Raw genomic sequence first — 112461 nt, forward strand, 5'->3', positions numbered from 1 at the left:
GGGGGGGCCCCCCGGGGCGGGCGGGGGGGGGGGGGGGGGGGGGGCGGGGGGGGGCGCCCCCCCCCCCGGGGGGGGCCCCCGGGGGCGCCCCCCCCCCCCCGCCCCCCCCCCCGCGGCCGTTGCCACCGACTGGCTGGTGTCAGCAGCCATGGTCGTTGTTACTTCCAGCCCTTGAGGATCTTGCGGAACTCGGCGCCGGCGGCCTTGGCGGCGTCCTCGGGGGTCGAGGCTCCGGTGACGGCCTTGGTGTATTCGACCTTCAGCGGCTCGAAGAGGGAGCCGTTCTCCGGGATCCAGGCGCGCTCGACGGCCTTGTCCACGGCCGGCTTGAAGAACTGGACCATCTCGTTGGACTTGACGTCGGCCTGCTCGTAGGCGGCGGTCCGGGTCGGGAGCAGGCTGAGCTCCTTGGCGGACTGGACCTGGACCTCCTGCGAGGACATGTACTCGACGAAGGCGTGCGCGGCAGCGCGGTTCTTCGACCCGGCGTAGACGGCGAGGTCGTGGCCGCCCTGCGGGCCGCCCGCCTTGACCGAGCCGGCCGGAACCGGGGCGATGCCCAGGTTGGCCTTGTCCGCGAACTGGTCGCCGGCGTAGGTGTCCTTGATCGCCCAGGGGCCGTTGATCATCATGGCGACCTGGCCGGTCTTGAAGGCGGTCTGCATGTTCTGGTAGCCGTCGGTGGAGTTGGTGACGGCTGCACCGGAGGCGACCAGGTCACGGGCGGCCTTGAACGCCTTCACGCCGGCCTCGTTGTCGACCGTGACGGTCTTGGTCTTCACGTCGACGAGGTCGCCGCCCTCGCCGTAGATCAGCGGGAAGAACCAGTAGGAGTCGTCGCCGCGGAGGTACAGTGCGGCCTTGCCGGTCTTCTCCTTGATCGCGGTGGCGGCGGTCTTCAGCTCCTCCAGGGTCTTGGGGGGCTGGACGCCGGCGTCGGCGAGCATCTTCTTGTTGTAGAAGAGGCCGAGGGTGTCGATGACCTGCGGGACCGCGTAGGTCTTGCCCTCGTACTTGCCGCTGGCCGCAGCCTGCGGCAGGAACTCGGCGTCGACCTTCTTGGCCGTGTCGGCCGGGACCTGGTCCAGGTAGCCGAGCGAGGCGAAGTCCGCGACCCAGCCGACGTCGGCGCGGATCACGTCGGGGGCCTCGGAGCCGCTGCTGAACGCGTTCTTGACCTTGTTCTGCGCGTCGCCGTACGGGACGTTGACGTACTTGACGGTCACCTTCGGGTGCTTCGCGGTGAACGCCTCGGCGATCTTCTGGAAGCTGGCCTTCTCGGCATCGTTGGAGGTGTCCCACCACGTGACCGTGCCGGAGAGCTCCCCGCCGGCCTGGGTGCCGCTGTCGTCCTTGGTGTCACCGCCGCAAGCCGTCGCCGCGAGCGCCAGGGTCGCGACCAGCGCGGTGGCCGCTATGCCACGCCGCATATGAACTCCTTCGATGATCCCGGCCGCTCCCTCGCGGTCCCGAGTTGCAGGGAACGTAACAAGCCTGAAAGCCGTCCGAAAGAGCTTGCGGCAATTTTCTGCAAGCACGGCCGATCGTTACAACCGCGTGTCCTGACGGTTGCCGCCGCTTGCTGGTTGTTCGAACTCCCGTCGGGTCATCAGCCCTGCAAGCAGGCCGTGAACAGCCCGCAACCAGGGGGCATGTGGCCGCGTTGACACCGATATGACCCATGAGCTGACCGCCCCCGGTCTTGCAAGCGCTTCCAGCAAGACCACTGAAAGTGCCGTCGCCAACACGGTCGGCTGGTGGCGCGATGCCGTCATCTACCAGGTGTACGTCCGCTCCTTCGCGGACAGCGACGGCGACGGCATCGGCGACCTGCGCGGGGTGCGCTCCCGCCTGCCGCATCTGGCCCGGCTCGGCGTCGACGCCGTGTGGCTGACGCCCTTCTACGTCTCCCCGCAGGCGGACGGCGGCTACGACGTCGCCGACTACCGGGCCGTCGACCCCCTCTTCGGCGACCTCGCCGACGCCGACGACCTGGTCCGCGCCGCCCACGCCCTGGGGATGCGGGTCATCGTCGACGTCGTCCCCAACCACACCTCCGACCTGCACCCCTGGTTCCGGGAGGCCCTCGCCGCCGGCCCGGGCGGCCCGTCCCGGGCCCGCTACCACTTCCGCCCCGGCCGCGGCGCCGACGGCTGCGAACCCCCGAACGACTGGGAGTCCGTCTTCGGCGGCCCCGCCTGGACCCGCACCCCGGACGGCGACTGGTACCTGCACCTCTTCGCCCCCCAGCAGCCCGACCTGAACTGGGAGCACCCCGAGGTCGCGGAGGAGTTCGCCTCCGTCCTGCGCTTCTGGCTCGACCTCGGTGTGGACGGCTTCCGCGTCGACGTCGCCCACGGCATGGTCAAGGCGCCCGGCCTGCCCGACATCGGCCGCGGCGCCCAGGCCACCCTGATCGGCACCGAGCCGCTCCCCTTCTTCGACCAGGACGGCGTCCACGAGATCCACCGCTCCTGGCGCCTCCTCCTCGACTCGTACGAGGGCCCGCGCATCGGCGTCGCCGAGGCCTGGGCGCCGACCTCCGAGCGGCTCGCCCTGTACGTCCGGCCCGACGAGCTGCACCAGGCGTTCAACTTCCGGTTCCTGAACTGCCCCTGGGACGCCCCGGCGATGCGCACGGTGATCGAGGAGTCGCTCGCCGCGACCACCGCCGTCGGCGCCCCGACCACCTGGGTCCTGTCCAACCACGACGTCGTGCGCCACGTCACCCGCTACGGCAACGGCGACGGCCGCCGCGGCCTGGCCCGGGCGCGGGCCGCCGCACTGCTGATGCTGGCGCTGCCCGGGTCGGCGTACCTCTACCAGGGCGAGGAGCTCGGCCTGCCCGAGGTGACCGACCTCCCCGACGAGGTCCGCCAGGATCCCGCCTTCCGCCGCACCGCCGGGCAGGACGGGCTGCGCGACGGCTGCCGCATCCCGCTGCCCTGGTCCGGGAAGGAGCCGCCGTTCGGCTTCGGCCCGTCCGGCCGGAGCTGGCTGCCGCAGCCCCGCGGCTGGGGCTCCCTGACCGTGGCCGCGCAGACCGGCGACCCGCACTCCACCCTGGAGCTGTACCGGGCCGCCCTGGAGCTGCGCCGGGCCCTGCCGGGGCTCGGCTCCCCGGACGCGGGCCCGCTGACCTGGCAGCCGGCCCCGGAGGGGGTGCTGTCGTTCACCCGGCCCGGCTTCGCCTGCACCCTCAACACCCGGACCGAGCCGCTCGAACTGCCCTCGCCGGGCCGTCCCGTAATTTCCAGCGCGCCCGTCGAGACGGACGGCCGGACCGTCCGTCTTCCCCCGGATTCGTCCACCTGGTGGGCTTTGTAGCGTGCGACCGGTACAGTCCAATCCCGTGACCGCACGGCTTGCCGACATCGCAGCCCAGGCGGGGGTCAGCGAAGCCACAGTCAGCCGCGTGCTCAACGGCAAGCCCGGTGTGGCCGCAGGCACCCGCGAATCCGTGCTGGCCGCGCTCGACGTGCTCGGCTACGAGCGCCCGGTGAAGCTGCGCCAGCGCAGCGCCGGCCTGGTCGGGCTCATCACCCCCGAGCTGGACAATCCCATCTTCCCGGCGCTCGCCCAGGTCATCGGCCAGGCGCTGACCCGCCAGGGGTACACGCCGGTGCTGGCCACGCAGACCCCGGGCGGGTCCACGGAGGACGAGCTGACCGAGATGCTCGTCGACCGCGGGGTCTCCGGGATCATCTTCGTCTCGGGCCTGCATGCCGACACGACCGCCGACATGGGCCGCTACGAGCAACTCCGGGCCAAAGGCGTCCCCTTTGTCCTGATCAACGGCTTCTCCGACAAGGTGCAGGCACCCTTCGTCTCCCCCGACGACCGGGCGGCGATGCAGCTCGCGGTGACCCACCTGACCGCGCTCGGCCACACCCGGATCGGGCTGGCGGTCGGCCCCAAGCGGTTCGTCCCCGTCCTGCGCAAGATCGAGGGCTTCCGGCTCGGCATGAAGGAGCGGCTCGGCCTGGACGAGGCCGCCGTCGAGGAGCTCATCCAGCACTCCCTCTACAGCCTGGAGGGCGGGCAGGCCGCCACCACGGCGCTGATGGAGCGCGGCTGCACGGCGATCGTGTGCGCCAGCGACATGATGGCGCTCGGCGCGATCCGCGCCGCCCGGCAGCAGGGGCGGCGCGTCCCGCAGGACGTGTCGGTGGTCGGCTTCGACGACTCGCCGCTCATAGCGTTCACCGATCCGCCGCTCACCACGATCCGGCAGCCCGTGCAGGCCATGGGGCAGGCCGCCGTGCGCACGCTGCTGGAGGAGATCGGCGGCACACCGGCCCCGCACAGCGAATTCGTCTTCCTGCCCGAGCTGGTGGTCCGCGGGTCCACCGCGTCCGGCCCCGAGCAGCACCGGGGGCCTTCGTAGCCGCTGCCCCGGCGGGCCCCTGGGGCCCCGGCCGGGGCTCGCCTCGGGGATCGCTCCGGGGTGTGTCATACCCAGGACCGATCGGCTGCAGGCAAGACAAGCCCGAGGGATGATCGAAGGCGGGAAGGCATCTGGCAAACTCTCGTCCCATGGGTGAAGCGAGCGTGAAGACACTGGAAACCGGGACGGACGTCTCGTCACCCGCCGTGGTCGACGAAGAGGCCCGTCCGGAACCCCGGCACACCCTGCTCACCCGCCTGCGGGCCCCGCGCCGCCCCCGGATCTGGTTCGAGATCCTGCTCATCGCGGTCAGCTACTGGACGTACTCGCTCATCCGCAACGCCGTGCCCGAGCAGAAGTCGATCGCCCTGGCGAACGCCGACTGGCTGTGGCACATCGAGCACACCCTCGGCATAGCGGTGGAGAAGACCGTCAACCACACCGTGAACTCGGTGACGTGGCTGATCGTCGGCATGAACTACTACTACGCCACGCTCCACTTCGTGGTGACCCTCGGCGTGCTCGCCTGGATCTACCGCTGGCATCCGGGGCGGTACGCCGCCGCCCGCTTCGTCCTCTTCGCCACCACGGGCGTGGCGCTGGTCGGCTACTACTTCTTCCCGCTCGCGCCGCCGCGGCTGATGGAGAACGAGAACTTCATCGACACGGTGCTCGTCCACCACACCTGGGGCTCCATGGCCTCGGGCAACCTCAAGAACATGTCGAACCAGTACGCCGCCATGCCGTCCATGCACATCGGCTGGTCGCTCTGGTGCGGGCTGACGATCTACGCGGTGGCGGCGGCTCCGTGGGCGCGGATCCTGGGCCTGCTCTACCCGACGGCCACGCTGGTCGTCATCGTCGCCACCGCCAACCACTTCTGGCTGGACGCGGCCGGCGGCATGCTGTGCCTCGCCTTCGGGTACGCGGCGTCCCGCACCTGGTACGGCGACATGCCGCACCGCCTCCCCCGCCACCCGGTCCACACGGACCCGCATCCGGCGACCGCTGCTCTGCTGAACCGGTTCCGCACCCCGACCCCGCGGGGCTGAGCCCCTCCACCCGGCTGCCCGGAAGGCCCGATGACGCGCACCCCCAGACCGTCGGCCAGGCCGTCGGCCGAGGCGATACTCGCCGCGCTGCCCGAGCTCGCCCCGTACGCACGGGACGCGGTGCGGTTCGACACCGAGCGCGGGGAACCCGACTGCGGGGACAGCTCCGTCGGCGGCCCCCTGCTGTGGCCAACCGAAGAGCCGTGGCCCGTGTGCTCCCTGCCCGACGAGACCGGCGGCCCCGACGGCGAGCCCGCCACGCCCATGGTGCCGGTCGCCCAGATCTTCCGGCGCGACGTCCCGGGCCCGTGGTGGCCCGACGACTCCGACCTCCTCCAGATCCTGTGGTGCCCCAACGAGCACTGGGACCCGCCGGCCCACCAGGCCGACATCGCCCCCGCCGTCGAGCTGCGCTGGCGGCGCACCGCCGACGTGACGAGCCGACTGACGACCCCGCCGGCGCCGACCCGGTACGACGAGGACGGCTACCTGCCCCGGGCCTGCACCTTCACCGCCGAGCACGTCACCGACTTCCCCTACTGGGAAGAGCTGCCCGAGGAACTCCGCCCGGGGCTGCTGGAGCTGATCGAAGCGACCGGTGACGGTGACGGGAGTGACGCCATCACCTGCCTCGCCGGCTGGAAGCTGGGTGGCTGGCCGACCTGGCAGCTGAACCACCCCTCGGCATTCGACTGCGCCGACTGCGGCACGGCCATGACGCTGCTGTTCACGGTGGCCAGCGACTCCGAGGCGGGCGTGGTCGTCGGCCGGTGGGGCGACCTGCGGATCTTCACCTGTCCGACCGACCACCGCCACGGCTTCCAGGCCGACCTGCACTGACGCCCACGGCGGGCGTGCCAGCGGCCGTATCATGGCCCTCGGCAGGCAATGACCGGTGTCGGCGGGGAGGTCCTCACCATGAGTGCAGCGGAATCCGAGCGCCCGATCCATCCGCCGCTCCGGCCACGGCTGACGGTCGAGGAACTACTGGCCGCGAAGAACACCCAGCCGATCACCTCCCTGGACGATCTGAAGGCCGACACCTTCGAGTCCGACGAGGAACTGGACGAGTTCCTCGCCTTCATCCACGCCGAGCGCCGACGCGACGTCGCCTGAGCGCCGCCGCCATGCAACCCGTCGTCCTCGACACCGACGTCGCCTCCCTCACCCACAAGGGCAGGCTCACCGGCCCACTGGCCACCCGTCTGATCGGCCGCAAGCCTCTGATCACCTTCGTCACTTTCGGCGAACTGACCCAGTGGACCGAGATCCGCAATTGGGGCAGCCTCCGCCGGCAGGAACTCGCCGACTGGCTCTCCGGCATCCCCGTCCTCCCCGGCGACGAAGCCGTCGCCGCCACCTGGGGCAAGCTCTCCGCTGCCGGAAGGCAGGACGGACGACCGCAGCCGACGAACGACACGTGGATCGCCGCCTGCTGCCTCACCTACGACCTGCCGCTGGCCACCTTGAACCTCAAGGACTACGAATACTTCAAGGACAAGCACAACCTGCGCATCCTCGGCGAGGGTTAGTCCCGGCCGACGGCGACCGTTGACGCTCCACCGCCCGAAGGGCCGGGCGGCTCTACTGATTGCCGAACGCCATCCACTTCTGCGGGGTGTCGAGCGGGGTGAAGCCGGAGCGGGCGTAGACGGTGTGCGCGTCGGCGGTGGCGAGCAGGATCCGGCGCAGCCCGTACGGCTCCAGGTGCTCCTTGACCGCCTCGACGAGCGCCCCGCCGAGCCCCTTGCCGCGGGCGCCGGGGTCGACGTAGACGTCGCACAGCCAGGCGAAGGTGGCCCGGTCGGTGACGACGCGGGCGTACGCGAGCTGGGCCCCGGAGGCCTGGTCATAGAGGCCGAAGTTCAGGGAGCCCGCGATGGCGTCCTCCTGCTTCTGGCGGCTGCGGCCGAGCGCCCAGTACGCGTCCTCGGAGAGCCAGCGGTGGATCAGGCCGACGTCGAGCCGGGCGGGTTCGGTGGACATCTCGTAGCCGTCGGGCAGTTCGTTGCTCATGCCCCGCATCCAAACAGCGCCCACGGCCCCCGGCCAGCGGTTATCCCCAGGATGCAGACGCGGTGGCTTGGTGGCTTAGTGTCTCCGCCATGACCAGAACTACGCCGCCGCGCCCCGTACCGGTCGAGGAGCTCTTTCCGAAGCTGCGGGCGTATCGGGGTATGACGACGCGCCTGCACCCGCGGCCGGGGCGTCCGGACGCGTCGGCCAGCTCGGTCGGCGGTCCCCTGCTGTGGCCGGCCGACGAACCGTGGCCGGTGTGCACCGAGCCGCACAAACGCAGCCGCGGGCACCGCATCGGGGACATCCGTCGCGGGCGTCAGGTGCTCGCGGACGCCTGGGCCCGTGACCGGCCCACCGACGAGGAACGGGTGCTGCTCAAGGAGCTCGGCCGCAGGCACCGCGACCCGGACGTCACCGACACCGATCCGATCCCGCTGGTCGGCCTGGTCCAGCTGTACCGGCGGGACGTGCCCGGCCTCCCGCCCGGCCCGGACGGCTGCGACCTGCTCCAGGTCCTCTGGTGCCCGTTCGAGGCCCACGGCCCGAGCCGCTACGGCCTGGCCCCGCACGTACGATGGCGCCGTTCCGACCGGGTCTCCGTGCCGCTGGACGCGCCGCCGCAGCCGACGCTGGTCGGTTTCGAGGGCTCGGTCGCCGAGCCGTGCGTGTTGCACCCCGAGCAGGTCGTCACCTACCCGTACGCCGGATCGCTGCCGGTCAGGTTGGGCGCCAGGATCGACGCCTGGGAGGAGCGTCAGGAACGGAAAGCGGAGAAGTACGGGCTGGAAGACGAGCTGGTCACTTACCACCACGACCTGTCGATTCCACCGGGTTGCCGGGTGGGTGGCTTTCCTTCCTGGCACACGACCGACCCGCATCCGATGAACTGCGAGGCCTGTGCCGCCCCCATGGTCCTGCTGCTGACCATCGACAGCAGTGAGTGGGATGGCGGTAGTGGCAGCTGGATGCCCACCGAGGAGCAGGACGTGGCGGAGCACCTGCGTGAGCCCCGCCCCACGCAGCTCACGATCGGCCGGGACGGACTGTTGAACATCTTCGCCTGCCCCACCGAGCCCGGGCACCCACACCGATGGAGCATCCAATAGGCGGGTGCTGAACGACTGCCGTCGGAACTCGGGTTCTGGCTCAACTTCTGTGGAGTCGGGCTCTATGGGAGAGCGATCGACTCGTCGCAAGCCGCTGATCTGCGCGATTCCCTCGCTCGTTGGCGCGGCACGCCAAGCGGCTGCGCCGCACCACAGAAGTTGAGCCAGAGCCGGAACTCGTGAACAGAGCCGGAGAGGGGAAGAGCGTGCTGCAGAGCAGGTGGGGCTGTGCGGTGGTGCCGCTGGCGGGGTTTGCCACGGGGGTGCTCGGGTCGGTGCTGCTGGCCTCCGCCTGGCGTGCGTGCGACGTCGGCGTGAACGGGGCCGCCAACAGCTTCGCCCTCGTCCTCTACGGGTCGCTGCTCACGCTGACCGCGGTGGTGTGGTGGGGGGTGGTCGTGAGGTACGTCGGGCGGCGGAGCCCGACGGTCGCGCTGCTCGGCGGGTCGGCCGGCGCAGCGGTGATGGTGTGGGTCTTCGTGGCGCTGCTTCAGGTCCCCCACGGTTACACGTGCTGATGCGGGACGGCCGGAGCATCTGCGGGACCACGCAAACGCAGTAGCGGCCGGTCCCGTCGCGTCGGAGGATCAGGCGCATGGAAACAGTGGTGCAGTGGGTCCGCACGTCATGGACCAAGCAGTCCCGCGGCGGACTGGCGGCCTCCCGCAGGAACAAGGCCCCCACAGCCTTTCCTCTGCCGCCCATGGCGCCGCCCTTCGTACACAACGTGGTCCTGCACGAAGCCGATGATTTCCAGCCTCGCTTCGGAACGCTCAGGGGTCTACCCGACTCCGGCTCGGACACCGGGCTGCTCCTGCACGAAGCCGACGGCCTCCTCCGGGTCCAGCTGACTGTCACGCCGTTCGGCATGCCGCGCAGGTGGCGACGTCCTCCAGCGGTCCGCCTCGCCCGCGGCGAATGGCTCCGCTGGCAGGTCAACCACCGCTTCGCGGGCACATGCAGCGGCGACTGGACCTACCGGCTCGACACACTGAACATCGCCAACGGCCCGGCACCGACCGACCTGTTCCTGGGCACACCGACTCGCCGCGTCGACGAACGCGCCGCTCTTCGCTGACCCCGTCCTGGCGTCGGCCGACGGTCATCCCGGGCTGCGGGGCCCGATGCCCGCCAGGGCCTCGGTGAGGGTGCGGGTGACGGCGTCGTCGGCGAGGATCCGGATCCTCTCCCAGCCGTGGCCGAGCCGCGTCTCGCGCTCCAGCAGCCGGGTCAGTACGGGCTCTGCGGCGGCGGCCGGGGCTCCGATCTCGCCGAGGTGCCGGACCGCGCGCGGCGTCGGGTACGCGATGTGCCCGTCCCACTCCGGGTCCACGGCCGCCAGCAGCACCGGTACCGCCGGCTCCGGATCGCCGGTGATCCGCCACCAGGCGTGGGCGGCGGCCACCCGGGCCCACGCCCCGGGCGAGTCCATGAGCGCCCGCACGGCTCCGGTGTGCCGGGCGGCGGCCGGGCCGAAGTCGGCCAGATAGGGCAGGACGCGGCTGCCGAGGCCGGAGTCGAGGTCGGCGGCGTAGATGCGGAGGGCTGGGGAGTCGTCGCCGGTCACCCGCCAGTGCGCCCAGGCGGCCATCCGCACCCCGTACCAGGATCCCCGGGGATCGGGCCCGTACGGGCCGGGCGGTCGGCTCGACCCGGTGGCGAACTCGGCCAGCCGGCCCGCGGCGGCTGCCGCCGGGGGACCGATCCGGCCGAGGACGCGGGCGGCGTCGTAGGCGTACGGCCCCTCCAGGCACGCCATCACCTCGGGCAGGGCGGGAGCCGCCGCAGGACCCCAGGCGGCCAGGACGTCGAGGGCGCAGGCGTTCCCCCCGGCGGCCGCATCCACCCCCAGGTCGCGCCGCAGCAGGGGCAGCAGCTCGGCCGCGGGCATCACCGCGAGCGCGGGGGCGTTGCTCCGCTCCCGCCAGAGCCGTTCCCGCACCGCGAGGCGGTGCAGCGCGGGCATCGCCCGTACGTCGCCCACGCCGGCGAGAGGGAACGCCAGCTGGCCTATCAGGTAGTCGTGGGGGTCGCGGAGCAGGTCGTCGAGTCGAGCCGCGATCCGGTCGGCGTACGGAGCCGCGGCTCGGCCGGCCTGGACGAGCACGTCCCGGGCCCTCCAGTAGTCCTCCGCGTCACCGCAGGCGGCCTCGACGATGGTGCCCCAGGCCGCCGGGCTCGGCCGCCGAAGCCGAAGCACTGCCTTGGCTGCCGCCGCCAGGCGAAGCTGGCGGGGCAGGAGTCTAAGCACCGGCAGCGGCCACGAATCCGGCCCAGGCGGCGGGGCTCAGCGCGAGTCGGCTGCCGTCGGGGACCTTGGAGTCACGGACGAGGATGGTGCCGGGCAGGTGGGCTACCTCGACGCATTCGTTGCTGCTACTCGGGCTATAACTGCTCTTGGTCCAGGCGACTTCGACGCAGTCGGGGCCGTCCGCGGTGCTGTAGCTGCTCTTGACCCATGCCAACGTGGAAGGACCTTCGGCTGACAGCTGGATGCTCATGTCTCCCCCAGTACCTTCTCGATGAACGTCAGCGACTCGCGAGGCGTCAGGGCCTGCGCTCGGATCATGCCATAGCGCATGTCCAGGACCTGGACTTCTCGTGGTTCGGTGATCAGTCGACTGGCCAGTTGAACTTCGCTGTGCCCGACGGTCGTCCCGTCCGCGAGACGCATGACCTTGAATGACGCAGCGAGACCGGAGTGCTCCTCCACTGCAGTTGGCATCACCTGGATCTCCACGTTTCGCGACCTCCCGACCTCTAGCAGGTGTTCCAGCTGGCCGCGCAGCACCATCTTGCCCCCGACCGGCCTGCGAAGTACCGCCTCTTCCTGGACGACTGTGAGGAGCGGCGGCGAGTCCCGGCAGATGACCTCCTGACGCGCCAGCCGCGCTGAAACCAGACGTTCAATCTCATCTGCGGAGTACGCCGGCCGACGCAGTGCGTAGAGGGCGCGCGCGTACTCCGCAGTCTGGAGAAGGCCCGGCACCACGACGTTGTCGTACGCGCCGATCTCCACGGCCTGGGACTCCAACTTGGCGAGATCACGAACCTTCTTGGGGTAGCGGGCCCTTTCGATGTCAACCTTCATCGCCGCGATTTTCCCTCCCGCCTCCAAGACCTCATCCGCCTTGTCCAGAAACTCGGGGCGGGGAATGCGGGTGCCACGCTCGATCTTGTAGATCAGGTTGGGGCCGTAACCCATCCGCTTGGCGAACTGCATAGCGTCAAGGCCTGCGGCCTCGCGCCACATTTTCAACTGGCGTCCCACCGTGGCGATTACCGCCCCCGATTCGTCCTCCGGATCGAGTTCCCAGCTCGATTCGTCGACACCGTCTGCGTTCACTCTCCACCTCCGATTTGACCGGGAGGACCGCACGGGACAGCCCTGGACAACCGCTGTACACAGCGCCCTCAACTCTGTTCAGGTTACGCACGGATGGCCACGCTGAGTCACGTGAATCAGGAAATCTCCCTCGACGCCACCCTCCCCGCAACCCCGCGCGGCGCTCGCGCAGCCCGTGCCCTCACGGTGCACCAACTCACGGAGCATCGACTTCCGTTCACCGAGGCGGCACAGGTCGTCGCCGAGCTCGCCGCGAACGCTGTCACGCACGGGAAGGTCCAAGGGCGGAGCTTCCGGCTGCGCCTGTACATCAACCCCGGGCCTGCGCTCCGTATCGAGGTGTCGGACACCCGGGCCGAGGCCGTACCGCCCGCAGACGCCCACGTTCCGTCACCGGAGGATGAATCGGGGCGCGGGCTCGTCCTGGTGTCGAGTCTGGCTGCTCGCTGGGGAACGGATCAAGGCCCCGTACCCCTGAAAACGGTGTGGGCGGAATTGGACCTAACCGGTCCGCTTTCACCGGATCGAGGTTTTCACGACCCGGTGGGCCACTCCCCGGTAACGCTCGACGCCTAGGGATAAAGAACCGGGGGAAATGACCTTTCCCAACCTCCCCCCTCCCCCTCTCACCCGGTCGGGTGAATTGCGCCAACCCGGCTGGCGCAATTGCCGATCCGCGGTGCAGAGTCGGCCTCGGACGAAAGTCCCCCACAAACGCATTCGGCCCTCGCATGGGACTGCCATCCCGCCGCGAGGGCCTGACCACCCGGAAGTGAACGCCTTCCTCATGGCTGACCAGCAGCTTAGCGCGCCTGCGCGCGCCCTGTCGGGCATCCGACACATCAACCGCGCCCACCACACCCGGTTCGTGGTGATCGGCAACCACCTCGCCCAGCACGAGGAGTTGAGCCTGACCGCGATCGGGCTGGGTGCGCACATCCAGTCGCTGCCGCCCGGCGCCAAGGTGACCATCAAGGACCTGGCCGGGCGCTTCCCCGAGGGCGAGGTACGGATCGCCACGGCGTTGCGCGAGCTGGAGGAGCACGGCTACCTGGGCCGTTACCAGGAGCGGCTGCCGTCGGGCCGGGTCGTGACGTACACCGTGTCGTACAACAACCCGCCTGCCCTCAGGACGGAGGCGAGGAGGGGCGACGAGCCACCCCCGGAGCCGCCCGAGCCGGACGACGACGGTGGCGGTGGCGGTGGCGGCCGCCCCACACCCCCGGACGAGGAACCCCCGGTCCCGCAGCGGGAGGAACCGTCGCCGCTCCCGGAGCCGGAGACGGCCCCTTCCCCCGAGGCGGACGCCGAGGCCCGTTCGCTGCTGGCCCGGCTGCGGCTGCGGGACCCCCGGCTGGTGCTGTCGGAGCGGGACGTGGCCCGGCTGGCCCCGGCCGTGGCCGCCTGGCTGGAACGCGGCCTGACCCCGAGCGCGGTCGGCGCCACCCTGACCCGCAGCCTGCCCCTGACCCCGATCCACTCCCCGTACGGGCTCCTGGCGCACCGGCTCCGCGAGCTGATCCCACCCCCGATCCCGGCCGGCCCGGCGATCCGCCCGCCGGGCCCGGACCGGACGATCCACCCGCTCCAGTGCTGCGAATCCTGCGGCAAGGCCTACCGCGCGCCCACTCGCGGCGGCCACTGCGGACCCTGCACCCGTGCCCTGGACCCGACGAAAGTCGCGTAGCCAGGCAGGCCCGGGCACTGCGATAGTCGCCGCATGAGCCCCCAAACGCCCGCCCCTGCCGACGAAACACCTCTGACCGCCGAGGAGTACGCGGCCGTGCAGGCAGCCGTCGCCAGCGGCGCCGGGCTTCGGAACGACGGACAACCATGGACGCTCAACTCGCTGTTGGAGGCGTGGAAGTACCTCGTGGAGGAAGTGGAGGAGGGCTACGGGTGGTGCGCGCCGGAGCTCGACAACGACCTCTGGTGCCGGACCGCACTGGCCGGCGTCTGGCGGCTGCTGCCCCCACGCGTGCAGACGCTTCGCCAGTCCGAGCTCGACGCGCTGGACGCCCGCTTCCGTGCGGCCACGATTCCCTGGCCCGACCGGGACGAAGAGCCGCACCGGTGGTGGGAATGGCGCATCCCGCGAATCCTCGAAGCCGAACCCGGCGAAACCTTGTGGAAGGGCTGGCCCATGGGCTGGGGCATGATGCCGTTCCCCAAGCCGGACACCGTCCAAGTCGTCGAGTGACGAATCGGACTCAACGGCCGCGGCGCAGCCGCTGCCGGGCGGCCACGCCGAGGCTGACGCCTCGGACGACCTCGGACGACGAACAGCCCCTCCACTCCAAAACACCGTGTCTTCGGGGCTGACGGCCCGCTTGCGGGGACCCGTGTTGCGATCACCTGGCACCGGCGATAAAGAGGAAGAGGAAGAGGAGCATTCCTCGTCTTGTCCATGTGTATTGGGGATGGTCCCCGTGCCAGAGACGGGTGCGTGGTCATGGGCTTTGATCGGTGTACTGCTCCTCCTCGGAGTCCTCGGCGCCGTGGGCGCGGTCTTCGCCTGGAGGATGGCGGTCAGAGAACCGGAGTCGGAACCTCGGATTGAGGTGCTCGCCGGAATTGGCGGGGGCCTTGTGACCGGCATTGCCATCGGGGTCTCGGCTCTGTTCTTGGAACAGTCCTTCGGAGAGTCACAGGAGTACGCGGCGTGGAGGGCGAACGTCGAGATCGCCGGCTCCATACCGGGTTTCACTCCTAAGCACAAGAACATTGACGGCATCAACTTCAGCGGCAAGGAGCTTCCCAACGCCGACCTGAGCGACGCCCACCTGGAGAGCTTCAGGTTCAGGGAGACCAACCTCAGAGGAGCCGACCTCACCGGAGCTCACCTCCAGAACGCGGAACTGATCGGCACCAATCTGTACCAGGCAGGCCTGAGCGGCGCACACCTTGAGGGAGCGTCATTGCACAGTGCGAACCTCACTCATGCTGTTCTGGGTCCTGCCAAGTCTTTCGCAGGTGCCAAGGTGAACCTCTACACGTGTTGGCCGAAGGGCGTACCCCAGGAGGTACTGAACAAGGTGACCGTGGAGAAACACAACGACGAAGTGACCGGAAAGGTGCTGGGGGCTTCGGACGACATGCGGGACGGCATCAAGGGCGGGGAAGAGGCTCCGAGGTGCACACTGTGGAAAGGCGCCGAAGAAGTTCGCTGAGGTCGTCGAAGAACTCCCCTTCCCTCCAGGACGCTGCTCGGAACCTGGAAAGTTGACCACCGCCGTCATCGCGGCTGTCGCCCGCACCCGCAGAAGACAGCGGGCAACAGTTCGTCGAGTGGCTCTGCCGCCTGCCCCGACAGCGGCGCCCGCTCAACGACGGCGCAGGCGCTGCCGGGCGGCCACGCCGAGGGCGATGCCCCAGACCAGGAACAGCCCGTACCAGAAGAGCCCCCACACGGCCTGCGGGTGGGCGTCCTTGGCGGCGAAGGCCGGGGCCGACACGACCCGCTCGGCGGCGAGCAGGTACTGCAGGGCGAAGTAGGTGAAGCCCCACAGGCTCATGCCCACCGAGGCGACCAGCGCGGGAACGGCGAGCAGGCGGCGCGGCAGCCGGCGGCCCCACGGCCGGACCAGGGCGAGTGCGATGACCGCGCCGAGGACCGCGACGCCGCCCATCCCCCAGTAGCCGACGGCCGCCTCCCAGGTGCCGTGCGGGGCCCCGGCGAAGTCGCCGGGGAAGGTCGCTCCGATCCCGGCGCCCCACCAGAAGTGCGGGGCGGCATACGCGAGGGCCGCCACCGCAGCCACGTACCCCGCGTACCCGGACCGACCGGCCCGCCGTCCGCGCGAGCCGGTCGTCGTCGCTGCCGCTGCTGCTGCTGCCTGTGCCATGGTGTCCCCCACCTTGCTCGTCCCGGTGCGGCGGAGGCCCGTGCCTCCCGCCCGGAACCAGACTGTCCGAGCCCGCCCCGCAGCAAATCGCCCGCCCGCATGCACCCGCCTCCCCCGCGCGGGGGAGGCCCGGCTACGCGGGTCGTCGGACCGGACGGCGCCGCTACCCGTGCCCGGACTCGGGTTCGGGCTCGGGCTCGGCCGGCAGGACCCGGCCGGGCCGGCCCCAGTCGGGCAGCAGGTCCCACGCATCGTGCTGCAACCACTCGGCGAAGGTGGCCGGCCGGCCGCCGGCCGCGTGGTCGAGGGACAGCGGGACGATCAGGTCGTGGCTGGCCCGGCCGTCCCACCACACCGTCCCGGCCAGCGGGCCGGACAGCGCGAGCAGCGTGGCGTAGCCGCAGCCGTGCTCCTGGAGGACCACGCTCCCGGCCGTCTTCCGGTCCTGGAACTCCTCGTACTCCGCATCCCACGCGTCCCAGGCAGCCGCGGCTGTCGGCCCGTCGGGGAAGTCCTCCCACCGGGGCTCCCGCGCGTCCAGCTCGGCCTCCGCGGCTGCGTACGAGTCGGGGTGCGGGAACGGCAGCGGCAGCAGGTCCGTGCGAGCCTGCTCGTTCCCGGTCCACCACCAGCCCCGCTCGCCGCGTTCGAGGCGCGCCATGCCCTCGCCGGCACTGACACCGACCAGATACGCGCGGTACTCGGCAGGAAACGAGACCCCGAGCTCCCGCTCGGCCTCGGCGACCTCTACCTCGGTCAACGGCGGTGGCGGGGAAGGACGGTGCATGCGACCACCCTAGACGGCGCCGGCTCGTCGGCCGGATACACCGGGTAGGGGAGCACTCGGGGCCGCCCTGGATCCGCATGCCTGTCTCATTCTGTGCGTGTCGGAAGAGCAAAGCCGAGCGCGTACCAGGACATCATGCAGAATGCGTACGCGCCGGAGGGCGAGATCTCGAAGAAGGGCAGGGGCGAAGTCTGTCCGCTGACCTGGCCGGATGCCTGCCTGCGGCAACCAGGGCGTTGTCGGGCATCTCGCATAACCTCCTTGGAACTCTTGGGGGTGGGGATTATGAGTGGTGGCGGCGGCAAAGACCTGGAGATGGATCCGGTTGCCGTGCGGAGCATCCAGGACGGGCTGCGGGCGGCGGTGGGGGAGCTGCGGGAGTTCGCCACGGACACCTCGGCTGTGGCCGGGTCCGGTATGAGCCGACTCGCGCTGACGGGTTTGGAGGCCGGCCATCCGGCGGTGGCCTCGGCCCTGGAGGGCTTCTGCGAACGGTGGGACCTCGGCGTGGCCAGCCTCGTGATCAGTACGAGCGGGCTTGCCGAGCGGCTGGGGATTGCGGCCGGCTCGGTCTGGGAGGAGGACCAGTACCGCAACGGCACCTTCAAGGTGCTGGTCAACGCCGGTATCGGCAACCCTCACGCGTCGGAGGACGAGGTCGAGAAGAAGTCCATGGACGCGATCCTTTCGGATCACGCGTTCACACGGGAGACGCCGGAGCAGGCCCGCCAGGCCAGGGAGGACTTCGACCGCACCTGGGCGGCCACCAAGCACAGCATGCTCAACGAGGGAATCAGCGGCGGCATGTTGGAGAACGTCGCCGAGGCACAGGGCATGGACCGCGAGACGCTCGATCACATTCGCAACCAGCAGGACGCCGGCCATCCGGGCGTGGCTCACAGCGGTGATCAGCACGGTGATGAGGGGATAACTTCTGATGGGCGACGGTAATTGGCTGGAGAAGGGCGCAGCCATCACCGGAGACGCTGTCGAATGGCTCGGTGGCAAGACCGCTGATGCGCTGGAGGACGTGGGCTGGCAGGAGGGCGCCAACGCCGTCCGCAACACGGCGAACTCCGCGGCGAACCGTCTGGGCGCCGACGTCGGCGAGGTGGATCTCGGCCAGAGTGAAGACCCCAAGCAGCTGGTCCACGGCAGCGCTAGCAGCCTGCGTGCGGCCGCCGGACACCTGCGTGATTTCAGCGCGGCCTTCACCCGCACCGGGGAGGGCCTGAAGAAGCTCGGCACGGACGGCATCAAGGGCGCCTCGGCTGACGCCTTCCGGGACTCTGTCCAGGAGAAGGCGCCTCGCTGGTTCGCCGCCGCGGCCGCCTTCGAATCGGCGGCCGGCGCGGTTGCCCGGTTCGCAGACACCGTGACGTGGGCGCAGGGCCAGGCGAAGGAGGCGATCGACGAGTACAAGGCAGCGGTCAAGCTGTCGGACAACGCCCGTGCCGCCTACAACACGTGGGTGAAGGATTACGAGGCGGCTGTGAAGGCCGAGCAGAATCCGCTGCCCGCCCGCCCGGGTGGCTTCACCGATCCGGGTGCCGACGGCATCAAGGCCGCGCAGCAGAAGCTGGCCGAGGTACGGCGCCAGCGTGACGATGTCGCTCGCTCGGCCGCCCAGGCTTTGGAGAAGGCGCGGGATGCGGCACCGAAGGTGTCGGCCACCGAAGCCGCCATGGTCGAAGTCGTGCGCAGGGGCGCCGAGTACCAGCACTTCCTCGGCGGTGTCGCCAAAGGCACGGCCGGCATGGTCAACACTTACCGCGCACTGGATTCCAACGACCCGTACAACATCAACCATCCCACCGTGGCCCGGATGGGCCTGAACAGCATGGGGGCGGACTTCCTCGCTGCCGCCAACACCCCCGACGCCACAGCCAAGGCCCTGATCGACAGTGCGATGAAGGACCCGTACGAGTTCGGCGGGAAGCTCGCACCGGAAGCGGCTGTGTCGAGGGGGTCCGGCCTGCTGACGGGCGCGGCCCGCACCGCAGCAGGAGCCACCCGCTTCGCCGACGACATGGCGCATGCACGGAAGCCCCCGAGGGGACCGAACGAGCCAGACACGCCGTCCGCCGGCGACGAGCTGCGCCACGACCCGCACGACAAGTCCCGCGAATCGGACTGCAAAACCTGCCTGGAAGATCCGGTCGACGTCGCCACGGGCCGGATGACGCTCCCCCAGACCGACCTGGTACTCCCCGGCTCCCTGCCGCTGGTGTTCAGCCGGACGTTCGAGTCGTCGTACCGTCTTGGCCGATGGTTCGGCCCCACCTGGGCCTGCACCGTCGACCAGCGGCTGGAGTTCGACGACGAGGGCGTGGTCCTGGTCAGCGAGGACGGCAGCCTGCTCGGCTACCCCCACCCCTCGCCCGACGCCCCCGTACTGCCACACCTGGGCCGCAGCTGGCCGCTGGAACAGCAGGAAGACGGCGGCTATACGGTCACCGACCCCGACACCGGCCAGGTCCGACACTTCACCGAGGACGGCCTGCTCACTCAGATCGACGACCGCAACGGCGCCTGGATCACCTACACGTACGACGAAGCAGGCGCCCCTGCCGCCATCTCCCACTGCGGCGGCTACGAGGTCCGTCTTAAGACCTCCGATGGCCGAATAACCGGCCTCGCCCTGGCCGACGGCACCCAGGTCCTCCGCTACGGCTACACCGACGGCAACCTCACCCAGGTCACCAACTCGTCCGGGCTCCCACTCCGTTTCGGCTACGACGAACTCGGCCGGATCACTTCCTGGACCGACACCAACGAACGCCACTTCGACTACGTCTACGACGACCGGCACCGCTGCATAGCCCAGTCCGGAACCAACGGTCACCTGAACGTCCGCTTCACCTACGAGCCGGGCCGTACCACCCTCGCCGACTCCCTCGGCCACACCACACAGTTCCTCGTCAACGACCGCGCGCAGATCACCGCGGAGATCGACCCCACAGGCGCCACCACCCACTTCGAGCACGACCGCCGCAACCGCCTGCTCTCGCGTACCGACCCCCTGGGCCACACCATCCGCTTCACGTACGACGAGGCGGGCCGGATGACAAGCGTGACCCGGCCGGACGGCCGCGTATCACGGGCGGAATACAACGCGCTCGGCCTGCCGGTGAAGCTGATCGCCCCGGACGGCAGGGTGACCCGCCAGACATACGACGAACACGGCAACCGCACCTCCGTCACCACCCCCGGCGGCGCCACGACCCACTTCGGGTACGACGCCCGCGGCCACGTCGCCTCGGTGACGGATGCCCTGGGCAGCACCACCATGGTCCGCTGCGACCCGGCAGGCCAGGTCACCTCGGCAACGGATCCCCTGGGCGGGACAACGACCTACGTCCGCGATGCCTTCGGCCGCCCGATCGCCATCACGGACCCGCTGGGCCACACCACGCACCTCACCTGGAGCGTCGAAGGCCGCCTCCAGCACCGCGTGAACGCCGACGGCAGCGAGGAGTCCTGGACCTACGACGGCGAGGGCAACTGCCTGACCCACACGGATGCGATCGGGGGAGTCACGGTCTTCGAATACGGTGACTTCGACCTCCTCACCGCCCGGACCGGGCCGGACGGCGCGCGCTACACGTTCGCGCATGACATGGAGCTCCGGCTGACAGGGGTCACCAACCCGCAGGGGCTCACCTGGAGCTACACCTATGACGAGGCGGGTCGGATGGCCTCGGAGACGGACTTCGACGACCGAACCCTCACCTACGGGTACGACGCTTCGGGGCGTCTGACCTCCTGTACCAACGCCGCAGGCGAGACCACGGCGTACGAGCGCAACGAGCTCGGCCAAACGATCCGCAAGGACGCCGCCGGCCTGGTCACCACCTACGCGTACGACGTCTTCGACGCCCTCGCGACGGCTTCCTCACCGGAGGCTACGGTCACCTGGCTCCGCGACGCCACGGGCCGGCTCCTCTCGGAGACGGTGAACGGCCGCACCCTCACGTACGGCTACGACGCGCTGGGGCGCCGCACCAGCCGCACGACACCTGGGGGCGCCGAATCCCTCTGGGCGTACGACGCGGCAGGTCGGCGCAGCGCCCTCACCACCGAGGGCCGCACTCTGGTCTTTGAACGCGACGCTGCGGGACAGGAGCTGAGGCGTACTCTGAACCCGTCGCTCTCCCTCATCCACGAGTACGACGCGATGGGCCGCCGCACCGCCCAGTCGGTCGCCGGTCAGGACGGCCGCACCCTCCAGCGGCGCGGCTACAGTTACCGCGCCGACGGCTACCTGACCGGCATCGACGACTCCGTTGTCGGCCTGCGCACCTTCACTCTGGACGCGGCGGCCCGGGTCACGACTGTCGAGGCCTCTTCCTGGTCGGAGCGCTACGCCTACGACGAGGCCGGCAACCAGACCACCGCCTCTTGGCCAACGCAGCACCCCGGCGCGGAGGCCCGAGGCGACCGCGCCTACACGGGCACCCGCATCACCCGCGCTGGATCAATCCGCTACGAGTACGACGCTCTGGGCCGCGTTTCCCTTCGCCAGAAGACCCGTCTCTCGCGCAAGCCCGACACCTGGCGCTACGAGTGGAACACCGAAGACCGCCTGGTCGGGGTGACCACCCCGGACGGCACCCGCTGGCGCTACCGATACGACCCCCTGGGCCGCCGGACGGCCAAGCAGCGTCTGTCGGAGACCGGCGCGGTCGTCGAGGAGACCCTGTTCACCTGGGACGGCACAACCCTGTGCGAGCAGGCCAGCGGCGCGGTCACCCTGACCTGGACCCACCAGGGCCTCCACCCCGTCACCCAGACAGAGCGCATGACCCAGGACGAGGTTGACGATCGCTTCTTCACGATCGTCACGGACCTGGTGGGCACTCCCACCCACCTCATCGCAGAAGACGGCACCACGGCGTGGCACACCCGCACCACGCTCTGGGGCACCACAACCTGGAACCGCGACGCGACGGCCTACACCCCTCTCCGCTTCCCGGGGCAGTACTACGACCCCGAGTCCGGCCTCCACTACAACTACTTCCGCACCTACGATCCCGAGACCGCCCGCTTCCTCTCCTCGGATCCCCTCGGCCTCGCTCCCGCCCCCAACCCGACCACGTACGTCCACAACCCTCACACCTGGGCCGACCCCATGGGTCTGACCCCGGAAGGGTGCCCGAAGCGCGACCCCTTTGACTTCCGAAAGCCCAACCCCGATCATCCCCCGAAGCAGAATCTGATCGACGCCATGAAGGCAGCACCGAAAGGTGACTATATCGACTGTACCGAAATTTCAGATTTCATCATGAAACGGGCGGACGGTGAAGGAAAAATCGTCCACTACTTCACCCCGTCCGGGAACCTCAGAACTCCCGAGGCCGGGCCCAATGGAATCAAGATCGAGAACTGGGACTTCCATCAGGTATACACTGACGGTCGATACGTATATGACCCGACCCTAAGCCCGGATCCAGTGCCCCGAGGAGATTACGAGCGGGCTCTGCGGTCGCAGAACTCTGAGCGGGTCATACGATTGGATGGCGTAGCCGACTTGGATGAATTGAGGCGGATGCGCAGGGACACGAAGTGGCGGTGACAGGAATGTCAGAACCGATGTCGCGCTTCCACCGAGCCAAGGCCGCCCTTGAGCGATTCGCGCCCGTGGCTCAAATCAGATCCACGAGCGAAATCGGTATCACCGGGCTCATTCAGGTACCTTCACTCCTTTGGCGTTTCAGTGAACCACACCCGGAGTTGAAGGAGATGTTCACCTCTGTGGTGCGAGATGCGCCGCAAAATATCACCTGGTTCTTCGAGGAAAGGAGGAACTCGTTGATTATGCCGTCGAGGCTCGTCCACGAAGCCGGACCGGGCGGAGAAGGGTATCGCGATATCGCGATCGACATCAGTCAAACCGACCAGGAGTTCTGCATCGCCGCCTCCCAGGACATCGAACTCATCATCCAGGCGATCGCCGAGCAGCCCGCGCCGCCGACCGCGGCGCGGCTGTACGTGACCCAGCTCGCGAAGAGTTCAGCCGACGAGTTGGTGTGTGTCGCTGAGAGCCTCACGGGCGAGGCGCGGGTCGGTATGGCGTTCCGAGCCGTCGGCACGCCCGACGTCGAGGTCCGACTGACCGCGCTCCACTGGTACCCGCCCCGGCCCGAGACCAGGCGGCGAGCCCCTCTCGCCAAGGTAACCCTCGTCGGCGACGGCGCCGGGCGCATCGGCCTCAAAGAACTGCTCGTCAGCGTTCCCGACCACTGAGGAGGGCTGTCGCGGACAGCACGCGCCGGAAGACACACGGCGGAGGTTGAGGAATCGTTCGCGCGGCGGGTGGATGAGGTCTCCGCGACATTCCTGTGCGCACCCGCCCCGAGCAGCAGACGCCTCAGTGGCGGGCCGGCCTGGCGGATGTGTTCCCCGGCGCGGCCTCAGCCGGCGTAGAAGAAGTCGTCTACGACGGCTCGGGCGCGGCGGGTGGTGCGGCGGTAGTCGTCCAGCATTTCGCCGACCGTGCCCTCCGCGTAGCCGAGGTAGCGGCCGACCGCGCCCAGTTCGCGGGCCTCCGTCGGGAAGGTGTCCCCGGCGCGGCCGCGGACCAGCATGACCGCGTTGCGGACGCGGGTGGCCAGGACCCAGGCCTCGTCCAGGATCTGGGCCTCCTCGGCCGGGATCAGGCCGGCCGTCCGGGCGGCGGCCAGGGCTTCGCGGGTGCGGGTGGTGCGCAGGGCGGGTTCGGTCCAGGCGTGCCGCATCTGGAGCAGCTGGACGGTCCACTCGACGTCGCTGAGGCCGCCGCGGCCCAGCTTCGTGTGGAGGGTCGGGTCGGCGCCGCGCGGCAGGCGTTCTGATTCCATGCGGGCCTTGAGGCGGCGGATCTCGCGGACCGCGTCGTCGTCGAGGCCTCCGGAGGGGTAGCGCAGCGGGTCGATCAGGTCGATGAAGCGGCGGCCGAGGTCCGGGTCGCCGGCGACGGGTGCGGCGCGCAGCAGGGCCTGGCTCTCCCAGGTCAGGGACCAGCGGCGGTAGTACGCGGCGTAGGAGGCGAGGGTGCGGACGAGGGGGCCGGAACGGCCTTCGGGGCGCAGGTCGGCGTCGATGAGCAGCGGCGGGTCGGCGGTGGGGAGCTGCAGCAGGCGGCGCATCTCGGCGATGACGGCCTGGGCGGCCTTCGCGGCCTCCTGCTCGTCGACGCCCTCGCGCGGCTCGTGGACGAACAGGACGTCGGCGTCGGAGCCGTAGCCGAGCTCGTGGCCGCCGAACCGGCCGACGCCGATGACGGCGAACCGGGTGGGCAGGGTGTCGCCCCACTGGTCGCGGACGGCGGCGCGCAGGGCTCCGGCGACGGTGGCGGCGGTGAGGTCGGAGACGGCTCGGCCGACCCGGTCGACGAGGGTGCCGTGGTCCTCCTCGGCGGGGCTGTCCTCCGTACCGTACGAGGCGATGATGTCGGCGGCGGCGGTGCGGAACAGTTCGCGGCGGCGGACGCCGCGGGCCGCGGTGACGGCGGCCTCGGCGCTGTCGGCGCGGCCGACGGCGGCCAGCACCTCCTGCTCCAGGGCCTCGTGCGTACGGGGCTGGAGGCCCTCGGGGTCGCCGAGCAGGGCGACGGCCTCGGGGGCGCGCATCAGCAGGTCGGGCGCGAGGCGGCCGGCGGACAGGACGCGGGCCAGGTTCTCGGCGGCGGCGCCCTCGTCGCGCAGCAGGCGCAGGTACCAGGGGGTCTTGCCGAGGGCGTCGGAGACCTTGCGGAAGCCGAGCAGGCCGGCGTCCGGGTCGGCGGAGTCCGCGAACCAGCCCAGCATGACCGGGAGCAGGGTGCGCTGGATGGCGGCCTTGCGGGTGACGCCGGAGGCGAGGGCCTCCAGGTGGCGCAGGGCGGCGGCCGGGTCGGCGTACCCGAGGGCTTCGAGGCGCTGGCCGGCGGCGCGCGGCGAGAGCCGGGTCTCGCCGGGGGCGAGCTGGGCGACGGCGTCGAGGAGCGGGCGGTAGAACAGCTTCTCGTGCAGGCGGCGGACCACGGTGGCGTGGCGGCGCCAGGCCTTGTTGAGCTCGACGACGGGTTCGGTGCGCAGGCCGAGGGAGCGGCCGAGGCGGCGCAGGTCGGCCTCGTCCTCGGGGACGAGGTGGGTGCGGCGCAGGCGGTGCAGCTGGATGCGGTGCTCCATGGCGCGCAGGAAGCGGTACGCGTCGTTCAGCTGGGCGGCGTCGGCGCGGCCGACGTAGCCGCCGGCGGCGAGGGCGTGCAGGGCGTCGAGGGTGGTGCCGGAGCGGAGGGTGGCGTCGCTGCGGCCGTGGACGAGCTGCAGCAGCTGCACGGCGAACTCGACGTCGCGCAGGCCGCCCGGGCCGAGCTTCAGCTCGCGGTCGACCTGGGAGGCGGGGATGTTGTCGACGACGCGGCGGCGCATCTGCTGGACGTCGGCGACGAAGTTCTCGCGCTCGGCGGCCTGCCAGACGAGGGGGTTTATGGCATCGATGTACGCCGCGCCGAGGTCCGGGTCGCCGGCGACGGCGCGGGCCTTGAGGAGGGCCTGGAACTCCCAGGTCTTGGCCCAGCGTTGGTAGTAGGCGAGGTGGGAGGAGAGGGTGCGGACGAGGGGGCCGTTGCGGCCCTCGGGGCGGAGGTTGGCGTCGACGGGCCAGATGCTGCCCTCGACAGTGGTCTCGGAGCAGATGCGCATGAGGTGGGAGGCGAGGCGGGTGGCGGCCTGAAGCGCCTTGGACTCGTCGGCGGTGCTGTTGGTGGTCCCGCCGTTCCCGCCGTTGGCGGTGTTGGCTGCGTTGGCTGCGTTGGCTGCCTGCGCGGCTTCCGCGACGAAGATGACGTCCACGTCCGAGACGTAGTTCAGCTCGTTGCCGCCGCACTTGCCCATGGCGATGACGGCCAGGCGGCAGCGTGCCGCGTCCTCCGGGGCGGCCGCGGTCGCGATGCGGAGGGCGGCGCGGAGGGTGGCGGTGGCGAGGTCGGCGAGCTCGGCGGCGGTCTGGGCGACGTCGATGGTGCCGCAGACGTCGCGGGCGGCGATGGAGAGCAGGCACCGGCGGTACGCGACGCGCAGCGCGACGGGGTCGTGCGCCTCGGCCAGGCCCTGCTCGAACTCGGCGAGGCCGGGGTGCAGGTCGGCGGCCTCGTAGGTGACGAGGGCGTGCCAGTCGCGGGGGTGGCGGGCGAGGTGGTCGGCGAGGGCCTCCGAAGCGCCGAGGACGCCGAGGAGGCGGTCGCGCAGGGGCTTGGAGCTGACGAGGGTGTCGAGGAGGCCGGGCCGTTCCCCGGCGGGCTGTGCCTCGGCGAGGCGGACCAGGCCGCGGAGGGCGAGGTCGGGGTCAGCAGTGGCGCCGAGGGCGTCGAGGAGCACCGGGTCGGTGCGTACGGGGGCCAGCGCGTCGGATTCGAGCAGCCGGGCCGCCGCCGAGGGGTCGGTGAAGCCGCTGCGCAGCAGCATCGTGAAGGTACTGCTCCTGCGTCCCGGGACCGTCATCCCGTCGCCTCCCGCGTCCCGCGTCCGTGTGTCGCTCACCGTCACGGCCCTCGCGGGCCTTGGAGGGAGCCTATCCGGAGCAGGCGTTCGACTCACCGGGGAGCGGGTGGGTGCGCCGGTTGTGGCGCACCGTTGCATATCCTGACGCGGATTCACAGATTCTCGGATTGTCGGACTTTTCTGTCCGTCTTTCCGCTCTGAAGACTGACCACCTTCGGCTGCCCACCCTGCCCGCCGCCGCGCGGGAGGCTGCGCCTGCCCGCCGACCGACCGGCTGTGAGGACCCGCATGCCCGACGGGCACACCGGCCCGGGCACCCCGCCCCGGCTCCACCCCGACGGCCCGGACATCCCGCCGTGGCTCCGGCCGGGCAGCCCGGACGCCCACGCCCCCGGGGCCATCCCCGGCCAGGCCAACGCCGCGGGCGATGCCGCCATCTGGCCCCCCGTCACGCCGCATGCGGAACAGGGCGACGGGTTCGGGGAGGGCTACGGGTACGGGTACGGGTACGGGTACGGGTACGGGCAGCAGGGCCACGCACAGGACCTCGGCCCGGGCCCGGGTCACGGGGCCGACCAAGGGTTCGGCCAGGCCTTCGCGCCCGGGCACGCGCCGGACAGCCACGGCCGGACACACGACGGCCAAGGCCACGCCCACGGCCACGGGTACGGCCACAGCCACAGCCACAGCCACAGCCACAGCCACGAGCTCGGCATGCCGCTGGAGGGACAGCCGTACCCGGGCGGGCACGCCGGCCCGGCACAGGCGGCGCAGGCTTGGGAGAGCGGGGCCTGGTCCCCCGGCCACGGCATACCCTCCGCCGAGCCCGAGTGGCCCGGTGGCTCCGCCACAGGCCCCGCTCCCTCGGCCACTTGGCCCCTCGGAAGCCACGGCTACGCGGCGCCCCCGCCCGGGCAAGGGCAGGCCGCACCGGCGGACTTCGGCATACCCGCCACTGACCCGGCATGGCAGCAGCAGGCCGGGACCCCGTTCGTCCCCCGCCCCCGAACGGGCGACCCCACCGCACCCGGAGCCACCCGGCAGCAGCCCGCCCAGCCCGCCGCCCGGCGAGACGGCGGTACGGCCGCACACGCCGCCGACGCCGAGGACCCGTCCGGCCGAGGCAGCCGGACGCGCCGCCGAACCCGTACGGACGCCCCCGCCGCCCGCCCTCACGGGCGGCGGGTGGTCAGGCTCGTCGGGGTCTTCGCCGCCCTTGCCGCCACCGGCATGTTCGTACTGCGCGGCAGCGACGCCCTCGCCGGCGTCCGTGCCGCCCGGCCGACCACGCCGGCCCCCGCGCACCCGGCCGCAGTCCCCGGCCTCCCCGCACTCCCCTCAGCCTCGACCTCAGCCGCATCCGGATCCTCAGCCGGAACCACAGGCACAGCCACAGGCACAGGCACCGGCACCGGCACCGGCACCGGCACCGGCACAGCCATCGCCCCCGAGACCGGCGGCCAGGTGGTCCAGGTCGTCGCCCACCCCGACGACGACCTGTACTTCATGAACCCCGACCTGCGGTACTCCCTCGCCGCCGGCCACCGCGTCACCACCGTCTACCTCACCTCCGGCGAAGCCGACGGCATCAACGCCGGCGCCGGCAAGCAGGCCACCACCGCGCCCGACAAGCCCGCCTACGCCGAGGCCCGCCAGAACGGCATCCGCGCCGCCTACGCCAAGATGGCCACCGGCGACCGCGCCAGTGCGTGGAAGCGCACCACCGTCCCCACCAAGGGCGGCGGCCACGCCGAGGTCGACGTGCTCGTCGCCAAGCCCGAGGTCAACCTCGTCTGGCTCCAGCTCCGCGAGGCCGGCACCGTCCACGAGCCCGTGCCCGACAGCCTGCGCGGCCTGTGGGACGGCAAGGCGGCCCGCCTGGAGTCGGTGCTCGCCTCCGGCAGCCCGGTCAAGCAGCGGTTCTCGTACACGAAGGAGCAGGTCGTCCAGACCCTCGTCGGCGTGCTGGAGCAGTACAAGCCGACGACCGTCCGCTCCCAGGACCCGACCCCCGGCCGGTACCCGGACACGAAGAAGTACACCGACCACCAGGACCACTTCTACGGCGCCCGCTTCGTACAGGCCGCCCTCGCCGCGTACGCCGAACGCGTCACCGGCCGCCCGCACTTCGCCGTGCAGAACTACATCGGCTACTTCAACGGCTCCCTGCCCGGCAACCTCGCCGCCGACGAAGCCAAGGAAAAGCTGGACATCATGGGCATATACGCCTGGATCGACCGGCAGAACCACTGCGGCAGCACCGCCGGCTGCGGTGACCTCAAGGTCGCCGACCGCCCCGAGGGCAACAACTGGACCTCCTCCATCAACTACGCCCGCGGCTCCGGCACCTCCTGGCTGGCCTCCGACAAGGAGCACGGCCTGTGGGCCTTCAAGGTGCTCGACGGCCAGGTCGCCGTCTGGCACCGGGCCGGGCTGCTCGGCACCTGGACCGGCCCGCGCCTGCTGCCCGGCACCGGCATGGACCCGGGCGTGTCCGCCGTGGCGCTGCGGGACGGCCGGATCGCGGTCTTCACCACCCGCACCTCCTTCGGCGCCCGGCCCGCGGACTACCGGCGCGAGGTCGTGTACGCCGTCCAGAAGCGCCCGGGCGCGGAGGAGTTCGGCGACTGGCAGTCCCTCGGCACCCCCGAGACCGCCGACGAGAACTGGACCTCCGACATCAGCGCCCCGGCCGTCTCGGTGGACGGCAGCGGGCAGCTCGCGGCGTACGTACGCGACGGCGCGTACACCCTGCGCGGGCGGGTGCAGCGCGCGGACGGCAGCTGGGGCCCGTGGGAGCAGCACGGCGGCGCCGACCTGCACGGCACCCCGGCCACCGCGACCGACGCCGCCGGCCGGCGCATGGTGTTCGCGGCGACGACCAAGTCGGTGACGGCCTGGGTGCAGCCGAAGCCGGGCGCCCCGCTGGGGGCGGCGGCGCCGACCGGGCTGCCGGACACCACGCTCCCGCTCACGGTGGAGGGGCGTGAGGGCGGCGTACGGATGTGGTTCCGCAAGCCGGGCTCGGGCGACGTCCGCACGACCCTCTTCACCGCCGAGGAGAAGCCGGCAGGCACACCCGGCGGCAGCGCGGCTACCACCACCGCCGCCACCGCCACCATCGCCCTGAAGGCGGGCCCCGTCACCGACCTCGGCGGGCTCCAGGGCTTCGGCGCGGTCGCGGCGAGCGGGCACGTCCTGGCGGGCCGCGCGGCCGGCGGGCAGCTGGGCTCGGACCTGGGCCGGGGACGGCCGTGGGCACGCTCGCCGCTGATGTTCGTCGGCGCCCCGTCGGCGGCGGTCACCGGCACACCGAACGGCCGGAACACGGTCAGCCTGGCCGTCGTCGGACTGGACGCGCGGCTGTACGTGACCTCCTCACCCGGCGGCGATAGGGCCGCACAGGACAAGAAGACCAAGGAGACCGAACAGCCGTACCTGACGCCATGGCAGCCGATCGGCGCCAACGGCAACGGCAACGGCGGCGGCAGCAGCAGCAGCAGCAAGAACGGCAACAACAAGAACAACCGTCCGGCCGTCGCCCCGCGCGCCGCACAACCGCAGGAGACCCCTCGCACCTCCCCGCAGGATCGGAGTGATCGGCGAAAAGGGTGAACCAAGTCGCGTGTTTTGGACTCTCACTGACTGCTCAGCGGTTTTTCCCCGCCCGGAACGACCCGAAGGCCAGGCCTGACGATGCCCCTTGCCCGTCGCCGCTTCCTCCTCGCGGCCCTGCTCCCGGTGTTCACCGTCGGCGCCACCGGCGTGCTCGCCATCGCCACCGGCGAGCAGACGTCGGCCGAGGCCACCCAGGAGGGCAAGCCGGCCGCGGCGCTCCCGGCCAGCGTCACGAGCGGCTCGGTCGTCCAGATCGTCGCCCACCCCGACGACGACCTGTTCTTCATGAACCCGGACCTCAGCCGCACCCTCACCGCTGCCAACGCCCGCACCACGCTCACCACCGTCTACCTGACCTCCGGCGAGGCGGACGGCCGCAACGAGGCCCGCGGCGGCGCCGCCTGGGACCCGGAGCAGCCCGCCGACCACGCCCACTACGCGGAGGCCCGCCAGAACGGCATACGCGCCGCCTACGCCCAGATGGCCACCGGCGACCGCACCAGCGCGTGGAAGCGCACAGCGATACCCACCGAGGGCGGCGGCTCCGCCGAGCTCGACGTCCTCGCCGCCAAGCCCGAGGTCAACCTCGTCTGGCTGCAGCTGCGCGAGGCCCGCAACCCGACCGCCGAGAACCCGGACAGCCTGCGCGGCCTGTGGAACGGGAAGATACCGGCGCTCGGCGCCCAGCTGTCCTCCGGAAGCCCCGTCAAGCAGCCGTACACGTACACGAAGGACCAGGCAGTACAGTCCATAGCGGGGATCCTGGACCGCTACCGGCCGACGACGATACGCATGCAGGACCCGACCCCCGGCCGCTACCCCGACACCGGCAAGTACACCGACCACCAGGACCACATGTACGGCGCCCGCTTCGTGCAGGCCGCCACCGCCGCGTACGCCGAGCGGGTCACCGACCGCCCGCGGTTCACGGTGCAGAGCTACCTCGGCTACCACAACGGCTCCCTGCCCCACTCCCTGGACCCGCAGACCGCCGAGACGAAGATCGGCTTCCTCAAGACGTACGCCTGGCACGACCGCGAGAACCACTGCGGCAGCCCCTCCGGCTGCGGCGACCGCAAGGTCGCGGGCAGCCCCACCGGCCGCAACTGGGCCCAGTCCCTGCGCTACGCCCACGGCGACAACGCCTCCTGGCTGACGGCCGGCACCCCCGGCCGGCTCTGGGCCTTCGCCGCCCTCGACGGCCGGCTGGCCGTCTGGACCCGGGAGGGCACCCCCGGCCGGTGGACCGGCCCGGCCCTGCTCCCCGGCGGCGGCATCGACCCGGGCGTGGCCACCGCCCACTTCCCCGACGGCCGCCTCGCGGTCCTGGCCACCCGCACCACCCTCCACCCCGGCTACCGGCGCGAGGCGGTGTACGCCGTCCAGTCCGCGCCCGACGGCCCGTTCGGCCCGTGGCAGTCGCTCGGCACCCCGGAGACCGCCGACGAGGACGGCACCTCGGCGATCAGCACCCCGGCAGCGGACGTCTCCGCCGACGGGCGCCTGACCGTGTACGTACGCGACTCCCGCCGCACCCTGCGCGCCCGCGAACAGCAGCCCGACGGCACCTTCGGCCCCTGGCGGAACCTGGGCGGCGAGGACCTGCAGAGCGACCCGGCGACCGCGACCGACTCCGCCGGCCGGCTCCACGTGTACGCCACCACCGGGAAAACCGTCCTGGCCTGGATCCGCCCGAACCCGAACGCCCCCCTGGAGGGCCCCTTCCCCACGGGCCTGCCCGCGACCACGGTCCCGCTCACGGCGGCCCCGGAGGGCACGGGGATCCGCCTGTACTTCCGCCGCCCGGACTCGGGCGTGGTCCGCACGGCCCTGGTGACGCCGGGCCACGGCACGGGCACGAAGCCGCAGGTCTCCAGCGTCTCCGAAGCGGGCGGCCGGGCGGGCTACGGCGCGGTCGGCGTGGCGGGCCGCTTCCTCTCCGGCCGGACGGGCACGGGCGCGGTCAGCACGACGAGCCTGGGCGGCCCCCCGGCCTGGACGGAATCCAAGATGCTGTACGCGGGCGCCCCGTCCGGCACCGTCGAACAGACGGGCGCAACGACCACAGCAGTCCTGGGCCTGGACGCAAACCTCCACATCACCACGACCACACCCCCCACCCGCCCCACCCACCCCACCTGGCACCGCGCGGTCCTCTCCCAGCCGTAACGGGACCCGTGTCAGAGCGGCGGCCGCAGCTCGACGACCTGGTACAGGTGGTCGGCTTCCGCCGACCACCTCGCGAGGGCTTCGCGGTCGATCAGGCGTATCCCGTGCGCGTCTCCCCACTGGGCGGCGTCCCTGGTGAAGGACCCATTGGTGACAACGATGGCCACGCCGGCCCGGTAGACCGGCCCGGCCGTGCCGTTGATCCGGTACAGCACCTCGGAACCGACCTTGCGGCCCCGGGTGGTGTGCTTGCACTGCACCGCCATCGCCTGGCCGGCGGCGTCGAACGCCAGCACGTCGACCGCCTGGTCCCCTCTGCCGCCGATGACCTGGGCCCTGAGACCGTCCCGCTCCAGCAGCCGGCGCACGACGTCCTCGAACTCGCCCGGGGTCACACGGTCGATCTCCTCGACGGAGGGGCTGTACCCCGCCCGCCGCTCCGCGCGATCCGATCCGAGCCCGGCCCGCCAGGCCGCCCTGCGCCGGGCCTCCTCCAGGACGCGGCGCAGCCGCATGTCCCGGTTCTCCCGCGCGAGCCTGCGCATCTCCGCCTCGTGGCGCCTGAGCCGACGCTGATGGAAGCCCCGGGCGAAGACCACGACGGGAAGGGCCAGCAGCAGGCCCACGGTGAGCGAGGCGGACACATCCTGGATCCGCATGAGCCCGCTCCCCGCATCCGCCGAGGCCAACGGCAGCCCGGAAACCCAGTTGTTGAGCACGGGCAGCCCGAGCGCCCCCACGACAACCAGCCCCAGCTTCCACCCGCCAACCGCCCGATACGGATACTCCGGCCGCCCCTGCCCCACACCGCCCCCACCCACGCTGCATCCCAGTGAGCCGGAGCATAAAGCCGGCCACTGACACCGCCACCCGGAACACCCCGCCCACCCACGAACGGCCCACGAACGGCGCAGAGTTCACGCGTACATCTTCTTGCGTAGAAGCCGGACCTACCGAGATGAACCGACGCACTACGCGACGACTTCCCCCGTAGCTTCGCCCCCATCGGACGTAATCGACGTCCATGTGCGAAGGAACCAACATGGAAGACTCCTCCGAGGCCAGCGGCGCAGCACCGTCGCGGCCGAAGATTCCGTACGGGCGCGTCGCCTACCCAGCCATCGGCTACAAGATGGGCAGCCGGCAGATGGTGACCACCGTGATGAGCCCGGTCACCTACGTCGGGACCGTCGGCGAGCGCGAGAACTGGGACCCGCTGCAGGGAACCGGGACCAACCGCAAGGAGGACAAGAACCACCGGCAGGCCATCGCCAAGTACATCGAGGAAACCGAGGACTACGTCCTCAACTCGGTCCTCGTGTACTACCGCCCCGACGAAGCCAAGTTCGTGGCGGACGACGCCGAGGCCCCCATCAGCATGGGGACGCTGTACGTGCAGCCCGGCGCGAAGGCCAAGGTGGGGGACGGCGGTCACCGCACTTCCGCTTACGGCGACGTCATCGAGGCCCACCGGCACGGCGACGAAGTGTTAGAGCGGCTGCAGGCCAACGGCCAGCCCGTGATCGTGGTGCTGGACGACGACCAGGCACGTCGCGCGCAGGACTTCACCGACCTGCAGCAGAACGCCAAGCCGCTCAACGCCTCGATCGCGCAGTCGATGGACCGTCGTCAGGCAATCAACAAGATCTTGTTGGAGGACGTGCTGAAGGACGGCCAGGTGCCGGTCTTCGAGGGGGGCAAGCGAGTCGAGTTCCTCACTGACTCCCCCGGCAAGCTCTCGCCGAAGCTGACGGGGTTCAAGACGCTGCGGTATGCGACGGGCACGCTCCTGGTGGGGACCGGCGCCCGCTCGTCCCGGACGTGGGACGAGGCCGTCGCGGTCGAGATCGCCACCACCGGGCACGACGACGCGCTCCAGAGGATGATCGATTTCTGGACCGGGTTTGGCATGCTGCCCGACGTAGCCAGCGCCCTGTCGGTCCCCAGCGGTGTCGTCAAGCTGCGCGAGACCACCTGGCTGACCAGCGCCAACGTGCTGTACGCGCTGGCGGCGGCGGTGCGCGAGGTCACCCACGGCGCCAACCTGACCATCAAGGAGGCGATGGAGGCGGCCGCGAACATCGACTTCACCCGGGCCGGGAGCACGTTCCACGGCACGCTGGTCGAGCCGGCCCAGTACAACGGCGGCAATCTGGTAGCCAAGGCGAAGACCCTGACCGGTCGCGACGCCTGGGAGGGTGCCGCGGAGAATCTGGCCGCGAAGATCCGACGGAACTGACGCAGTCAGTCCGGTCAGCTGCTCCTGCCGCCGAATTGGACTTCTTCAGCGTGCTGAGTGACAGCGACCCCTCATGGCGAACTGAACGGCCGTGGTGCCCGCGGCCGATGGCCGCGGGCACCACAGGGGTTCCGGCGTGCGGCAGACGTCTGCCGCTGCGGTCAGAGGACCGGGAGGTTCTTGCGGAGTTCGAAGGCCGTGACCTCCGAGCGGTATTCCTCCCACTCCTGCTTCTTGTTGCGGAGGAAGAAGTCGAAGACGTGCTCGCCGAGGGTTTCGGCGACGAGCTCGCTCTTCTCCATCAGGGAGATCGCCTCGCCGAGGTTCTGCGGGAGGGGCTCGATGCCCATCGCGCGGCGCTCGGCGTCGGACAGCGCCCACACGTCGTCGTCGGCGCCGGCCGGGAGTTCGTAGCCCTCCTCGATGCCCTTCAGGCCGGCGGCGAGGAGGACTGCGTACGTGAGGTAGGGGTTGGCGCCCGAGTCGATGGAGCGGACCTCGATGCGGGAGGAGCCCATCTTGCCCGGCTTGTACATGGGGACGCGGATCAGCGCCGAGCGGTTGTTGTGGCCCCAGCAGATGTACGAGGGCGCCTCGCCGCCGGAGCCGGCGGTGCGGGAGGAGCCGCCCCAGATCCGCTTGTACGAGTTGACCCACTGGTTGGTGACGGCCGAGGTCTCCGCCGCGTGGCGCAGCAGGCCTGCGATGAAGGAGCGGCCGACCTTGGAGAGCTGGTATTCGGCGCCGGACTCGTAGAAGGCGTTGCGGTCGCCCTCGAAGAGGGAGAGGTGGGTGTGCATGCCGGAGCCGGGGTACTCGGAGAAGGGCTTCGGCATGAACGTGGCCTGGACGCCCTGCTCCAGGGCGACCTGCTTCATGACCAGGCGGAAGGTCATGATGTTGTCGGCGGTGGAGAGGGCGTCGGCGTAGCGGAGGTCGATCTCCTGCTGGCCGGGGGCGCCCTCGTGGTGGCTGAACTCGACCGAGATGCCCATGGATTCGAGCATGGTGATCGCCTGGCGGCGGAAGTCCATGCCGACGTTCTGCGGGGTGTGGTCGAAGTAGCCGGAGTTGTCGGCGGGGACGGGGCGGGAGCCGTCGAGCGGCTTGTCCTTCAGCAGGAAGAACTCGATCTCCGGGTGGGTGTAGAAGGTGAAGCCCAGGTCGGAGGTCTTGGCCAGGATCCGCTTCAGGACGAAGCGCGGGTCGGCGAAGGAGGGGGAGCCGTCCGGCATGAGGATGTCGCAGAACATGCGGGCGGTGCCCGGGGCCTCGGCGCGCCACGGCAGTATCTGGAAGGTGCCCGGGTCCGGCTTGGCGATCATGTCGGACTCGTAGACCCGCGCGAAGCCCTCGATGGCCGAGCCGTCGAAGCCGATGCCCTCGTCGAAGGCCTGCTCCAGCTCGGCCGGGGCGACGGCCACGGACTTGAGGAAGCCCAGCACGTCGGTGAACCACAGGCGCACGAAGCGGATGTCGCGCTCCTCCAGCGTCCGGAGGACGAATTCCTGCTGCTTGTCCATGCCTTCATCCTCGCAGTTCAGACGGCTTGTGCACCACCGCCCCCAGGGGTGTGTGCGCAGGGGGCGGGCCCAGTATCGCCAGTCGTGGTTTCCGCCACATTACGCACCCCGCAAAGGTCGTGACACCCCCGCACTGACCTTGGACCCGTCATGAGCACTACCATCTGCGGCCATGGGGGGACGGGAGCACGCGCGGCACGGGCGCGTCGGGCACATCGGGCGCATCGGGCGCACCGGCCGCATCGGGCGGCAGCTGCCTCGGCGTGCCCTCATCGCGGTCGCCCTCTCCGTGCTGCTCGGTGCGCTGCTGCTGTGCGTACGCCCGGGTGAGCCGCATGCCGTGACCGCCGCTGCCGGAGCGTCCCCCGCTCCCGTGGCTCCTGTCCTGCACGGGCACGCGTACGGGCATCCGGCCGCCCCGTATGCGGCCGCGCGTGTCGTGTGCGTGTCGCACGACGATCTGCCCGGCTGCTCCCCCTTCTCGCACGTCACCCCCGGTGTCCTGCCCGCCCCGCCGCCCGCCGTGCCGGTGGCGGCGGCCGCCGCGGATCCCGTCGCGCGTGTCGCCGACGCCGGGCGGGCCCGCCCGCACGGCACGCTCGCCCGGGCCCCCGACCTCCACGCCCTCCAGGTGTTGCGGACCTGACAGGTCCGGCGCGCTCCCACCGCGCGCCCCGACCGGATCCACACCTCCACCCCCCTCAGCAAAGGAACAGGGCACATGGCCGGCACCACCAGGAACGACCAGCACTCCCGCCAGGCGCGCATAGCCGAGATGCGCCGGGCCGAACGCGCCCGCGAGCGACGCAACAAGGTCATCGCGATCACGGCCTCCGTGGCCGTCGTCGGCGGCCTCGTCGGCTTCGGCGCCTGGGTACTGATCGACCAGAAGAACAAGGAGAAGGCCGCGGCCGCCGCGATCGAGGCCGCCCGTACGACCCCGGTCGCCCAGGAGCAGACCTGGGAGGCGAAGTCGCTGGGCCGCAACCACGTCGAGACCCCGGTGACGTACCCGATGAACCCGCCGGTCGGCGGCGACCACAGCCCCCGCTGGATGAACTGCAACGGCGACGTCTACAAGGAGCCGGTCCCGCAGGTGAACGCCGTGCACTCGCTGGAGCACGGCGCGGTCTGGGTGACCTACAACGAGAAGGCCCCGCAGGCCGAGGTCGACAAGCTCGCCGAGACCGTGGCGAAGACGCCGTACTCGCTGATGAGCCCGGTCAAGGAGCAGGCCGGGGCGATCACGCTGAGCGCGTGGGGCAAGCAGGTCACCGTGGACAGCGCGTCGGACGCCCGGGTGAAGCAGTTCTTCACCAAGTACGTGCAGGGCCCGCAGACGCCCGAGCCGGGCGCGGCCTGCACCAACGGGCTGGCCGGCAAGTGAGGCGTACGTACTGGGCGGCCGGTACGGCGGTGCTGCTGGCGCTGGCGTTCGCGGTGGCGGCGACGGTCGCCGCCGCCAGCGGAAGCTCCGGCTCCGGCCCGGCGCGGGAGCAGCGGACGCCCGCCCTGTACTCGCCGGACGCGGGCTTCGCCCGGGACATGGCGGTGCACCACCAGCAGGCGGTGGAGATGTCCTTCATCGTGCGCGACCGCACGCAGGACGAGGCCGTGCGCAGCCTCGCCTACGACATCGCCAACACCCAGGCCAACCAGCGGGGCATGCTCCTGGGCTGGCTCGACCTGTGGGGCCTGCCGAAGGTGCTGGCCGGCGAGCCGCCGATGTCGTGGATGTCCACGGGCGGCGGCAGCGGCAGCGGGCACGGCAGCGGCGGCAGCAGCAGCAGTGGGGAAGGCAGCGCCGGCACGGAAGGCAGCGGCCACGGCGGCGGGCACGACATGGGCGGTGTCGCCGCCAAGCCGGGCGCGCTCATGCCCGGGATGGCGACCAAGGAGGAGCTGGCCGCGCTCGGCGCCGCCCAGGGCCGGGACGCGGAGGTGCTCTACCTCCAGCTGATGACCGACCACCACAAGGGCGGCGTCGCGATGGCCCGGGGCTGCGCGACCCAGTGCCGGACCCCGGCCGAGCGGGCGCTCGCCCAGGGCATGGTCGACGCCCAGCAGTCGGAGCTCACCCTGATGGCGGACATGCTGCGGCAGCGCGGGGCTGCACCGCGCGGGTGACGTAACACCCCCGTACGGTGGTGGGAGGGCGCCCTTACCGGCCCTCCCACCAACCGGCCTCCCCAGGGCGCCGAGGCGGGCGCGACCGCGCCGGCCGCCGCAACGGCATGCTCAGGAGGTTCCCCTATGACCACCGCGGCAGACATCATGCACCCCGGAGCCCAGTGGATCCCCGCGACGGAGACCCTGGACCGGGCCGCCGAGCTCATGGGCCGGCTCGGCGTGGGCGCGCTGCCCGTCAGCGACGCCAACGAACGGCTGTGCGGCATCATCACCGACCGCGACATCGTCGTGAAGTGCGTGGCCAAGGGCCACGACCCGGCGAAGGTCACCTGCGGCGACCTGTGCGAGGGCACCCCGCGCTGGATCGCCGCCGACGCGGACGTCTCCGCCGTGCTGGACGAGATGGAGTCCCACCAGATCAGGCGGCTCCCGGTCATCGAGAACAAGCGCCTCGTCGGCATGATCAGCGAAGCCGACCTGGCCCAGCACCTCCCGGAAACACAGCTCGCGGAATTCGTGGAGAAGGTCTACGCCCGCCGCTGAGGCGGCGCCGCCCCGCCGCCGGTGGCGGCGCTCAGGACCGCCCGTGCCGTCTGGGCCGGGCGGTCCAGCATGACCAGGTGCCCCGAGGGCGCGGCGGTCTCGAAGCGGGCCCCGAGGGCGGCCGCCAGGCCCCGCTGGCGGTCCAGCCAGTGCAGGGCCGTGGCCGAGCCGGAGCCGTCGTACCCGGCGAGGACCGTGGCGGGGGCGGCCAGCGGGCGGCGGGAGCGCAGCGCGAGGACCTCGGCGGCCATGTCGGGGTAGCGGGCGTTCTCCAGCAGGATCCCGCGCCACACCCGGCCGGTGCGGTAGCAGCGGCGTACGAGGTCCCGCGCGGCCGGATCGGCCCCGCCGGTCCGGGACAGGCGTACGGCGGCCCGCCGGGCGGCGGGCCCCAGCGCGGCCGGGAGTCCGGCGGCCGTCAGGGCCCGGCCCAGCGCGCGGGCCGCGCCGGTACGCAGCCCGGCGGGCAGGACCGCGTGGGGCTGCTCCTCCACACTGCCGTCGACGAGGACCAGGGCGGCGGTGCGCTCCGGGTACAGGCGGGCGAAGGCCTCGGCGTGGAAGGCGGCGATGGAATGCCCGGCCACGGTGACGCGGGCGCCGCCGACCGGGCCGAGCGCGTCCAGCAGCCCGGCGATCCGGCGGGCCTCCCCGGCGGCAGTCGGCGGGTCGGCGGCGGGGCCGCTGAGGCCGTGCCCGGGCCGGTCGAAGCGGATCACGGTCCGGCCTGCGGCGACGAGCAGCGCCGCGACCGGGTCCCAGTCGAACCAGGCCATGGCGAGCCCCGTGCTCAGCACGACCGGCGGACCGCTGCCCTCCACCACCACGTGCAGCGGAACCCCGTCCTCCGACCGCACGAAGACCGGGGTCGGCGGGGCGGCCGGGGCAGCCGGGGCACCCAAGGCAGCCGAGTCACCCAGGGCAGCCGAGTCACCCGAGGCTGCGCCCCGGGCACCCGGTGCGCCCGGGACCGTCATGTGCGGCGCTCCTCGTACACGGAGTACGCCAGCAGGCCCAGCCAGAGCGCCACGAGCAGCACCTGCATCCGCTGCCCGGCGCCCAGCGCCCAGGTGCCGTGCCCGGCGGTGAAGAGGGAGACGGAGATCAGGGTCCAGGCGGTGGCGAGGAGCTCCAGGACGACCAGGGTGGGCCCGTACTCGGCGAGCGGCGCGAAGCGGCCGTAGCGGCGGGCGGCGACGGTCAGGGCGACGATCCCGACGAGGGCGCCGGTCATGGCGAGGCTGCTGCTCACGGCGTGGGCCTGGTGGGTGGCCGGAACCAGCTTGGCGGTCTCCAGCGCGGCGCACTCCGGATCGACGGTGGGGGTGCAGCTCAGCGGCAGCCAGGCGTCCGCGGCGGTGGCGGCGCCGAACAGGGTGACCCCGGCCCAGCCGGCGACGGACCAGCGGCGGCGGGCGTCGTGGTGCCACCGGAGCCGGATCAGGGCCAGCAGGCCGCCGGTGAAGGCGAGCAGGCCCGCGGTGAAGTCGGTGGCCCGGAAGAGGCCGCCGAGCGGCTGGTCCTGGGCGGCGAGCTCGCTGACGTAGGTCTGGATGGGGTTCAGGCCCGTGGAGAGGACGACCTCCATGACCCAGGCCGTGTACGCGGTGGCGGCGAGGCCGATCAGCACGGCGATGATCTGCGGCCCCCTGGACGGCCTGGTGCCCCCGGGGTTCCCGGGGCTTCCGGGGGCACCAGGGCTCCCGGAGACACCGTGGCCCCCGGAGACACTGGGGCTCTTGGGGGCACCAGGGTTCCCGGAGACGCCGCGGCTCCCGGGGACACCGTGGCTCCCGAGGGCCCCTCGGCTGCCTATTCGGTCCCCCGGTTTCGCCTGGCGCATCCCCTTTTCGTTCACCTTCGCGGCTTTTGTGGTCATGTTCCCCATCATCCTTAACACGGCCGAACCGGCCCTCCGCTCGGATACCCGCCCGGGGTAGGGTTCCGGGCACGGCGCGCCCCGTTTCGCGCACAGCCCCGCGGGCCGTCGGCGGCCGCCTGGGCCATCCGAGTCGGTCCCACGCCCTGGATGACGTGACCCCGGCCGCTTGCGTTGCCTCGGCCGTGCCCCGAGTGCGACGGACCACACCGCCGCGCCGCCGAATCCTGCCGACCCGACCCGACTCGGACCCGGCCCGGACCGGACCCGGACCGGACCCGACCCCGGCCCCGGCCCGGACCCCGCCCCGACCCGACCCCGACCGAAGCGGGCACGGAATGTCGGGTCCCGACCGGCCACCCGTTCCTACGGTGGGGACCGCAACAGAGGAAGGAGGCCGGGATGCTGGAGCAGCTGAACCGCGCCCTGGACCACATCGAGGACCGCCTCCACGGCGACGTGGACGCGGCCGAGCTGGCCCGGATCGCGATGACGTCGGAGTACCACTTCCGGCGCATGTTCTCCGCGCTGGCCGGGATCCCGCTGTCGGAGTACGTCCGGCGCAGGCGGCTCACCGTCGCCGGTGCCGAGGTGCTGGCCGGCGAGCGGACCCTGCTCGACATCGCGGTACGCCACGGCTACACGTCCGCCGAGGCCTTCGGGCGCGCGTTCCGCGCGGTCCACGGCATCGGCCCGGGCGAGGCGCGGCGCACCGGCGCGGTCCTGCGCGCACAGCCCCGGATGTCCTTCCGCCTCGTCATCGAAGGGAGTACGACCATGCAGTACCGGATCGTGGAGAAGGCGGAGTTCCGGATCGCCGGCAGGAAGACGCGGGTGCCGCTCGTCCACGAGGGGGTGAACCCGGCGATCCTCTCGTTCGTCGAGGCGGTCGGGCCGCAGCTGGCCGAGCGGATATCCGGGCTGTCCGACCAGGAGCCGGCCGGCATCGTCTCGGTGACCGAGCACCTGGGCGACAGCCGCGAGGAGGGCGTCGAACTGGACTACCACCTCGCGGTGGTGACCGGCGCCGGGGCCGCGGAGATCCCGGAGGACCTGGACGTCCGGGTCGTCCCGGCCGGCACCTGGGCCGTCTTCGCGAACACCGGGCCGTTCCCGCAGGCCCTGCAGTCCCTGTGGCGGGACGTCTACACCCAGTGGCTCCCCTCCAACCCGTACGCGCTCCGGCCCGGGCCGGAGATCCTGCGCGCCCCGCGGTCGGTGGAGGGGGCGGACGTGACCACCGAGCTGTGGATTCCCGTGGAGCGGACCGCGGTCTGACGGGACGCCACGGGACCGACCGGTCCTGCCCCCGCCTGCCGGATGGGGCAGGACCGAAAGCCTTTGGCCATGTCTGAGCTGCGTGGCAGGCTGTCTGATCATCAGACCGCCTGCTTCGATCAGACGAGGACGTTCGCGCCGCATGAGTACGCCTCCGAACCCGCCCGGCCCGCCCGCGGAGCCCGAGGGCACACCCGCGCCCCAGCCGGAGGCGGCCCCGACGCCCACACGGTCGCCGGACAAGTCCGCGGACACCCCGGCGGCCGACGCGACCCCCAAGCCCGAGGCGACCCCGGACCGGCCGGAGCCGGACGACGCGACCCGCCCGCTGTCGCTCACCAAGACCCCGGCCCCGGCGGCCGAGCCGTCGCCGACCGCGCCCGCGGACGCCGCCGCCGAACCCGCGCCGCCCGCGGAACAGCCGGACCGGCCGGAGCACACCGAGCCGACCCCGCTGTCGCTCACCAAGCTCCCGGAGCCGGAACCCACCAGGACCCCGGCCCCGGAACCGCAGCCCGCCCCGGCGCCGGAGGCGGCGCCCGCGGCGGCCACCGTCGAGGTTCCCGCCGCCCCGGCCGCCGAGCCCGTCCCCGCTGCCGAGCCCGCCCCGGCCGCTGCCGCCGGAGCGCCCGACACCTGGGCCGCACCGGCCCGGGGATCCGCACCGGCTCCCGAATCCGCCCCGACGGCGGCTTACGCTGCCCAGCACGGCTTTGCGGCGCCCTCCCCCGACACCGCCGCCATGCCCGGATACGGCGTTCCCGGCGGGCCCGTGCCGCCGCAGGCCGGACTGTGGGCGGCGCCCGGCGCCGGCGGTCCCTGGTTCCAGCAGCCCGCCCCCGTCACCAACGGCCTGGCCGTCGCCGCCCTCGTCGTCGGCCTGGTCTCCCTGCCCGTCGGCCCGCTCCCGTTCCTCTTCTGGCTCGGCGCGATCCTCGGTGTGACCGCCGTCGGCCTCGGCATCGGCGCCGTCAACCGCGCCTCGGCCGGCGCCGGCCGCAAGACGATGTCGGTCATCGGCACCGTCCTCGGCGTACTCGGCATCGCCGCCTCCGTCGGCGGCTACTTCGTCACCCAGAACGTGGTCGACCGCCTCGCCGACCGGGCCGCCGAGGCCCGCTTCGACGACCCCGACCGGTACGACGACCACGACCCCGGCGCCGACGAGCCCTGGCCGCCGAACCCGTCCGCGGCCCCCAAGCTCCCCGCGCCGAAGCCGTCGCGCTCCGCGCCGCCCACGGGCCCCGGCATGACCACGCCGCTCCCGTTCGGCGAGACGTACACCTACCCGAACGGCATCAAGGTCAGCCTGTCCGCCCCGAAGGAGTACGTGTCGAAGAACCGGTACTCGACCGTCCGCAACGCGGTGCAGATCACGATGACCATCACCAACGGCTCCACCGAGAACCACAACGTCATCCACGCAGTGCCCGAGGTCCGCGACGACAAGGGCATGACCGCCCAGCTCGCCTTCGACGGCGGCGACATGCCCAGGTTCATCCGCGGCGACATCCTGCCCGGCCAGTCCGCCAGCGGGATCATCACCTACGAGGTGCCCGAGGGCACGACCGGCCTCAGCGCCTCGATCTCCCCCGGCATTCTGATGCCCGGCGCCAAGTTCGCAGGCCCGATCGGCTGATCCCGCAGCGGTCCGGGCAGCAGCCGGCAACGGCCCGCCACGCGCACGCGCACCCGGACCCGCACCCGCACCCGCACCCGCACCCGCGGCACCGCTTCCGCGGCCGGCAGAACCCTTGCGGCACGGGGCTTCCAGGACATCGCGTCAGAAAGACGATTACACTGGGCCCCGTGCCTCAACTACGCCTCGCTCTCAATCAGATCGACTCGCACGTCGGCAACGTCTCCGCCAACGCCGACTCCGTCGTCCACTGGACCCGGCACTCCGCCGAGCAGGGCGCCCACCTCGTGGCGTTCCCCGAGATGATGCTGACCGGGTACCCCGTCGAGGACCTCGCCCTGCGCGCCTCCTTCGTCGAGGCCTCCCGCGCCGCCCTGCTCGGGCTGGCCGAGCGGCTCGCGGCCGAGGGCCTGGGCGAGGTGCCGGTCATCGTCGGCTACCTCGACCGCTCCGAACGCGCCGCCCCGCGCCTGGGCCTGCCCGCCGGCTCCCCCGAGAACGCGGCCGCCGTCCTGCACCGCGGCGAGGTGGTGCTCCGCTTCGCCAAGCACCACCTTCCCAACTACGGCGTGTTCGACGAGTTCCGCTACTTCGTGCCCGGCGACACCCAGCCGGTGATCCGCGTCCGCGGCGTCGACGTGGCCCTGGCGATCTGCGAGGACCTCTGGCAGGAGGGCGGCCGGGTGCCGGCCACCCGCTCGGCCGGGGCCGGCCTGCTGATCTCCGTCAACGCCTCCCCGTACGAGCGCAAGAAGGACGACGCCCGCCTCGAACTGGTGCAGAAGCGGGCCCAAGAGGCGGGCTGCACCCTGGCCTACCTCGCGATGATCGGCGGCCAGGACGAGCTCGTCTTCGACGGCGACTCCATCGTCGTCGGCGCCGACGGCCGGGTCATCGCCCGCGCCCCGCAGTTCTCCGAGGGCTGCGTCCTGATCGACCTCGACCTGCCCGCGGCGCCGGCCGAAGCCCCCGAGGGCATCGTCGACGACGGGCTGCGGATCGACCGCGTGATCCTGTCCGAGGAGCCGGTGGAGCCGTACGAGCCGGCCGTCCCCGGCGGTTACGCCGACCGCCTCGACGACGACGAGGAGGTGTACGACGCGCTGGTCGTGGGCCTGCGCGCGTACGTCAAGAAGAACGGATTCCGCTCCGTCCTGATCGGGCTCTCCGGCGGCATCGACTCGGCGCTCGTCGCCGCCATCGCCTGCGACGCGATCGGCGCGCAGAACGTGTACGGCATCTCGATGCCCTCGAAGTACTCCTCGGAACACTCCAGGGGCGATGCGGCCGAACTGGCCCGCCGCACCGGCCTGAACCTCCGCACGGTGCCGATCGAGCCGATGTTCGACGCGTACATGGGGTCGCTGGGTCTGACCGGCCTGGCCGAGGAGAACCTCCAGTCCCGGCTGCGGGGCACCATGCTGATGGCGGTGTCCAACCAGGAGGGCCACATCGTCCTCGCCCCCGGCAACAAGTCGGAGCTGGCCGTCGGCTACTCCACCCTGTACGGCGACTCGGTCGGCGCGTACGGCCCGATCAAGGACGTGTACAAGTCGGACGTGTTCCGGCTCGCCCGGTACCGCAACCGGGCCGCGGCCGAGCGCGGGGAGACCCCGCCCATCCCGGAGAACTCGATCGTGAAGCCGCCGAGCGCCGAACTGCGCCCGGACCAGGTGGACACGGACTCGCTGCCGGACTATCCGGTGCTGGACGCGATCCTGGAGCTGTACGTGGACCGCGACCAGGGCATCGAGGCGATCGTCGCGGCCGGGTTCGACCGGGAGCTCGTGGCGCGGACGCTGCGGATGGTGGACACCGCCGAGTACAAGCGCCGCCAGTACCCGCCGGGCACGAAGATCTCCGCGAAGGGCTTCGGCAAGGACCGCCGCCTGCCCATCACCAACGGCTGGCGCGAGCACGCCTGACGCGGGCACGCCCCACCCGGGCGTCCGCGGGGCGGGCAGCGGCTACTTCGCCACCGTCACCCGGGCCGCGACCGGCAGGTGGTCGCTGCCGGTCTGCGGCAGGGTCCAGGAGGCCTCCGGCTTCATCCCGCGGACCATGATCTGGTCGATCCGGGCCATCGGGAACGGGGCCGGCCAACTGAAGCCGAAGCCGTCGCCCGCGGCGCCCTGGGTGGAGCGCATCTGCGAGGTGACCTCGGACAGGGAGCGGTCGTTCGCGGTGCCGTTGAGGTCGCCGAGCAGGACGACGTTCCGCAGCGGCTCGGCGGCGAGCGCGGCCCCCAGCGCGTCGGCGCTCTTGTCGCGCTGGTTGGCGGTGAAGCCGGCGTTCAGCTTGACCCGGACGGAGGGCAGGTGGGCCACGAACACGGCGACCTGCCCCTGCGGGGTCTCGACGGTGGTGCGCATGGCCCGGGTCCAGCCCAGCCTGATGTCGACGGGCTTGCTGGACTTCAGCGGGAACTTGCTCCACACGCCGACGGTGCCCTCCACGGCGTGGTACTTGTACGTGCCCGCCAGCGCCTGCTCGTAGGCGGGGACGGCGCTGCCCTTGAGCTCGGTCAGGGCCAGGACGTCGGCTCCGGCCTTGGCCACCGACCGGGCCGTGCCGCGCGGGTCGGGGTTGTCGGCGTCGACGTTGTGGGCGGCGACCGTCAGGTTGCCGCCGGTGCCGGACTTGTCGGTGACCAGGCCGCCGAAGAGGTTCACCCAGACGACGGCCGTCAGCAGTATCGCGATCAGCGCGGTGGCGGACTTGCGGACGACCGCGGCGGCGAGCAGCAGCGGAACGAACACCCCCAGCCAGGGCAGGAAGGTCTCGGTGAGGCTGCCCAGGTTGCCTACGCTGTTGGGCAGCTCCGCGTGGAGGATCATGACGAGCGCCAGCAGCACGGCGAGCGCCGCGATCACCAGCCCCCGCCGCCAGATGCCCGGATCGCGCCGCAGCTCGGCCACGCGGCGGCGGAGGCGGGATCCGCGGGGCTCGGGCTCCGAGCCGCCGTTCCCCGTCTCCGCCATGTACGCCTGTGCCATGCCACTGCCCTCGCTGCCGTGCTCGCGCTCCGTCCCCCCACCATGACCCTAGGCGATGGACGCAGTCTTCCGTGCCGTTGATCCGGCCGTACGTCCGGGAGGACGAACGGCCATACGGCCCGGGTTCCTGTTGTCACGAAACGCGCACATTCGGTTGGCGCGCCCCCTTCGCACCCCGCGGACGCCCGGAGCGCGCTACGGGGCGTGCACCCGGGCGCGCACCTCCCGGTGGGGTGCGACAGGACGGTCGTCCCCTCCACTTTCGCGCCCGGCCGGGCAGGTGCCACCATGGGGGTGAGTCCGGGGACGCCGTGAGGGCGCCTCGAGATGACATCAAGGAGCAGTTGCAATGACGCATGCCGTTTCGCCTGCCCGCGAAGCCGCCTCCCCCACCCTGTACGGAGGCACGGGCACCCGACGGATCACCGTCCGCGACCTGACGCTCGCCAAGGAGCGCGGCGAGAAGTGGCCCATGCTCACCGCCTACGACGCGATGACCGCATCCGTGTTCGACGAGGCCGGCATCCCGGTCATCCTCGTCGGCGACTCGATGGGCAACTGTCACCTCGGCTACGAGAACACCGTCCCGGTGACGATGGACGAGATGACGCTGCTGTCCGCGGCCGTCGTACGCGGCACCCGGCGGGCGATGGTCATCGGTGACCTGCCGTTCGGCTCGTACCAGGAAGGCGCCGTGCAGGCGCTGCGCAGTGCCACCCGGCTCGTGAAGGAGGCCGGTGTCGGCGCCGTGAAGCTGGAGGGCGGCGAGCGCTCGCTGCGCCAGACCGAGCTGATCGTGCAGTCCGGCATCCCCGTCATGTCCCACCTGGGTCTGACCCCGCAGTCCGTCAACGCCATGGGCTACCGGGTCCAGGGCCGCGGGGACGAGGCCGCGCACCAGCTGCTCCGCGATGCCAAGGCGGCACAGGACGCGGGGGCCTTCGCGGTGGTCCTGGAGCTCGTACCGGCCGAACTGGCCGCCGAGGTCACCCGGTCGCTGAACATCCCGACGGTCGGCATCGGCGCGGGCGCGGACTGCGACGCGCAGGTGCTGGTGTGGACCGACATGATGGGCCTGACCGGCGGGAAGATGCCGAAGTTCGTGAAGCAGTACGCGAACCTGCGCGCGACCATGACCGACGCGGCGAAGGCGTTCGCCGAGGACGTCGTCGGCGGATCGTTCCCGCAGGAGCAGCACAGCTTCCACTGACCCACTGACCCCACTGACCCGCCGACCCCATCGGGTCGGCGGGTCGGCGGGTCGGCGGGTCTGCCGGTCCGCCGTCCCTGCGGTTGCCGGTGCGTGCGTTGCCGTGCGTGCGTTGCCGTGCGTGCGTTGCCGGTGCGTGCGTTGTCGGTGCGGCCACCGGGTTGTCGGTCGGCTGTCGGTCGGCTGTCGGTGCTTTGTCGGCGGCGGCTGGTCCCATGGGGGCATGACGCGAAACGACAAGAATCCCCGGAGCGGCGGGAACGCCGTGGAGGTGCGGGGACTGGTCAAGCACTTCGGCGAGACCAAAGCCCTCGACGGTGTCGACCTGGACGTCCGCGAGGGCACGGTCCTCGGGGTCCTCGGCCCCAACGGCGCCGGCAAGACCACCCTGGTGCGCTGCCTGTCCACCCTCCTCGTCCCCGACGCCGGAACCGCCCGGGTCGCCGGCTACGACGTGGTCCGCCAGCCGCGGCAGCTGCGCCGCACCATAGGCCTCACCGGCCAGTACGCCTCGGTCGACGAGCGGCTGTCCGGCTGGGAGAACCTGTACATGATCGGCAGGCTGCTCGACCTGTCCCGCAAGGACGCCCGCCGCCGCGCCGACGAGATGCTGGAGCGGTTCTCGCTGACCGACGCGGCGAAGAAGGTCGCCGGGATGTACTCCGGCGGCATGCGCCGCCGCCTGGACCTCGCGGCCTCCCTGATCGGGAACCCGGCCGTGCTCTACCTGGACGAGCCCACCACCGGCCTGGACCCGCGCACCCGCAACGAGGTGTGGGACGAGGTGCAGCGGCTGGTGGCCGAGGGCGCGACCGTCCTGCTCACCACCCAGTACATGGAGGAGGCCGAGCAGCTGGCGAGCGAGCTGACGGTCATCGACCGCGGCAAGGTCATCGCCAACGGCAAGGTGGACGAGCTGAAGGCCCGAGTCGGCGGCCGCACCCTGCGGATCCGTCCGGCGGACCCGGCGGAGCTGCCGGGCATGGCCCGGTCCCTGGCCGAGGCGGGCCTCGACGGCGTCGCCGGCTCCCAGGCCGTACCGGACGAGGGCGTGCTGCTGGTCCCGATCCTCAGCGACGAGCAACTGACCGCGGTGGTCGGGCTGCTGGCGGCCCGCGGCTACGCCATCGCCGACCTGGGCACGTACCTGCCCAGCCTGGACGAGGTGTTCCTCTCCATCACCGGCCACCCGGCCACGTCCCCCGAGGACTCCGTTCCCACCGGCACGACGACCGAGGAGGTCGCGGCATGAGCACGACGACTACCGCCCCGGCCCGCGACGCGGCCGCCGGAACGCCCGCACCGAAGGCGACGCAGTCCCCGGACAGCCGGATCGGCCTGCGCGGCAACCTGCGGCACATCGGCGCCCTGGCGCGCCGCAACGCCCTCCAGATCAAGGCGAATCCGGAGTCGGTGTTCGAGGTCGTGCTGATGCCGATCATCTTCATCCTGCTGTTCACGTACGTCTTCGGCGGCGCGATCGCGGGCAAGGGCAACCAGGACGCCTACGTCAACTACCTGGTCCCCGGCATGATGGCGATGACGGGCCTGAACATCGCCATGGCGGTGGGCACCGGCGTCAACGAGGACTTCAAGAAGGGCATCATGGACCGCTTCCGGTCCATGCCGATCGCCCGCTCCTCGGTCCTCATCGCCAAGATCGTGGTCGAGATCGGCCGGATGCTGGTGGCCACCGCGATCCTCCTCGGCATGGGCTTCCTGCTGGGCCTGGAGATCAAGACCTCGGTGCTGGACCTGCTCGCCGCGGTCGGCCTGTCGCTGGTCTTCGGCGCCTCGCTGATGTGGATCTTCATCCTGCTCGGTCTGACGATGAAGACCGCCCAGGGCGTCCAAGGGGTGGCGATGCTCGTGCTGATGCCGCTCCAGTTCGGCAGCTCGATCTTCAGCCCGCCGTCCTCGATGCCCGGATGGCTGCAGTCCTTCACGGACTACAACCCGCTGTCCAACCTGGCCGACGCGGCCCGCAACCTCATCAACGGCGGCCCGGTCGCCCACTCGGTGTGGATGACGCTGGGTTGGGCCGTGCTGATCACCGCGATCACGGCGCCGCTGGCGGTCGCGAAGTTCCGCAAGAAGACCTGATCCGGCCGGACGGTCCGCTCCGGATCGCGTCCCGGACGGGCCCCGCACGGGGGCCGGGTCAGACGAGGGCGGTGGCCTCCTCCAGGGTGAGGCCGCCGCCTTCGGCATATGCCGCCTCGTACGCGGCATCACCGAGGACCGCCCGCGACAGCTCCTCGGCCAGAGCGGAGTCCTCCCGCTCGATGGTGACCGGGAGGTAGCCCGCGGGCAGCAGGGCCCGGTACGCGCCCAGCAGCCGCGCCGCGTCGTACGCCTGACCGGGCCCGCCGAGGGCCGCCCGGGAGCGGGCCGCCGTCATCAGGTACACGGCGGGCATCTGCGGGGCGACCATCAGGGCGAGCGGGTCCTGGGTGGTGGCCATGGCCTGCCGGAGCAGCACCAGCGCCTCCTCGGGCCGGCCGTCCTGGTTCTCCAGCCAGGCCATCGTCCCGAGCAGGAACCCGTCGAAGATGGCGAACGCGCCGAAGGCGAACTCGTCGCGCAGCCGCTGCAGCTGGGCGCGGCCCTCGGGGATGCGGCCGCTGCGCCCGTAGCAGGAGGCCAGGAACATGCGGGCGGCGGGCAGGGCCTCGTTGCCGTACGAGTGGTGGGTGCGCAGGGCCTCGGTGAGCAGCTCCTCGGCCTCGGCGGCCCGGCCGTTCTCCAGCAGCACCCCGGCCATCCGCACGCGCAGGACCGTCACCTGGGAGGAGGCGCCGAGCCGCTCGGCGTACTCGATCGCGGAACGGAAGTCCTCGGCGGCGGACGCGTACCGGCCGCGCTTCTCGTGGGACTCGGCGCGCGCGGACAGCGCCTCCGCGCAGCCCCAGTCGTCGCCCAGCTCGGTGAACAGGGCCAGGCTCTCCTCGGCGTCGCGGACCGCGTCGCCGGGCCAGGAGGCGCGGTTCGCCAGGATGTTCGCGCGCATCTGGAGGGCCCCGGCCAGCTCCCAGCGGTGGTCCAGCGCGCGGGCGGTGTCGACGGTGGCGTCGACGACCCGCCGGAGCAGGTCCGTGTCCCCGGAGAGCATCGCGGCGTAGACCCACAGCGCGCCGGGGGCGTGGCAGGTCTGCGGCAGGCCGGGCCGGTACGCGGTGAGGATCCCCTCGATCTGGTGCCGGATCTCCGGGGAGGTCCAGCTCTCGTTGCTCTGGTCGCGGGCGGCGAGCTGGACCATGCGGATGCCGCGCCAGGCCTCGGTGAGCCGCTCGCCACTGTACGGCGGGGGCGTGTCCACGACGCGCTCGTACACCGGCTCGGCGGGGGTGACGGGCGGCTGGAAGGGGTCCGGGCCGAGGGCGCCGGCGGCGTTCGCCCAGTGCCGGGACTCGGCGCGCAGATCGTGCATCTGCCAGTACCAGACGAGCGAGTGCACCAGGCACAGCACCTCGTCGGTGTCGCGGGCGGCGACGGCCCGGCGCAGGGCGGTGCGGAGGTTCTCGTACTCGGCGGCGAAGCGCCCCGCGGCGGCGCGCTGGCCGTGGCCGCGGAGCAGCGGCTCGGTGGTGCGGGCGAGTTCCCGGTAGTGGACGAGGTGGCGCCGCTCGGTGGCCGCCCGGTCGCCGGGGGCCTCGTCCAGCCGCTCGCCGGCGTACTCGGCGACGGTCTCCAGGAGCCGGTAGCGCATGCCGTCGGGGGTGGGGGCGGCGATGACGAGGGACTTGTCGACGAGGGAGCCGAGGAGCAGGGCGACATCGGCACGGTCGGCGGTGTCGGCGCTGTCGCCGCTGTCCTGCGCGGCATCGGCGGTGTCGTCCGTGCTGCCGGCGCAGACGGCCTCGGCGGCGGCCAGGTCGCAGCCGCCGGCGAAGACGGACAGCCGGGCGAGGACGGTCCGCTCCGGCTCGTCCAGCAGGTCCCAGGACCAGTCGACGACCGCGCGCAGGGTCTGCTGGCGGGGCAGCACGGTCCGGGCGCCGCTGGTCAGCAGCCGGAACCGGTCGTCCAGCCGGTCCGCGATCTGGCGGGGCGTGAGCAGCCGCAGCCGGGCCGCGGCCAGCTCGATGGCGAGCGGCAGCCCGTCGAGGCGGCGGCAGATCTCGGCGGCGGCCTCGGGGTCGTCGCCGGTGGTGAACCCGGGCCGGGCGGCGGCGCCGCGGTCGCCGAGCAGCCGCAGCGCGACCGGGTCGGGCAGCGGCTCCACCGGGCGCAGGAACTCACCGGGCACGCCGAGGGGCTCGCGACTGGTGGCCAGTATCCGCACGCCGGGGCAGTGGGTGAGGAGCTGCTCGGCGAGCTCGGCGGCCGCGCCGACGACGTGCTCGCAGTTGTCCAGGATCAGCAGGAGCCGGAGCCGGGCGCAGTGCTCGGTGAGCCGGTCGAGCGGGTCGTCGCCGACGCGGTCGGTCAGCGCCCGCAGCTCCTCCGCGGAGGCGCCGCGCAGCTTGGTCTCGCGGGCCCCGAGGGCGGTGAGCACGGCCTCGGCGACATCGTCCGGATCGTCCACGGGGGCGAGCTCCGCGAACCACACGCCGTCCGGCCAGCAGTCGGCCGGGGCGTGCGCCTCGGCGGCCTCCTGCGACAGCCGGGTCTTGCCGGCACCGCCGGGCCCGAGGAGGGTGACCAGGCGCGCCTGCCCGAGGTCCGCGCCGATGGCCCGGATGTCCTCCTCCCGCCCGACGAAGGTGGTCAGCCGCGCCCGCAGGTTCCCCCGGCCCCGGGCCGGCTCGCCGGGGCCGTCACCCGGGGGCTGTGCGGACGGGGGCTGTACGGACGGGGGCTGTACGGACGGGGCCGCCGCGGGCCCGGCGGAGTCCTGCCACGGACCGACCGGGTGGCCGGAGCGGGCGACGGGCCCCGGGGTGGATCCCGCGGCGGGCTCCCGCCCGGGGCCGGCGCCGTATCCCGGGACCGGGACGCCCGAGGGGGCGCCGGACGCGGCTCCCGAGCGGCCGGCGGAGGGGCCTGTGGACGGGGCAGCGGTCGGCAGGTCGGACGGGGCAGCGGTCGGCGCGCCGGAGGGGGCAGCGGTCGGCGCGCCGGAGGGGGCAGCGGTCGGCGCGTCGGGCGGGGACAGCAGGTCGGCGTGGAGGGTGCGCAGGGCGGGTCCCGGGTCGGCGCCCAGCCGGTCGGCGAGGTCCTGCCGGACCTCCGCGTAGGCGGCCAGGGCCTCGGCCGCACGCCCGGAGTCCCGCAGCGCCCGTATCCGCAGCACCTGCAGGGGCTCGTCCAGCGGGTGCTGCGCGCACAGCGCGGCGAGCTCCGGCAGGACGCGGGCCGCCTCCCCGAGGTCGAGGGCCGCGGCGAGCCGCCCCCGGCGCGCGTCCCTCCGTACGGCCTCCCAGCGCGCGGCCTCCGCCCCCGGGTCCGGGAGGTCGGCGAGCGCCGGGCCGCGCCACAGGGCGAGGGCCTCGTCGTACAGGGCGGCCGCCCGCGCCGGGTCCCGCACCGCGGCGGCCGCGGCGGACCGGACCAGCCGTTCGAAGCGGTAGAGGTCGACGTCCTCGCGGTCGGCGGCGAGCCGGTACCCGCCCTCCGCCGACCGCACGGCCTCGTGGCCCAGCGCCCTGCGCAGCCGGGCGACCAGCGCCTGCAGGGCGGCGTACGCGTCGGCCGGCCGGTCGCCGTCCCACACCTCGGCCACGAGCAGGTCGGCCGGCACCGCCCGCCCCGGCTGCAGTGCGAGCGCGGTCAGCAGTGCGCGCAGCCGCGCGCCGCCGACGGCGACGGGGGTCCCGTCGTCGCGGGTGGCCTGGGTGGTGCCGAGGATCGCGTAGCGCACCGACCCATTGTCCCCGGACCGGTATCCCGGAGGCCCCCCTGCCCGGGATAGGTTTCGCCGCATGGGTCATCAGAGCACGCGCAGCGACCGGCAGGTCAGTTCCGTTTTCCTCGGCATCGCCGCGATCATGGCCGTCACGGGGTGGGCGGTGTGGACGGGGTACTCGTCGAGCGCGGGCCTGGCCGTATTCCTCTTCGTCACGTCGGCGTGGATCGTCTCGCTCTGCCTGCACGAGTACGCGCACGCCCGCACCGCGCTGCACAGCGGCGACCTCACCGTCGGCGCCAAGGGCTACCTGACGCTGAACCCCCTCAAGTACACGCACGCGCTGCTGAGCATCGTCCTGCCCGTGATCTTCGTGATCCTGGGCGGTCTGGGCCTGCCGGGCGGGGCGGTGTACATCGAGCGGGACCGGGTGCAGGGCCGCTGGAAGCACAGCATGATCTCGGCGGCGGGCCCGCTGACGAACGTGGCGTTCGCAGCCGTCTGCACCGCGCCCTTCTGGCTGGGCGCCGTCGACGGCGTCCCGCTCGCGTTCCGCTTCGCCCTGGCGTTCCTCGCGCTGCTGCAGGTCTCCGCGGCGATCCTGAACTTCCTGCCGGTGCCCGGGCTGGACGGCTACGGCATCATCGAGCCCTGGCTGTCGTACCGGGTGCGCCGCGAGGTGGCGCCGCTGGCGCCGTTCGGCCTGATCGCGGTGTTCGCGCTGCTGTGGGTCCCGGCGGTCAACGCGGCGTTCTTCGGCGCGGTCGAGGGCGTGCTGTCCGCGCTGGGCGTCTCCGACGTGGAGACGTACTGCGGGCACAGCCTGTACCGCTTCTGGCAGGAGACGGACGGCCTGTGCGCCGTCCCCCAGGCCGACTAGCCGACGACTGGCCGACTACTGGCCGCCGACTAGCCGGCGGAGCCGGAGGCCTTGCGGGCCTTGTCCTTGCGCACGTAGTACCAGGCCATGTTGGACGTGAGGCCGGCGAGCAGCACCCACACGATGCCCAGGAAGCTGCCCTCCACGAAGGCGACCACGGCCGCCGCCACGGAGAGGATGCAGACGACGGTGGCGAAGACGGCAAGGCGGGGCATGGGGTACGGCTCCTCGGCGACACGGGTGGGGGTCAAGCCCCACCAGTGTCCCCCATGCCCCGCAGTGCCCCCGTAAAGGCACCCCGAACACCCCCGCCCGGGCGCCGGTCGGTCAGACGTCGGTGATGCGGAGGCCCGTGTGGGCCTTGTAGCGGCGGTTGGCGGAGATGAGGTTGGCGACCAGGGACTCGACCTGGTGGGCGTTGCGCAAGCGGCCGGCGAAGACGCCGCGCATGCCGGGGATGCGGCCGGCCAGGGCCTGGACGAGGTCGGTGTCGGCGCGGGACTCGCCGAGGACCATGACGTCGGTGTCGATCTCCTCGACCGACTCGTCCTGGAGCAGGACCGCCGAGAGGTGGTGGAAGGCGGCCGTGACGCGGGAGTCCGGGAGGAGGGCGGCGGCCTGCTGGGCGGCGCTGCCTTCCTCGACCTGGAGGGCGTAGGCGCCCTGCTTGTCGAAGCCGAGGGGGTTGACGCAGTCCACCACGAGCTTGCCCGCGAGGTCCTCGCGCAGGGCCTCCAGGGTCTTGGCGTGGCCCTCCCACGGCACCGCGATGATCACGATGTCGCTGCGGCGCGCGCACTCGGCGTTGTCCGCGCCCTCCACGCCCAGGCCCAGTTCGGCGGCGGCGTGCGCGGCGCGGTCGGCGGCGCGCGAGCCGATGATCACCTTCTGGCCGGCCTTGGCGAGCCGGTAGGCCAGGCCGCGGCCCTGGTCGCCGGTGCCGCCGAGGACGCCGACGACGAGGCCGGAGACGTCCGGCAGGTCCCACGGGTCCTTCGCGGGGGGCTTCTGTGTGCTGTCAGTGGAGGTCATGGGGGTGAGCGTAATGCCGGGCCCCGGGCGATCGAACAGGCTTCGGCCGTGCGGTGGCCGTGCGGTGCGTGACGCCCGCGCCTCGTATCGAACAGGAGGGGGCGGGGGACGGGCGGGGCGCCCGGGCCGGGCCCCGTCCGTCTTTGTCCGGCCGGCTGTGTCCAGCCGGCTGCGTCCGGCCGTCGGGCAGGGGTGCGGAGTCCGTCAGGTCTCCGTCGTGCCCTCGTCGTCCTCGCGGGACTTGTCGTTCCACTTGGGGTCGTTCTGCCATTCGAGGTTGCGCTCCTGCGCGGTCTGCATGGCGTGGGAGGCCTCCTCGGGGGTGGCGTACGGGCCGAAGCGGTCCTTCGCCGGGCACTCGGGCCCCTCCTCGACCTTCTGGTGCACCAGGCAGTAGTACCACTCGCCCGGTTTGCCCACCTGACGCTTCTTGAACAGGGCCATCGTCCTCGGGCTCCTCTCGCCGACCGCTCGCCGCCGGTTCTCCGGTGTTCCGCGCCGTTCCGCGCCGTTTTCCGCTGCTCTCTGCCGCCATGCTGCCCCATCCCCGCTGGATACACTCGCTTGCATGTCTGGCCAGTCGCTGCTCGTCCCCGGCGAGCTCTCTCCGACCCGTTCCGTTCCCGGCAACATCCGCCGGCCCGAGTACGTGGGCAAGCCCGCGCCCACCCCGTACACCGGACCGGAGGTGCAGTCGGCCGAGATCATCGAGGCGATGCGCATCGCCGGCCGGATCGCCGCGCAGGCGATGGAGGAGGCGGCCAAGCTGATCGCCCCCGGGGTGACCACCGACGCGCTGGACCGCGTGGCGCACGCGTACATGTGCGACCACGGCGCCTATCCGTCGACCCTGGGCTACCGGGGCTTCCCGAAGTCCCTGTGCTCCTCGGTCAACGAGGTCATCTGCCACGGCATCCCCGACTCGACCGTGCTGCGCGACGGCGACATCGTGAACCTGGACGTCACCGCGTACATCGGCGGCGTGCACGGCGACAACAACGCCACCTACCTGTGCGGGGACGTGGACGAGGAGTCCCGGCTGCTGGTGGAGCGGACGCGGGAGGCGCTGAACCGCGCGATCAAGGCCGTCAAGCCGGGCCGGCAGATCAATGTCATCGGCCGGGTCATCGAGTCGTACGCGAAGCGTTTCGGCTACGGCGTGGTCCGGGACTTCACCGGGCACGGCATCAACTCGTCCTTCCACTCCGGCCTGATCATCCCGCACTACGACAGCCCGCACGCCACGACGGTGATCCAGCCCGGGATGACCTTCACGATCGAGCCGATGCTGACGCTGGGCACCCACGAGTACGACATGTGGGACGACGGCTGGACCGTGGTAACGAAGGACCGGAAGCGGACCGCGCAGTTCGAGCACACACTGGTGGTGACGGACACGGGCGCCGAGATCCTCACGCTGCCGTAGGCGTCGCGGCGCGGAGGTTTTGCCCCCGGGGACGTTTTACCGACAACACGTCGGGAACACATTGACTTAGGTAAGCCTAAGTAAGAGGATCGGGCATGGCGGCGACCGACCGTGCCGCCGTGCCCCGCATCCACGCCCGACGGAGGTCTTGTCTTGGACGCCTTCTCCACGGTCATCCGTGTCGCCTCGCACGAGCAGCACACCGAGGCCGAGACCTCGACGTTCATGAGCGACCTGCTCGGCGGCCGGCTCGGTGTGGACGCGTACGCGCGCTACACCGAGCAGCTGTGGTTCGTCTACCGGGCGCTGGAGGACGCGGCCGGGTCCCTCGCGGACGACCCGGTCGCAGGCCCCTTCATACAGCCCGAGCTGATGCGCGTCGCCGAGATCGAGCGCGACCTGGCGCACCTGCGCGGCCCCTCCTGGCGCGAGACGCTGGTGGCGCTGCCCGCGACCGAGGCGTACGCGGCCCGGATCGCCGCGTGCGCGGCCACCTGGCCCGGCGGGTACGTCGCCCACCACTACACCCGCTACCTGGGCGACCTCTCCGGCGGCCAGATCATCCGCGACAAGGCGGAGCGGACCTGGGGCTTCGAGCGCAAGGGCGACGGGGTCCGGTTCTACGTCTTCACGGAGATCGCCAACCCGGCCGCGTTCAAGCGGCACTACCGCGAGCTGCTGGACGCGATCGCCGCGGACGACCTGGAGAAGCAGCGCATCATCGACGAGTGCAAGCGCGCCTTCGACTACAACGGGGCCGTCTTCCGGCAGCTGGGCGAGGAGTTCCCGCTCAGCGCCTGAGCCCGACCCCCTTTTTTCCTCCGGTCTCCGGTCCGGCTTTTCCTCCGGTCTCCGGTCCGGCATTTCCTCCGGTCCCCGGTCCGGGTCAGCGCACCGGGCCGCCCATGCGGCCGTATGCCGGGCGCGCCTGCGGCGGGGTGTCGAAGCGGACGCGGCCGCCGATCTCGACGGTGCCGTCCGGGCCGGGGGCCGTGAGGATCTGCGAACCCGCGCCCTGGGTGATGTTCAGGGCGCGGTTCAGCTGTGCCGTCAGCAGGACCGCCGCCGAGCCGGTGGCCTCGTCCTCGGCGATGACCCCGTCCGGGCGCCGCGGGAAGCCGCGGGCCCGGATGCGGCCCGCGGCCTCGTCCTCCCAGGCCCACGCGTACAGCCAGCCCTCGCCCGGCGGCGGGGCGGGCAGCGCGTCGACCTCGGCGGGGGTGGCGTACTGCTCGGTGCGCTTACCCTCGGCCCACTCGGGCAGGGCCGTGATCCAGGTGAACTCTCCGTCGTACCGGGCCCATACGGTGCCGGCCGGCGGCTCCAGCTCCTCGATGTCCAGCAGCCAGGCGACGCCGACCAGCGGATGCCCCGCGAAGGACATCCGCGTGCCGGGGGTGCGGATGTCGACGACCCCGCGCTCGGGGTCGTCGACGAACACCGTCTCGCTGTAGCCGAGTTCGGCGGCCAGGGCCTGCCGGGACGTGTCGTCGGGGCAGGTCCGGCCGTCGCGTACGACACCGAGCACGTTGCCGAAGCGGCCGTCGCCCGCACAGAAGACCCTGAGTACGTCGAGATCGTTCACGCGGGCATTCAAGCACGGCCCGGTTAAGCCCCGGCTCAGCTCCGTTTCGCCCCGGCCCGGGCGAACCCGGTCGGCCGGGTCAGGAGCGGGCGGTGCGCCGCCTGCGGGCGAGGGACAGGGCGCCCGCGCCGGCCACGACGGCCACGCCGGAGGTGGCGAGCAGCGCCCCGGCCGGGACGTCGGCGCCGGTGGCGGCGAGCGTCCCGCCGGCAGAGCCGCCGGTGCCGCCTCCGACCGTGCTTCCGGTTCCGGTGGTGGCGGTGGTGCCGGTGGTCGTGGTGCCGCCGGTCGTCGTGCCGCCGGTCCGGCCGGTCGTGGGGGTGGTGCCGGGCAGGACGGCGTCCTTGTCGACGGTGACGGACAGGGTGACCGGGTCGGTGGGCTTGCCCGGTGCGTAGGCCTCGTTCCCGTTGCCGATCGCGGCGGAGCCTTCGGCGGTGAAGGCGGCCGGGACGGACGCCAGGGTGAGCACGCCGCCGGTGGTGCGGTACTCGGCCTTGGACAGGTCGAGGGTGGCGAAGGGGATGTCCGCCTTGGTCTCCTCGGGCGTCTTCATGTCGAGGACGAGGGTGCCCTTCTTGCCCTCGGCGTTGACGCGCGGGTTGGTGAAGGTCATGTCGATCTGGTGGCTGGGGTGCCGGAAGCGGAGGCTGCCCGCGAAGGAGGCGTTCAGCTTCTGCTTGGGCACGTCGAGTTCGCCCTTGCCGAAGGCGAAGGAGAAGGTGTTGCCGGCGGCCATCGCGCCGCCGGACGGGGCGACGGAGCCGCCGCCCCTCACCACGTACGAACGGAACGACTCCTTCACGCCCCAGGTGAGCCGTCCGCCCAGCAGCTGCTGCGGGCCGGACGACGCCGGGGAGCTCGCACCCGGCGAGGGTGCGAGGGTCGGGGCGGGCCCGCCGTTCGACTCCGACGGGGAGGGCGCGGTCGAGCCGGACGGCGAGGGCGCGGACGGCGAAGGCAAAGGGGCCTCGCCGTACTCCAGGGCCGCGCTGAGCGGGTCGCCGGCCATGCCCTCGTACTGGGGGGATCCGAGCTGGTCGGCGGCCTCCTTGGTGAGGGTGGTGGCCAGCTTGTCCATGGTGGAGCCGGTGAAGGCCACGTTCGCCAGCGGGACGTCGCGGGTGAGCGCGCCGTTCTTGGTGACGTCGGCGGTGAGCTTCTTCGTGCCCGTGTCGATCCGGAGGTTGGCGAGGGTCACCTTGAAGCCGTGGGCGGGCGAGTCGAAGGTGACGCTGCCCTTGAAGGCCGCGGTCGCGACGTTGCTGCCCTCCTTGTCGTGCGTACCGGTGGCGGAGGTGAAGCGGAAGGTGGTGCCGTCCGCGTTGGCCACGGCACCGTCGGCCGCGGTGATCGTGCCCTTGGCCGCGCCCGTGACGTACGTCCGGTAGCGCGCCAGGACACCCCAGTCGAGGGTGCCGTTGACGATCGGCAGGGGCGCGGCGGCGGGAGCTGCGCCCGCGACCGTGGCGGCGGGCGCAGGGCCCGCGGCCGTGGCGGGCAGGGCGAGGACGGTGGCGCCGAGCGCGGCGGCGGTGACGACGGCCGCCGCGAGGGACACGGAGCGGCGGGGGGTGGATGAGGACATGGGCTGGTTCTCCTGAAGGGAATGGGGGTGGCGTGCAGCCGTGTGCGGCGTGCGGGACGGGAGGCTCAGGGGTGGCCCGGCTGTTCCGGCTCGGGCCGGCCCGGCTGTTCGCCGGGGGCGGCAGCCCGCGTACGGCGTCGCCGCGCCAGCAGCCAGGCGGCGCCGCCGGCCAGGACCAGGAGGGCCGCGGCGAGGGCGGCGTACAGCCCGGTGTCGGACGACCCGCCGGACGGTGCGGCGGCGGGGGACGGCCCGGCGGCCGGGGAGGCGGTGTCCTGCGGGGCGGGCGTCGCGGGGGCGGAGCCCAGGTCGGGCAGGGCGGGCAGGCGGCCGGTGGCGTCGAGGGCGACGGCGAGGGAGATCGGGTCCATCTCGGTGCCGGCCTTGTACATGGAGTTGAAGGCCTGGGAGCCGCCTTCGGTGAGGGTGGCCCGGGCCTCGGTGAGGGTGGCGAGTGCGCCCTCGGTCTTCAGGCCGGCCGCGTCGAACTCGACGAGGGGCACGGCGGCCTTCGTCGCCCCGCCCGTGGTGACGTCGGCGGTGAGGACGCCCTTGCCGCCCTCCACCTTGACGGCGACCCTGCCGAGCTTGAGGTCGAGGTGGGCGCCGGTGAAGTGGACCGTGCCCGCGAAGGCGGCGTCGAGGGTGCCCTTCAGGCCGTCGTAGAGGCCTTTGCCCTGCGGGAAGCGGAAGAGGGCGCCGCCGTCCCGGGCGCCCTCGGCGAGGGTCCACTTGCCCTGGCCGACGGCGCCGGTGACGTACTCGCGGAAGGTGCGCCGCACCCCCCAGTCGACGGCTGCGTCGGCGAACGCGCCCTGCCCTGCCGGGGTCTGCGTGCCGGGCGAGGCCCCGGCCGCGGCGCTCGGGGACGGCGAGGACGCTGCGGCCGGGGCGGACTGGACGTCGACGGAGAGCGTGACGGGGTCGAGCGGGGTGCCGGCCGGGTAGTAGCCGGCGAAGGCCTGGGCGCCCTGCTCGGTGAGGGTGGCGGGAACGTTGGTGAGGGCGAGGGGGCTGCCGCCGCCCTTCATGTTGATGCCGCCGAGGCCGAGGGTGGCGAAGGGGACCCGGGAGCGGCTGGCGACCTGGCCGGTGTCCTTGGCCTTGGCGACGACGTCCGCGTAGAGGGTGCCGCTGCCGCCTTCGATGCGGATCGCGGGCCGGCTGATCGTCAGGTCCAGCTCGTTGCCCCCGTCCGGTTTCGGGTGGCCGTGGAAGGCGACGCCGCCGCTGAAGGCCGCCTCGAAGGCGCCGGTGCCGGGGTCGTAGGAGCCGGTCGCCGAGTGGAAGCGGAACAGGCTGCCGCCGACCGTGGCGGCGCCGTTCTTCAGCTGGAAACCGCCTTTTGCGACGGGGCCGGTGACGTAACTCTGGAAGGACGATTTGATGCCCCAGTCGAGCCTGCCGCCCTGCACGGTACGGCTCGCCGCGTGGGCTCCCGCGGCGGGGAGCAGGGCCGCGAGCAGGGCCGCCAGGGTTGCCACGAGGGCGACGGCGAACGGGCGGACGGGGCGTGCGGACATCGATGTCCCCTCCAGGACCTGGTCAGTAAGGTTAGGCTAACCTAAGCTATCCCGGTCGGGAGCGGAACCCCGCACCCGACGGACCATCAGCCGGACCACCAGGACGGTGCCTTCGTGCCTACGCCCGCCGCGGCCACCACCCCTTCCCCCCGCCGCTCCCCCGGCCGCCGCCGATCCCCCGGCCGCCTCGCCCTCGCCTTCTGCGCCCTGGCGGCGGCCGCCGTGACCGGCTGCGCGAACACGGACTCCCCCGGCGCGGGCCCGTCCGCCCGCAACACCGCCGCCGCGCCCCCCGACCGGGTGGAGCCCCTCTCCCCCGCCCCGGCGCCCGCCCTCCCCGTGACCGTGCCCTCGGCCGACGGCGGCCAGGTGACGGTCGCCTCCGCCGACCGCGTCGTACCGCTGACCGGCAGCCTCAACGAGATCGTCCACACCCTCGGCCTCGGCCCGCAGGTCGTCGCCCGCGACATCACCGCCACCTTCGAACAGGCCGCACCGCTCCCCGTGGTGACCCGCGGCCACGAGGTCTCCGCCGAAAGCGTGCTGTCCCTGCGCCCCACGCTGGTCCTGGCCGAGAGCACCACCGGCCCCGCCGAGGCGATCCGGCAGATCCGCGACGCCGGCATCCCGCTGCTCGTGGTCGCCCCGGCCAAGTCCCTGGACGACGTACCCCGCCGGATCGACGCCGTGGCCGCCGCGCTCGGCGTCAAGGACGCCGGGACCCGGCTGAACCAGCGCACCGCCGAGCGCATCGCCGCGGCCCGCGCGGCCGCCCCGGTGCAGGCAGCCCCGGGCAAGCGGCCCCGGGTGGCGTTCCTCTACCTGCGCGGCTCCGCGTCCGTGTACCTGATGGGCGGCTCCGACTCCGGGGCGTCCTCGCTGCTGGAGGCCGCGGGCGCCGTCGACACCGGCAAGGAGTCCGGTCTCGGCAAGGACTTCACCCCGATCACCAGCGAGGCCCTCGCGGCCTCCGCGCCCGACGCACTCCTCGTCATGTCCAAGGGCCTGGAGTCCGTCGGCGGCCCGGACGGCCTGGTGAAGATCCCGGGCGTCGCCCAGACCCCGGCCGGCATGGACCGCCGCGTGATCAGCATCGACGACGGCGTCCTCCTCAACTACGGGCCCCGCACCGACCAGGTGCTCGCCTCGCTCATCGCCCAGCTCCACGGCAAGGCCTGACATGGGCGACCGCACCACGGAACCCGCCGCCTCGGAGACGGCGGACCCCGCAGCCGAACCCGAACCCGCAAGCGCGTCCGCATCCGCATCCGCATGCGAGCCCACGACCGAGCCCACGACCGCAACCGCAACCGCCGTCGCCACCCCGTCAGGACGGGGCGGCCGCAGCGGTCGGCTGACCGCCGGGCTCGCCGCCGTCCTCGCCGTGCTCGCGCTCGTCTCCGCCGGGGTCGGGGCGTACGAGATCCCCCTCGGGGACGTCCTCGGCTCCGTGCAGCACCGCCTCGGCCTGGGCGGGGCCGCCCTCGACCGGGTCGGCGAGAGCGTGCTGTGGAACGTACGCCTCCCCCGCGTCGTCCTCGCGCTGCTCGTCGGAGCCAGCCTCGGCTGCGCGGGAGCCCTGATGCAGGGGGTGTTCGGCAATCCGCTGGCCGAGCCCGGCGTCATCGGCATCTCCGCGGGTGCGGCCGTCGGCGCGGTCGCCGCCATCGCGCTCGGCCTCGGCTTCCTCGGCAACTGGACCGTCACCGTCTGCGCGTTCGCCGCCGGGCTCGTCACCGTCGGCGCCGTGTACCTGCTGTCGCGGACCGGTGGCCGGACCGAGGTCGTCACCCTCGTCCTCACCGGCATCGCCGTCAACGCCTTCGCGGGCGCCCTCATCGGCCTGTTCGTCTTCTTCGCCGACAGCGGGCAGGTCAACCAGATCACCTTCTGGCAGCTCGGCTCCCTCGCCCAGGCCACCTGGCCCAAGGTGCTCGCCGTCCTGCCCTGCGCCGCCGCCGGACTGGTCCTCGCCCCCTGCTACGCCCGCCGGCTGGACCTCCTCTCCCTCGGCGAGCGGTCCGCCCGCCACCTGGGCGTGGACGTCGAGCGGCTGCGGCTCGCGCTCATCGTCGTCGTCGCGCTGCTGACCGCGGCCGCCGTCGCCGTGGCCGGCGTCATCACCTTCGTCGGGCTGCTCGTCCCGCACCTGCTGCGCATGGCGAACGGCCCCGGCCACCGCTTCCTGGTCCCCGGCAGCGCCCTGGCCGGCGCGGCGGTGCTGCTCGCGGGCGACCTCGCCGCCCGGACCGCAGCCGCCCCGGCGGAGCTGCCGCTCGGGGTGCTCACCGCGCTGATCGGCAGTCCGTTCTTCTTCTGGCTGCTGCGCCGGACCCGTCGCAGGCAAGGAGGCTGGGCATGACCACCACGGGATCCTCCGGCTTCCGCTTCCTGCGGCGGCGCCGACCCGCCGCCCCCGGACGCCACCCCGCCGGCACCGCCGTCGCCGAGGCCGCCGGCCTGCACGTCCGCCTCGGCGGGCGCGCGGTCCTCGCCGGGATCGGCCTGGCCGCCCGGGCCGGGGAGGTGCTGGCCCTGGTCGGCCCGAACGGCGCCGGCAAGTCCACCCTGCTGGCCGCGCTCGCCGCCGACCTGCCCGCCGCGTCCGGCACCGTACGGATCGACGGGCGCCCGGCGGGCGAGTGGACGGCCGCGGAGCTGGCCCTGCGGCGTGCGGTGCTCCCGCAGGCCGCGGAGCTGTCCTTCCCGTTCACCGTGGCGGAGGTCGTGGCGATGGGCCGCGCGCCCTGGGCCGCCACCGGTGCGGCCGGCGCCGGCGCCGGCGCCGGCGCCGACGGGGCCGCGGTGGCCCGGGCGATGGCCGCCACGGAGGTGTCCGGTTTCGCCGCCCGCCCCTTCACCGCGCTGTCCGGTGGCGAGCGGGCCCGGGTGGCGCTGGCCCGAGTGCTGGCCCAGCAGGCCCCGTTACTGCTGCTCGACGAGCCGACGGCGGCCCTGGACCTGCGCCACCAGGAGTTGGTGCTGCGGATCTGCCGGGAGCGGGCCGCGGCCGGGGACGCGGTGGTCGCGGTCCTGCACGATCTGGGCCTCGCCGCGGCCTACGCCGATCGCATCGCCATCCTGGAGGGCGGGCGCATCGCGGCGGACGGGCCGCCGGCCGAGGTGCTGCGCGCGGATCTGATCGGCCGGGTCTACCGGCAGCCCGTGGAAGTGCTGCCACATCCGCAATCCGGGATTCCGCTTGTGCTCCCCGTACGCGATGCAGACCGGTCCGCCGTACGGGACGGCCACTTCGGCTTGACGTCCGCTTGACCCTTCCATGGGGCCCTCGTGAGGCCCCCGTGACGGCTCCGTATCCGGAGCCCGAATGTGTGCGTCAGATCACTGGACGGACGGGTATGAGCCAAGTAAGGCTCAGCTAAGTTAGGTCCGCCTCTCCAACCGCCCCGCCCCCGGGGCGGCCGTCTGGCGCATGTCATCAGCCCGACCCGACACCAGGAGCCCCCATGCGTCCCGCCCGCCTCACCGTCCTCACCGCGGCCGCCGTCGCGGCAGCGCTCACGGCCGTCACCGGCTGCGCAGAGAAGGGCGGGTCGGCAGACGGCAAGGCCGTCAAGGTCGCCGCCTCCGACACCGCGTGCGAGGTCTCGCAGACCGAGTTCCCGGCGGGCAAGGTCACGATCGAGGTCGAGAACAAGGGCTCGAAGGTCACCGAGCTGTACGTCCTCTTCCCGGACGACCGGATCGTCACCGAGCGCGAGAACATCGGCCCGGGCACCAAGGCCACCATCACCGCCGAGATCAAGGCCGGCGACTACGAAATCGCCTGCAAGCCCGGCATGAAGGGCGACGGCATCCGCCAGAAGGTCAAGGCCACCGGCAACGGCACCGCCGAGAAGCGCAGCCCCGAGCTGGACGCCGCCGTCGCCGGCTACCGCAAGTACGTGCAGGAGCAGGCCGACGAGACCCTCCCCGCGGCCAAGGCGTTCGCGGACGCGGTCAAGGCGGGCGACCTGGAGGCCGCGAAGAAGGCGTACGCCCCCTCCCGCATCGGCTGGGAGCGCACCGAGCCGGTCGCCGAGTCCTTCGGCGACATCGACCCGAAGGTCGACGTCCGCGAGGACGGCCTGGAGGCCGGCCAGGACCCGGCGAAGGACTGGACCGGCTGGCACCGCCTGGAGAAGGCGCTGTGGGCCGACGGCAAGATCGGCGACGAGGAGAAGAAGCTCGCCGACCAGCTGATCACCGACCTGACCGACTGGCAGAAGAAGGTCGGCCAGGCGGAGATCACCCCCACCTCCATCGCCAACGGCGCCAAGGAGCTCCTCGACGAGGTCGCCACCGGCAAGGTGACGGGCGAGGAGGAGCGCTACAGCCACACCGACCTGGTCGACTTCAAGGCCAACGTCGAGGGTGCGCAGAAGGCGTACGAGCTGCTCAAGCCGGTCGCCGCGAAGAACGACGCCGAGCTCGCCAAGCAGCTCGACACCCAGTTCGCCGCGCTGAACACGCTGCTGGACAAGTACCGCGCGGACAAGAACACCTACGAGTTCACCTCCTACGACAAGGTCGGCGAGGCCGAGCGCAAGGAGCTGTCGGACGGCGTCAACGCCCTGGCCGAGCCGCTCTCGAAGCTGGCCGCCGCGGTCGCCAAGTAATCCGGCAACGTCAACACCAGGCGGGAGAACCCGGAATGACTGAATCTGAGCCTGCCGAGGCCGGCGGCCGCCCCTCGCGTCGCTCCGTGCTCGGCTGGGGCGGGGCCGGGCTGACGCTCGGCGCCGCCGCGGCCGGCGGTGCGGCGGCGGTCCTCGCCCCCTCCTCCGACCTCGCGCCGGCGGCGTCCGCCGGCGGGGCGGTGCCCTTCCATGGCGCGCACCAGGCCGGTATCGCCAGCGCGGTCCAGGACCGCCTGCACTTCGCGGCCTTCGACGTGAAGACCAAGGACCGCGCCGAGGTGGAGAAGCTGCTCAAGGACTGGACCGAGGCGGCCCGCCTGATGACGGCCGGCCGGCCCGTCGGCGACGCCTACGAGGGCCTGCCCGAGGCCCCGCCGACCGACACCGGCGAGGCCCTCGGCCTCAAGCCGTCCCGGTTGACGCTGACCTTCGGCTTCGGCCCGGGCCTGTTCGCCAAGGACCGCTTCGGCCTGGAGGACAAGCGCCCGGCCGCCCTGGTGGACCTGGAGCTGTTCCCCGGCGACAACCTGGACGCGGCCCGCTCCGGCGGCGACCTGTGCGTGCAGGCCTGCGCCGACGACCCGCAGGTCGCCGTGCACGCCGTCCGCCAGCTCGCCCGCATCGGCTTCGGCAAGGTCGCGATGCGCTGGTCGCAGCTCGGCTTCGGCAAGACCTCCTCGACCACCCCCGAGGAGCAGACCCCGCGCAACATGATGGGCTTCAAGGACGGCACCCGGAACATCTCCGGCACCGACAAGGCGGCCCTCGACAAGCACGTGTGGGTCGGCGCGGAGGACGGCAGCGCCTGGATGACGGGCGGCTCGTACCTGGTCGCCCGCCGCATCCGCATGAACATCGAGACCTGGGACCGCACCCCCCTGCAGGAGCAGGAGGACATCTTCGGCCGCGACAAGGGCGAGGGCGCGCCGGTCGGCAAGTCCAAGGAGCGCGACGAGCCGTTCCTGAAGGCGATGAAGCCGGAGGCGCACGTCCGCCTCGCGCACCCCGACAGCAACAACGGGGCGACGATCCTGCGCCGCGGCTACTCCTTCACCGACGGCACGGACGGGCTGGGCCGCCTCGACGCGGGCCTGTTCTTCATCGCCTTCCAGCGCGACGTCCGCAAGGGCTTCATCCCGATCCAGCGGCAGCTGGCGAAGTCCGACGTCCTCAACGAGTACATCCAGCATGTGGGTTCGGCGATCTTCGCCGTCCCGCCGGGCGTCCGCGACAAGGACGACTGGTGGGGCCGGGCCCTGTTCGCGTGACACGGGTCCGAGGACGAGGACGAGGACGAGGAGAACCTGCGTGTTCAGCAACTATCTGATCGGCCTGCGCGAGGGGCTGGAGGCCAGCCTGGTCGTCTGCATCCTCGTCGCGTACCTGGTCAAGACGGAGAACCGGGACAAGCTGCTCCCGCTGTGGCTGGGCGTGGGCCTCGCGGCCGCGATCAGCCTCGCCTTCGGCGCCGCGCTCGAATTCGGCACCTCGGAGCTGACGTTCCAGGCGCAGGAGGCGATCGGCGGCAGCCTGTCGATCGTCGCGGTCGGCCTGGTGACGTGGATGGTCTTCTGGATGAAGCGCACCGCGCGGCACCTGAAGGCCGAGCTCCACGGCAAGCTCGACGCGGCCCTGGCCATGGGCACGGGCGCCCTGGTGGCGACGGCGTTCCTGGCCGTCGGCCGCGAGGGGCTGGAGACCTCGCTGTTCGTGTGGCGGTCCGTGGACGCCGCCGGTGACGGCTCCGCGCCCCTGATCGGCGTCCTGGGGGGCCTCGGTACGTCGGTCCTGCTGGGCTGGCTGTTCTACCGGGGCGCGCTGCGGATCAACCTGTCCAAGTTCTTCACCTGGACGGGCGCGATGCTGGTCGTGGTCGCCGCGGGAGTCCTCGCGTACGGCGTGCACGACCTGCAGGAGGCCGAGTTCCTGCCCGGCCTGGCGGACAAGGCCTTCGACATCAGCGGCACCATCCCGCCGGACAGCTGGTACGGGACCCTGCTGAAGGGCACGTTCAACTTCCAGCCGGACCCGACCTGGCTCCAGGTCGGGGTGTGGGTCCTCTACCTCGTGCCCACGCTGGCCCTCTTCCTCGTACAGGGCCCGGGCCGCCCGGCACAGCCCGCGCAGGCCCAGGCCCCGGCCCGGGAGGTCGCCGCGGACCCGGGCGCGGAAGCGCAGCCCGGCGCGTAGACCGCACCGCCCGTCGCCGGAAGGGCCCCGGACCGTGTGTCCGGGGCCCTTCCGCGCGTACGGGCGTACGGGCCCCGCGCGCGTACGGGCGTTCCCCGCGTACGGGCGGCGCGGCCCCGGGATCACCAGAGGCGGTCGACGAGCCCCGGGTACAGGGCGATCCGGGTCCCCGTGAAGGCGGCGGCCTCGGCGCGCCCGGCCGGGAAGTCCCCGATGACCTCCTTGTCGAACCCGGGCGCGTCGGTGGCCAGCGGCTCCTCGGGCGTGCCGCCCACCAACACCGCGCCGGGCAGCCGGGTGAAGCCGGCCGCCTCGTAGAACGGGACCAGCGGCCGGTTGCAGCTGAACAGGACCACGTCCACGGCCGGGTCGGCGGCCAGCGCCGCCCGGGCCGCGGCCACCAGCCGGCCGCCGTGGCCGCGGCCCCGCGCCGCCCGGCGGGTCACCACCGCGCTCAGCCCGGCCGCGCGGTACGTGCGCCCCGCGTGCCGGACCGGCTTGTACAGCAGCGCCAGCGAGGCGGCCACCGTCCCGTCGGCGTCCAGCAGCATCATCATCAGCGGGGCGAGCGCCGGATCGTGGCCGTGGCGGTTGCCGGGCCAGGCCTCCTCCTCCAGTTCGATGACCTGGGCCGCGAGCTCCGCCGGCAGCTCCGCCTCGGGGTGGGTGACGATCGTCATCCGGGGATCCGGACGCCGGAGCCGCCGACCCGCACCCGGGGGTCGCCCGCCCGCAGTTCCACGGTGAGGGCCCCCGGGCGGCCCATGTCCTCGCCCTGGTGGAGGGTGAGCACGGCCTCCTCGGGGACGAGTCCGAGCTCGCGGGCGTACGCCCCGAAGGCGGCGGCCGCCGCTCCCGTGGCGGGGTCCTCGACGACGCCGCCGACCGGAAACGGGTCGCGGACGTGGAAGGTGTCCGGGCCCGCCCGGTGCACGAGCTGGACGGTGGTCAGGTCCAGGCGGCGCATCAGCGCCTCCAGCCGGGCGAAGTCGTAGTCGAGGTCCGCGAGGCGGGCCCGGGTGGCCGCGCCGAGCACCAGGTGGCGGGCCCCGGCGAAGGCGATCCGGGGCGGGAACGCCGGGTCGAGGTCGGCGGCCGGCCAGTCCAGGGCGGCGAGCGCCTCGGCGAGGTCGGCGTCCGCGATCTCCTCGGTGTGCGGTGCGACGCTGGTCAGGACGGCCCGCAGGCCACCGCCGCCGGTCGTCGCCACCGAGACGGGGACGGTTCCGGCGGGGGTGGCGAAGACCAGCTCGCCCGGGCCGATCCGCTCCGCGAGGGCGACGGAGGCGGCCACCGTGGCGTGCCCGCAGAAGGGCACCTCCGCCTTGGGGCTGAAGAAGCGCAGGGTGAACGCCCGGCCGGGCGCACCGTCCAACCCGGACGGCGGGGCGGTCAGGAACGCGGTCTCGCTGTAGCCGAGTCCGGCCGCGATCCGGAGCATCGCGGCGTCGTCCAGGCCGCTCGCGTCGAGCACGACCCCGGCGGGGTTGCCGCCGGCGGGGTCGTCGGAGAAGGCGGTGTAGCGCAGTACTTCGGTCGTCATGATCGCCCCAACCCGGGCCCGGTCCCGGCCATTCCCGCCCCCGCCCGGCCGGCGTTCGCCCGGCCAGGGGCGCGGGGAACCGCGCGATCAACCCCCCCCGGGGCCCGCACCCGGGCACGTGTCGGCGGAAGCCCACCGCTCAACCGCGCCCGATGTACGGCATCGCGGTCGCCATCACCGTCGCGAACTGCACGTTCGCGTCCAGCGGCAGCTCCGCCATGTGCACCACGGTCCGGGCGACGTCGGCCGCGTCCATCACCGGCTCCACCGCCAGCTGCCCGTTGGCCTGGAGGATCCCCTGCTGCATCCGCTCGGTCATGTCGGTGGCCGCGTTGCCGATGTCGATCTGGCCGCAGGCGATCCGGTACGGGCGCCCGTCCAGCGACAGCGACTTGGTCAGGCCCGTCACCGCGTGCTTGGTCGCGGTGTAGGCGATCGAGTGCGGCCGCGGCACGTGGGCGGAGATGGAGCCGTTGTTGATGATCCGGCCGCCCTGCGGGTCCTGCTCCTTCATCTGCCGGAACGCCGCCTGCGCGCACAGGAAGGCCCCGGTGAGGTTGACGTCGACCACGGAGCGCCAGGCCTCGTGGGGGAGGTCCTCCAGCGGGACGCCGCTCGGGCCGAAGGTGCCCGCGTTGTTGAACAGCAGGTCGAGGCGGCCGTACCGGTCGCGCACCGCCGCGAAGAGGGCGGCCACGTCGTCCGGTTCGCTCACGTCCGCCCGTACGCACAGCACGTCCGCGCCGGGTCCGGCCGCCTCGGCGGCCCCGGCCGTCTCCCGGAGCGGTTCGATGCGGCGGCCGGCGGCGGCCACCGTCCAGCCGGCGGCGGCGAGGGCCAGGGCGACGGAACGGCCGATGCCGGAGCCGGCCCCGGTGACGACGGCGGTCTTGTTCCCACTTGCGTCCATGGGCCCGCAGGGTACGTCACATGCCGCGGGCGTCCACGGACGTTCCGCCGGCTGAGAACATGGGGCGGTCAGGGGTGTGAAAAGACGACGAAAGAGACAGGAGTCCCGCATGCCGGAGACAGGCCCTGCGACGGCCGCTTCGCACGAGCCGTCGGCCCCGACGCCCTCCGTTCCACCGCCCGCCCCCGCCCCCGCTTCTGCCTCCGCCTCTGCCTCCGCCTCCGCCTCCGCCTCCGCTTCTGCCTCCGCCTCCGCCTCCGCGCCGCAGACGACCGCCGCGCGCCGCACCGGACTGCTCATCGTCCTCGTGCTCGGCGGCCTCAGCGCGCTCCCGCCGCTGTCCATGGACATGTACCTGCCGGCCCTGCCGCAGGTCACCTCCGCCCTGTCCAGCCCGGCCGCCACCGTCCAGCTCACCCTCACCGCCTGCCTCGCCGGCATGGCGGCGGGCCAGCTCGTGATCGGCCCGATGAGCGACAAGTGGGGGCGCCGCCGCCCCCTCCTGGCCGGCATGGTCCTCTACGTCCTCGCCACCGCCGTCTGCGCCCTCGCCCCCAGCACCGAACTCCTCATCGGCTTCCGCCTCCTCCAGGGCCTGGCCGGAGCCGCCGGGATCGTCATCGCCCGCGCCGTCGTCCGCGACCTGTACGACGGCGTCGAGATGGCCCGCTTCTTCTCCACGCTGATGCTCGTCTCCGGCGCCGCGCCCATCGTGGCCCCGCTGATCGGCGCCCAGGTGCTCCTGTTCGCCGACTGGCGCGGGATCTTCGTCGTCCTCGCCGCCGTCGGACTCGCCCTGACCCTGGTGGCCTGGCGCAGCCTCGCCGAGACCCTGCCGCCCGACCGCCGGCACACCGGCGGCATGGGCCACGCGCTGCGCACCATGCGCGGGCTGCTCGCCGACCGCGTCTTCGCCGGCTACACCCTCGCCGGCGGCTTCGCCTTCGCCACCCTCTTCTCCTACATATCCGCCTCACCCTTCGTGGTGCAGGAGATATACGGAGCCTCCGCGCAGACGTTCAGCCTGCTGTTCGGCCTCAACGCGGTCGGCCTGATCGCCGCCGGGCAGATCAACGGCAAGCTGCTGGTCGGCCGGGTCAGCCTGGACAAGGTGCTGGCGGGCGGACTCACCGTCGTCACCGCCGCCTCCGTCGCCCTGCTGCTGATGGCCACCGGGGTGTTCGGGCCGGCCGGCCTCGTCCCGGTCGCCGCCGCGCTGTTCGTGCTGGTGTCGGCGCTCGGCCTGGTGCTGCCCAACACCAACGCGCTGGCCCTGATGCGCACCCCGCACGCGGCCGGATCGGCCTCGGCCCTGCTCGGCACCGCCTCCTTCCTCGTCGGCGCAGTCGCCTCACCGCTGGTCGGGATCGCCGGCGAGGACACGGCCGTGCCGATGGCGGTGGTCCAGGTCGTGTGCGCGTTGCTCGCCCTGGCCTGCTTCCTGGGCATGGGCCGCCCGTGGCAGCACCGGGAGCCGGCGGCCTCCGCGGCGGCCGACGCGTGAGGCCGGCCCCCGGCGCGCCGTAAACTTCGCAGGTGAACGCCTCCGCCCCCACCACCGCCGAAGCCCTCCGGTCCGCACTGGCCGGGCTGCTCGACGGACTCCCGCCGAAGCAGGCCGCGGCCGCCGTCGAGCGGCTCATCGCCAACTACCGGGGGCACACGCCCACCGACGCGCCCGTCCTGCGCGACCGCTCCGACGTGGCGGCGTACGCGGCGTACCGGATGCCGGCCACCTTCGAGGCCGTACGGGGCGCCCTCTCCGGACTCGCCGAGGCGGCACCGCAGTGGGCCCCGGCCTCGCACGTGGACGTGGGCGGCGGCACCGGCGCGGCGACCTGGGCGGTCGACGCCACCTGGGACGGCCCCCGCACCACCACCGTCCTCGACTGGGCGGAGCCCGCCCTCGCCCTCGGCCGGGAACTGGCCGGGGCCTCCGGCTCGCCCGTGCTGCGCTCCGCCGAGTGGCGGCGGGCCGTCATCGGCGCCGGGATCACCCTGCCCGAGGCCGACCTCGTGACCGTGTCGTACGTACTGAACGAGCTCACGCCCGAGGCCCGCCGGGCCGTGGTCGCCGAGGCCGCCCGGGCCGGACAGGCCGTGGTCCTGATCGAGCCCGGCACCCCCGACGGGTACCTGCGCATCCGCGAGGCCAGGGACCAGCTGATCGAGGCCGGGCTGCAGGTCGCCGCACCCTGCCCGCACGACGGGACCTGCCCGATCGAGGTCGGGCAGGACTGGTGCCACTTCTCGGCCCGGGTCAGCCGCTCCTCCCTGCACCGGCAGGTCAAGGGCGGCTCGCTGGCGTACGAGGACGAGAAGTTCAGCTACGTGGCAGCGACCCGGTTCCCGGTGGAGCCGGTCCCCTCCCGGATCACGCGCAAGCCGCAGATCCGGAAGGGGCTCGTCCTGCTGGACCTGTGCGGCCCGCAGGACGAGGGGCTGACCCGGTCCACCGTGACCAAGCGCCACGGCGACCTGTACAAGGCGGCCCGGGACGCGGAGTGGGGCGAGCAGTGGCCCCCGGCCGACCCCACGGCCCCGTAACCCCGTGACCCCGTAGCTCGCGGCTGCCGCTACATCCGCAGCTCCTGCGTACAGCACTTCACGCTGCCGCCGCCCTTGAGCAGCTCCCCCAGGTCCATCGGGACCGGCTCGAACCCGCGGTCGCGCAGGGGCTCCAGCAGCCCGGTCGCCGCCTGCGGCAGCAGCACGTGGCGGCCGTCGGACACCGCGTTCAGGCCGAGCGCCGCCGCGTCCCGGTCGTCGGCGAGCAGCGCGTCCGGGAACAGCCGCCGCAGCACGGCCCGGCTGCCCGGCGAGAACGCCTCCGGGTGGTACATCACCTCGTCGCCATCCAGCACGCACAGCGCGGTGTCCAGGTGGTAGTAGCGCGGATCCACCAGGTCCAGGCCGATCACCGGGCGGCCGAAGAACTCCTGGGCCTCGTCGGCCGAGAGCGGGCTGGAGCGGAAGCCGCGCCCGGCCAGGATCCAGCTGGCGGTCACGGCGAAGTCGCCCTCGCCCTCGTTGACGTGCGAGGGCTCGTGGACGTCCCGGAAGCCGTGGGAGCGGAACCAGTCGAGGTGGATCTCCGCCTCGGCGGCACGCTCCGGGTGCGCGAACCGGGCGCCGAGCACCCGGCCGTCGATGACGAGCGCGCCGTTGGCGGCGAACACCATGTCGGGCAGCCCCGGGTCCGGTTCGAGCGTCTCGACGGTGTGGCCGAGCGAGAGGTAGCGGTCCCTGAGGTCTTCCCACTGCGCGTGGGCCAGGGGCAGGTCCACCGGTTTCGTGGGATCCATCCACGGATTGATGGAGTACGTGACCTTGAAGTGTGCCGGTGGGCACATCAGGTAGCGCCGGGGTGTGGCGTCTCTGCGCAAAGAAGGCTCCTCACGACTCACGGACTTGTGGAGAGAATCGTCTCTCCCCCGGGGGAACCGCGCAGTGAACTGTCCGGGTGGTTTGCGGAATGACTCAAAGACGAGACGTTTCGGTTGGTAATTTGTCCGAATGACCAGCAAGAACCCCGACGCGAAGGCCCCCGACGCCAGCCGCCGCAGCGACCGCTCACGGCGAGCCATCCTCGACGCGGCACTCGCCCTCGTCGGGGAGGTCGGCTACAACAAGCTGACCATCGAGGCGATCGCCGCCCGCGCAGGCGTCGGCAAGCAGACGATCTACCGCTGGTGGCCGTCGAAAGCCGCCGTCCTGCTCGACGCCTCCCTCGCCCTCGCCGGAGACCCCGAGACCGAAGGCGGCTGGACCGGCTTCCCCGACACCGGGGACCTCGCCGCCGACCTGAAGTCCGTACTGCGGGCCACCGTCGACGAGTTCAACGACGAGAAGTACGCCGCCCCCGCACGCGCCCTCACCGCCGCCGGAGCCACCGACCCCGAACTCGGCGCCCGCTTCACCGAACGGCTCCTGGAACCGCAGCTCGCCCTCTACGAGGCACGGCTGCGCAGCGCCCAGGAAACCGGCCGGCTCGCCGCCGACGTTGACCTCCGCCTGACCGTGGAAATGCTGGTCGGACCGCTCACCTACCGCTGGCTCCTGCGCACCGCACCGCTCACCCACGCCTACGCCGACGCCCTGGTCGACGCAGTCCTGTCCGGCCTCCGGACCTGACGGGTGGCGAAGGTCACCGCAGCCCCGGCAAGACGCCCACCAGCGGAAACAATCACCCCATTTCCCGCCCCAAATGGGGATATTCCTTCCGTTCGGCTGCCGTTCGCACAGAGTTCACCCCCACCCCCCGGTCGGGGAGAGCGGTCATCCGGACCTCAGGATGGTGGGACGATGTGAGGGTCTGCCGGTGGCCAACGGTGAGGTGAGGGGATAGATGGGGTCCGAGTCCGGCCGCGTCAAACGCGGCGAGCAAAGCAGGATTTCGCAATGGCTGCGCCGACGCCCGAAACCCTCACCCGAAGACCCCGCCCGGGTACGCGAGACACTCCTGCTGTCCGTCGCCGCCGCCGGCCTGCCGCTCGCCCCCGCCGCCCACCCCACCGGCTACCGCTGCTCCTGTGACCGCATCGGCTGCCCCACCCCCGCGCGGCACCCCCTCTCCTTCGCCTGGCAGACCCAGTCGACCACCGACCGCGCCCAGATCGAACGCTGGGCCCGCAACCAGCCCCAGGCCAACTTCATCACCGCGACCGGCATGCTCCACGACGTCCTCGACGTCCCCCTCGAAGCCGGAACCCGCGCACTGAGCCGCCTCCTCGCGGCGGGGGTCGACGTCGGCCCCGTCGCCGAATCCGGCGGCACCGGCGACCAGGCCCGCATGCTCTTCTTCACCGCCACGCGCGGCACCCCCGAAGACGAAGACGAGTGGTGGCCCTGCGCACTGGACTGCCACCCCGAGACCATGGACGAGCACCCCGGGCTGCGGTGGCACTGCCGGGGCAGCTACGTGCTGGTGCCGCCGGCGGTGCTGCCGGGTGGGCATGCGGTGACGTGGATCCGCGGCATGGAGCACGCCCTGCCGGATCCCCTCACCCTGCTGGAAGCCCTCACGGACGCCTGCGCCGCACACGCCGGCTCCACCGAAGCCACCCCCTGGCCCCTCCACCACTGACCCGCCGCCGCCGTCGACGCCACCGCCCCGCTGCGCGGAGCCTCTCCCCAGCCCGCCCCTTCCCGAAGCTGGGGGCTCCGCGCCTCAAACGCCGGCGAGGCTGGAACATCCGGCCCGCGCGGCGTTTGAGCGCACCGGGTCCGGGCGGAGCCCGGTTTCGGGAAGGGGCGGGGTGGGGAAACGGCTCCGCGCAGCGGGAGCGGCGGGCGCCCGGAACGGGCGGTCAGTGGATGTGGGTGACGATCACGTCGAGGGACCACGGCTTGCCCGGCTTCGCAGAAGCCTCAACCTCCACGGCGTATCCCAGATCCCGCAGCGCGGTCACCAGGTCCCCCGGCCCGGCCGGGACGGCCCCGGCGACCAGCAAATCCCGCACCATCCGCCCCTTCGTCGCCTTGTTGAAGTGGCTCACCACGGACCGCTTCTCGACCCCGTCGACGACCTGCGCATGCAGCACCCGCACCGTCGCCGTCCGCCCCGCGACCTCCCCCTTCGGCTTCCAGGCGGCCGCGTACGCCGCCGACCGCAGGTCGAGGACGAGCCCGTCGCCGGCGGCTTCAGGCATGGCCTCCGCCATCGGCGCCCGCCAGTACGCCCCCAGTGCGCCGAGCCCGGGCAGCTTGACGCCCATCGAGCAGCGGTAGGAGGGGATCGCGTCGGTCACCCGGACCGCGCCCCACAGCCCGGAGAACACCAGCAGGGACTGCTCGGCCAGGGCCCGCGCCCCGTCCGGCAGGTCGGCCAGGCCGAGGGCGTCGTACAGTACGCCGGTGTAGATCTCCCCGGCCGGCCGGGCGGCGGCGGACCGCAGCGAGGCGTTCTTGGCGACTTCGCCGCGCAGTCCCTCGCTGAGCCCCAGTACCTCGCGCGCCTTCGGCTCGTCGGCCGAGCACAGCTCGACCAGCTCGTCCAGGACGGCTGCCCGGGCCCCGGCCAGTCCGGGCAGGGAGAGCCCTTCGGGGCGCAGGGGTGCGCCGGAGCCGCCGGCGGCCTTTCCTTCGGACGGCGGCAGCAGCACGAGCACGGTGATTCTCCTTTTTCGCTTCGAGCGCGGGGGTGCGGCCCCGACATGCCAGCCTAAGCGCTCCGCGGGAGGGGTTGTGATGGGCCGGCGATCGTCTGCGGGGCGCTGCCCCGCCCGGTCCCGTTCGCCGCGCCGGTCCGGGGCCACCGGCCTACGCTCGGGGCATGCCCCGTCACATCGTGCACATGTCCGATGCGGCCGCGGCCGCCCTCCGCGCGGCCCTGAAGCAACTCCGGACGGAGCTGGAGGTTCCCCCGGGCTTCCCCGCGCCCGTGCTCGCGGCGGCCGATGCCGCCGCGGCTGCGCCCCGCCTGCCGGACGAGGACGCGACCCACCTGCCGTTCTTCACGATCGACCCGCCGGCTTCGCAGGACCTCGACCAGGCCATGTACCTGGAGCGTCGGTCTGGCGGCGGTTTCCGCGTCCACTACGCGATCGCCGACGTGGCCGCGTTCGTCACGCCCGGCGGCGCCTTGGACGCGGAGGCCCACGAGCGGGTCGAGACGCTGTACTTCCCCGACGGCAAGGTGGCCCTGCACCCGCCCGTGATCTCGGAGGGCGCGGCCAGCCTGCTGCCGGACCGGACGGTCCCCGCCCTGCTGTGGCGGCACGACCTCGACGCCGACGGCCAGGTCACGCATTCCCATGTGGGCCGGGCCCTGGTCCGCAGCCGGGCCAAGCTGAACTACGCGGGCGTGCAGCAGGCCGTCGACGCGGGGACGGCCGAGGAGCCGGTCGCCCTGCTGCGCGACATCGGCATGCTGCGGGAGGCCGTGGAGGTCGCGCGCGGCGGCATCTCGGTGTCCCTGCCGGACCAGGAGGTGACCCTGGAGGAGGGATCGTTCCGGCTGAGCTACCGGGCCGCGCTGCCCGTGGAGGGCTGGAACGAGCAGGTCTCCCTCATGACCGGGATGGCCGCGGCCCGGATGATGCTGGACAGCGGTACGGGAATCCTGCGGACGCAGAAGACGGCCAAGCCCGATGTGGTGACGCGGGTGCGGGCGATCGCCGAGGTCCTCGGCATCGACTGGCCGCACCACGTCTCGTACGCCGACCTGGTCCGCCGCCTCGATCCGCGGGAACAGAAGCACGCGGCGTTCCTCAGCGAGGCCACCGCCATGCTGCTCAGGGCGGAGTACACGCCCTTCCGCGACCACCGCGTCCCGGAGCACACGGTCCACGCGGCGATCGCGGCCCCGTACACGCACTGCACGGCTCCGCTGCGCCGTCTGATCGACCGGTACACCGGTGAGCTGTGCGTGGCCGCCTGCGCGGGCCAGGCCCCGCCGGACTGGGTGCTGACCGCCCTGTACGGCCTGCCGTGCGACATGGCGCGGGGCAAGGGGGGCAGGGCGGACCGGCGTTCCGTGGACCTGGCGGAGGCGGCGGTGCTCATGAACCGGGTGGGCGAGGTGTTCGACGCCGCGGTCATCAACACGGACGCGGAGTCCGGCCGGCCGCAGGACGGCATGCTGCACCTGGCGGACCCCGCCGTGCTGGGCAGGGTCAAAGCCGGGGCCGGGACCGACCTCAAGCTGGGCGCGAGCGTCCGGGCCACGCTCCAGCGGGCGGACCCCGGACACCCCGGGGAGGACAAGGTCCTCTTCAGCCTGCCGTAGCGGACTCCCGGCCGGCGTCCCGGACCGCGGCGACGACCGCGGCCGGGTCGTCGGCGTGGAAGCGCAGGCCGGTGGCCTCGCCGCAGGCGCCCAGCGGCCGGACGAAGGGCAGCGGCCGGGCGAGTTCCACGGTGACCGTGGTCTGGCTGCCGACGATCAGGTCCAGCACCCCGTCCTCCCCGAGCTGCACCAGGCGGCCCTCGGGGTAGCGCCGGTCCACCCGGATCGAGGCGATCGCGTCCGCGGGGACCTCCAGGTCGAACAGGGCGCCGTAGCGCAGCCGCAGGGATCCGTCGCCGCGGACGATGTGCGGCCGGGTCACGCACGCCGCGTGCAGGGCGAGGACCAGCAGCACCCCGTACACGTCGATGACCAGCAGCGCCCGGTGCACGGCCGGCCACGGGATGACGAGGGCCAGCACGACGGTCTCGACGACGGACACGAACAGGAAGCCGTACATCATGGCGGTCTGGGGCCCGGTGTAGCAGCCGGCGAGGTCCCCGTCCCCCACCCCGTGCGGCGGGCGGCGCAGCACCCACCGCACGAGCGAGGCCAGAGCCCGCAGCTCGTGCACCAGCAGCCGGCGCACCTGCACGGGCACCACGGCCCGCACGGCCTCCCGCAGGGCCGGGCCGCGCCCTGCACCCCGGGCGCGCCCGGCGGCGTACAGGCCGCGCAGCACCCACACCTCCAGCACGAGCACGCCGAACACCGCCGCCTCGGCGGCGACCGCCGCCCACGGCGGGATCCGCATCCCGGCCGCCAGACACAGCACGAGCAGCAGCTCGCCCGGTATCACCGCGGCCGCCGCCCTCCGCGCCGCACGCAGCCCGCTCATCCCCGTCCCCTCTCCACGAACGCCTCCATCACCCGGCGGACCACCTCGGCCTGCGCGGGTTCGTACTCGGCCAGCAGGGCCTCCTTGAAGCCCGCGGCCACCGGGCCGCCGCCGGCCGGGATCGCCGCGAACACCTCGTCCGGCACGGCCGCCACCAGGTCCTCGGCGAGCTGCGGGATCCGGGGGTCGTCGGCGGCCGCACCGTGCAGGGCGTCGAGCCGCTCGTACAGGGCGAGTACGGCCGGGTCCGCGGCCAGCGGCCCGACCGCCGCGTACAGCGCCTCGCCGCCGCCGGTCGCGTCGAGCAGCTCCAGGTGCTCCCGGTCCTTGCGGGCCGTCGGCGACCCGGTCTCCGGCGCCTTCGCCAGCAGCGCGGCCAGGCCCGGCGAGAGCGCCCCGCCCGGTGCGTCCTCCCCGGGGCCGGGCTGCGTCGCGGCGAGCAGCGCCGCGAGCCGCTCCCTGCGCGCCCGGATCTCCGCCTCCTGCCGGGCCAGGTCCGCGTCCAGCTCTTCGAGTACGTCGGCCAGGTCGCGGCCGGCGTCGTCGCCGAGCACGTCCCGGACCTCGTCCAGGCTCAGCCCGAGCTCGGTGAGCCGGCGGACGCGGGCCAGCAGGACGGCGTCCCGCACCGTGTAGGCGCGGTAGCCGTTGGGCAGCCGCTCCGGCTCCGGGAGCAGTCCGACATGGTGGTAGTGCCGGATCGCCCGGGTGGTGAGCCCGACGATCGCGGCGATCTCTCCGATCCGCATGGAGCCAGTAGAAACCTTGACGCTGCGGCAAGGTCAAGCGGCGGCGCGGCGGCGGGTAGCATGGTCGTTCGCAGAACAACGCCGGCGGACGGCCGCGTCGGGGCTCCGGCCCCGCCGAGGAACGTCCGGGCTCCACAGGGCAGGGTGGTGGGTAACGCCCACCCGGGGTGACCCGCGGGACAGTGCCACAGAAAACAGACCGCCGGGGGCTTCGGCTCCCGGTAAGGGTGAAACGGTGGTGTAAGAGACCACCAGCGCCTGGGGTGACCCAGGCGGCTAGGTAAACCCCACTCGGAGCAAGGTCAAGAGGAGTCGTCTCCGGACGGCTCTGCGCGGACGATCGAGGGCTGCCCGCCCGAGTTCGCGGGTAGACCGCACGAGGCCGGTGGCAACACCGGTCCTAGATGGATGGCCGTCTCCCCGGCGACCGCGAGGTCACCGGGTGACAGAACCCGGCGTACAGCCGGCGTTGTTCTGCACCGGATTCGGTTCGGGCCCCGCACACAGCACGTGTGCGGGGCCCGAGCCGTTCCGAGCCGGAACCGGAACCTGACACCTCAGGGCTTGCGGTGCCTGCCGGTACCCGGGGCGAGCGGCTGCCTCCCCTCGCCCGGAGGCGAGGCCGGGGTGTTGCCGGCTTCGGGATACAAGATGCGCTGGGCGTCCGCGAGGCCGGCCGCGCAGGCGTGGGGCTCCCAGGCATGCCCGTTCCAGCGCTCGATGACGCGCGGCGCGTCGGGATTGAGGTGCGCCCCCTTCGGACCGTCGCCCGGGACGACCGGTACGGCCCGGAGCCGGCCGATCTTCGCATCCCGGCGCTCCACCCACTCCGACAGCGGTTCGTCGTCCATCCTGCTGATCCTCGCATCGGGGACAGTCCGCCCGGCAGGCTACCGCCCGCCACCACCCCACCGGGGCAGGATCGCGCGGACGGTCACGCGAGAAGGTGCTCCCAACGCAGTGCCGGGTTGTCGCCGATCGAGTAGGTGTGGGCTCGGTTGGTGATCCGGAGCTGTACGGCGGTGATGTCGGGCCTGCCCATGTCCTGCCACGCAGTGAGTGCCCGCTCGACGTCATCCCACAGGGCTACGGGACCACCTTGACGGACGGTCCAGCCGTTGTCCTCGGCGAGGAACTCGGCGAAGGACTCACGCTCCGGATCGAAGAGATACAGAAGAGATACAAGAGCAGAGTGCCGTCGCTCGTCGCGGCACGGACGAGCTGGGCGCCGGGGGCAGCCAGCTGGGCGAGGAAGGCGGGCATCCACTGGTCCAGCAAGAAAAACGCCGGCGAGCAGGTACGCCGGGCGCTGTTCGCCCTGGCAGCCGAGTACACCACCATTGCGGCCCGGTCGTGCATCGATGTGCGCCGGCTCAACCGCGCCCAGAGCTACCTGCACGAGTCCACGACGTACGCCGGCCTCTCCCAGGACGGACCCACGGCGATGCGCGTGTGGGTCAACCAGTCCATGGTTGCCTACCAGCGCAAAAACTGGCCCGACGCCCTCGCTGCCGCGCGGGCGGCCCAGGCGTCAAGTGCGGCTCGACGAGATCCGTTCTTCGGCTCACTCGGTCGGGTTCGCGTTGCCCTGTCGTACGCCGCCATGGGAGATCAGCGGTCCGCTCTGCGGTTTCCCGGAGCCGCGCAAGAGGCGCTGTCCAAAGCACCTGAAGAACTGCGGCCTCGATGGACTGCGTTCTACGGACCGGCGGAGCTGGACCACTTGGCTGCGACCGTGCACGGCCGCAGCAGGCCCGAAGAGGCTGAGGCCATGGCGCATCGCGCCCTGCCGAAGATCCCATCGGCCTTTCGACGGAACCGGGCCCTCGCCACCGCGCAGCTTGCCCTTGCCCAACTTCGCCAGGAAGAAATCGAACAGGCAACGACCACCGCGGGCGAGATTTTCGCGATCATGGATGGGACGCCGCTGCCGGGCCGTATGCGGACGCTGATCGGCGACTTCCATCGCGAGTTGTTCGTCCTGGCGCCCACTGCCATCTACACGCAAGAGTGGTCTGACCGCACGCGAACCGAATGGAGCCGAGCGTGAATGACGTGCGCCACTTTCAGCACGGAGACCTCCCCAAGGGCTTCAGGCAACTGCTCATCGACGTTCATGCCGACGCGTACGCGGATCAAATGGATGATCCCTTTCATCAGAGGTTCCCGTGGTTCGTGGACCACTGGTCCGCGAGGGAGGGCTTCTCGTGCGTCGTTGCCCACGACGGGGACGAACCTGTGGGATGTGCCTATGGCGCCCCGCTCCAGCCGGGTAGGGAATGGTGGCGGTCCACCGGCTACCAGTCGAACAACGGCTACACGGCCACCTTCGCGGTGTCCGAGGTCATGGTCCGGCCGCGACGGCGCAAGCAGGGCTACTCGGCAGGTCTGCACGACGCCCTTCTGATGGAGCGCGCGGAGGATCTGGCCGTCCTGCTGGTGGACGTTGCGCACCCGAAGGTGCAGGCCCTGTACGAATCCTGGGGCTACACCAAGGTAGGCGAACAGCGTCCCTTCGCGGACTCCCCGCTCTACGCGGTGATGCTGAAGGAGCTGCGGGGCTGAACGCGAGGCGCCCCGCAGCCCAGCGGCTAGCGCAGGTGGGATGTGTCGTTCAGGAGGCGGACCGAGGCGTTGCCGTCGGCGTAGTACGCGACCGCCGTGAGGGAGGCCGCGGAGAGCTCCATCCGGAACAGGGCTTCCGGCGGGGCGCCGAGGGCCAACCGGACGAGGATCTTCACCGGGGTCACGTGGGTGACCAGCAGCACCGTGCGGCCCGCGTGTGCGGCCAGGAGCCGGTCGCGGGTGGCGGAGATCCGGCGGGTGGCGGCCGCGAAGCTCTCGCCGCCGCCGGTCGGGGCGGCCTTCGGGGAGTCCAGCCAGGCCTGGAGGTCCTCGGGGAACCGCTCCTGCACCTCGGCGAAGGTCAGGCCCTCCCATGCGCCGAAATCCACCTCGCGCAGGCCCTGTTCGACGGTCACGTCGAGGCCGAGGCGGTCGGCCACGGTCTGCGCGGTCTCGCGGCAGCGGCGCAGCGGGGAGCTGACGACGGTCTGGATGGTGCCGCGCGCGGCGAGCGCCTCGGCCACGGCGTGGGCCTGGCGGCGGCCTGCCGGGGAGAGTTCGGGGTCGCTGCCGCCGCTTCCGGAGAAGCGCTTCTGCGGGGTGAGGGCGGTCTCGCCGTGGCGGAGCAGGACGAACGTGGCCGGCGGGCCCAGGTCCGGGCCCCAGCCCTGGGTTCCGCCCTTGGAGGGCCCGGGAGACGAGCCTGCGGCCGGTGCCGGTGTCGTCGCGGAGAGGGCCGCGCGGACCGCGGCGGCGCCGGCCGCCGCGTCCCCGGGCGGGCCCGACGGCGGCGGGGTGGCCAGGGCGCGGGCGGCGGAGGCGTCGAGGGCGGCGGTGGAGGCCGACGGCTCCCACTGCCGGCCCTGCCGGCCGGCGTCCATCGCCTCGTTGGCGAGCCGGTCGGCGTGCTTGTTCTGCTCGCGCGGGATCCACTCGTACCCGACCTGCGCACGCGGCAGGATCCGGGCGGCCTCCGCCGCGAGCGGCTTCATGTCCGGGTGCTTGATCTTCCAGCGGCCCGACATCTGCTCGACGACGAGCTTGGAGTCCATCCGGACCTCGACCTGTGCGTCGGGGTCCAGTTCGCGGGCGGCCGTGAGGCCGGCGATGAGTCCCTTGTACTCGGCCACGTTGTTCGTGGCGACGCCGATGTACTCGGCGCGTTCCGCCAGCGTCTCGCCCGTCGCCGGGTCGAGGACGACAGCGCCGTAGCCGGCGGGCCCCGGGTTGCCCCGGGAACCGCCGTCCGCCTCCACGACCAGCCGCGGCATCAGATGCCCGAGTCCGCCGTACGGACCAGGATGCGGCCGCAGGAGTCGTGCCGGACCACCTGGTTGGCGGCCGCGGCCTTGATCTCGTTGATCTCGGACATGTCGAGCTCCAGGCGGCAGCCCTCGCAGCGGCGCTGGTAGAGGCGGGCCGCGCCGACGCCGCCCTGCTTCAGGCGGATCTTCTCGTACAGGGCCATCAGGTCGGCCGGCATGGACGCGACGACGATCTCGCGGTCCTTGGTGGCCTTCGCCGCCTCGGCGTCGAGTTCGCCGGTGGCCGCGTCGCGGCGGGCGGTGGCGTCGGCCAGCTTGGCCTCCAGGGCGGAGACGCGCTCGGTGTTCTCGGTGACCCGCTCCTGGGCGGCCTCCAGACGCTCCATCACCTCCAGGACGACGTCCTCCAGGTCGGCCTGGCGCTTGGCGAGGGAGACGACCTCGCTCTGCAGGTTCGACAGGTCGCGGGCCGAGATGCCGACGCCGGAGTCCAGCCGCTGCTGGTCGCGGGCCGCGCGCTGGCGGACCTGGTCGACGTCCTGCTCCGCCTTGGTCTGCTCGCGGGCGGCGTCGCTCGCCTGCGTCTGCGCCGCCACGAGCAGGTCGCGCTGCTGGCTCAGGTCCTTGGTCAGGGAGTCGACCTCGGCGTGCTCGGGCAGCGACGCACGCTTGTGGGCGAGCTGGGACAGCCGCAGGTCCAGCGCCTGGACGTCGAGGAGTCGGATCTGGTCGGCGGGCTCGGCGTTCAGTTGGGGGCTCCAGGGGTAGTCGGGGAGTCGGCGGACGGCGCGTGCGCCGTCCAGGGGTCGGTGACGGTGCGCGAGACATGGGTGCGCAGGCCCCAGCCGTGGCGCTCCGAGATGGCGTCGAGCTGGGCCGCGGCCTGCTCGCACCAGGGCCACTCGGTGGCCCAGTGGGCGGCGTCGACGAGGGCGAGCGGGCTCTGCTCGCGGGCCTCGGAGGCCGGGTGGTGGCGCAGGTCCGCGGTGACGAAGGCGTCCACGCCGGCCTCCCGGACCTGCGCGAACAGGCTGTCGCCGGAGCCGCCGGAGACGGCGACCCGACGGATCGTCATGTCCGGGTCGCCGGCGACGCGGATGCCCTGCGCGGTGCGCGGCAGCCGGGCGGCGGCGCGGGCGGCGAACTCGCGCAGCGTCTCGGGGTGGTCGAGTTCGCAGATCCGGCCGAGGCCGCGGCGGCCCTCGGGGTCGGTCGGGTCGGGCACGAGCGGGCCGGTGACGCGCAGGTCGAGGGCGCCGGCGAGGGCGTCGGAGACACCCGGGTCGGCGGTGTCGGCGTTGGTGTGGGCGACGTGCAGCGCGATGTCGTTCTTGATGAGCGTGTGCACGGCGCGGCCCTTGAAGGTGCCGGCCGACACCGTGGTGGTGCCGCGCAGGTAGAGGGGGTGGTGGGTGACGAGCAGGTCGGCGCCCAGCTTCACCGCCTCGTCGACGACCTCCTGTACCGGGTCGACGGCGAACAGGACCCGGGTGACCTCGGCGTCGGGGTCGCCGCAGACGGTTCCGACCGCGTCCCACTGCTCGGCCCGCGAGGGGGGCCAGAGAGCGTCCAGCGCGGCGATGACTTCAGAGAGACGTGGCACAGGCCAAGGCTACCGTCCGTGCGGGACGGCGGGAGTCGCCCGGCCCGCGCCCCCGGCCGCACCCCGGCCGCACCCCGGCCCGTGCCCCGGACCGCCCGGGCCCCGCCCCCGCCCGCACCCCCGGTCGGCTCTGCCGCACGGGTACCCCACGGGCGCCCGTACAGGCACACGCTCCTCCTCGACCTCAGCAGAACCGCCGGGTGGCCACCCGTACGTGTGAAGCACCGGGGGTCGCGTTGTCCGCCCGGAATCTCGAAAACTAGCTTCCTCACCGGAGGTGACGCACGGATGACTGTCTGTGCCATCGAGATCACGACGGCTGCCCCGTTCACCATCGCCGCGGACGGGTCGTACGCTGCCAGGCTGGCCGGCGCCGGCGAGGCGCGCTACCCGGAGCGCTGGACCCTCGCGGGCCCCGAGCCGTACGCGGTGCCGCTGCCGCTGGCCCAGCCCGAGGAGGCGGACAGCGAGGTCCTGCCGCTGGCCGACGGGCGGGTGCTGATCCACCGCCGGGTCGCGCGGCGGCACGCCTTCGCCCTGCTGTACCCGACCGGCAGCACCAGGGCCGGCTGGCGGACCGGGGAGCTCCCGCTGGGCTCGGTGGAGCCCGCCGGGGAGGGCGTACGGGTGTCCCTGCTGCCCCCGTCCCCGGACGGGCTGGGCGCCTTCGCCCTGGCCGCCTCGGACACCGAGACCACCGTCTGGCGGGTGGCCGGGGGCCCGTTCGGGCAGGCCGCGAGGATCCCGGGCCGGTGCACGGGCGGCGTCTGGCTGGACCGCGGCGGCCGGATGCTGGCCCTGGACCGGGAACAGGGCGGCATCGTCAAGGCCGTCGCCGTGGACCTGGGCGGGGGCGGCGCGGCCTCCCCGCTGCTGCAGATCGCGGACGGCAGCAACGACCGGCTGCTGCTGGCCGACCCCGACAGCGGGCTGCTGCTGATCCGCTCGGACGCCCCGGGCACGTCCCGCCTGGGCTGGGGCGTCCTGGGCAGCTCCCTGCCGGTGCGTTTCCCGGACTGCCTGCGCGGCGAGGCCGGGGTCCCGTTTGCGGTCCAGCCGGGGCAGGCCCTGATGCCGGAGACCTGCGCGGTCGCGCTCCGGCTGGAGGACGGCGGCCTCGGCCTGTGGCGGCCCGCCGACCGGCGCGTCTTCCGCCTTCCCGCGCCCGCCGGCTGGCTCGGCACCGGGCTGTGGAGCCCCGAGGGCCGGCTGCACCTGCCGTACTCCACCCCCGAGGTGCCCTGCGGGATCGCCGGGCTGGCCATGCCGGTGGCGGCGGCGCCGGCCCCGGTCCAGGTCGACCCGCCGCCGGCAGCCGCGCCCCGCCCGGTCCCGCTGCAGCAGGCACCCCTCCAGCAGGGGCCCGCGCAGCAGACACCGCGGCCGCAGGGGCCCGTACAGCAGGCTCCCGTACAGCAGGTGCCCGTGCAGCAGGTGCCCGTGCAGCAGGTGCCCGTGCAGCAGGTGCCGCTCCCGCAGCCCGCTCGGGTCTGACCACGGGTCCCGCCGAGCGCTCCGCGGGAGGTACTGTGCCGGGCCGGCGATCGGCTGCGGGCCCGTTGTGGCCGGTCGCGCAGTTCCCCGCGCCCCTTCGGGGCGCTGCCTAGCCGCGGGCCAGGCCCAGCACCTCGGGCGCGGCGAAGGTCTCGTCCGCCGGGCGTGCCGCGTAGTGCGGGGTGAGGAGGGCGTCCAGCTCCTCGTACGAGAAGGCCTCCTTGGCGGCGTCGAACTTCGCGGCCACCTTGGGGCGTTCCATCACCGCCACCATCCCGCCGTGCACGACGAACAGCTGCCCGTTGACCCCGGCCGCGGCAGGCGAGGCCAGGTAGCCGACCAGCGGCGAGACGTGCTCGGGGGCGAGCGGGTCGAGCCCGCCGTCCACCGGCTCCCGGAAGCCGGCGAAGACGTCCTCGGTCATCCGGGTACGGGCCCGCGGGCAGATGGCGTTGGCCGTCACCCCGTACTTGGCCAGGGCCGACGCGGTCGAGGTGGTCAGGCCCACGATGCCGCCCTTGGCCGCCGCGTAGTTCGGCTGCCCGGCCGAGCCACCGAGGAAGGCCTCGGAGGAGGTGTTGACGATCCGGCCGTGGACCGGGCCGCCCGCCGCCTTCGACCGCTCGCGCCAGTGCACCGCGGCGAAGCGGGTGGTGTTGAAGTGGCCCTTGAGGTGGACCCGGATCACCGAGTCCCACTCCTCCTCCGACATCGAGAACACCATCCGGTCGCGCAGGATGCCCGCGTTGTTGACCAGGATGTCGAGTTTGCCGAAGCTGCTCACCGCCAGCTCGACGAGCCCGCGCGCCTGCGCGAAGTCGGCGACGTCGCCGCCGTGCGCGACCGCCTGCCCGCCCGCGGCCCGGATCTCCTCGGCCACCTCCTGCGCCGGCCCGGCGGAGGCCTCGCCGGAGCCGTCGCGGCCGGGCCGGCCGAAGTCGTTGACGACCACGCTCGCGCCGAGCCGGGCCAGCTCGACCGCCTCGGCCCGGCCGAGCCCGCGGCCGGCGCCCGTGACGATGGCGGACAGTCCCTCCAGTGGGAGCGTCATGTGCGGGGCTCCTCTCAGATGTCGATGCAGGTGCGCAGGGCGGTCCCCGTGCGCATCTGGTCCAGGGCGTCGTTGATCTCGCCGAGCTGCACCCGGTGCGTGATCAGGCCGGCCAGGTCCACCCGCCCGGCCCGCCACAGGGCGATGGTCCGCTCGTACGACCGCAGCACGTCCCCGCCCCCGTACATCGACGGCAGGATCTTCTTCTCGTCGAAGAACAGCGAGAACATGTTGACCGAGTAGGTGTCGTCGAGGGCGCCCGCGCCGACCACGACGACCGAGCCGCCGCGCCGGGTCATCCCGTACGCGGTCTGCACGGTGGCCGACTTGCCGACGACCTCGAAGACGTAGTCGAAGCCCTCGCCGGCCGTGATCCGGTTCCGGGCGTCGGCGAAGGCCTCCGGCGCCACCGCCTCGGTCGCCCCGAACCGCAGCGCCGCCTCGCGCCGCGACTCCACCGGGTCGACGGCGACGATCTGCGCCGCGCCCTGCACCTTGGCGCCCTGGACGACGGAGATGCCGACGCCGCCGCAGCCGATGACCGCGACCGAGGAGCCGGCCTCCACCCCGGCGGTGTTGATGGCGGCGCCGAGCCCGGTGGTGACGCCGCAGCCGATCAGGGCGGCGATGTCGTACGGCAGGTCGTCGGGGATCTTCACGGCGCAGGCGGCCGGGACGACCATCTCCTCGGCGAAGGTCCCGGTGCCGGCGAAGCCGAAGACGTCCCCGCCGCCCGCGCGGCGGAAGTTCGGGGTGGCGACGTTCCCGAAGGCCTCCAGGCACAGGTGCCCCTGGCCGCGCCGGCAGGCCGGGCAGTGCCCGCACGGCGGCAGCCAGCAGACGAGGACCCGGTCGCCGACGGCATGGGTGGTGACGCCGTCGCCGACGTCGACGACCTCGCCGGAGCCCTCGTGGCCGGGGATGAAAGGGGCGGGCTGCGGCAGGACACCGCTCATCGCGGAGAGGTCGGAGTGGCACAGCCCGGTGGCCCTGATCCGGATCCGGACCTTCCCGGGGCCGAAGCCCGCGGCCTCCATGTCGTCGACGACTTCCAGCTTGTCCTGGCCTATCTCGCTCTGCAGCGCTGCGCGCACGGTGCGGCTCCTTGGCTTCGGGCTTCGCGGGGCTTGGGGCTTCGTGAGGCTTGGGGCTTCGGGGGCTTCGGGGGCTTTCGCTGGGGGCTTCGGGGGCTTCGGGCCGAGCGTTCTTCCCTGCGGTCAGGCGTGCTCGACGACCGTGTCGGCGAGGACCGGCGCGCCGTCCCGTTCCGCGGCGCCGACCTCGACCCGGATCCGGCCCGGCTCCCGCCACATCCGGATCCGCAGGGTCTCGCCGGGGAAGACGATCCCGGCGAAGCGGGTGCGGTAGGCGCGGACCAGGGACACGTCCCCGCCGAGCAGGGTGTCGACGACCGCCTTGAGGGTCATCCCGTACGAGCACAGGCCGTGCAGGATGGGCCGGTCGAAGCCGGCCGTCTTGGCGAACTCGGGGTCGGCGTGGAGCGGGTTCCAGTCGCCCGAGAGCCGGTACAGCAGCGCCTGCTCCTCACGGACGATGCGCTCCTCGACCCGGTCGGGCTCCCGCTCGGGGGTCTCGGAGCGGGCGGAGGGCCCGCGGTCGCCGCCGAAGCCGCCCTCGCCGCGGACGAAGATCTGCGCGTCGCTGGTCCACAGCGGGCCGTCGGCGTCGGCGACCTCGGAGCGCAGCACGATGACCGCGGCCTTGCCCTTGTCGTACACGGCGGCGACCTTGCTGCCGGACCGGGCCCGCCCCTTGACCGGGATGGGCCGGTGCAGCTCGATGGAGTGGCCGCCGTGCAGGACGGCGGCGAGGTTCACGTCGATCCCCGGTGCGGCGAGGCCGCCCAACATGGCCATGCCGGCGCCGGCGACGGTCGCGAAGCTGGGGAGGACGTGGAGCCGGGACTCCAGGGTGTAGCGCAGCTCGTCCGGGTCGGTGGCCGGGATCCCGGCCCCGAGGCCGAGGTGGTAGAGCTGGATGTCCTTGTGGTCCCAGGCGATGTTCTTGAGGCGGGGTTCGGCGGCCAGGGCCCTGGCGGCGTCGATCGGCATGAGGGTGCTGCTCCCTTGTCCGTGGAAGACCTCGGCGCGGTCGTCCGCACCGTCGGCCGCACCGAGGTCGCGTGCGGACCGGTCCGGGACGCTCCGGGACGCTCCGGCCGGCTTCGGGGCCACCGCCCCGGCCGGGCGTTCTAGAACGCGTTCCAGAAACCGGTGAGGGAATGTATAACGCACGCCCCAGCACTTGTGAAGGCTCCTGACGTCACGTCAGATCCTTTCGGGTGAAGCGTCCTGCCCGGTTTCCGGCCGCCCCGCCCCTACCCTGGCCGGGTGGACGAAATGCCCCGCTCGCACCGCCCGTCCCGCTCCCTGCGGGTCCTCCTCTGGCCGCCGGACCCGGCCCTCGCGGTCCTGCTGGGGCTCCAGCCGGACATCGAGGTGGTGTCCTCCCCGCTGGAGCGCCCCGCGGTGGCCGTGGTGGACGACGTCCCGGCGGTGGCCGAGGTGATGGCGGACGACCCCGAGTGCCGCGTCCTGGTCACCACCGGCTCCGCCCACCCCGGCCTGCTGGACGCGGTCCTCGCCTCCGGCGCCTCCGGCCTGGTCCTGCGCGACGGCCCGCCGGACGACCTGGCGGACGCGATCCGCCGGGCGGCGCAGGGCGAGACGGTGGTCGACCCGGCCCTGCGCACCGGCTCCTGAACCGCGCCCCGTCAGGGGGGCGGGGAACTGCGCGAGCAGCCCCCGCCGGCCGGCAGGTCGGGCAGCGCCCGTCCCGCGGAGCGCTCAGGCGTCGCGGCGCAGGAGCGTCACCACCGCCGCCCCGCCCAGGCCGATGTTGTGGGCCAGGCCCACCCGCGCCCCGCCGACCTGGCGGGGGCCGGCCTCGCCGCGCAGCTGCCAGACCAGTTCCGCGGCCTGCGCGAGGCCCGTCGCGCCCAGCGGGTGCCCCTTGGAGATCAGGCCGCCGGACGGGTTGGCCACCCACCGGCCGCCGTACGTCGTCGCCCCGGACTCGACGAGCTTCCCGGACGCGCCGTCCGCACACATGCCGAGCGCCTCGTACGTCAGGAGCTCGTTGACGGAGAAGCAGTCGTGCAGCTCGATCACGTCGACGTCCTCGATGCCGAGGCCGGAGGCCTCGTACGCCTGCCGGGCCGCGGCCGCGCTCATCGGCTTGCCGACGACGTCGATGCAGGAGCCGGAGGCGAAGGACTCCGCGGTGTCCGTCGCCATCGCCTGGCCGACGATCTCCACGGCCCTGGCGTGCAGCCCGTGCCGGACGAGGAACCGCTCCGAGACGACCACCGCCGCCGCGGCCCCGTCCGAGGTCGGCGAGCACTGCAGCCGGGTCAGCGGCGGGTGGATCGGCTTCGCGGCGAGGACCTCCTCGACCGTGTACGCGTCCTGGAACTGGGCGTTCGGATTGTTCGCCGAATGCCGGTGGTTCTTCGCGCCGACCGCCGCGAGCTGCGCGGGGGTGGTCCCGTACCGCTCCATGTGCTCGCGTGCGGCGTTGCCGAAGATCTGGGCCGTGGGCGGGGACACCGCGAAGCCGTGCCGGGCGGCCATGATCCCGTAGTGGCGGGCGACCGGGGAGGCGGCGAGGTCGCCGCCGTCGGCCCCGCCGCCGAGGGCGCCCTTCTTCATCTTCTCGAAGCCGAGCGCGAGCACGCAGTCGGCGAGGCCGCCCGCCACGAACTGCCGGGCCATCATCAGCGCGGTCGCGCCCGTCGCGCAGTTGTTGTTCACGTTGTAGACGGGGACCCCGGTCAGCCCGAGCCCGTACGCGGCCCGCTGGCCGGCCGTGGAGGCCTGGAAGCAGTGGCCCACCGGCACCTGCTCGACCAGTCCGTAGCCGATGCCCGCGTCCGCGAGCGCCGCCTCGCCCGCCTCCTTCGCCATGTCCCAGTACGGCCGGTCACGCGCTCCCGGCTTCTCGAACCGCGTCATGCCGACGCCCACGATGTACGACTTCATACCCTCAACTCCTCTGTCCCTTCAGTCCCTGGGGAGGCCGAGGATCCGCTCGGCGACGACGTTGAGCTGGACCTGGGTGGTGCCGCCGGCGATGGTCAGGCAGCGGGACATCAGCAGCCCGTGGACCGCCCGCTCCCCCGCCCCCTCCCGTACGGCGCCGGCCGGGCCCAGCAGTTCGAGGGCGAGCTCCGCGGTCCGCTGCTGGTGCGGGGTCTGCACGAGCTTGCGCACGGACGCGCCCGCGCCCGGCTCCAGCCCGGACACCTGCCGGAGCGTGGTGCGCAGCCCCATGCAGGCGAGGGCGTGCGCCTCGGCCGCGAGGGCGCCGATGCGGGCGCGGTGGGCTTCGCCGAGTCCGGCGGCCCGGTCGAGGAGGGCTTCGACGCCGGAGGCGAAGGCCAGTTGGTCGGCCATGTGGACGCGCTCGTTGCCGAGGGTGTTGCGGGCGACCTTCCAGCCGTCGCCGGCGGCGCCGACCAGGGCGTCGGCGGGCAGGACGGCGTCGTCGAACCAGACCTCGTTGAAGAGGGCCTCGCCGGTGATCTCCCGCAGCGGGCGCACGTCGATGCCGGGGGTGCGGCGCATGTCGACGACGAAGTAGCCGAGCCCGCGGTGCCTCGGGGCGTCCGGGTCGGTGCGGGCCAGCAGGATCCCGAAGTCGGCGGTGTGCGCGGAACTCGTCCACACCTTCTGTCCGTTGATCCTCCAGGTGCCGTCCTCCTCCGACCGCTCGGCCCTGGTCCGCAGCCCGGCCAGGTCCGAGCCCGCGCCCGGTTCGGAGAAGAGCTGGCACCAGGCGGTGTCCCCGCGCAGCGCGGGCAGCAGGTACCGCTCCCGCTGCCCGGGGGTCCCGTAGGCGAGCAGCGAGGGCACGACCCAGGTGGCGATGCCGAGGTCGGCGAGCCGCACGCCGGCCCGGGCCAGCTCCTGCTGGACGACGAGCTGTTCGACGGGGCCGGCGCCGAGGCCGTACGGGCGCGGCAGGTGCGGGGCCGCGTAGCCGGTCGGCGCCAGCGTGCGGCGGGCCGCGGCCGGGCCCTGGCCCCGCGCGGCCTCTGCGGCGCGGCGGGCGGCGGGCCGGTACGCCTCGGCCTGCTCCGGGAGCTCCAGCCTGAGCTCGCGCCGGACCCCGCGGGACGCCAGCCGCACGGCCCGCAGCCGGTGCTCGTCGCCGGGGCCGAGGAGCTGCCGGGCGACGAGGGCCCGCCGCAGGTGGATGTGCGCGTCGTGCTCCCAGGTGAAGCCGATCCCGCCGAGGATCTGGATGCAGTCCTTGGCGCACGACCAGGCGGCGTCCAGTGCGGTCCCGGCGGCGAGGGCTGCCGCGAGGGAGCGCGGACCGGCGGGCCCGTCCGCGGCCCGGGCGGCGTCCCAGGCGAGGGCCCGGGCCTGCTCCAGGCGGACCAGCATGTCGGCGCACAGGTGCTTGACCGCCTGGAACTGCCCGATGGGCCGGCCGAACTGCACCCGGACCTTCGCGTACGCGGTGGCCGTGTGCAGGGCCCAGGCGGCGGTGCCGCAGGCGTCGGCGGCGAAGAGTGCGCAGGCGAGGTCCCGGACCAGCTCCCCGTCCAGGGCCAGTCGGCGGCCGGGCGGTACGGCGACGGCGCGCGCCCGGACCTCGGCGGTGGGCCGGGTCGGGTCGGCGGCGGCGTGCGGGCGGATCTCCAGGTCGGCGGCGTCCACGGCGTACCAGGAGGCCCCGCCGCCGGTGCCGGCCGCGCCGCCGGAGGCGCCGCCCCCGTCCCCGCCCCCGTCCCCGGCGGCGAGCAGCACCAGGTCGGCCTCCCCGGCGCCGAGGACGGGCGGTGCGAGCCCGTCGAGCAGGTACCCGCCGCCGGGGGCGGGGGCGGCGGTCAGGCCGCCGGGTCCGAGGGCGACGGCCCCGATCCGGGTGCCGTCGGCGAGCGCGCGGGCGAGTCCGGCGGCTCCGGCCCGCTGCAGCAGCACGGAGGCGAGGACGCCGGGCAGGTACGGCCCGGGCACGGCGGCCCGGGCGGCCTCCTCGACCGCGACGGCGAGGTCGAGGAGGGTGCCGCCGTCCAGGTGGGGCGCGAGGAGCCCGGAGGCGGCGAGCGCGTCCCACCAGGCGGGCCGGACCCCGGTCCGGGGCGGGCTGTCGAGGAGCTTGCGGACGTCCTCGGACGGCACGGTCCGGGCCGCCCAGCCGCGTACGGCTTCGGCGAGGTCCCGCTGCTCCTGCGTGATGGCGATGCCCATACGGATCCCTGCCGCCTCTCCACGTCCCCCGGTCGGCGCCGGCCCGGGCGCGAGCGCCCGGCGGTCCCTGAACGCGGGCAGAGTAGAACACGTTTCATTCTGACGGAAGGTCAGATGAGCGGATGCCCGGGCGGCCGAGGCGAACCGGCCACGGCCGAAAAACGCTCTAGCTGACCTCCGCCCCGAATGATCGAATCTGGGGCGTTCACGCCACCCCCTACAATTCGACTCCAGAAGGGAAATCACCCGTGAATTGCATGACGTACGCGGATCTGCACCGCCGGGTATCACTGGACATCGAGGCGGAAATACAGGCCGCCATTGCGGGGCTCGTCCCCGCGTCCGGAGCGGGCACGACGAAGAGCGCGGCCAAGAGCGCGGTCACCAAACTCCTGCGCCATCAAAAGCTGAGGCATCCGCTCTCCGTGCTCCCGATGCTGGTGCACGGAATCGAGACGGGAAATACCGCTCCCGCCGTCCCACTGTCCGCCCTGCACGTGCTGTGGTGGACCTCGGCCTGCTATCTCGACGACCTGGCCGACGCCCACGCCCCGAAGGCCGACCCGCAAGCCGCCCCGCCCCCACCCCCGGCCATCGACCGGAACGAGGGCCTGCTGGCATCCGTCCTCAGCGGCACCGTCCTGCCGCTGCGGATCATCCGGTCACTGCCGGCGCCCACGGCCGTGCACGACCTGCTCACGGCCGAGATCGCCACCGGCTGGGCCGTGGGCACCGAGGGCCAGCTGACCGACATCGACTCCGACCCCGCCCGCGCCACCCCGCAGTCGGTCATCACGGCCTACCGCGGCAAATCCGGCGGACCTTTCTCGATGATCACCGCCATGGCGGCGATATTGGCCGGGTCCGACAGCACGAGAGTGGGGCTCTGGCGCGAGTTCGGGTACGTCTTCGGCATACTCTGGCAAATATTCAACGACCAGGAGGACATCCTCTCCGGCCGCAACGAGGACCTCCTCAACGGGACGGCCACATATCTGCTGACCTGCACCCTGGAGGATTCCCGCGGACCCGGCGCCCGGGAACACCTGCTCGCCCTGAGCGCCGCCGCCCGGAATTCCGGTCCGGCCCGCGCGGAACTCGCCCGGATCCTGCTCTCCCCGGCCGCGCTCCACCGCTACGCCGCGGACCTGGCGGCCTTCCGCGCCGACGCCCATCGCATCCTCGGCGTACTGGGCGGGGACGAGCGGTACCTGCCGGTCCTACGGCATCTCGTGGACCACGCCGGCGCCATGCTCCTCCAGCCGGCCCCGGACCGGGAGCGGGATCCGGAACCCGTCCCGGCCCGTACGGCCTCGGTGCAGCCGGTCTAGCGGTACGCCCGCCCCGTACGCGGCGACCGACCCGTACGCGACGGCCGACCCGTACGCGGCGACCGCCCGGCACGCAGCGACCGACCCGGGCGTGGCGCCCTACCGGGCGGTAGGGCAGCATGGGCCGCTCACGCGCAGCTCAGGAGGAACCCATGGCCCCCGCCACCCCCAAGCCGGAGACCCTCGCCGCCTTCGAGGCCGCCAAGGGGTTCATGCCCGTCACCGAGGGACTCGCCCTGTACGGGGCCGCGGCCGCGGCGGCGACCCTGGGGCTGCCGCTGCTGGAGGTGGGCACGTACTGCGGGCGCTCGACGATCCTGCTGGCCGACGCCGCCCGCGAGGCCGGGGTGAGCGCGATCACGGTCGACCACCACCGGGGCAGCGAGGAGCAGCAGCCGGGCTGGGAGTACCACGACCCGTCCGTCGTGGACCCCGAGGTCGGCCTGATGGACACCCTGCCCGCCTTCCGCCGCACCCTGCACCGGGCCGGGCTGGAGGAGCACGTCATCGCGATCGTGGGCCGCTCCCCGCAGGTCGCCGCGGTGTGGGGCGGCGAGCTCGGCTTCGTCTTCATCGACGGCGGCCACACCGACGAGCACGCCACCGGCGACTACGAGGGCTGGGTCCCGCACCTCGCCGTGGGCGGCACCCTCGTCATCCACGACGTGTTCCCGGACCCGGCCGACGGCGGCCAGGCCCCGTACCGGATCTACCTGCGCGCCATGGCCTCCGGCGCCTTCGAGGAGGTCTCGGTGACCGACTCCCTGCGCGTCCTGCGCCGGACCGGCCCGGGCCTGTAACCCGCGGGCGCCGCGACGGCGGTCCGGGCGGCGCCGGGCCGTGGGGCACCGGGCCGTGGGGCACCGGGCCGTGGGGCACCGGGCCGTGGGGCGCGGCCCGGACGGGCCGGTCTTCCGGGCGTATGTGACGACTATCGCACCGCGCCCTCGGATGGCCCAGTGCCCGCCTCCCGGCGGGCCCCCGTTCTAGGCTCGCGGCGTGCGCCACCACTACGACGACAGCCCCCCGCCCCCCGAGTCCGCCTCCGCGGTCAGCCCGGACCGGCGCCGGTTCGCGCGCCGCTCCACCCTGGCCGTCGCGGCGGCCGTCCTCGCCCCGACCGCCCTGGCCGGGTGGGTCCTGGTCGAGGTGGCCACCGGCGCCGGGGCCGACGACGCGCGGCCGCCGCGGATCGTGATGCCGGCGGCCGGCGCGACCAACGCCTCGCTCACCCCGCCGGCATCGCCCGCCCCGCCGGCATCGCCCGCCCCGTCCGCCTCACCCGGTACGACGCCCGGCACCGCCGCCGGGAACGCCCTCGCCGGCAAGACCGTCGTCATCGACCCCGGACACAACACCGGCAACTTCAAGCACACCGCCGAGATCAACAAGAAGGTGGACATCGGCACCACCACCAAGGAGTGCGACGCCACCGGCACCACCACCAACTCCGGCTACAAGGAAGCCGAGTTCACCCTCGACGTGGCCCGCCGGCTGCGCCCCGCCCTCGAAGCCAAGGGCCTGAAGGTGGTGTTCACGCACGACGGCGAACGCCCCTGGGGCCCCTGCATCGACGAGCGCGCCCGCATCGGCAACGAGGCGAAGGCCGACGCCGTGGTCTCCATCCACGCGGACGGCGTCTCCGAGGGCAGCCGCGGCTACCACGTCATCCTCCCGGCCAAGGTCAAGGGCGGCGCGGCGGACACCGCGCCGATCGTCGGCCCGTCCCGGACCCTCGGCGAGCGGATCGCCGGGAACTTCGCCCGCACCACCGGTTCCGCGCCCGCCAACTACCTCGGCGCCGGTACCGGGTTGGTCGTCCGCGACGACCTCGGCGGCCTCAACCTCTCGACGCAGCCGAAGGTGTTCGTCGAGTGCGGCAACATGCGCGACAGCAAGGACGCGGCGCTGCTGACCAGTCCGGAGTGGCGGCAGAAGGCCGCTCAGGGCATCGCGGACGGCATCGTCGGCTTCCTGGGCGGGTAGTCCCGAGAGGACGCCCGCCCGCCCCGATCCTCTCGGTTGCGGGAAACCTCCGTACCATGGTCCAGCCCGCCCCCCGCTCCTGGATGCGCGACGCGGCACCACGAGACGACCGAGACCGAGAAGGACACCTAAGACGTGAACATCCGCTCCCTCACTCGAGGCGACGGCGTGGTGATCGGAGCAGCGGTGCTGCTGTTCATCGCCTCGTTCCTCGATTTCTACTCCGCGACCGGCCTGGACCTGCCGAGCGTGTGGGACACCGACGTATACCGCCTGGCGCTGCCGACCATCTTCCTGCTGGGCTTCATCGCCGCCGGCCTCATCGTCGGCGGCCGGTTCCTGCCGGAGTCCCGCAAGCTGGCGGGTCTGCCGCTGTCCGCGTGGGGGACGGTGCTCGCGGTCGCGGCCGCCTGGTCCTCCCTCTGGTCGCTGATCACCAGCCCGAGCGGCGCCGACCTGGGCGCGGGCTGCATCATCGCCTTCCTCGCCACCCTCGTCCTGGCCGGCGTCGCGGTCGCCGGCGCGAAGGTCCCGGCGCTCGCCGGACCGCTGGTGCCGGAGTCCCGGCCCGCCGCGCCGGCGCCGTTCGGCGGCCAGCCCCAGCCCGACGGGTACGGCTACCCGGGCGGCCAGCAGCAGCCCGGCTACGGCGCCACCCCGCAGCCGGTCCCGCCGTACGGCGGCACCCCCGCCCCGGCGCCGGGCCCGACGCAGGACGCGGCGCCCGCCGCCCCGGCGGCCGACTTCGCCCCGTTCTGGTTCGCGGTGCCGGTGGCCCGCCCCCTCTTCGCCGAGGACGGCTCCCCCACCCCGATCGCCGAACTCGCCCCGGGCACCTGGTACCTGGCGGTGGACCAGCGCGGCCCGTCCACGCTGATCGCGCAGACCCAGGACGGCCGCCGCGGCGTCCTGAACGACACGTCCGGCATCCAGCGCGGCTGACGCCCGCCCCCGCCGAACACCCGACGGCCCCCCGCCCCTTCCGGGCGGGGGGCCGTTGTCCTACAGTCACCCCGCCACCTGACACACCGTCAGGCCCGCTCGGCGGAAGGAAGGCGCCATGCGCCTCGGACTCGCACTCGGCTACTGGGGCCGCGGCCCCGACCCCGCCCACCTCGCCCTCGCCACCGAGGCCGAACGGCTCGGCTACACCTCGGTGTGGACCGCCGAGGCCTGGGGATCGGACGCCTTCACCCCGCTCACCTGGATCGCCGCGCACACCTCCCGGATCCGCCTCGGCACCGCCATCGCCCAGATGGCCGCCCGCAGCCCGACCGCCACCGCCATGCACGCCCTCACCCTCGACCACCTCTCCGGCGGCCGCATGATGCTGGGCCTCGGCCTGTCCGGCCCCCAGGTCGTCGAGGGCTGGTACGGGCGCCCCTTCCCCGCGAGCCCGCTCACCGCCACCCGCGAGTACGTCGACGTCGTCCGCCAGGTCCTGCGCCGCGAAGCCCCCGTCACCCTGGACGGCCGCTTCCACACCCACCCGTACCGCGGCCCGGACGGCACCGGCCTCGGCCGGGCCCTGAAGCCCATCACCCACCCGCTCCGCCCCGGCCTGCCGGTCCTGCTCGGCGCGGAGGGCCCGCGGAACATCGCCCAGACCACCCGCATCGCGGACGGCTGGCTCCCCCTGTACTGGTCCCCGACCCGCACCGACGTCCACCGGGCCTCCCTCGCCGACCTCCCCGAGGGCTTCCTGATCGCCCCCATGGCCCGGGCGAAGGTCTGCGACGACGTCGCCGAGGGGCTCCTGCCCGTGAAGGCGATGCTCGGCTTCTACATCGGCGGCATGGGCCACGCGGCCCGCAACTTCCACGCCGACCTCATGGCGCGCATGGGCTACGCCGACGAGGCCCGCCGCATCCAGGAGCTGTTCCTCGCCGGGCGCCGCGAGGAGGCCGTCCTCGCCGTCCCCGACGCGTTCGCCGACGAGATCAGCCTGGTCGGCCCCCGCGAGCGGATCGCCGAACGCCTGGACCTGTGGCGCAAGGGCCCGGTCACCGACCTCCTCGTCACGGCCCCGGACCCGCACACCCTGCGCGTCCTGGCCGACCTCAACACCTGACGCGGCCGGGTACGGGGCCGACGGCTCGGACACCGGCCCCGTACCCCGCCCGGACTACCCGCCCAGCTGGGACAGGCTCGGCACCTGGTCGGTCACCGTCGCGCCCGCACTCCGGCCGGCGTCCTTCACCCCGTTGATGACGTCCTCGAACGAGCTGATGTCGGCCTCACCGGCCTGGCCCGAACGCAGCTTGGACCCCAGGCCCTTCAGCGACTCGATGCCCGCCGCCAGCGGGACCAGCGCCTTGGACAGCAGCGGGTCGCCCTTGGCGTTGTTCACCGCCGCCTTCAGCCGGTTGTACGCGAAGGCACCCGCGAGACCGGCCTTGACCAGCGCGAACGTCCGGCCGCTCGCACCCTTCTTGAACTTGCCCGCACGGTACGGCTTGATGATCCACTGGTACGTCGCCCCGGCCGCGAGCCCGGCGTTGAGGACGAAGCGCGTCTTGGCGAACTTCTGCCGCTCCGCCGACGTGGTCGGCGTCGGCTCGGCCACGACCACGGGCACGGCCTCCACGGAAGCGGCCTCCAGCGAGGCGGCCTCCGCCCGCATCTGCGCCACCGCGGCCTGCAGCTCCACGGCATCGATCTGCTGCGCGGACAGGGACACGTTCGCACCCTGGGCGGCCGCCCCACTGCTGCCGCCACCGCATCCGGTGGCCCCGGCAAGCAGCGCGGTGGACAGCGTCAGCGCCGTGACGGCGCTGCGGAATCGGACGGTTCTGCGTATGGACACGGTTTCCTCCGGGGGAGTGAGGTGTCCCCCGCAGCGTCACCCCGGGGCACCGGCCCCGCCACTCGGGCCACCCGTCCGGGTCACCCGACTGGCGGGGCCGCCGCCCCGCCCGCATCATCCGCCGGTGCAGCAGTCCGGCTCCAGGCCGGCCGGCAGCTCCAGCCCGCCGAACACGGCCGTCGTGGCCTCGTCACCGCCGAGCGCGGCCACGGCCAGCAGCAGCGAACCGGCGGTCCAGGTCGTCTGCTCGACGGGCCACACCGCCTCGTCCTCGAAGACGTAGCCCGTCCAGTACATGCCGTTGTCCGCACGCAGGTGCGTGATGGACCGCAGGATCTCCAGCGCCCGGTCCGACTCCCCCATCGCCCACAGCGCGAGCGCGAGTTCGCAGGACTCCCCGCCGGTCACCCACGGGTTCGGCAGCACGCACCGCACCCCCAGCCCCGGCACGACGAACTCGTCCCAGCGCCCCTCGATCCGCTCCTGCGCCTGAGCACCCGTGACCGCCCCGCCCAGCACCGGGTAGTACCAGTCCATCGAGTACCGGTCCTTGTCCAGGAACCGCTCCGGGTGCCGGCGTATCGCATGCCCGAGCGCACCCGCCGCCAGCTCCCAGTCCGGCTGCGGGTCCTCCCGGTGCTCGGCGATCGCCAGGGCGCAGCGCAGCGCCTGGTGGATGGAGGACGAGCCGGTGAGCAGCGCGTCCGTGACGGGCGTGCCGTCCGCCTCCCGCTTCCACCCGATCTCGCCGCCCGGCTGCTGGAGGCCCAGGACGAACTCCACGGCCGCATGCACGACCGGCCACATCATCTCCAGGAACCGGTCGTCGCCGGTGGCCAGGTAGTGGTGCCACACCCCGACGGCCACGTACGCGACGAAGTTGCTCTCCCGCCCGGCGTCCTGCGGCTCGGCGGTGTCCACACCGTCCGGGCGGTCCGCGTAGGCCGCGTGCCAGGAGCCGTCCGCGTTCTGGTGCCGGGCCAGCCACAGGTACGCCCGCTCGGCGGCCTCGTGCTCGCCCGCCGCGTCCAGCGCCATCGCGGCCTCGGTGTGGTCCCACGGGTCCAGGTGGTGCCCGCGGAACCACGGGATGGCACCGTCGGAGCGCTGCGCGGCAAGGATCCCGGCCACGGTCGCCGCGGCCTCCGCGGCCGTCAGCACACCGTCCAGGGCCAGGCGTTCGGTACGCCCGGTGGAGCTCACTGGGCCTCGCCGACGGGGAGGTGCGGCTTGGTCGCGTACACCACGAAGCTCTTGCCCATGACCGGGTTGAGCGCCTGCTCCGCGAGCCGCGTCGCCAGGGGCTTCTTCATGATGTCCCAGACCAGCAGCTTGTGGTAGGCGCGCACGGGCAGCGCCTTGTCGTTGTCCACGCCGAACGCGCACTTGAGCCACCAGTACGGGGAGTGCAGCGCGTGCGCGTGGTGCGAGCCGTACGGCTTCAGCCCCGCGGCCCGTATCTTCCCGAGCAGCTCGTCCGCCTTGTAGATCCGGATGTGGCCGCCCTCGACCTCGTGGTAGGCGTCGCTCAGCGCCCAGCACACCTTCTCCGGCCCGTACCGCGGCACGGTGACGGCGATGCGCCCGCCCGGCTTGAGCACGCGCACCATCTCCGCGAGCACGCCCTTGTCATCGGGGATGTGCTCCATGACCTCGGAAATGATGACCACGTCGAACGAGTCGTCCGGGAACGGCAGCGCCAGGGCGTCGCCCTCCATGGCCGTCGCCGTCGCACCGGCCGGGGCCTCGCCGGCCTCCTTCATCGCGGCGAACCACTTGGCGACCTCGCGGATCTCCTCGCCGTTGCGGTCGACCGCGACGACCTGGGCGCCGCGCCGGTAGCACTCGAAGGCGTGGCGGCCTGCGCCGCAGCCCAGATCGAGTACGCGGTCGCCTGCGGCGAGCGGGAACCGGGAGAAATCGACGGTCAGCACGGGATCCTGCCTTCGCAGTCGCGGGGGTGATCGGTGGAAAACATGAAGTCAGCGGACCCGGCGCGCCTGCTCGATGGCCGCCCGGTAGTGCGCGACGGTGCCCTCGGCGGCCTTGGCCCACGTGAACCGGTCCAGCACCCGCTCGCGCCCGGCGGCACCGAGCCGGGCCCGCAGCTGTGCGTCGCCCAGCAGCCGCCCGAGCGCCGCGGCCAGCGCACCCGCATCACCGGGCGGCACCGCGAGGCAGGTATCGCCGTCAGGACCGGCGACCTCGGGAATGGCACCACCCGTGGTGGCGACGAGCGGCGTACCGGTGGCCATGGCCTCGGCCGCCGGCAGCGAGAAGCCCTCGTACAGCGACGGCACGCACGCGACCTGCGCACTCCGCACGAGATCGACGAGCTCCTCGTCCGTCACGCCCTTGACGAACCGCACGGCGTCCTGAAGCCCGTACGTCTCGATCGCCCGCGCGACGGGCCCCTCCTCGGCCCGCTTGCCGACGACCACGAGGTGGGCGCCGGGCTGCTCGGTACGCAGCTTCGCCAGCGCCTCGACGAGGTACACGAGCCCCTTCAGCGGAACGTCGGCACTCGACGTGGTCACGATCCGCCCGGGCACCTCGGCCACCGACGCATCGGGCGACCACAACTCGGTGTCGGCCCCGATGTGCACGACGTGGATCCGCTCGCCCCGCACCCCCAGGTGCTCCTCGATCTCCTGCTTGGACGAGCCGGAGACGGTCAGCACGGAGGGCAGCCGCCGCGCGACCCGCCCCTGCATCCGCGTGAAGGCGTACCAGCGCCGCACGGACAACCGCCTCAGGCGGTCCTGGGCGGCATCCAGTTCAAGCTTCCGGTCGACGGTGATCGGGTGGTGGATGGTGGTCACCAGAGGCGCACCCAGCCCGCTCAACAACCCGTAACCCAAAGTCTGGTTGTCGTGAATGACGTCGAACTCGCCGGCCCGGGCGGCCAAATGCCTCCTCGCCCGCAGCGAAAACGTCAGGGGCTCGGGAAACCCGCCGGTCCACATGGTGGCGACCTCAAGCAGATCGACCCAGTCCCGGAACTCCTCGCGCTTGGGCGTACGGAACGGGTCGGGCTGGCGGTACAGGTCGAGACTGGGCAGCTCGGTCAGCGTGGCCCCGCCCTCAAGCACGGGATAGGGCTGCGCGCCGATCACTTCCACAGAGTGCCCGAGCCGAACGAGCTCACGCGAAAGATGCCGGACGTAGACGCCCTGTCCCCCGCAGAACGGGTTCCCCTTATAGGTCAGGAGCGCGATCCGCAACGGCCGGTCACCGTCCGTCACCGACCCTGCGAAAGGGCTCGTCACCACGGCCTCTGCGGTCACTCTCGGCCCCCTTCTCCCTGCAACTTTCGCCGGAGCGTAACCGCTCGGATAATGTAGAACAAGTTTCAGACTTGATCCGTCGAAGAGCATTGAATCTACCGGCCGGAAACCACACCGTAAGAGGCGGAGCAGGTGATTCGCGCCACGACAGCGCCGCCTGCCAGGAGCGCACGGAACGGGGCACATGACAGCGCAACCGAACACCTCGGCACCTCTGACGGAGCGCCAGGAGGCCCGCCGCCGCCGCATCCTGCACGCGAGCGCCCAACTGGCCGGCCGCGGCGGCTTCGACGCCGTCCAGATGCGCGAGGTCGCCGAGGCGGCCGGCGTCGCACTGGGCACCTTGTACCGCTATTTCCCCTCGAAGGTGCACCTGCTGGTCGCCACCATGCAGGACCAGCTCCAGCACATGCACACGACCCTCCGCAAGCGCCCCCCGGCCGCCGAGGACCCCGCCGCCCGCGTCGCGGAAACCCTGATGCGCGCCTTCCGCGCCCTGCAGCGCGAACCCCACCTCGCGGACGCCATGGTCCGCGCCCTGACCTTCGCCGACCGCAGCGTCAGCCCCGAGGTGGACACCGTGTCCCGCTTGACGACCGCCATCATCCTGGACGCGATGGGCCTGGACGCCCCGCCCACCGCGGAGCAGCTGTCAGCGGTCCGCGTCATCGAGCACACCTGGCACTCGGCCCTCATCACGTGGCTGTCGGGCCGCGCCTCGATCGCCCAGGTCAAAATCGACATCGAAACGGTCTGCCGCCTGATCGACCTCACGTCTCCCGAAAAGTCCTGATCCCGCCGCCCGCCCAGGGCAACGGCCGGCAAAACCAGGCGACCACGCATCCCCACCACACCCGGCACCCGGCACCCGGCACCCGGCACCCGGCACCCGGCACCCGGCACCCGGCACCCGGCACCCGGCGGAGTCGACACCTGACACCCGGCGGAGTCGACACCTGACACCCGGCGGAGTCGACACCTGACGAAGTCGGCACCCGGCGGAACCGGCCGCCGAAAACCCGCCCGCCGCATCTCGGACGAGGGCCGCATGCCCATCCGTCCCCCTGGCCGTTCCTCCGGGGCTTCCCGGGAGTCTGTCGGCATTCCGGGGCGGGTCGGTCGGTCAAGGGTGGCCGCAGGCCATCGCTTCAGCGACGCGACGACGAAGGAGGAGCGCCCTTGAGGGACCGGCCCGACCCGGAATGCCAATGGGCGCCCGGGAAGCCCCCGCCCCTCCCTCCCCTCCCTCACCCTCCTCCTACTCCTCGGGCGGAAATACCGCCTCCCCGCTCCCGGCCAGCGTGATCACGATCGCTTCGACGGGACACCCCTCGGCCGCCACCAGAATCGGCTCGTTCGCATCGATCTCCGCCTCCCGGGGGTGCGACTGGCGCGCCGAGTCCAGGGCGAAGCCCTCCGGGGCGTGGTTCACGCACATCCCCGACCCGATGCAGACGCCCCGATCCACCTGCACCTGCCACCTGTCACCCGTCACGGACACCGCCCTCAAGCCCCGTCCCCGGCCCCGGCCCCGGCCTCGTACCCACCCGGCAGGTGGATCATCTTGTGCTCCAGGTACTCGCCCAGCCCCTCGGGCCCGAACTCCCGCCCGATCCCGCTGTTCTTGTAGCCGCCGAACGGCCCCAGCATGTCCAGGCTGAACGTGTTGACGTTGAAGGTGCCCGTCCGCACCTGCCGGGCGAAGTCGATGCCGTGCTCGACATCGGCAGTCCAGACGCTCCCGCTCAGCCCGAACTCGGAGTCGTTCGCGATCCCGAGCGCCTCCCGCTCGTCCGCGTACGGGATCAGGCACACCACGGGCCCGAAGATCTCCTCCCGGGCGATCCGCATCCCGTTGTCCACGTCCCCGAACAGTGTCGGCTCGACGTACCAGCCCCGCTCCAGCCCGGCCGGCCGGCCGCCGCCCACCAGGACCTTGGCACCCTCCTCCTGCCCGATCCGGATGTACTCCAACGACCGCTCCTGCTGCCTGCGCGCCACCAGCGGGCCGAGCTGGGTCGCCGGGTCGAGGGGGTCGCCGACCACCAGCGCGGAGGCCGCCGCGGCAAGCGCCTCGGCCACCTCCCCGTAGCGGCTGCGCGGGGCGAGGATCCGGGTCTGGGCGACGCACGCCTGCCCGTTGTTCATCCAGGCCGCGGGGACGATCCCGGCGACGGCGGCCTCCAGGTCGGCGTCCGGCAGCACGACGGCGGCGGACTTCCCTCCCAGCTCCAGGGTGACCGGGGTCAGATTGCGGGCCGCGACCTCCATGACCCGCTTCCCGGCCGCCACCGACCCGGTGAACGCCACCTTGTCGACACCCGCGTGGCCCACCAGGTACTCGCTCACCTCCCGGTCGGCCGGCAGCACCGACAGCACCCCCTCGGGCAGCCCGGCCTCCCGGGCGATGTCGGCGAGGATGTACGAGTCCAGCGGCGCCTCGGGGGACGGCTTGAGGATCACCGTGCACCCGGCCAGCAGCGCGGGCGCGAGCTTCGCCGCGGCCACGAACTGGGGCACGTTCCACGGGATGACGGCCGCGACCACGCCCACCGGCTCCCGGCGCACCAGGATCGGCCCGAGCACACCCTGCCGGTGCTCCTCGTACGCGTACGCGCGCGCGACCTGGATCGCGGCGTCGTAGACCATCATCGGGCCGAGCGCCTGGGCGAGGATGCTCCAGGAGTACGGGGAGCCGTTCTGGGAGCTGATCGACCGGGCGATCTCCTCGTGCCGGACGGCGATCGCGTCCTTGATCCGGGTGACGACCGCGATCCGCTCGTCCAGGGGCATCCGGGGCCAGGGGCCCTCGTCGAAGGCCCGGCGGGCGACGGCCACGGCCCGGTCCACGTCGCCCCGGGACGCATGCGGAACGCTGCCGATGACCTGTTCCGTATGAGGGGAGACGACCTCGATCGTCCCGGTGCCCAGCGGATCCGCCCACTCCCCGCCGATGAACAGCTGTCGGTGCTCCACGCGCTCGGTCATGGCTGATGCCTCCTCCGGCTTGGCGTTCCCGAACTGATACCAGTTCTAGTTCCAGGAGTCCACGACCAGGACAGAACCCCGAAAAAGATCCAACGGCTAGCCAGAAAGCCCCCCGGATGGTCGACTTGGGCTACCAATGCAACACGTTCTCATCAGGGAGACGACATGCAACACCACGCGCCGGCGAAAGCGAAAACAGCGACAAAAACCGAAGCAGAAGCAGAAGCCAACCCAGAACCAGAAGCCGCACCCACTCCCCCAACCCCAACCCCCACCCCCACCCCCGCCCCCATCTCCACCCCAACCCCCACTCCCACCCCCGACGTCACCCACCACGGCGGCGGCGTGGCAGCCATCAAGGTGCCCATCCCGGACAACCCCCTGGGCCACACCCTCGTCCACGTCCTCGACACCGACCGCGGCCCCGTCCTCGTCGACACCGGCTGGGACGACCCGCACTCCTGGAACACCCTCACCGCCGGCCTGGAAACCCTAGGCATCGCGGTCTCCGACATTCACGGCGTGGTCATCACCCACCACCACCCCGACCACCACGGCCTCTCCGGCAAGGTCCGGGACGCCTCCGGCGCCTGGATCGCCCTGCACGCCGCCGACACCGAGGTCGTCCTGCGGACCCGCTCCGCCGAGCCCGCCGTCTGGCTCGACTACATGACCGCCAAGCTCGCCGCCGCCGGAGCCCCCGACGAGCACATCGCCCCGCTGCGGGCGGCCCACGCGAGCGGCCGGATGCGGACCCTGCCCGGCCTGTGTGCCGCCGTCCCCGACCGGGAGATCGTCCACGGCGAGCTGCTGCCCCTCGCCGGGCGCAGGCTCCGCGCCGTCTGGACCCCCGGGCACACCCCCGGCCACGTCTGCCTGCACCTTGAGGAAGCCCACCCGGCGAACCTGCCCGGCAACGGCCGCCTCTTCTCCGGGGACCACCTGCTGCCCGGGATCTCCCCGCACATCGGCCTGTACGAGGACCCGGCAGCCCTGGCGGCCGCGGCGGCCCCGGAGGCTCCGGAGGGCACCCGCGCCACCGACCCCCTCGGCGACTACCTCGACTCGCTCGAACGCATCGCCCGACTGGACCCCGCGGAGGTACTCCCCGCCCACCAGCACGCCTTCACCGACGCCCCGGCCCGGGTCCGCGCACTGCTGCGCCACCACGAGGAACGGCTGGCCGGGCTGTGGGAGCTGCTGGCCGAGCCGCTGACCCCGTGGGGGCTGGCGGAACGCATGGAGTGGAACCGGCCCTGGGAGCAGATCCCGTACGGCTCCCGCAACATCGCCGTCTCGGAAGCGGAGGCGCACGTGCGGCGCCTCGTGAAACAGGGCCGGGCCGAACCGGTACCGGGCAGCGACCCGACCACGTACCGCGCACTCTGAGAAAGAAGGGCAAGGAGAAGCAACAGGAGGAGCAAGGAAAAGGAGGACCCCCCCCATACCCCCCAACCCCACCGGTAAGGGTCACCCAGCACCTGTGCCACCCCTCCCCCCGATACCGGCCGGTACAGTGATGCCGTCGTCCACCCTTCCGTACGGGGGGAAGCCGGTGCAATTCCGGCGCTGACCCGCAACCGTGACCCGCCCCGCGCCCCGCCGGTCGGCAGCCGGACTGCCCCGTACACGAAGGTGCGCGGCTCGTGCCGCCGGAGTCCCCGGCGGCCGGCACCGTCGAGGTCAACGGAGCCGGAGCCCGGTGCCTGCGCGCGCCTGCCTCCCGCTCCCCCAGCAGGAGAGGCACCCGCCCGCATGAACATCCGCCGCAGCGCCGCAGCGCTCGCAGCCTCCGCCGTGCTCTGCGCGGGTGCCGCCCCCGCGGCCTTCGCCGCGCCCTCCACGCCCTTCGCGCCGTTCGCGCCCTCCGCGCCGTCCCCGGCGGCCTCGGCGCCCCCGGTGATCCCCTCCGGCCTGTACGGCAAGAACGACCCCACGTACGACGGCGTGTGGCGGCAGTCCGTGGCGCTGCTCGCCCAGCACACGGTCGGCGTCAAGCCCGCCAAGGAGGCCGTCGCCTGGCTGGCCGGGCAGCAGTGCGTGAACGGCGGCTTCGCCTCCTTCCGCGCGGACGCCGCCGCGGCCTGCGACGCCACGACGATGTACGACACGAACGCCACGGCGATGGCCGTCCAGGCCCTGAAGACGCTGGGCGGCCAGGACGCGGCCGTGAAGAAGAGCGTGGACTGGCTGAAGTCCGTCCAGAACGAGGACGGCGGCTGGGCCTTCGTCCCCGGCTCCCCGAGCGACGCCAACTCCACCGCCGTGGTCGTCAGCGCCCTGACGGTGGCGGGCGAGAAGCCGGCCGAGGTGAAGTCGAAGGCCGGCAAGTCCGCGTACGAGGGCCTGCTCGCGTTCCGGCTGGGCTGCGCCGCGCAGCCGCCCTCCGACGGGGGTGCCTTCGCCTACCAGCCGGCCGACGGGAAGCTGCTGCCCAACGCCGACGCGACGGCCGCCGCGACCCTGGCCGCCCTGGGCAAGGGCGCGGTCGTCGCCCCGGCGGCGAAGGACACCCCCGCGGGCCCGTCGGCCTGCGCCGCGTCCGCCGAGCCTGACGCCGCCGGCCTGGCGGGGGCCGGCTACCTGGCCGAGGCGCTGAAGAAGGGCGGCGACCACCTCATGGCCGTCACCCCCGGCTCGGACCAGCCGACCGCGGACACCGGCAACACCGTCGACGCGGTGATCGCCCTGGCCGCGGCCGGGCACAAGCAGTCGGCGGCGGGCGCGCTGGAGTGGCTGAAGGGCAACTCCTCGGAGTGGGCGAAGGGCAGCCCGGCGGCCCTCGGCACCCTGGTCCTGGCCGCGCACGCGACGGGCACCGACCCGAAGGCGTTCGGCGGCACGGACCTCGTCTCGGCCCTGAACGCCACGGGCCCCGCCCCGCAGGCCGCGGGCACGCCGGAGCCGAGCGGCACCAAGGACGACAACGACGGCAAGAAGACCGACTCGGACGACCAGAACATCTGGTGGATGATCGGCGCGGGCGCCGCGGCCGGCGCGGGCATCGGCATCCTGCTGAGCGGCCGCCGCAAGAAGAACCAGCTCTGATGCAGAGCCTCCGCTTCGGCACGCGCACCAGCACCAGCACCAGCACCCGAACGCGCGCCGCACGAACCCTGGTCCTCGCCGCCCTGACAGTCCTCCTCGCCCTCCCCGTCCCCCTCCTCGCGGCCTCGCCCGCGCTGGCGGCGGGGTACCGCTACTGGTCGTACTGGGACGGCGCGGGCGGCCAGTGGTCGTACGCCACGCAGGGCCCGTCGACGGCCCGCCCGGCCGACGGCTCGGTCCAGGGCTTCCGCTTCGCCGTGAGCAAGGACGCGGCCGCCGAGGCCGCCCGGCCGCGGGCGGCGGCGGACTTCGACACGGTCTGCTCCACGACCCCGGCGGCGCCGGGCCGGAAGCGGGTCGCCGTGGTCGTCGACTTCGGCGTGGCCGCCGACGCCCCGGCCGGCGACGCCCCGCCGCAGGACGCCCCGCGCACGGCCTGCGCGCAGCTCGCCCCGGAGGCCACGGCCGCGGAGGCCCTGGCGGAGGTGGCCAAGCCGCTTCGCTACAACAGCGCGGCGCTGCTCTGCGCGATCTCGGGCTACCCGAAGCAGGGCTGCGGCGAGCAGATCACGGACGCCGCGCCGCAGGACAACGACAACGACAACGGCAACGGCAACGGCGCGGCCAAGAGCACTCAGCAGCCGGAAGCAACAGCGGAGAAGGAAAAGAAGGAAGAGAAGGAAGGGGAAGAGGAGAAGGACAGCCCGTGGGTAGGCCCCCTGGCCGGCCTGGCCGTGCTGTCCGGCGTGGCAGGGGCCGCCGTCTGGCGATCCGCCCAACGCCGCCGATGACCCCCGGTATCCCGCGCACCCGCACCCCGCGCACCACCCCCACCCCACGCACCACCCGCACCATCCGCCGCGTCGCCGCCCCCACGCGCAGGTACGCCGCCCCGGAAGCCCGGCGCGGCAACGCCCTGCACGCGGGGGCGTGGTGGCTGTGGGCGCTGGGGCTGGCCACCGCCGCGTCGCGGACCACCAACCCGCTCCTCCTCGGGCTGATCATCGCCGTGGCCGGCTACGTCGTCGCCGCGCGCCGTACGTCCGCGCCCTGGGCGCGCTCGTACGCCGCCTTCCTCAAGCTCGGCCTGTTCGTGATCGGCCTGCGGCTGCTGTTCTCCGTACTCCTCGGCTCACCGATCCCCGGCTCGCACGTGCTGTTCACGCTCCCCGAGGTCCCCCTCCCCGCATGGGCGCAGGGCATCCGCCTCGGCGGCCGCGTCACGGCCGAGCAGCTCGTCTTCGCCTTCTACGACGGGGCCAAGCTGGCCGCCCTCCTCGTCTGCATCGGTGCGGCGAACGCCCTCGCCAACCCCGCCCGCCTGCTGAAATCCCTCCCGGCCGCCCTCTACGAGGCGGGCGTCGCCGTCGTCGTCGCCATGACGTTCGCGCCGAACATGGTCGCCGACGTGGCCCGCCTGCGCACCGCCCGCCGGCTGCGCGGCCGCCCCACCGGCGGCGTCAAGGCCATCCTGCAGATCGGCCTGCCGGTCCTGGAGGGCGCCCTGGAGCGTTCCATCGCGATCGCCGCCTCGATGGACGCGCGCGGGTACGGCCGTACCGCCCAGGTCCCGCCCGCCGTCCGGCACACCACCACCGTGCTCACCCTGGGCGGCCTGCTCGGCATGTGCGCGGGCACGTACGGACTGCTCGCCGCCGAAGGGGCCGCGTACGGCCTGCCCGTCCTGCTCATCGGCCTCGCCCTCGCCCTCGCGGGCCTGCGGCTCGGCGGGCGGCGCAGCGTCCGGACCCGCTACCGGCCCGACCGGTGGGGGGTGCGGGCGTGGCTGGTCGCCGGGTCGGGGGCGGTCGTCGCCGCGGCCCTCGTGTACGCCTCCGGAGCCGACCCGCAGACCCTGCGGCCGGGGGTGGTCCCGCTGACGGCGCCGGTGCTGCCGCTGTGGCCGGCGGCCGCGGTGCTGATCGGCCTGCTCCCGGCGGTCGTGGCACCGGTACCGGGACCAACGGGCACACCCGAACCGACAGGCGAACCCGCACCAACCGGCACACCCGAACCGGCAGGCGACCCCAACCCGACCGGCAAACGCAAACCTGCGGCCCGCACCCCCGAACCGGCAGCCGCCACCCCAGGACCGGCAGCCCCCACCCCCGGACCGCCAGTACCCGGCCCCCAGCCCACCCCGCACCACAACCAGAGGAAGGAGGCGTCGCAGTGATCCGCTTCGAGCAGGTGTCGGTCACCTACGACGGCGCCCCGCAGCCCGCCCTCCGCGACGCCGACCTCGTCGTCCCCGAGGGAGAGCTGACGCTGCTGGTGGGCCCGTCAGGCTCCGGCAAGTCCACGCTCCTCGGAGCGGTCTCCGGCCTCGTCCCCCATTTCACGGGCGGCACCCTGCGCGGCCGCGTCACCGTCGACGGCCGGGACACCCGTACCCACCGGCCGCGCGAGCTGGCGGACGTCGTCGGCACGGTCGGCCAGGACCCCCTCTCCCACTTCGTGACGGACGTGGTCGAGGACGAGCTGGCGTACGGCATGGAGTCCCTGGGCCTGGCACCCGCCGTGATGCGCCGCCGCGTCGAGGAGACCCTGGACCTGCTGGGCCTGAACGAGCTGCGCGACCGCCCCCTCGCCACCCTGTCGGGCGGGCAGCAGCAGCGGGTCGCCATCGGCTCGGTCCTGACCACGCACCCCAAGGTGCTGGTCCTGGACGAGCCCACCTCCGCCCTGGACCCGGCGGCCGCGGAGGAGGTCCTCGCGGTGCTCCAGCGGCTGGTCCACGACCTGGGCACCACCGTGCTGATGGCGGAGCACCGCCTGGAGCGGGTGGTGCAGTACGCCGACCGCGTGCTGCTCCTGCCCGGGCCGGGCGCGGCTCCGGTCATCGGAGCCCCCGCGGACGTCATGGCCGTCTCGCCGGTCCACCCGCCGGTGGTCGCGCTGGGCCGGCTGGCCGGCTGGTCCCCGCTCCCCCTGTCGGTCCGCGACGCCCGCCGCCTGGCACCCCCGCTGCGCGCCCGCCTGTCCGGGGCGACCGCCCAGCCGCAGACGGCTCCCCCATCAGCACCCCCACACCCGCACCCAGACCCCGCCCACGCCGAGCCCGAGCCCACGCCCGACGCCGGGACGACAGCGGCGACGGCGGGGATAGCGACAGGGACGGCGACGACGACGGCCCCCACCCGCCGCCCCGGACTCCTGGCCCGC

Annotated in this window: 100 protein-coding genes, 1 other RNA gene and 1 riboswitch (1 of these 102 only partly in view); of the genes, 59 read left to right on the forward strand and 42 right to left on the reverse strand. The window is 73.0% G+C overall.

The features are described from left to right. Positions 1-158 precede the first annotated feature (158 nt). Entirely contained in the window at positions 159-1430 is a 1272-nt protein-coding gene (locus tag ACIQUT_RS06020; RefSeq protein WP_403559922.1) for an extracellular solute-binding protein, read from the reverse strand. A gap of 244 nt (positions 1431-1674) precedes the next feature. Between ACIQUT_RS06020 and ACIQUT_RS06025 the strand changes: the two genes are divergently transcribed. From ACIQUT_RS06025 to ACIQUT_RS06050, 6 genes are all read left to right on the forward strand, one after another. Then, on the forward strand, positions 1675-3327 hold the full coding sequence (locus tag ACIQUT_RS06025) for a glycoside hydrolase family 13 protein (RefSeq protein WP_403559924.1): 1653 nt from the start codon (positions 1675-1677) through the stop codon (positions 3325-3327). Positions 3328-3352: 25 nt separating this feature from the next. Further along, positions 3353-4387 (forward strand): LacI family DNA-binding transcriptional regulator, encoded by a 1035-nt coding sequence (locus ACIQUT_RS06030; protein ID WP_403559926.1) that lies wholly within the window; start codon positions 3353-3355, stop codon positions 4385-4387. A gap of 149 nt (positions 4388-4536) precedes the next feature. Next, positions 4537-5439, forward strand: coding sequence for a phosphatase PAP2 family protein (locus ACIQUT_RS06035; protein ID WP_403559928.1), 903 nt, complete (start codon positions 4537-4539; stop codon positions 5437-5439). Between the two features lie 30 nt (positions 5440-5469). Next, entirely contained in the window at positions 5470-6279 is an 810-nt protein-coding gene (locus tag ACIQUT_RS06040) for a hypothetical protein (RefSeq protein ID WP_403559930.1), read from the forward strand. Positions 6280-6357: 78 nt separating this feature from the next. After that, on the forward strand, positions 6358-6555 hold the full coding sequence (locus ACIQUT_RS06045; RefSeq protein ID WP_179173662.1) for a hypothetical protein: 198 nt from the start codon (positions 6358-6360) through the stop codon (positions 6553-6555). An 11-nt stretch (positions 6556-6566) separates the two neighbouring features. Further along, positions 6567-6971, forward strand: coding sequence for a type II toxin-antitoxin system VapC family toxin (locus ACIQUT_RS06050; RefSeq protein WP_403559932.1), 405 nt, complete (start codon positions 6567-6569; stop codon positions 6969-6971). Between the two features lie 52 nt (positions 6972-7023). Here ACIQUT_RS06050 and ACIQUT_RS06055 read toward each other — a convergent pair whose 3' ends face one another. After that, entirely contained in the window at positions 7024-7455 is a 432-nt protein-coding gene (locus ACIQUT_RS06055) for a GNAT family N-acetyltransferase (RefSeq protein ID WP_403559934.1), read from the reverse strand. A gap of 89 nt (positions 7456-7544) precedes the next feature. On the opposite strand from ACIQUT_RS06055, the gene ACIQUT_RS06060 reads away from it, so the two are divergent. The 3 genes from ACIQUT_RS06060 to ACIQUT_RS06070 all read left to right on the forward strand — a co-directional run bounded on the left by ACIQUT_RS06060 (position 7545) and on the right by ACIQUT_RS06070 (position 9642). Further along, a complete protein-coding gene (locus tag ACIQUT_RS06060) occupies positions 7545-8564 on the forward strand; it encodes a hypothetical protein (protein ID WP_403559936.1) in 1020 nt (339 codons plus the stop codon). 206 nt (positions 8565-8770) lie between these two features. Continuing rightward, positions 8771-9082: a hypothetical protein gene (locus ACIQUT_RS06065; protein ID WP_403559938.1), complete on the forward strand. Its 312-nt coding sequence runs from the start codon at positions 8771-8773 to the stop codon at positions 9080-9082. A gap of 77 nt (positions 9083-9159) precedes the next feature. Further along, positions 9160-9642 carry a hypothetical protein gene (locus ACIQUT_RS06070; protein ID WP_403559940.1) on the forward strand — a complete coding sequence of 161 codons (483 nt, stop codon included), beginning with the start codon at positions 9160-9162 and terminating at the stop codon, positions 9640-9642. A gap of 24 nt (positions 9643-9666) precedes the next feature. Here the strand turns inward: ACIQUT_RS06070 and ACIQUT_RS06075 are convergent, their stop codons facing one another. From ACIQUT_RS06075 to ACIQUT_RS06085, 3 genes are read right to left on the reverse strand one after another with little or no spacing between them, the layout of a single operon-like run. Further along, complete coding sequence (locus ACIQUT_RS06075; RefSeq protein WP_403559942.1) at positions 9667-10764, reverse strand: hypothetical protein; 1098 nt, start codon at positions 10762-10764, stop codon at positions 9667-9669. Positions 10765-10807: 43 nt separating this feature from the next. Next, positions 10808-11065: a DUF397 domain-containing protein gene (locus tag ACIQUT_RS06080; protein WP_403559944.1), complete on the reverse strand. Its 258-nt coding sequence runs from the start codon at positions 11063-11065 to the stop codon at positions 10808-10810. After that, positions 11062-11910: a helix-turn-helix domain-containing protein gene (locus tag ACIQUT_RS06085; protein WP_403559946.1), complete on the reverse strand. Its 849-nt coding sequence runs from the start codon at positions 11908-11910 to the stop codon at positions 11062-11064. The genes ACIQUT_RS06080 and ACIQUT_RS06085 overlap by 4 nt, the downstream gene beginning before the upstream one ends. A gap of 93 nt (positions 11911-12003) precedes the next feature. Between ACIQUT_RS06085 and ACIQUT_RS06090 the strand changes: the two genes are divergently transcribed. The 4 genes from ACIQUT_RS06090 to ACIQUT_RS06105 all read left to right on the forward strand — a co-directional run bounded on the left by ACIQUT_RS06090 (position 12004) and on the right by ACIQUT_RS06105 (position 15080). Then, entirely contained in the window at positions 12004-12486 is a 483-nt protein-coding gene (locus ACIQUT_RS06090; protein ID WP_403559948.1) for an ATP-binding protein, read from the forward strand. Positions 12487-12697: 211 nt separating this feature from the next. Next, complete coding sequence (locus ACIQUT_RS06095) at positions 12698-13597, forward strand: helix-turn-helix domain-containing protein (protein WP_403559950.1); 900 nt, start codon at positions 12698-12700, stop codon at positions 13595-13597. A 33-nt stretch (positions 13598-13630) separates the two neighbouring features. Next, positions 13631-14110 (forward strand): hypothetical protein, encoded by a 480-nt coding sequence (locus tag ACIQUT_RS06100; RefSeq protein ID WP_403559952.1) that lies wholly within the window; start codon positions 13631-13633, stop codon positions 14108-14110. A 259-nt stretch (positions 14111-14369) separates the two neighbouring features. Beyond that, complete coding sequence (locus tag ACIQUT_RS06105; RefSeq protein ID WP_403559954.1) at positions 14370-15080, forward strand: pentapeptide repeat-containing protein; 711 nt, start codon at positions 14370-14372, stop codon at positions 15078-15080. A 153-nt stretch (positions 15081-15233) separates the two neighbouring features. Here ACIQUT_RS06105 and ACIQUT_RS06110 read toward each other — a convergent pair whose 3' ends face one another. Both ACIQUT_RS06110 and ACIQUT_RS06115 read right to left on the reverse strand, forming a co-directional pair. Beyond that, on the reverse strand, positions 15234-15755 hold the full coding sequence (locus ACIQUT_RS06110; protein ID WP_403559956.1) for a DUF3995 domain-containing protein: 522 nt from the start codon (positions 15753-15755) through the stop codon (positions 15234-15236). A 163-nt stretch (positions 15756-15918) separates the two neighbouring features. After that, a complete protein-coding gene (locus ACIQUT_RS06115) occupies positions 15919-16542 on the reverse strand; it encodes an SMI1/KNR4 family protein (protein WP_403559957.1) in 624 nt (207 codons plus the stop codon). 135 nt (positions 16543-16677) lie between these two features. Between ACIQUT_RS06115 and ACIQUT_RS06120 the strand changes: the two genes are divergently transcribed. From ACIQUT_RS06120 to ACIQUT_RS06130, 3 genes are read left to right on the forward strand one after another with little or no spacing between them, the layout of a single operon-like run. Further along, positions 16678-17493, forward strand: a complete 816-nt coding sequence (locus tag ACIQUT_RS06120; RefSeq protein WP_403559959.1) for a hypothetical protein — start codon at positions 16678-16680, stop codon at positions 17491-17493. Beyond that, positions 17480-22117, forward strand: a complete 4638-nt coding sequence (locus ACIQUT_RS06125) for a putative T7SS-secreted protein (RefSeq protein ID WP_403559960.1) — start codon at positions 17480-17482, stop codon at positions 22115-22117. Before ACIQUT_RS06120 ends, ACIQUT_RS06125 begins: the two co-directional genes overlap by 14 nt. Before the next feature lie 17 nt (positions 22118-22134). Next, a complete protein-coding gene (locus tag ACIQUT_RS06130) occupies positions 22135-22788 on the forward strand; it encodes a hypothetical protein (RefSeq protein WP_403559962.1) in 654 nt (217 codons plus the stop codon). A gap of 167 nt (positions 22789-22955) precedes the next feature. Here ACIQUT_RS06130 and ACIQUT_RS06135 read toward each other — a convergent pair whose 3' ends face one another. Continuing rightward, positions 22956-26006, reverse strand: a complete 3051-nt coding sequence (locus ACIQUT_RS06135) for a bifunctional [glutamine synthetase] adenylyltransferase/[glutamine synthetase]-adenylyl-L-tyrosine phosphorylase (protein WP_403559964.1) — start codon at positions 26004-26006, stop codon at positions 22956-22958. A gap of 288 nt (positions 26007-26294) precedes the next feature. Here ACIQUT_RS06135 and ACIQUT_RS06140 point away from each other — a divergent pair, with 288 nt between their 5' ends. Then, on the forward strand, positions 26295-29621 hold the full coding sequence (locus tag ACIQUT_RS06140; RefSeq protein WP_403559966.1) for a PIG-L family deacetylase: 3327 nt from the start codon (positions 26295-26297) through the stop codon (positions 29619-29621). Between the two features lie 81 nt (positions 29622-29702). Further along, complete coding sequence (locus ACIQUT_RS06145; protein WP_403559968.1) at positions 29703-31793, forward strand: PIG-L family deacetylase; 2091 nt, start codon at positions 29703-29705, stop codon at positions 31791-31793. Positions 31794-31804: 11 nt separating this feature from the next. On the opposite strand, the gene ACIQUT_RS06150 is transcribed toward ACIQUT_RS06145, so the two are convergent. Further along, positions 31805-32452, reverse strand: a complete 648-nt coding sequence (locus ACIQUT_RS06150) for a restriction endonuclease (RefSeq protein ID WP_403559970.1) — start codon at positions 32450-32452, stop codon at positions 31805-31807. A gap of 383 nt (positions 32453-32835) precedes the next feature. On the opposite strand from ACIQUT_RS06150, the gene ACIQUT_RS06155 reads away from it, so the two are divergent. Then, positions 32836-34032: a DNA sulfur modification protein DndB gene (locus ACIQUT_RS06155; RefSeq protein ID WP_403559972.1), complete on the forward strand. Its 1197-nt coding sequence runs from the start codon at positions 32836-32838 to the stop codon at positions 34030-34032. 161 nt (positions 34033-34193) lie between these two features. Here ACIQUT_RS06155 and ACIQUT_RS06160 read toward each other — a convergent pair whose 3' ends face one another. Further along, entirely contained in the window at positions 34194-35555 is a 1362-nt protein-coding gene (locus tag ACIQUT_RS06160; protein WP_179177751.1) for a glutamine synthetase family protein, read from the reverse strand. 172 nt (positions 35556-35727) lie between these two features. Here ACIQUT_RS06160 and ACIQUT_RS06165 point away from each other — a divergent pair, with 172 nt between their 5' ends. From ACIQUT_RS06165 to ACIQUT_RS06180, 4 genes are all read left to right on the forward strand, one after another. Then, positions 35728-36201 (forward strand): hypothetical protein, encoded by a 474-nt coding sequence (locus ACIQUT_RS06165; protein WP_403559974.1) that lies wholly within the window; start codon positions 35728-35730, stop codon positions 36199-36201. A gap of 75 nt (positions 36202-36276) precedes the next feature. Continuing rightward, positions 36277-36942 carry a DUF3105 domain-containing protein gene (locus ACIQUT_RS06170; RefSeq protein ID WP_403559976.1) on the forward strand — a complete coding sequence of 222 codons (666 nt, stop codon included), beginning with the start codon at positions 36277-36279 and terminating at the stop codon, positions 36940-36942. After that, on the forward strand, positions 36939-37682 hold the full coding sequence (locus tag ACIQUT_RS06175; protein WP_403559978.1) for a DUF305 domain-containing protein: 744 nt from the start codon (positions 36939-36941) through the stop codon (positions 37680-37682). Before ACIQUT_RS06170 ends, ACIQUT_RS06175 begins: the two co-directional genes overlap by 4 nt. Positions 37683-37808: 126 nt before the next feature. After that, positions 37809-38228, forward strand: coding sequence for a CBS domain-containing protein (locus tag ACIQUT_RS06180; RefSeq protein ID WP_403559980.1), 420 nt, complete (start codon positions 37809-37811; stop codon positions 38226-38228). Here the strand turns inward: ACIQUT_RS06180 and ACIQUT_RS06185 are convergent. Both ACIQUT_RS06185 and ACIQUT_RS06190 read right to left on the reverse strand, forming a co-directional pair. After that, entirely contained in the window at positions 38213-39130 is a 918-nt protein-coding gene (locus ACIQUT_RS06185; protein WP_403559982.1) for an alpha/beta fold hydrolase, read from the reverse strand. The genes ACIQUT_RS06180 and ACIQUT_RS06185 overlap by 16 nt on opposite strands. 71 nt (positions 39131-39201) lie before the next feature. Then, entirely contained in the window at positions 39202-39855 is a 654-nt protein-coding gene (locus tag ACIQUT_RS06190) for a DUF998 domain-containing protein (RefSeq protein ID WP_403560601.1), read from the reverse strand. Positions 39856-40509: 654 nt separating this feature from the next. Between ACIQUT_RS06190 and ACIQUT_RS06195 the strand changes: the two genes are divergently transcribed. From ACIQUT_RS06195 to ACIQUT_RS06205, 3 genes are all read left to right on the forward strand, one after another. Beyond that, positions 40510-41385: a GyrI-like domain-containing protein gene (locus ACIQUT_RS06195; RefSeq protein ID WP_403559984.1), complete on the forward strand. Its 876-nt coding sequence runs from the start codon at positions 40510-40512 to the stop codon at positions 41383-41385. A gap of 142 nt (positions 41386-41527) precedes the next feature. Then, positions 41528-43024 (forward strand): DUF4352 domain-containing protein, encoded by a 1497-nt coding sequence (locus ACIQUT_RS06200; protein WP_403559986.1) that lies wholly within the window; start codon positions 41528-41530, stop codon positions 43022-43024. A gap of 170 nt (positions 43025-43194) precedes the next feature. Then, positions 43195-44949, forward strand: coding sequence for an NAD+ synthase (locus ACIQUT_RS06205; protein ID WP_403559988.1), 1755 nt, complete (start codon positions 43195-43197; stop codon positions 44947-44949). Between the two features lie 42 nt (positions 44950-44991). Here ACIQUT_RS06205 and ACIQUT_RS06210 read toward each other — a convergent pair whose 3' ends face one another. Continuing rightward, positions 44992-46020 (reverse strand): endonuclease/exonuclease/phosphatase family protein, encoded by a 1029-nt coding sequence (locus ACIQUT_RS06210; protein WP_403559990.1) that lies wholly within the window; start codon positions 46018-46020, stop codon positions 44992-44994. Between the two features lie 349 nt (positions 46021-46369). On the opposite strand from ACIQUT_RS06210, the gene panB reads away from it, so the two are divergent. From panB to ACIQUT_RS06225, 3 genes are all read left to right on the forward strand, one after another. Further along, positions 46370-47230, forward strand: a complete 861-nt coding sequence (gene panB, locus ACIQUT_RS06215) for a 3-methyl-2-oxobutanoate hydroxymethyltransferase (RefSeq protein WP_403559992.1) — start codon at positions 46370-46372, stop codon at positions 47228-47230. Positions 47231-47453: 223 nt separating this feature from the next. After that, the gene (locus ACIQUT_RS06220; RefSeq protein WP_403559994.1) at positions 47454-48482 is read left to right on the forward strand and encodes an ATP-binding cassette domain-containing protein; all 1029 of its coding nucleotides are present in this window, start codon (positions 47454-47456) and stop codon (positions 48480-48482) included. Then, entirely contained in the window at positions 48479-49333 is an 855-nt protein-coding gene (locus ACIQUT_RS06225; protein WP_403559996.1) for an ABC transporter permease, read from the forward strand. The genes ACIQUT_RS06220 and ACIQUT_RS06225 overlap by 4 nt, the downstream gene beginning before the upstream one ends. A gap of 58 nt (positions 49334-49391) precedes the next feature. Here ACIQUT_RS06225 and ACIQUT_RS06230 read toward each other — a convergent pair whose 3' ends face one another. Then, positions 49392-53033: an AfsR/SARP family transcriptional regulator gene (locus tag ACIQUT_RS06230; protein ID WP_403559998.1), complete on the reverse strand. Its 3642-nt coding sequence runs from the start codon at positions 53031-53033 to the stop codon at positions 49392-49394. A 61-nt stretch (positions 53034-53094) separates the two neighbouring features. Here ACIQUT_RS06230 and ACIQUT_RS06235 point away from each other — a divergent pair, with 61 nt between their 5' ends. Beyond that, the gene (locus ACIQUT_RS06235; protein WP_403560000.1) at positions 53095-53898 is read left to right on the forward strand and encodes a site-2 protease family protein; all 804 of its coding nucleotides are present in this window, start codon (positions 53095-53097) and stop codon (positions 53896-53898) included. 29 nt (positions 53899-53927) lie between these two features. Here the strand turns inward: ACIQUT_RS06235 and ACIQUT_RS06240 are convergent, their stop codons facing one another. From ACIQUT_RS06240 to ACIQUT_RS06250, 3 genes are all read right to left on the reverse strand, one after another. Beyond that, positions 53928-54149: a hypothetical protein gene (locus ACIQUT_RS06240; RefSeq protein ID WP_403560002.1), complete on the reverse strand. Its 222-nt coding sequence runs from the start codon at positions 54147-54149 to the stop codon at positions 53928-53930. Between the two features lie 76 nt (positions 54150-54225). Then, the gene (npdG, locus tag ACIQUT_RS06245; RefSeq protein ID WP_403560004.1) at positions 54226-54930 is read right to left on the reverse strand and encodes an NADPH-dependent F420 reductase; all 705 of its coding nucleotides are present in this window, start codon (positions 54928-54930) and stop codon (positions 54226-54228) included. A gap of 204 nt (positions 54931-55134) precedes the next feature. Continuing rightward, positions 55135-55374, reverse strand: a complete 240-nt coding sequence (locus ACIQUT_RS06250; protein ID WP_403560005.1) for a hypothetical protein — start codon at positions 55372-55374, stop codon at positions 55135-55137. A 124-nt stretch (positions 55375-55498) separates the two neighbouring features. On the opposite strand from ACIQUT_RS06250, the gene map reads away from it, so the two are divergent. Both map and ACIQUT_RS06260 read left to right on the forward strand, forming a co-directional pair. After that, positions 55499-56356 carry a type I methionyl aminopeptidase gene (gene map / locus ACIQUT_RS06255; RefSeq protein WP_403560007.1) on the forward strand — a complete coding sequence of 286 codons (858 nt, stop codon included), beginning with the start codon at positions 55499-55501 and terminating at the stop codon, positions 56354-56356. Positions 56357-56509: 153 nt separating this feature from the next. Next, the gene (locus ACIQUT_RS06260; protein WP_403560009.1) at positions 56510-57157 is read left to right on the forward strand and encodes a heme oxygenase (biliverdin-producing); all 648 of its coding nucleotides are present in this window, start codon (positions 56510-56512) and stop codon (positions 57155-57157) included. Positions 57158-57242: 85 nt separating this feature from the next. On the opposite strand, the gene ACIQUT_RS06265 is transcribed toward ACIQUT_RS06260, so the two are convergent. The 3 genes from ACIQUT_RS06265 to ACIQUT_RS06275 all read right to left on the reverse strand — a co-directional run bounded on the left by ACIQUT_RS06265 (position 57243) and on the right by ACIQUT_RS06275 (position 61052). Then, positions 57243-57941: a PhzF family phenazine biosynthesis protein gene (locus ACIQUT_RS06265; RefSeq protein WP_403560011.1), complete on the reverse strand. Its 699-nt coding sequence runs from the start codon at positions 57939-57941 to the stop codon at positions 57243-57245. 79 nt (positions 57942-58020) lie between these two features. Next, positions 58021-59529 (reverse strand): HtaA domain-containing protein, encoded by a 1509-nt coding sequence (locus ACIQUT_RS06270; protein WP_403560013.1) that lies wholly within the window; start codon positions 59527-59529, stop codon positions 58021-58023. Between the two features lie 65 nt (positions 59530-59594). Beyond that, entirely contained in the window at positions 59595-61052 is a 1458-nt protein-coding gene (locus ACIQUT_RS06275; RefSeq protein WP_403560015.1) for an HtaA domain-containing protein, read from the reverse strand. Between the two features lie 114 nt (positions 61053-61166). On the opposite strand from ACIQUT_RS06275, the gene ACIQUT_RS06280 reads away from it, so the two are divergent. The 6 genes from ACIQUT_RS06280 to efeU all read left to right on the forward strand — a co-directional run bounded on the left by ACIQUT_RS06280 (position 61167) and on the right by efeU (position 67882). Beyond that, a complete protein-coding gene (locus ACIQUT_RS06280) occupies positions 61167-62231 on the forward strand; it encodes a hemin ABC transporter substrate-binding protein (RefSeq protein ID WP_403560017.1) in 1065 nt (354 codons plus the stop codon). Position 62232: 1 nt separating this feature from the next. Continuing rightward, the gene (locus ACIQUT_RS06285) at positions 62233-63414 is read left to right on the forward strand and encodes a FecCD family ABC transporter permease (RefSeq protein ID WP_403560019.1); all 1182 of its coding nucleotides are present in this window, start codon (positions 62233-62235) and stop codon (positions 63412-63414) included. Next, positions 63411-64325, forward strand: a complete 915-nt coding sequence (locus tag ACIQUT_RS06290) for a heme ABC transporter ATP-binding protein (protein ID WP_403560021.1) — start codon at positions 63411-63413, stop codon at positions 64323-64325. Before ACIQUT_RS06285 ends, ACIQUT_RS06290 begins: the two co-directional genes overlap by 4 nt. 194 nt (positions 64326-64519) lie before the next feature. Next, the gene (gene efeO / locus ACIQUT_RS06295) at positions 64520-65671 is read left to right on the forward strand and encodes an iron uptake system protein EfeO (protein ID WP_403560023.1); all 1152 of its coding nucleotides are present in this window, start codon (positions 64520-64522) and stop codon (positions 65669-65671) included. A gap of 35 nt (positions 65672-65706) precedes the next feature. Next, positions 65707-66960 carry an iron uptake transporter deferrochelatase/peroxidase subunit gene (gene efeB / locus ACIQUT_RS06300; protein ID WP_403560024.1) on the forward strand — a complete coding sequence of 418 codons (1254 nt, stop codon included), beginning with the start codon at positions 65707-65709 and terminating at the stop codon, positions 66958-66960. A 40-nt stretch (positions 66961-67000) separates the two neighbouring features. Next, positions 67001-67882 (forward strand): iron uptake transporter permease EfeU, encoded by an 882-nt coding sequence (efeU, locus tag ACIQUT_RS06305; protein WP_403560026.1) that lies wholly within the window; start codon positions 67001-67003, stop codon positions 67880-67882. A 122-nt stretch (positions 67883-68004) separates the two neighbouring features. Here efeU and ACIQUT_RS06310 read toward each other — a convergent pair whose 3' ends face one another. The 3 genes from ACIQUT_RS06310 to ACIQUT_RS06320 form a co-directional block, all read right to left on the reverse strand. After that, positions 68005-68562, reverse strand: a complete 558-nt coding sequence (locus ACIQUT_RS06310) for a GNAT family N-acetyltransferase (protein WP_403560028.1) — start codon at positions 68560-68562, stop codon at positions 68005-68007. Beyond that, a complete protein-coding gene (locus ACIQUT_RS06315; RefSeq protein ID WP_403560030.1) occupies positions 68559-69425 on the reverse strand; it encodes a PhzF family phenazine biosynthesis protein in 867 nt (288 codons plus the stop codon). The genes ACIQUT_RS06310 and ACIQUT_RS06315 overlap by 4 nt, the downstream gene beginning before the upstream one ends. A 139-nt stretch (positions 69426-69564) precedes the next feature. Then, positions 69565-70335 (reverse strand): SDR family oxidoreductase, encoded by a 771-nt coding sequence (locus tag ACIQUT_RS06320; protein ID WP_403560032.1) that lies wholly within the window; start codon positions 70333-70335, stop codon positions 69565-69567. Between the two features lie 109 nt (positions 70336-70444). Between ACIQUT_RS06320 and ACIQUT_RS06325 the strand changes: the two genes are divergently transcribed. Next, positions 70445-71839 (forward strand): multidrug effflux MFS transporter, encoded by a 1395-nt coding sequence (locus ACIQUT_RS06325; protein ID WP_403560034.1) that lies wholly within the window; start codon positions 70445-70447, stop codon positions 71837-71839. Between the two features lie 32 nt (positions 71840-71871). Continuing rightward, the gene (locus ACIQUT_RS06330) at positions 71872-72882 is read left to right on the forward strand and encodes a small ribosomal subunit Rsm22 family protein (RefSeq protein ID WP_403560036.1); all 1011 of its coding nucleotides are present in this window, start codon (positions 71872-71874) and stop codon (positions 72880-72882) included. 29 nt (positions 72883-72911) lie between these two features. Here ACIQUT_RS06330 and ddaH read toward each other — a convergent pair whose 3' ends face one another. After that, positions 72912-73742, reverse strand: a complete 831-nt coding sequence (gene ddaH / locus ACIQUT_RS06335) for a dimethylargininase (RefSeq protein WP_403560038.1) — start codon at positions 73740-73742, stop codon at positions 72912-72914. A gap of 109 nt (positions 73743-73851) precedes the next feature. Here ddaH and ACIQUT_RS06340 point away from each other — a divergent pair, with 109 nt between their 5' ends. Together ACIQUT_RS06340 and ACIQUT_RS06345 are read left to right on the forward strand one after the other, a co-directional pair. Continuing rightward, positions 73852-74469 carry a TetR/AcrR family transcriptional regulator gene (locus ACIQUT_RS06340; RefSeq protein WP_403560040.1) on the forward strand — a complete coding sequence of 206 codons (618 nt, stop codon included), beginning with the start codon at positions 73852-73854 and terminating at the stop codon, positions 74467-74469. Positions 74470-74683: 214 nt separating this feature from the next. Next, positions 74684-75421, forward strand: coding sequence for a bifunctional DNA primase/polymerase (locus ACIQUT_RS06345; protein ID WP_403560042.1), 738 nt, complete (start codon positions 74684-74686; stop codon positions 75419-75421). Positions 75422-75644: 223 nt separating this feature from the next. On the opposite strand, the gene yaaA is transcribed toward ACIQUT_RS06345, so the two are convergent. Next, the gene (yaaA, locus tag ACIQUT_RS06350; protein ID WP_403560044.1) at positions 75645-76445 is read right to left on the reverse strand and encodes a peroxide stress protein YaaA; all 801 of its coding nucleotides are present in this window, start codon (positions 76443-76445) and stop codon (positions 75645-75647) included. A 164-nt stretch (positions 76446-76609) separates the two neighbouring features. Here yaaA and ACIQUT_RS06355 point away from each other — a divergent pair, with 164 nt between their 5' ends. Further along, positions 76610-78064 (forward strand): ribonuclease catalytic domain-containing protein, encoded by a 1455-nt coding sequence (locus ACIQUT_RS06355; protein WP_403560046.1) that lies wholly within the window; start codon positions 76610-76612, stop codon positions 78062-78064. Here the strand turns inward: ACIQUT_RS06355 and ACIQUT_RS06360 are convergent. Both ACIQUT_RS06360 and ACIQUT_RS06365 read right to left on the reverse strand, forming a co-directional pair. Next, on the reverse strand, positions 78051-78902 hold the full coding sequence (locus ACIQUT_RS06360; protein ID WP_403560048.1) for a hypothetical protein: 852 nt from the start codon (positions 78900-78902) through the stop codon (positions 78051-78053). The two genes, ACIQUT_RS06355 and ACIQUT_RS06360, sit on opposite strands and share 14 nt — an antisense overlap. Further along, the gene (locus tag ACIQUT_RS06365; protein ID WP_403560049.1) at positions 78899-79651 is read right to left on the reverse strand and encodes a MerR family transcriptional regulator; all 753 of its coding nucleotides are present in this window, start codon (positions 79649-79651) and stop codon (positions 78899-78901) included. The genes ACIQUT_RS06360 and ACIQUT_RS06365 overlap by 4 nt, the downstream gene beginning before the upstream one ends. A gap of 76 nt (positions 79652-79727) precedes the next feature. On the opposite strand from ACIQUT_RS06365, the gene rnpB reads away from it, so the two are divergent. Further along, positions 79728-80127: RNase P RNA component class A (rnpB, locus tag ACIQUT_RS06370), an RNA gene on the forward strand. A gap of 81 nt (positions 80128-80208) precedes the next feature. Here the strand turns inward: rnpB and ACIQUT_RS06375 are convergent. Beyond that, the gene (locus ACIQUT_RS06375) at positions 80209-80502 is read right to left on the reverse strand and encodes a DUF6087 family protein (RefSeq protein ID WP_403560051.1); all 294 of its coding nucleotides are present in this window, start codon (positions 80500-80502) and stop codon (positions 80209-80211) included. A gap of 341 nt (positions 80503-80843) precedes the next feature. Between ACIQUT_RS06375 and ACIQUT_RS06380 the strand changes: the two genes are divergently transcribed. Together ACIQUT_RS06380 and ACIQUT_RS06385 are read left to right on the forward strand one after the other, a co-directional pair. Beyond that, on the forward strand, positions 80844-81701 hold the full coding sequence (locus tag ACIQUT_RS06380; RefSeq protein ID WP_403560053.1) for an XRE family transcriptional regulator: 858 nt from the start codon (positions 80844-80846) through the stop codon (positions 81699-81701). After that, the gene (locus tag ACIQUT_RS06385) at positions 81686-82216 is read left to right on the forward strand and encodes a GNAT family N-acetyltransferase (protein WP_403560055.1); all 531 of its coding nucleotides are present in this window, start codon (positions 81686-81688) and stop codon (positions 82214-82216) included. The genes ACIQUT_RS06380 and ACIQUT_RS06385 overlap by 16 nt, the downstream gene beginning before the upstream one ends. 26 nt (positions 82217-82242) lie before the next feature. Here the strand turns inward: ACIQUT_RS06385 and ACIQUT_RS06390 are convergent, their stop codons facing one another. The 3 genes from ACIQUT_RS06390 to ACIQUT_RS06400 are packed head-to-tail and all read right to left on the reverse strand — an operon-like array spanning position 82243 to position 85084. After that, positions 82243-83487 carry a bifunctional RNase H/acid phosphatase gene (locus ACIQUT_RS06390; protein ID WP_403560057.1) on the reverse strand — a complete coding sequence of 415 codons (1245 nt, stop codon included), beginning with the start codon at positions 83485-83487 and terminating at the stop codon, positions 82243-82245. Next, on the reverse strand, positions 83487-84230 hold the full coding sequence (locus ACIQUT_RS06395; RefSeq protein WP_403560602.1) for a zinc ribbon domain-containing protein: 744 nt from the start codon (positions 84228-84230) through the stop codon (positions 83487-83489). Before ACIQUT_RS06395 ends, ACIQUT_RS06390 begins: the two co-directional genes overlap by 1 nt. Further along, positions 84227-85084, reverse strand: a complete 858-nt coding sequence (locus ACIQUT_RS06400; RefSeq protein WP_403560059.1) for a Nif3-like dinuclear metal center hexameric protein — start codon at positions 85082-85084, stop codon at positions 84227-84229. The genes ACIQUT_RS06395 and ACIQUT_RS06400 overlap by 4 nt, the downstream gene beginning before the upstream one ends. Before the next feature lie 288 nt (positions 85085-85372). On the opposite strand from ACIQUT_RS06400, the gene ACIQUT_RS06405 reads away from it, so the two are divergent. After that, positions 85373-86578 (forward strand): hypothetical protein, encoded by a 1206-nt coding sequence (locus tag ACIQUT_RS06405; RefSeq protein WP_403560061.1) that lies wholly within the window; start codon positions 85373-85375, stop codon positions 86576-86578. 109 nt (positions 86579-86687) lie between these two features. On the opposite strand, the gene ACIQUT_RS06410 is transcribed toward ACIQUT_RS06405, so the two are convergent. The 3 genes from ACIQUT_RS06410 to ACIQUT_RS06420 all read right to left on the reverse strand — a co-directional run bounded on the left by ACIQUT_RS06410 (position 86688) and on the right by ACIQUT_RS06420 (position 89701). Continuing rightward, positions 86688-87629, reverse strand: a complete 942-nt coding sequence (locus ACIQUT_RS06410; RefSeq protein WP_403560063.1) for a 3-oxoacyl-ACP reductase — start codon at positions 87627-87629, stop codon at positions 86688-86690. A gap of 14 nt (positions 87630-87643) precedes the next feature. Further along, a complete protein-coding gene (locus ACIQUT_RS06415) occupies positions 87644-88723 on the reverse strand; it encodes a Zn-dependent alcohol dehydrogenase (RefSeq protein WP_403560065.1) in 1080 nt (359 codons plus the stop codon). Positions 88724-88846: 123 nt separating this feature from the next. Then, on the reverse strand, positions 88847-89701 hold the full coding sequence (locus ACIQUT_RS06420; RefSeq protein WP_403560604.1) for a MaoC/PaaZ C-terminal domain-containing protein: 855 nt from the start codon (positions 89699-89701) through the stop codon (positions 88847-88849). Positions 89702-89989: 288 nt separating this feature from the next. Between ACIQUT_RS06420 and ACIQUT_RS06425 the strand changes: the two genes are divergently transcribed. Beyond that, positions 89990-90352: a DNA-binding response regulator gene (locus tag ACIQUT_RS06425; protein ID WP_385675333.1), complete on the forward strand. Its 363-nt coding sequence runs from the start codon at positions 89990-89992 to the stop codon at positions 90350-90352. 84 nt (positions 90353-90436) lie between these two features. Here the strand turns inward: ACIQUT_RS06425 and ACIQUT_RS06430 are convergent, their stop codons facing one another. Next, positions 90437-91630: a thiolase C-terminal domain-containing protein gene (locus ACIQUT_RS06430; RefSeq protein WP_403560067.1), complete on the reverse strand. Its 1194-nt coding sequence runs from the start codon at positions 91628-91630 to the stop codon at positions 90437-90439. A gap of 21 nt (positions 91631-91651) precedes the next feature. Continuing rightward, positions 91652-93850: an acyl-CoA dehydrogenase family protein gene (locus tag ACIQUT_RS06435; protein WP_403560069.1), complete on the reverse strand. Its 2199-nt coding sequence runs from the start codon at positions 93848-93850 to the stop codon at positions 91652-91654. Positions 93851-94107: 257 nt separating this feature from the next. Between ACIQUT_RS06435 and ACIQUT_RS06440 the strand changes: the two genes are divergently transcribed. The 5 genes from ACIQUT_RS06440 to ACIQUT_RS06460 all read left to right on the forward strand — a co-directional run bounded on the left by ACIQUT_RS06440 (position 94108) and on the right by ACIQUT_RS06460 (position 99238). Beyond that, entirely contained in the window at positions 94108-95181 is a 1074-nt protein-coding gene (locus ACIQUT_RS06440; RefSeq protein ID WP_403560070.1) for a polyprenyl synthetase family protein, read from the forward strand. 152 nt (positions 95182-95333) lie between these two features. Continuing rightward, complete coding sequence (locus tag ACIQUT_RS06445) at positions 95334-95981, forward strand: class I SAM-dependent methyltransferase (RefSeq protein ID WP_403560072.1); 648 nt, start codon at positions 95334-95336, stop codon at positions 95979-95981. A 199-nt stretch (positions 95982-96180) separates the two neighbouring features. Then, on the forward strand, positions 96181-97167 hold the full coding sequence (locus ACIQUT_RS06450) for an N-acetylmuramoyl-L-alanine amidase (RefSeq protein WP_403560074.1): 987 nt from the start codon (positions 96181-96183) through the stop codon (positions 97165-97167). A 135-nt stretch (positions 97168-97302) separates the two neighbouring features. After that, a complete protein-coding gene (locus tag ACIQUT_RS06455; RefSeq protein WP_403560076.1) occupies positions 97303-98109 on the forward strand; it encodes a DUF5336 domain-containing protein in 807 nt (268 codons plus the stop codon). A 118-nt stretch (positions 98110-98227) separates the two neighbouring features. Further along, positions 98228-99238, forward strand: coding sequence for an LLM class F420-dependent oxidoreductase (locus tag ACIQUT_RS06460; protein ID WP_403560078.1), 1011 nt, complete (start codon positions 98228-98230; stop codon positions 99236-99238). A gap of 54 nt (positions 99239-99292) precedes the next feature. Here ACIQUT_RS06460 and ACIQUT_RS06465 read toward each other — a convergent pair whose 3' ends face one another. The 4 genes from ACIQUT_RS06465 to ACIQUT_RS06480 all read right to left on the reverse strand — a co-directional run bounded on the left by ACIQUT_RS06465 (position 99293) and on the right by ACIQUT_RS06480 (position 103260). Next, the gene (locus ACIQUT_RS06465; RefSeq protein WP_403560606.1) at positions 99293-99967 is read right to left on the reverse strand and encodes a hypothetical protein; all 675 of its coding nucleotides are present in this window, start codon (positions 99965-99967) and stop codon (positions 99293-99295) included. 120 nt (positions 99968-100087) lie between these two features. Beyond that, a complete protein-coding gene (locus ACIQUT_RS06470; RefSeq protein ID WP_403560080.1) occupies positions 100088-101176 on the reverse strand; it encodes a prenyltransferase in 1089 nt (362 codons plus the stop codon). Next, positions 101173-101907, reverse strand: coding sequence for a class I SAM-dependent methyltransferase (locus ACIQUT_RS06475; RefSeq protein WP_403560082.1), 735 nt, complete (start codon positions 101905-101907; stop codon positions 101173-101175). Before ACIQUT_RS06475 ends, ACIQUT_RS06470 begins: the two co-directional genes overlap by 4 nt. Before the next feature lie 48 nt (positions 101908-101955). Beyond that, the gene (locus ACIQUT_RS06480; RefSeq protein ID WP_403560084.1) at positions 101956-103260 is read right to left on the reverse strand and encodes a glycosyltransferase family 4 protein; all 1305 of its coding nucleotides are present in this window, start codon (positions 103258-103260) and stop codon (positions 101956-101958) included. A 184-nt stretch (positions 103261-103444) separates the two neighbouring features. Here ACIQUT_RS06480 and ACIQUT_RS06485 point away from each other — a divergent pair, with 184 nt between their 5' ends. Further along, positions 103445-104053 (forward strand): TetR family transcriptional regulator, encoded by a 609-nt coding sequence (locus ACIQUT_RS06485; RefSeq protein ID WP_403560086.1) that lies wholly within the window; start codon positions 103445-103447, stop codon positions 104051-104053. 465 nt (positions 104054-104518) lie between these two features. Here the strand turns inward: ACIQUT_RS06485 and ACIQUT_RS06490 are convergent, their stop codons facing one another. Both ACIQUT_RS06490 and ACIQUT_RS06495 read right to left on the reverse strand, forming a co-directional pair. After that, complete coding sequence (locus tag ACIQUT_RS06490; protein ID WP_403560608.1) at positions 104519-104698, reverse strand: ferredoxin; 180 nt, start codon at positions 104696-104698, stop codon at positions 104519-104521. Between the two features lie 68 nt (positions 104699-104766). Further along, positions 104767-106248, reverse strand: coding sequence for an aldehyde dehydrogenase (locus tag ACIQUT_RS06495; protein WP_403560088.1), 1482 nt, complete (start codon positions 106246-106248; stop codon positions 104767-104769). 291 nt (positions 106249-106539) lie between these two features. Here ACIQUT_RS06495 and ACIQUT_RS06500 point away from each other — a divergent pair, with 291 nt between their 5' ends. The 5 genes from ACIQUT_RS06500 to ACIQUT_RS06520 all read left to right on the forward strand — a co-directional run. Then, positions 106540-107637: an MBL fold metallo-hydrolase gene (locus ACIQUT_RS06500; RefSeq protein ID WP_403560609.1), complete on the forward strand. Its 1098-nt coding sequence runs from the start codon at positions 106540-106542 to the stop codon at positions 107635-107637. A 156-nt stretch (positions 107638-107793) separates the two neighbouring features. After that, positions 107794-107872: riboswitch (cobalamin riboswitch) on the forward strand. A 131-nt stretch (positions 107873-108003) separates the two neighbouring features. Next, positions 108004-109296, forward strand: coding sequence for a prenyltransferase/squalene oxidase repeat-containing protein (locus ACIQUT_RS06505; RefSeq protein ID WP_403560090.1), 1293 nt, complete (start codon positions 108004-108006; stop codon positions 109294-109296). Next, a complete protein-coding gene (locus ACIQUT_RS06510) occupies positions 109296-110087 on the forward strand; it encodes an SCO2322 family protein (RefSeq protein ID WP_403560092.1) in 792 nt (263 codons plus the stop codon). The genes ACIQUT_RS06505 and ACIQUT_RS06510 overlap by 1 nt, the downstream gene beginning before the upstream one ends. Next, a complete protein-coding gene (locus tag ACIQUT_RS06515; protein WP_403560094.1) occupies positions 110084-111472 on the forward strand; it encodes an energy-coupling factor transporter transmembrane protein EcfT in 1389 nt (462 codons plus the stop codon). The genes ACIQUT_RS06510 and ACIQUT_RS06515 overlap by 4 nt, the downstream gene beginning before the upstream one ends. Beyond that, positions 111469-112461 carry the 5' portion of an ABC transporter ATP-binding protein gene (locus ACIQUT_RS06520; protein WP_403560096.1) on the forward strand. Its footprint extends 918 nt past the window's final position, so the window shows 993 of its 1911 coding nt (coding positions 1-993); the start codon lies at positions 111469-111471; its stop codon lies off the right edge, out of view. The genes ACIQUT_RS06515 and ACIQUT_RS06520 overlap by 4 nt, the downstream gene beginning before the upstream one ends.

The sequence above is a fragment of the Streptomyces sp. NPDC090445 genome (assembly GCF_044769385.1).
In the GTDB taxonomy this organism is placed as follows: Bacteria; Actinomycetota; Actinomycetes; order Streptomycetales; family Streptomycetaceae; genus Streptomyces.

Bases quoted from the DNA above. Each gene is read 5' to 3' on its own strand.
- ACIQUT_RS06020 (WP_403559922.1), bottom strand. From the start codon at position 1,430: ATGCGGCGTGGCATAGCGGCCACCGCGCTGGTCGCGACCCTGGCGCTC.
- ACIQUT_RS06025 (WP_403559924.1), top strand. From the start codon at position 1,675: ATGACCCATGAGCTGACCGCCCCCGGTCTTGCAAGCGCTTCCAGCAAG.
- ACIQUT_RS06035 (WP_403559928.1), top strand. From the start codon at position 4,537: ATGGGTGAAGCGAGCGTGAAGACACTGGAAACCGGGACGGACGTCTCG.
- ACIQUT_RS06040 (WP_403559930.1), top strand. From the start codon at position 5,470: ATGACGCGCACCCCCAGACCGTCGGCCAGGCCGTCGGCCGAGGCGATA.
- ACIQUT_RS06045 (WP_179173662.1), top strand. From the start codon at position 6,358: ATGAGTGCAGCGGAATCCGAGCGCCCGATCCATCCGCCGCTCCGGCCA.
- ACIQUT_RS06050 (WP_403559932.1), top strand. From the start codon at position 6,567: ATGCAACCCGTCGTCCTCGACACCGACGTCGCCTCCCTCACCCACAAG.
- ACIQUT_RS06055 (WP_403559934.1), bottom strand. From the start codon at position 7,455: ATGAGCAACGAACTGCCCGACGGCTACGAGATGTCCACCGAACCCGCC.
- ACIQUT_RS06060 (WP_403559936.1), top strand. From the start codon at position 7,545: ATGACCAGAACTACGCCGCCGCGCCCCGTACCGGTCGAGGAGCTCTTT.
- ACIQUT_RS06070 (WP_403559940.1), top strand. From the start codon at position 9,160: ATGGAAACAGTGGTGCAGTGGGTCCGCACGTCATGGACCAAGCAGTCC.
- ACIQUT_RS06080 (WP_403559944.1), bottom strand. From the start codon at position 11,065: ATGAGCATCCAGCTGTCAGCCGAAGGTCCTTCCACGTTGGCATGGGTC.
- ACIQUT_RS06090 (WP_403559948.1), top strand. From the start codon at position 12,004: ATGGCCACGCTGAGTCACGTGAATCAGGAAATCTCCCTCGACGCCACC.
- ACIQUT_RS06095 (WP_403559950.1), top strand. From the start codon at position 12,698: ATGGCTGACCAGCAGCTTAGCGCGCCTGCGCGCGCCCTGTCGGGCATC.
- ACIQUT_RS06100 (WP_403559952.1), top strand. From the start codon at position 13,631: ATGAGCCCCCAAACGCCCGCCCCTGCCGACGAAACACCTCTGACCGCC.
- ACIQUT_RS06110 (WP_403559956.1), bottom strand. From the start codon at position 15,755: ATGGCACAGGCAGCAGCAGCAGCGGCAGCGACGACGACCGGCTCGCGC.
- ACIQUT_RS06115 (WP_403559957.1), bottom strand. From the start codon at position 16,542: ATGCACCGTCCTTCCCCGCCACCGCCGTTGACCGAGGTAGAGGTCGCC.
- ACIQUT_RS06120 (WP_403559959.1), top strand. From the start codon at position 16,678: ATGCAGAATGCGTACGCGCCGGAGGGCGAGATCTCGAAGAAGGGCAGG.
- ACIQUT_RS06125 (WP_403559960.1), top strand. From the start codon at position 17,480: ATGGGCGACGGTAATTGGCTGGAGAAGGGCGCAGCCATCACCGGAGAC.
- ACIQUT_RS06130 (WP_403559962.1), top strand. From the start codon at position 22,135: ATGTCGCGCTTCCACCGAGCCAAGGCCGCCCTTGAGCGATTCGCGCCC.
- ACIQUT_RS06135 (WP_403559964.1), bottom strand. From the start codon at position 26,006: ATGACGGTCCCGGGACGCAGGAGCAGTACCTTCACGATGCTGCTGCGC.
- ACIQUT_RS06140 (WP_403559966.1), top strand. From the start codon at position 26,295: ATGCCCGACGGGCACACCGGCCCGGGCACCCCGCCCCGGCTCCACCCC.
- ACIQUT_RS06145 (WP_403559968.1), top strand. From the start codon at position 29,703: ATGCCCCTTGCCCGTCGCCGCTTCCTCCTCGCGGCCCTGCTCCCGGTG.
- ACIQUT_RS06150 (WP_403559970.1), bottom strand. From the start codon at position 32,452: ATGCGGATCCAGGATGTGTCCGCCTCGCTCACCGTGGGCCTGCTGCTG.
- ACIQUT_RS06155 (WP_403559972.1), top strand. From the start codon at position 32,836: ATGGAAGACTCCTCCGAGGCCAGCGGCGCAGCACCGTCGCGGCCGAAG.
- ACIQUT_RS06160 (WP_179177751.1), bottom strand. From the start codon at position 35,555: ATGGACAAGCAGCAGGAATTCGTCCTCCGGACGCTGGAGGAGCGCGAC.
- ACIQUT_RS06165 (WP_403559974.1), top strand. From the start codon at position 35,728: ATGGGGGGACGGGAGCACGCGCGGCACGGGCGCGTCGGGCACATCGGG.
- ACIQUT_RS06170 (WP_403559976.1), top strand. From the start codon at position 36,277: ATGGCCGGCACCACCAGGAACGACCAGCACTCCCGCCAGGCGCGCATA.
- ACIQUT_RS06180 (WP_403559980.1), top strand. From the start codon at position 37,809: ATGACCACCGCGGCAGACATCATGCACCCCGGAGCCCAGTGGATCCCC.
- ACIQUT_RS06195 (WP_403559984.1), top strand. From the start codon at position 40,510: ATGCTGGAGCAGCTGAACCGCGCCCTGGACCACATCGAGGACCGCCTC.
- ACIQUT_RS06200 (WP_403559986.1), top strand. From the start codon at position 41,528: ATGAGTACGCCTCCGAACCCGCCCGGCCCGCCCGCGGAGCCCGAGGGC.
- ACIQUT_RS06210 (WP_403559990.1), bottom strand. From the start codon at position 46,020: ATGGCACAGGCGTACATGGCGGAGACGGGGAACGGCGGCTCGGAGCCC.
- panB (WP_403559992.1), top strand. From the start codon at position 46,370: ATGACGCATGCCGTTTCGCCTGCCCGCGAAGCCGCCTCCCCCACCCTG.
- ACIQUT_RS06220 (WP_403559994.1), top strand. From the start codon at position 47,454: ATGACGCGAAACGACAAGAATCCCCGGAGCGGCGGGAACGCCGTGGAG.
- ACIQUT_RS06225 (WP_403559996.1), top strand. From the start codon at position 48,479: ATGAGCACGACGACTACCGCCCCGGCCCGCGACGCGGCCGCCGGAACG.
- ACIQUT_RS06235 (WP_403560000.1), top strand. From the start codon at position 53,095: ATGGGTCATCAGAGCACGCGCAGCGACCGGCAGGTCAGTTCCGTTTTC.
- npdG (WP_403560004.1), bottom strand. From the start codon at position 54,930: ATGACCTCCACTGACAGCACACAGAAGCCCCCCGCGAAGGACCCGTGG.
- ACIQUT_RS06250 (WP_403560005.1), bottom strand. From the start codon at position 55,374: ATGGCCCTGTTCAAGAAGCGTCAGGTGGGCAAACCGGGCGAGTGGTAC.
- map (WP_403560007.1), top strand. From the start codon at position 55,499: ATGTCTGGCCAGTCGCTGCTCGTCCCCGGCGAGCTCTCTCCGACCCGT.
- ACIQUT_RS06270 (WP_403560013.1), bottom strand. From the start codon at position 59,529: ATGTCCTCATCCACCCCCCGCCGCTCCGTGTCCCTCGCGGCGGCCGTC.
- ACIQUT_RS06275 (WP_403560015.1), bottom strand. From the start codon at position 61,052: ATGTCCGCACGCCCCGTCCGCCCGTTCGCCGTCGCCCTCGTGGCAACC.
- ACIQUT_RS06285 (WP_403560019.1), top strand. From the start codon at position 62,233: ATGGGCGACCGCACCACGGAACCCGCCGCCTCGGAGACGGCGGACCCC.
- ACIQUT_RS06290 (WP_403560021.1), top strand. From the start codon at position 63,411: ATGACCACCACGGGATCCTCCGGCTTCCGCTTCCTGCGGCGGCGCCGA.
- efeO (WP_403560023.1), top strand. From the start codon at position 64,520: ATGCGTCCCGCCCGCCTCACCGTCCTCACCGCGGCCGCCGTCGCGGCA.
- efeB (WP_403560024.1), top strand. From the start codon at position 65,707: ATGACTGAATCTGAGCCTGCCGAGGCCGGCGGCCGCCCCTCGCGTCGC.
- ACIQUT_RS06310 (WP_403560028.1), bottom strand. From the start codon at position 68,562: ATGACGATCGTCACCCACCCCGAGGCGGAGCTGCCGGCGGAGCTCGCG.
- ACIQUT_RS06315 (WP_403560030.1), bottom strand. From the start codon at position 69,425: ATGACGACCGAAGTACTGCGCTACACCGCCTTCTCCGACGACCCCGCC.
- ACIQUT_RS06320 (WP_403560032.1), bottom strand. From the start codon at position 70,335: ATGGACGCAAGTGGGAACAAGACCGCCGTCGTCACCGGGGCCGGCTCC.
- ACIQUT_RS06325 (WP_403560034.1), top strand. From the start codon at position 70,445: ATGCCGGAGACAGGCCCTGCGACGGCCGCTTCGCACGAGCCGTCGGCC.
- ACIQUT_RS06340 (WP_403560040.1), top strand. From the start codon at position 73,852: ATGACCAGCAAGAACCCCGACGCGAAGGCCCCCGACGCCAGCCGCCGC.
- ACIQUT_RS06345 (WP_403560042.1), top strand. From the start codon at position 74,684: ATGGGGTCCGAGTCCGGCCGCGTCAAACGCGGCGAGCAAAGCAGGATT.
- ACIQUT_RS06355 (WP_403560046.1), top strand. From the start codon at position 76,610: ATGCCCCGTCACATCGTGCACATGTCCGATGCGGCCGCGGCCGCCCTC.
- ACIQUT_RS06360 (WP_403560048.1), bottom strand. From the start codon at position 78,902: ATGAGCGGGCTGCGTGCGGCGCGGAGGGCGGCGGCCGCGGTGATACCG.
- ACIQUT_RS06365 (WP_403560049.1), bottom strand. From the start codon at position 79,651: ATGCGGATCGGAGAGATCGCCGCGATCGTCGGGCTCACCACCCGGGCG.
- ACIQUT_RS06375 (WP_403560051.1), bottom strand. From the start codon at position 80,502: ATGGACGACGAACCGCTGTCGGAGTGGGTGGAGCGCCGGGATGCGAAG.
- ACIQUT_RS06385 (WP_403560055.1), top strand. From the start codon at position 81,686: ATGGAGCCGAGCGTGAATGACGTGCGCCACTTTCAGCACGGAGACCTC.
- ACIQUT_RS06390 (WP_403560057.1), bottom strand. From the start codon at position 83,487: ATGCCGCGGCTGGTCGTGGAGGCGGACGGCGGTTCCCGGGGCAACCCG.
- ACIQUT_RS06405 (WP_403560061.1), top strand. From the start codon at position 85,373: ATGACTGTCTGTGCCATCGAGATCACGACGGCTGCCCCGTTCACCATC.
- ACIQUT_RS06410 (WP_403560063.1), bottom strand. From the start codon at position 87,629: ATGACGCTCCCACTGGAGGGACTGTCCGCCATCGTCACGGGCGCCGGC.
- ACIQUT_RS06420 (WP_403560604.1), bottom strand. From the start codon at position 89,701: ATGCCGATCGACGCCGCCAGGGCCCTGGCCGCCGAACCCCGCCTCAAG.
- ACIQUT_RS06425 (WP_385675333.1), top strand. From the start codon at position 89,990: ATGCCCCGCTCGCACCGCCCGTCCCGCTCCCTGCGGGTCCTCCTCTGG.
- ACIQUT_RS06430 (WP_403560067.1), bottom strand. From the start codon at position 91,630: ATGAAGTCGTACATCGTGGGCGTCGGCATGACGCGGTTCGAGAAGCCG.
- ACIQUT_RS06435 (WP_403560069.1), bottom strand. From the start codon at position 93,850: ATGGGCATCGCCATCACGCAGGAGCAGCGGGACCTCGCCGAAGCCGTA.
- ACIQUT_RS06440 (WP_403560070.1), top strand. From the start codon at position 94,108: ATGACGTACGCGGATCTGCACCGCCGGGTATCACTGGACATCGAGGCG.
- ACIQUT_RS06445 (WP_403560072.1), top strand. From the start codon at position 95,334: ATGGCCCCCGCCACCCCCAAGCCGGAGACCCTCGCCGCCTTCGAGGCC.
- ACIQUT_RS06460 (WP_403560078.1), top strand. From the start codon at position 98,228: ATGCGCCTCGGACTCGCACTCGGCTACTGGGGCCGCGGCCCCGACCCC.
- ACIQUT_RS06485 (WP_403560086.1), top strand. From the start codon at position 103,445: ATGACAGCGCAACCGAACACCTCGGCACCTCTGACGGAGCGCCAGGAG.
- ACIQUT_RS06490 (WP_403560608.1), bottom strand. From the start codon at position 104,698: ATGTGCGTGAACCACGCCCCGGAGGGCTTCGCCCTGGACTCGGCGCGC.
- ACIQUT_RS06495 (WP_403560088.1), bottom strand. From the start codon at position 106,248: ATGACCGAGCGCGTGGAGCACCGACAGCTGTTCATCGGCGGGGAGTGG.
- ACIQUT_RS06505 (WP_403560090.1), top strand. From the start codon at position 108,004: ATGAACATCCGCCGCAGCGCCGCAGCGCTCGCAGCCTCCGCCGTGCTC.
- ACIQUT_RS06510 (WP_403560092.1), top strand. From the start codon at position 109,296: ATGCAGAGCCTCCGCTTCGGCACGCGCACCAGCACCAGCACCAGCACC.
- ACIQUT_RS06515 (WP_403560094.1), top strand. From the start codon at position 110,084: ATGACCCCCGGTATCCCGCGCACCCGCACCCCGCGCACCACCCCCACC.